Here is a 115343-nt window from a genome sequence, read left to right on the forward strand (position 1 = left end):
TGCGATTTTATCGCAGCTTTATTTGACTAATTTATCAATTGCCATTTCTATTTTATCGAACTTAAATTGTGCTTGTAAACTCTGCATCATGGCTTTAACTTCTGGTAAATTTAAGTTCCCGATACTTCCTTCGTGGGTATGGTTCACTTTTCTATCGGTCTCAAAATTACCTGCCTCGATATCTAAACCTACTTTTTTATAAGCTTCTCTGAATGGCATCCCGCCTAAAACTAGGTTGTTTACTACCTCAACGCTAAATAGATAAGCATATTTGTCATCAGCCAAAATATCATCTTTAATCTTGATATTTTTAAGCATCAGTTTTGCCATATCTAAGCAACTCATTAAGCTATTAAAGGCGGGGAAAAGCGTTTCTTTCAGCAATTGCATATCTCTGTGATAACCAGATGGTAAATTGGTAGTTAACATCATGATTTGGTTTGGCAATGCTTGTAATTGATTGGTACGGCCTCTTATCAACTCCCACACATCCGGATTTTTCTTGTGCGGCATAATGCTTGAGCCGGTTGTTAATTCATCAGGGAAACTGATGAAACCAAAATTTTGGTTCATAAATAAACAAGCGTCCATAGCCATACGGTTTAGCGTTGCCGCAATAGAAGACATCGCCTGAGCAAGCACTCGCTCTGTTTTGCCACGTCCCATTTGTGCGTAAACCACGTTATAATTTAGCGTATCAAAACCTAATAATTGTGTGGTTAAAGTACGGTTTAAAGGGAAAGATGAGCCATAACCAGCAGCAGACCCCAGTGGGTTTTTATTACTGATTTTAAAGGCTGCTAACATCAACTCTAAATCGTCTATGAGGCTTTCAGCATAAGCTCCAAACCACAATCCAAAAGACGATGGCATAGCAATTTGAAGGTGCGTATAACCTGGCAATAATTTATCTTGATGCTGCTCAGAAAGTTCGGTCAACAAATCAAATAATTCTTTTGTAGAAGCTACCATTTCCTGTATTTGACTACGGAAAAACAGTTTTAAATCAACCAAAACTTGGTCGTTTCTAGAACGTCCGCTATGGATTTTCTTCCCAGCATCGCCAACTCTTTGAGTTAAAAGCATTTCTACTTGTGAGTGTACATCTTCAACCCCATCTTCAATGGTGAAATTACCATCTGCAATCTCTCTGTATATTTTTTTTAATTCGTGTTGTACTTTTTCTAAGTCTTCTTTGGTCATTAAGCCAATGCTTTCTAACATTTGGGTATGGGCTAAAGAGCCTAAAACATCAAAAGCAGCAAGATAAAGGTCCATTTCTCTATCCTGTCCAACCGTAAAAGTTTCTACCAGGTTATTTGTTGATGTATTTTTTTGCCACAATTTCATTTTTTGAAGTATTGAGTATTGAGTATTGAGTATTGAGATTTTTAAATCATCATTTCTTCAAATTCAATACAAATTGATATTATTTATTGTAAAGCTCTATAGCATATTCTATTTGTGCATGAAACCAATTACCTATAGAATTAGTGATTAATTCCATTTCTTCTTTAGTTAACTCTTCGTCATAAAGTTTACTTATTATTGTTTTAGAACCAGAATAAGAAATCTCATACGCATTTTGATGAAATTGTATTTCAATAAACCCACCATTGAAACTACCACTATCTTCGAAACGCTTTAATTTTTTATAATTCGATGAAAACCTGACTCTACTGATTTTTTCATTAGTACTAATTAAAATAAAAAGAATATTCAGAAATTCACTTGTGAGCTTTTCATCTATTTCCATTCCACTTACCTTTCCAAATTCAGAATTTAAAGAAACTTCTCTGGAGAAAAAAAACTGATCAAACTTTTTTAAAATTTTTTCCCATTCATAGGCAAGAGGAAAAATATACTTCTTTACCAATATTTCAAGAACACTATTGTCAAATTTGACCTTAACCTCTTTTTCTTGCTTTAACTTTTTCTTTAAAACTGATATTTTCTTTTCTAAATCGCCTTGTTCATCAATACTTTCTCCCTTAGCTGCTTTTATAGAAATCTCTAAAGACCATTTTACTTGTTGTCCTATATATTCTATAAAAGGTTCATAATCTCCCACATCTGCTAAATGCAGAGCTCTCAGATAATTTTGCTTATCGGCTGATTTAATAATAATAGGAGGATAATTATGCTTTAAAAGTACATAATTCATTAATAATCTAGATACTCTACCATTTCCATCATCAAAAGGATGAATCCTAACAAACTTATAATGTAACATGGCAGCAAGTTTAACAGGATGCATCTTTCCTTCTTCTTCAGCATACCATTTTACAAGATCTTGCATTTCAAAAGGAGTATCTGTTGGAGAAGTGTAGTGAAAAATTTCACCATTTGCTAACCTTACAGAATTAGGATGATTCTTATAATTACCGATATTAATGAGTCTTCTTGTATTCTGACCATCAGGAGTTATAGCTTCTTTCCAAAAAGGTCTAACAAGTATAATCTCATTTAAATTTTTTATTTTCTGTTCAATCAATGGGCTCTCTTTATCCTGCGCCCATTCTTCTATAAGTAAATAAGCAACATCGTGAGCTTTCATTTCTTCATACTCTCTTAAAGTATGATTTCCTTTTGTATCATCAAAAATAAGTAGAAGCTCTGTCTCTCCGTATGTTAAAGTGTTCCCTTCTAAATGATTAGAATTAAAATTAAACTCTAGTCTGAACTTTTTATCTAGTTTAGTCTTATACTCAGACTTTATAGGTTTTAAATCCTCCAGTCTTGTCCACAACTGATTTATAATTTCTATTGTTCTTGACATAATCTAATATAAGTCTAAAATCGTAAATCGTACTTCTAAAATAATTCTGATATTTTTAAATCATCATTTCTTCAAATTCAATATAAATTGATATTAATTATTGTCTTTACCGAAGTGAAAACCTATTCTGACTCTTTCTTTTGGCTGATCTTTCTTTTCCAACAACTCATCTAAGTATTGGAAAACAACTTCAATATTTTTACTATGATTACTTAGCTGTTTTTTAATCTCACTTATCTCTAACTTTATTTCTGAATGGTCAACAATAAACTGCCTAAGTTTAGTAAAAATTCTTACTATTTGAATATTAACATGGATAGCTCTCTTACTATTTAGAACGCAAGAAAGCATGGTAACACCTTGCTCAGTAAAGCAAAAAGGTGCATACCTTAGTCCTTTTTTATCAGAATTGGAGGTCACAAATTGTGACCTCCAATTCTGAAATTCTTCTGGAGACATCTCAAACATAAAATCTTCTGGAAATCTCTCCATATTTCTTTTTACAGATTGTTTAAGCACCTTGGTTTCTACACCGAAAAGTTCTGCAAGATCTCTATCTAACATTACTTTCTGATTTCTTAACAAATAAATTTTGTTAAGAATGATTTCTTCTGGTATAGTTATCGGGCTATTCAAAATTATTCTTTATGTATAAAAACAACTTATCTATCAATTAGATATATCACAAAATTCAGGATTTTATCCATTTACATAATATCAACCAACAATTTGATATACATTTCTATTCCCATTCTTATCTCCTCTACATAAATAAATTCGTCTGCGGTGTGTGAGCGGGCAGAATCTCCCGGACCACATTTTAAAGATGGGATATTTAGTAAAGCTTGGTCTGATGTTGTTGGCGAGCCGTAAGTTTTTCTTCCCAAAGCGATACCTGCTTGTACAATAGGATGATCCATCGGGATATAAGATGGCTTTAAACGTGTTGAACGAGGTATAACTTCACAATCTACAAACTGCCTGATGATTTTTAAAACCTCTTCATTTGTATAAGCATCTGTTACCCTTACATCAACTGTAAACTTACACTCGTCTGGCACTACGTTATGCTGCGAACCCGCATTGATAATTGTAACTGTTGTTTTAATAGGCCCTAATGTTGGCGATACTTTTGTAAACTTATAATCTCTAAACCAAGCAATATCTTTTAAAGCTTTATAAATGGCGTTCTCACCTTCATCTCTTGCCGCATGTCCAGATTTACCTTTAGCCACACAATCTAGCACCAATAAACCTTTTTCGGCTACAGCCAGATGCATTTCTGTAGGCTCGCCTACAATAGCAAATTCTAATTTACCTAAATCTGGCACAATGCGCTCTAAACCTTCTTTACCAGAGATTTCCTCCTCGGCAGTAGCTGCTATGAGGATGTTATATTTTAAATCTTCTTGTGGATAAAAGTATAAAAAAGTAGCTATTAAGGATACCAAAGCACCTCCAGCATCATTACTCCCTAAACCAAAAAGCTTTCCATCAATAATTTCTGGCAAAAATGGGTCGCGGGTATAACCTTGATTAGGTTTAACAGTATCGTGGTGCGAGTTCAACAAAATTGTTGGCTTTTTCTTATCAAAATGCTGATTATAAGCCCAAACATTATTCCCTTTACGATGGATTTTTACGCCTCGCTGCTCTAAAAAAACAGCTATCTCATCAGCTGTTTTGTCTTCTTCTTTACTTAACGATGGGATAGCAATTAACCTTTGCAATAAGGCTAAAGCATCTTGAAACAAAATGTCTGTATCCATCAAAAATTAGTCTTTATCGTATAATTCGCCAGCTTTTTGTGCTGATAATTTTATTCCTTTAATCATGGCCGAGCTAAAACCATTATGCTCCATCTCATTTAAACCGGCAATGGTACAGCCTTTAGGCGATGTTACCTTATCGATCTCATGCTCTGGATGCGATGCTAGTTGCAATAATAAATCTGCAGCACCTTTTGCCGTTTGTGCAGCCATTTTTAGAGCCTCCTCTGCATGAAAACCAACTTCCACACCTCCTTGAGAAGCTGCTCTGATAGAACGTAAGAAAAACGCAATACCGCAAGCACATAAGGCTGTTGCCGATGTCATTAATTCCTCATTAATGACCACACAAATACCCACTGTATTGAAGATGTTTTTTACCAATTCTATATTCTCCTGAGATGCATTTCCTACCGAAATACAAGTCATAGATTGTTTAATGGCAATAGCCGTATTAGGCATTACCCTAACTACTTGCACATCTTTCTTCAATCTGGTTTTGATATCATCGCAAGAAACACCAGATATAACAGAGATAATTAAGTGTTTATTTACATCTATTTGTCCCGCAATTTGGTCTAATACCTGATTTAACTGCTGCGGTAAAACCGCCAGAACAATAATATCAGCTTGCGCAGATGCTGAAACGTTATCTGCACTTACTTGAAAGCCTTGAAATTTGTACTCATCTAATGCAGCAATATTCCTTCTGGTTAAAGTGATGCTAGATGCTGGATATAAGCCAGATTGTGCTAAACCTTTAGCCAGAGATAAACCGATATTACCACTACCAAGAATGGCTATTTGATTTGATTTTTTAAAGTCCATGGGCTTATTTTGTTAATCTTGTTCCAAATATACTTTCTTTTTGTAAAGCAGCTAGTTTAGCTGCGTGGCCGATATAAACTTCTTGTACACCATGCTGAATAGCATCAAAGGCGTTTTGTAGCTTAGGTAACATCCCATCAGCAATTATTCCATCGGCTTTAAGCGCTTCAAAATAAGATGGATTTATCTCTTGAATAACTGAATCATCATCGTTAATATCCCTCATTACACCATTTTTCTCGAAACAATAAATCAGTTTAGTTTCATATAAGGAGGATAAACCAACTGCCAAAGCAGAAGCAATAGTATCTGCATTGGTGTTAAAAAGCTGGCCATTACCATCATGTGTAAGTGCATTAAAAACAGGTACTAACCCTGCCTCTAGTAAATTTTTGATGATATTGGCATTCACAGCATCAGGTAATAAATCTCCTACAAAACCAAAATCGACATCTTTAACAGGGCGCTTTATAGCTTTTATAGCATTGGCATCTGCACCTGTCATCCCAATAGCATTTACGTGATTAGCTTGTAGCTGAGCTACAATATTTTTATTTACCAAACCACCGTAAACCATGGTAACTACATCTAGCATAGCGGCATCAGTGATTCTTCTGCCATTAACCATTTGTGTTTCTACACCTAGTTTTGCTGCTGTTTGTGTAGCTATTTTACCGCCACCATGAATTAAAATTTTAGCTCCTGATAAGCTTGCAAAATCTTTTAAAAATTGGGCAAGTTGTGTAGGATTATCAATAACATTACCGCCAATTTTAATGATATATAGAGCCTCTCCCCGGCCCTCTCCGAAGGAGAGGGAGCCATGGTTTAGCTTATCTTGTGGATTATTTTTACCCATGTTTACTTGAAAACTTAAAAAAATCAAACATTTTATTTCCGTTATTTAGGTAAGCCCTCTCCTTCGTTCCAAAGGAACTCCTTAGGAGGAGAGGGTGTGGGTAAGGCACATTTTTAATACCGCTTGTGCAGCCCAAACCCTATTATTTGCCTGATTAAGGACTAAAGAATTTGGTCCGTCTAGTATTTCATGAGAAAGTTCTAAGCCTCTTCTTACAGGTAAGCAATGCATTACGCCGGCATTGTTGGTGAGTTTTAATTTCTCATTCGTCATCATCCAGCCATCTCCATCAGAAAGTATTTTGCCATAATCCTGATAAGAAGACCAATTTTTCACATAAACAAAATCAGCCCCAGCTAATGCTTCATCTTGATTATTGGTTACCATGGCATTTCCAACAAATTCTGGTGCCAAATCATATCCTTGAGGATGAGTAATAACGAAATCGTAATCTGCTTTATTCATCCACTCTGCAAAAGAATTGGCTACGGCTTGTGGTAAAGGTTTAACATGAGGTGCCCAAGTTAAAACTACCCTTGGCTTAGCCGTGGTTTTAAGCTCTTCTATGGTAATTAAATCGGCCAAGCTTTGTAAAGGATGCCTAGTTGCCGATTCTAAACTTACTACCGGAACGCCACAAAACTGTACAAATTTGTTAAATATCAACTCAGAATAATCTTCATCTCTATCTTTTAAGCCTGGAAAAGAACGTATCCCAATGATGTCACAATATTCTCCCATGACGCCGGCAGCCTCTCTGATGTGTTCTACGGTGGTACCATTCATGATGATGCCATCCTGTGTTTCTAAAGCCCAGCCTTCTTTATCCATATTCATCACCATAACCTGCATACCTAAATTCATAGCAGCCTTTTGGGTGCTTAAACGGGTACGTAAGCTAGGGTTTAAAAATATGAGACCAAGCGTTTTATGCTTTCCTAATTGCTCATCAGCAAAAGGATTGGCTTTTAACTTAATAGCTTCTGAAACCAGTTGGTTAACATCAGTTACGTCTTTAACGGAGGAGAATAGTTTCATCTTTATTGAGGGTTATTAATCTATTTCTAAGCAAGCTAATTCCTGATAATCAGGATTATCTATAAAATCTTTTATCAATTGGTATTTATTGCAAAGAATCTCAGCAATATTTAATGTAGTGGTGTTTCCAAATCTTAACCAGATAATTTTAGGTGGATGCCCGTTAAGATTGGCTATTTCAAAAAAATCTGCATCAAAAGTTAATTTCACTATGCAACTCGTATTTTATGTTCTCTATCAGCCGCATAAGCCAAACAGGCTTTAATTTGGTTATCAGATAACTCAGGGAAATCTTCTTTTATTTGGGATATGGTCATGCCATTGGCTAACCAGCTTAAGATATCATAAACAGAAATTCTTGTTCCAGAGATACAAGGTTTTCCAAACCTTTTATGAGGCTCTATAGAAATATAATTTTGGTATGCTATCATATCTTAAACCTTTAGTTTTCAACAAATATAACCATTATCAAAAAGAGTTGAAAACCTAAGCTTTCAACTCTTTATTTAATGCTTCTAAAAATCTATCAGCGTGTTCTTTGGTTAGATTTAACGCTGGTAATAATCTAATCACATTAGGTTTAGCTTCACCGGTGAAAATATGATGGTTAAATAACAAGTTTTTCTTCACTTGGTTAAGCTCCTCTGGTAAATCAATACCAATCATTAAACCTCTGCCTCTTACTTCATTGATATGATTAAGTTTCTTTAATTCTTCTATCAGATAAGTCCCTATTTTAGCTGCATTATCCATCAAATGGTCTTGCTCTATCACCTCTAAAACAGCTAAAGCTGCTGCACAAGCTAAATGGTTACCACCAAAAGTAGTACCTAACATACCATGCCAAGGTTTTAACGCCGGACTAATGCTAATACCGCCAATAGGAAAACCATTGCCCATGCCTTTTGCCATGGTATAAATATCAGCATCTACACCAGCAAAATCTGAAGCATAAAATTTACCACTTCTACCATAACCACACTGTACAGAGTCTGCTATAAAATAAGCTCCGTATTGTGTACATAATGAACGTATGCTTTGTAAAAATTCATCACTAGCAACCTGTATACCGCCAACACCTTGAATACCTTCTATCATAACTGCACAAATCTCATTCCCCTCTTTATCAAATAAGGCTTTTAGTGCATCAACATCATTATGAGGCAAGAAAACAACATTTTCTGTTTGGTTTACCGGAGCTATAATTTTAGGATTATCTGTTGCTGATACCGCTAAAGATGTTCTGCCATGGAAAGCTTTGGTAAAAGCCACAATCTTTTTTCTTCCATTGGCAAAAGATGCTAGTTTTAAAGCATTCTCATTAGCCTCGGCACCAGAGTTACATAAGAACAATTGATAATCTTCTCTTCCAGAAACCTTACCAAGCTTTTCTGCCAATTCTTCTTGCAAAGAAATTTTAATTGAGTTTGAGTAAAAACCCAATTTACTTAACTGCTGCGTTAAACGCTCTACATAATGCGGATGTGTATGACCTATAGAAATTACAGCATGTCCGCCATAAAGATCTAAATACTCTTGCCCTTTATCGTCCCAAACCAAGCTACCTTGGCCTTTTACGATTTCTATATTGTTAATTGGGTATACGTCGAATAGTTTCATTTGCCTCACCCCGGCCCTCTCCAAAGGAGAGGGAGTGCTTAAAAATTGTAATACTTATTTTAATTAATTCTTAATATTCTTTGTCATGCTCTGCATCCAGTTTTCCCTCTCCTTTGGAGAGGGTTAGGGTGAGGCTTCTAAAACCCAATCGCTTTCAACCTCAAGCCTTCCCTTTCATCTAGTCCGAACATTAAATTCATGTTTTGTACGGCTTGGCCTGATGCGCCTTTTAGTAAGTTATCTATGATGGATAAAATCATCAGTTTATTGCCGTGTTTTTCTAAATGAATCAAGCATTTATTGGTATTAACAACCTGCTTTAAGTCTATATTTTCCTTGCTGATATGTGTAAAAGGAGCATCTGCATAAAAATCTTGATATAATTTTTCTGCTTCTTCTAAACTTAAATCACAATCCATATAGCTTGAGGCCATAATTCCACGAGCAAAACTACCGCGATAAGGAATAAAGTTTAACACTAAATCCTCTTGTTCTCCTGTCTTTGCTCCCTCTCCTTTGGAGAGGGTTGGGATGAGGCTTTTTAGGCTTTCGCCGATTTCATTTAGATGCTGATGCTCAAAAGCTTTATAAACCGAAAGGTTGTTACTCCTCCAACTAAAATGAGAAGTTGTGGTTGGCTTCTGTCCGGCACCTGTTGAACCTGTAGTTGCCGTGATATGAACTTCAGATTTTAACAATCCTGCTTTAGCTAAAGGCAACAAAGCCAGTTGTAAACAGGTTGCAAAACAACCTGGATTAGCAATGTTTTGAGCTGTTTTTATAGCTTCCTTGTTAAGCTCGGGTAAACCGTAAATGAATTTTCGATTTTCGATTTTCGATTTTTGATTGAGCCTAAAATCTTGAGAAAGATCTATGATTTTGATAGCATCTTTGAAAGGATTTGCTTCTAAAAACTTTCTAGCATCGCCATGGCCCACACATAAAAACAATACATCAATATCTTGAGATAATTGATCCGTAAAAGTTAAATCAGTATCGCCCAATAAATCAGTATGCACATCTGATATTAAGTTACCAGCATTACTATTACTGTGTACAAACGCAATTTCAACTTTTTGGTGATGAACTAGAATTCTTAAAAGCTCTCCGCCTGTATAGCCAGCTCCGCCAATGATGCCTACTTTTATGTTACTCATCTTTAATCCCCTCGTTTACTTTATGCCATATACTTACCTGGTTACCAAATATTTTGGAGAATCCTTTAACATCATCTCCTGTATAACCCTCGTTCATCTCGCCATAGCTACCAAATTTGCTACTCATCAAGTCATTCTCAGACTCGATACCTATAATCTGAAATCTGTAAGGTAACAGCTGTACAAATACTTTTCCGTTAACTGTTTTCTGTGTATTTTCTAAGAAAGCCTCGATATCTCTCATCACAGGGTCATGAAACTGACCTTCATGCATCCAGTTTCCGTAGAACATGGCCAATTGGTCTTTCCAGCTTAGCTGCCACTTGGTTAAAGTATGTTTTTCTAAAGCATGGTGAGCCTTAATAATCACCATTGGTGCTGCAGCCTCAAAACCAACTCTTCCTTTTATCCCAATAATGGTATCACCTACGTGGATATCTCTACCTACACCAAAAGGAGCAGCTATTTGTTGTAAAACTTGAACTGCTTCTGTTGGATGGTTATATTTTTTACCATTTATAGCTATTAACTGCCCTTTTACAAATTCAAGTTCCACATTTTCTGCCTCTGTTTTGGTTACTTGAGTTGGCCATGCCTCCTCTGGTAGCATACCGTTAGAAGTTAAGGTTTCTTTACCTCCCACAGATGTACCCCAAATCCCTTTGTTGATAGAGTATTTAGCTTTTTCGGCATTTATTTCTACACCATGTTGATGTAGATATTCAATCTCTGCTTCACGGCTTAATTTCAAATCTCTAATAGGCGTAATGATACCCACTTTAGGAACCAAGATATTGAAAATCATATCAAAGCGCACTTGGTCATTACCTGCACCAGTACTACCATGAGCTACAAAATCTGCATCAATTTCTTTTGCATAGTTTGCAATAGCAGTAGCTTGTGTAACACGCTCTGCACTTACAGAAAGTGGGTAAGTATTATTTTTTAATACATTACCAAACACTAAATATTTTAAACAAGAATCATAATAGCCTTTTACCGCATCAACAGCATGATGAGAAGCCACACCTAAACTGTAGGCTCTTTCTTCTATCTGTTTTAATTCTTCTTCAGAAAAACCTCCGGTATTTACAATTACCGAGTGTACTTCTAAATCCAAATCTTTAGAAAGATATATGCAACAAAATGAGGTATCTAATCCTCCGCTAAAGGCTAAAACTACTTTTTTCTTCATTTCTTTTTTAGTATTGAGTATTGAGTATGGAGATTTGCGATCTCATATTTCGATACTTGTTTAGTATTGGGTATTGATATATAAGATTTGCGATCTCATATATCAATACGATTTATTTTAAAACAATCCGGCTACAACCATTTTTAAAGAACGACGCAATTTTGCTTCTATTCTTTCTAATAAAGTAGCTTTGTGTGTTATCTTTTTTAATCTTTCAGCTTCTTCGGCTTTTTTCTCTTCTGGGTCGTAAAGCATGGCTGTACACATACAGTTTTGCCTGTTTTTACTCATCAAGATATCGTAGTTTACGCAGCTTTGGCAGCCTTTCCAGAAATTCTCATCTTGGGTTAGTTGCGAGTAAGTTACGGGCTCATAACCTAAATCAGAATTGATTTTCATCACGGCTAAACCTGTTGTTAAACCAAATATCTTAGCGTCTGGATATTTTTCTCTGGATAAATCAAATATCTTAAACTTAATAGCTTTAGCCAAACCAGCCTTACGGTAGATAGGGTTAACTATTAAACCAGAGTTAGCCACAAACTCGCCATGGCTCCAGGTTTCTATATAACAAAAGCCTGCCCATGTACCGTCTTTGTGCAAAGCAATAACAGCTTTACCTTCTAACATTTTATTGGCAACATATTCTGGAGAACGCTTTGCTATACCTGTTCCACGTACTTTTGCAGAGGTTTCCATCTCTGTGCAAATAGTTTCTGCATAACCTACATGTTGCAAACCAGCAACCAGTATGTTAAAATCGTTAATATGCATTTTTTGAAAAAGATAAATCCTTCATGAGGGATTTTAATCAGAATAAACAAAAATTTAATTAGAAACCTGTTTACTTACAAACAGAAAAAGAGGCTAGAACTATCAGCAGAGGTTTAATCCCTGGTGACAAACAGAGGTCTTCGTCGTAGTAAACGAATAGATGTATGTAAATTAGAAAGCAACATGTAGAAATTAAACACCTTTTTAACGGCTGTTAATTTCTTGAAGGTATGTAAGTTTTGTTGTTTCATTTGTTTTATGCATCAGCCACTTAGGACTAATATTTGACGCAAAAGAGCGTATTATTTTTATTAATTACAATAAAAAAATGCAATTAATATGATTATAACACAGAGGTGTTTTTAAGATTACATAACACCTCTGTGCGAAAGCTATTAAACCTTTCTTAATTTGATAATTTTTACCCAGTGTAAAACCTTTAAAATAGGGTAAACTGGATCAAACTCGAACCATTTTTTTGCAAAGTTTGGACTGTTTGGAAACTTATGGTGATTGTTCTGAAAAAGTTCTCCTAACATGAAGAAATCAAAAGGAGTTGAGTTTTTAGATTTATCATCATTATCAAAATTAGCATAACCGTATTTGTGGCCACACCAGTTTACGATAGCACCATGTAATGGCCCCATAATAAAATGAATAGGAAGTAATAAAAACATCCACCAAGAGGTTGCAAAAAATACATAAAATGCAATGTATCCTAAGCCAAATAAAATTCTAGTAATAAAAGAAGAAGCTACTTTATCTATAAACTTCCACTCTGGATAGTTCCCTTTAAACTCTTTATCTGCTTGTAAAGTTCCTTCCGCAAAGCCATTATACATACCTCTGGTGTTCCACATCATTTGAAAAACATCTTCAAAAAAATGTGGCGAGTGTGGGTCTTTTTCTGTGTCTGAAAAAGCATGGTGCATACGGTGCATGATAGCATAAGCCTTGGGCACTAAATAAGATGCTCCCTGACTAAACCAAGTAAAAATGTAAAAGGCTTTCTCCCAGAACTTGTTTAAGGTAAACATTTTATGAGAAGCATAACGGTGTAGGTAGAAGGTTTGGGCAAAAAGGGACAGAAACCAATGTGCCAAAAAGAAAATAAGAATGTACATGTGTGATTTTAAAAATTCAGATAATATAATCTGGTTGCTAAATTAAGGTATTTGTTTATAATCTACTAAAAACATAGAATAAATTTAACGATAAGTAATAGAATTAACGTAACTTTCATGCTCTTTGTTATAGATGACACTATATATTTCTGCTTTTTCTTTACTTCCAAGTTTGAAATAGGTAATAGCAAGGTTTTTTAAAACATCAAATTGAAAACGTTCGTTTTGCTGGTTGATAAGCCTTTCTGCCTTTTGTAAATCTGCTAAAGCTAGATGATGATCTTTTATTTTATTTTTAACTTTTGCCAACATCAGTAAAGAACGTATGATACCTTCTTGTTGTTGAATTTTGTTTGCTAAAATATTGGCCTGTACAAAAAACCATTTGGCTTCTGTAAACTTATTCTGGAATAAATATATCCGCCCCAATTGCATATAACAATCTATTTCTGCTTGTTTGCTATTAAGCTTATAGGCTATAAGTAAAGTTTTGGTTAAAATTTGTTGTTCTGCTTGTTTAAAATACCCTGCCTTTAGCCATAGCTGGTTTTGTTGTAGTAAAGCATTTATATAACTTTTATCGTTTTGGCTAATACGAAAACCCGCTAAAGCAATGGTATTATAATCTGCTGCGGCTTTGTCTTCACCAAAAATTACCGCTAGTTGATATAGAAAACTAGCTATTTGTGCAACTTTAGCGTGGTTAAGTTGCATTTGATACAGGATTAGAGCTTTATTAAAATGATGGTAAGCTATATTTAAATCGCCTGCTAGGGTTTCTGTTACAGCCATCATCATGTATAAACCTGCCTGTCTTTCTTTCAAATTTGCCTCTGAATAAAAAATCAGTTGCTGCGGTAAGGAATTAAAATAAAGTTGATGCTGATGATAAGTTATTGCACTTATCCCAATATTTAAACTTAAAACATCGCTTATTTTTTTGATAAGCTCTTGAGGGTTTAATAAAGCTAATTCATCTGCTATGAGACTGTTATTAGAAGATTTAATAAATATGGTATCAACAAATTTTTGTTGAGGAGTAGGGTAAGAATTAAGCTTTTTGTTTGCAAAACTATCTTCTAACACAAAAATAAAAAACGTTGATAATAATAACAGACGTAGCATTTACATGTTTAAGAAGTAAAAGAAAGAAAAAAAATTAAATAATCCTTCTTAATCTTTTTGCACTTATTTTTATACTCTCATAAGGGTCAATATCAAAATTTTCTTGCTCTACGATAGGATATTTAAGTCCGGCAGTTTTAGCTTCTTTTATAAAAGACTCAAAATTTATGGTTCCGCTGCCTATTTCAGTATTCTTTGCAGGATTAACTTCATCCATATCTTTAACATGCCATAAAGTAAAACGTCCTTTATAATCTTTAAATAATTTTACAACATCCTGTTTAGCTCTAACAGCCCAGTATAAATCTAATTCGAACTCTATTTTAGGACTTGTATGTTCTAATAAAATTTCATAGGCCGTTTTATTTCCAAGTTGTTTAAACTCAAAATCGTGATTATGGTAGGCTAATGTTAATTCTTCATTTTCTAGTTTGAGTGCGGCTTTATTAAGCTTATCGGCAAAAGCTTTTACGCTTTCTACGGTATTAAATATTTGAGGATTAATAAAAGGAACTATAATATAAGTTTGCTTCAATATTTTTGCCGCCTCTATGTAAGAAGCTAAAATATTATCATCACCTGTTTTTTCCCAATCGCTAAATTCGTAATGGGCACTTGGGCAAGTAAGGTTATACTTATCTAACAGTTGTTTAAACTGTGTTGGTTTTAAACCCCAGAAACCATCTTTTACCGAGTAACCATAAGCTTCTACCCAAGAATAACCTGCTTTTGATACCTCGGCAATTACATTTTCTACACCTTTAGAAAATTCGTTTCTTAACGAATATAGTTGTATCCCTATTCTTTTTTTATCATCTACCAAACATCCAAGGTTTGGTAAAACCAAAACCGATGCGGCAGCTAAGCCTACCTGCCTTAAAAATACTCTTCTGTTATCCATTTTAAATAAAAACTAAACATCACAAATTTTCACTGCTTGATATAAAGATGCTATTTTATTTTCTTTTATCGGAATAAATTCTTGTGCAACATAACCTTTAAAACCTGTTGCTACAATGGCTTTCATGATAGCAGGATAGTTGAGTTCCTGACTCTCGTCTATCTCATTTCTACCTGGTACACCAGCTGTGTGGTAGTGCGCAATATAAGGGTGGCTATCTCTTATGGTATGGATAACATCTCCTTCATCTACCTGCATGTGGTAAATATCGTAAAGTAATTTGAAGTTTTCTGAGCCTACTCTTTTACAAAGCTCAACACCCCAAGCTGTTTTATCGGCAAAATAATCTTTATGGTTAATTTTGCTGTTTAAAAGTTCCATTACCAAGGTTACTTTATGTTTTTCTGCTAGTGCCATCAGTTTTTTTAACCCTTTGGCTGCATTGTTTAAACCTGTTTCATCATCCATACCTCTGCGGTTTCCGCTAAAACAAATGAGGTTTTTATAACCTGCTTTAGCTACTAAAGGAATCATCTCGGTATAATTCTGGATAAGCTTCTCATGAAAATTAGGCTCTGCAAAACCATCAACCAAATTGATTTCTGCACCGTTACACATGCTAGAATCTATACCATGTTTTTTGAGAATATCCCACTCTTTAGGGCCAACCAAATCGATAGCTTTTATACCTATTTTTTTTGATAAAATACAAAGTTCTTCTAAAGATAAGAAACCATAAGTCCACTTACATACCGCATGGTTAATATTACCTTTTAGTTTGGTGCTTTGTTCTCCATCTAAGGGCTGTGCAAAATTTAGCATAGGTATTGAAGTTAAAGCAGCAGTTCCTGCTAATATATTTTTAATGACCAATCTTCTATTTGTTTGTTTAGGCATCATGATAACAAATTAATGAGTTAAAGCCTGTTTTTTCCTATTCTTCATATAGATTACCAAACCTGTGAAAGCTACCACTAAAATCATTGGAATTACCATAGTAGCTTGCAACACTTCTGGACCGGCTGCATTTTTTGCCTGGTTAAGTAAGTTAGCCATTTCTGTACCTGGTGCAGCGCTTAAATAATCGGCCTCGTTGGCACCAGCTGGAAGTTTTTTAACGATTAATCTATCGTAAAAACCTCCCATAAAAATGGTATAAACAGAAACTGCAAACATACCAGCGCCACCCATTAAGTTTAAACCTAAAGCACCAGATTTAGGGATATTTTCTGCCACAAAACCCAACATAGTAGGCCAAAAATAGCATACTCCTAAACCAAAAATGAAGGCTGCAAAATAGATAGCATTGCCTGTTAAAGTACTTAATAAATATAAGCCTAAAGCTGCTAAAACAGCAGAAATTAGTAATACCCCTTGCGGAGAAAAACGATGAACAATTGGTTCTGCCAAGCCTCTGCCAATAACCATTACACCTGTAGTAAGGGTTAATATCAAGATAGCATTATCGGTGACATTTTTTAGTAATACATCTATCCATTGACCTGTAAAAAGCTCGGTAATAGCTGTACCAAACATGCAAATAAACATGAATATAAATAAAGGTGATGTTACCGATTTGTACATGGTAGCTGTAGATACCCCAGAAGCTACACGTTCTGTTACTGGGAATTCTAACTTAGAAAATAAATAACCATATACTAAAGTTGGTATTATCATAACTGCTACTTGTATTTGCCAGCTTAAACCTAGGCTATTGAATAAAATCACGATAAGTGTTCCTAAAAATATACCGCCTGGGAACCATAAATGGAAATGGTTAAGCTTGGTTGTTTTGTTATCTGGGTAGAGAGTTGCAACCAATGGGTTACAAGCCGCTTCCACTGTTCCGTTGGCAATACCTATAAGTAAAGTAGAGATAAAAAGTGTCCAATATCCTTGTGCGAAAATGGTTAAGATAATACCTAGCAAATGAAAGATAAAGGCCATTACCAATAATCTTTTCATCCCTATAGCATCAACTATAAAACCACCAATAACTACGGCTAAAGGGAAGCCCCAAAAAGCGGTAGCTGTTATCGTACCTAATTCTGTTGCAGATAATTGAAAGTCTGTTCCTAGTTTTCCTAAGATACCGGCTCTTATCCCGAAAGATAAAGAGGTAACCAACAGCGCAAGACAGCTTGCCCAAAAAAGTTGGCTTTTATTAATATTGTTCATTTAAAATTGGGTTAGGTTATAATGGGTTAGCTTGTATTAAAGTTTTTTAATCATGATGTTTCTAAACCAAACTTCATCGCCATGGTCTTGCAACACAATTTTTCCTGATTTGAACTTACCAAAATCAGGCATGGTTTTGAACTTACTGGCAGCAACCATTTTGTTCCAAGCATCATCCCACATCGTTGTAGAAACTACTTTAACATCATTTAAATAAAATTCTAGTTTGCCATTGTTACTGATGATTTCTGCTTTATTCCACTCGCCAGCTGGCTTAACGGTTTCTTTGCTACAAGGAATTAAATCATATAAATCCCCAGCTCTATGTTTAAATATTTTAGCATCCGGATGACCATCATTATCTAAAACCTGCATTTCCGGACCAGTAAGGTATGGTTGTGGATATTTTTTAGCATCCTCAAGCACATTGAACATGATGCCACTATTTCCTTTTTTAGCGACTTTCCATTCTAATTTTAGATGAAAGTTTTCATAATCTTTATCTGTAGCTAAATCCCCACGTTGAGCTTTGTCTGCAACAGGTTTGAAATGAAGAATGCCATCTTCTACCGCCCAAGCGCCTCCTGTTTCTGCTTTACCGTAAGTATGCCAACCTTGAGTGCCGTTTGCTAATAAATTTTCCCAGCCTTTATTAGCTTTCACTTTTTGCGATTTACATGATAGCGTTACCAATAACACCAACATACAGGTTAAAATACTTCTCATTATTTCTTAATTGTTAAAATATATTTAACCATTTCTTCGGCATGGGCCTGGCTAACTTGCGGATGAGCAGACATTGGAACTTCTCCCCAATTTCCTTGTCCGCCGTTGATAATTTTACCAGCAAGCATCGCTATATTTTCTGGTGTAGCCTCGTATTTTGCAGCTACATCTGCATAGGATGGACCTACTAATTTTTGTTGTTCTTTATGGCAACCCAAACAATCTGATTGTGCTATTAATTGCTTTCCCTTTGGCTCTTCTGCTGCTGGTGTTGCTACACTTTCTGTTGCAGCAGGAGTTTCTGAATTTGTACTTTCTGTACTTTGTTGACTACCGCCACCACAAGCCCATAAACTTACTGCAAGAATACTTAAACTTAATACTTTATTGATTTTCATAATGATATTGTTATATACCTAAAACTTGATTATTAAAATTTGCATCGCCACCAGAAGCGGCAAAATCATCAAAAGCTTTTTCTGTTACCCTGATGATATGATCTGCAATAAATTTTGCTCCCTCTCTAGCACCATCTTCTGGATGCTTAATTGCGCATTCCCACTCTAAAACGGCCCAGCCTTCATAATTATATTGTGCTAGCTTGCTAAATACCGATTTGAAATTCACCTGTCCATCTCCTAAAGAACGGAAACGCCCTGCTCTATCAATCCAGTTTTGATAGCCACCGTAAACACCTTGTCTGCCGGTTGGGTTAAACTCTGCATCCTTAACATGCATCATTTTTATGCGTTCATGGTAAATATCGATAAAAGCTAAATAATCTAAACATTGCAATATAAAATGCGATGGATCATACAATATATTGGCTCTTGGGTGATGGTTTACTTTATCTAAAAACATTTCAAAAGTTACGCCATCGTGTAAATCTTCGCCTGGGTGTAGCTCATAACAAACATCTACGCCGTTTTCATCAAAAACATCTAGAATTGGTTTCCAACGTTTTGCCAGTTCATCAAAACCGGTATCTACCAAACCTGCTGGGCGTTGTGGCCATGGGTAAACAAAAGGCCAAAGCAAAGCGCCACTAAAAGTAACGTGGGCATTTAAACCTAAATTCTTTGATGCTTGTGCGGCATATTTTAATTGCTGAACGGCCCAAGCTGTTCTGGCTTGCGGATTTTTATGTAATTCTGCGGGAGCAAAAGCATCAAATAAATCATGATAAGCAGGATGAACGGCCACCAATTGCCCTTGTAGGTGCGTAGAGAGCTCGGTAATTTCTAAACCTGCTGCATTTACTTTGCCTTTAATTTCATCGGCATAAGTTTTACTTTCTGCTGCTAGCTTCAGGTCTAAAAACCTACTATCATTTGTAGGTAATTGCAAGCCTTTAAAACCTAAGTCTTTTGCCCACTTACAAATATTATCTAAACTATTAAAAGGCGCTTGGTCTCCTATAAACTGCGCTATAAATAATGCTGGTCCTTTTATTGTTTTCATTTTTCTTTTAGATATGAGATTTGCGTATTGAGTATCGAGAAACTAAAAATTTATCCATTTCTGGGATGATTTTCCAGACTCGATAACTTTTTCTATAAAAGTCATGCCTCTAATACCCTCTGTTACGCTTGGATAATCTAGCGCTTCTGTAGCTGGCTGTTGATGGTTCATTTCTGCCAAAACAGTTAAAGCAAAGTTTCTATATAAGTTAGCGAAAGCTTCTAAATAACCTTCCGGATGCCCTGCTGGCGTACGTGTATTATGCGAAGCAAAAGAGCTTACATAAGCCCCACCAGTTCTGTAGGTTTGTGCAGGCGCATCTAACCATTTTATAACTAAAGAATTAGCATCAACTTGTTGCCATTCTAAACCACCTTTTTCACCGTAAACTCTTATTTTAACATTATTTTCTTCACCGGCAGCTATTTGTGTAGCCATTAAAACTCCACTTGCACCGTTATTAAATTTAAGTAGAACGGCACCATCATCATCTAATCTTCTGCCATCAATAACGGTATTAATATCAGCGCAAAGCTTGGTAACACTTAAACCAGTAACATACTCCGCAAGGTTAAAAGCATGGGTACCAATATCGCCCATGGCTCCGGCAATACCACTTTTTGAGGGGTCTGTACGCCAATCGGCTTGCTTATTTTCTACCGCTGTACTTAACCAGCCTTGTGGATATTCTACATAAATTTTTCTTATAGCTCCTAGTTTACCTGTCAAAACTTGCTGACGAGCTTCTTTCACCATAGGATAACCCGTATAGGTATGTGTTAAAAGTAACTTTTTACCGGTTTGCTGCTGTATTTTCTCCAGTGCTAATGCTTCTTGCAGCGATAGCGTAATAGGTTTATCTAAAATTACATGAAAACCATTTTCTAAAGCCATTTTAGCAGGCTCGAAATGTAAATGGTTTGGCGTTACGATGCTGATAACTTCTACTCTTATATCTTCTGGTAAACTTTTCTCGGTTTCTATCAGCTTTTGGTAAGATGGATAAGCTCTCTCTGGCGATAAGCCTAACATAGCTCCTGTTTTTGCGGATTTTTCTGCCGAGCTACTGAAAGCACCGCAAACTAGCTCATAACAATCATCAATTCTTGCCGCAATACGGTGTACTGCCCCAATAAAAGCATCGGGACCGCCACCTATCATTCCTAATCTTAATTTCTGCTTCATAAATATTACGGATTTAGATAAACCGGATCTCCTTTTTTGTAAGGGATACATCCATCAAATCTGCCTGGTACTTCTACATAAGTTAAAACTTTACTACCACCTATTTCTGACGTAAAATAACCTAATAAGGTTAGTTCTTTCATCATTCTAAAATAATGCGGAGGAGCTTCTTTTTCTTTAGTTTCTTGATATGCCTTTTGTTGCTTATCTAAATTGGTTAATAAAGCTTTTTTCTGCTCTTTATCTAAAGAAAGGAAATCTGTTTGGTATTGCTTTTTAGCTTCCTCATCAACATTTTTCAATCCATCAAGGAAAACTTTTTGATGCTCTTTATCATAACAATCTTTCACCATTAAGGCTATAAATTCGCCTGCTTTGGTAGCTTTAGCACCTGGCGTATCTGTCTCTGGAATGATAGTTTCTGCAATTTCATCTAGCAGTAATACATCATTGGCGTTAAACAAATCATTTATTTGTTTTGGCGTTGAAGTACAACCGGTTAGAGTGAAAATTTCTGCCCCTAAAACAGTTCCCCCTAATAATAAGGCAACTGATGATATGGCTTCTCTTCTATTCATGATTTTAATTTTTTTTGGTCTTTAATTAAACACCTAGCGTCCAGCCGGCTCTATAGTTTCTTTTTACAAACTGATTGGCTTCTTCAAAATTGGTTACCCGCATTTGCGCATTATCCCAAAGTAATTTGATGTTTCTACCCGGGAAAATGTCTTTACCATCTTTTTGTATCTTAATATCATAAGACCGGATAGCTAAGTTAGCCATTAATAGAGCTTCTGTTAAAGGCACTGCTTTTTCAAACGGAGAGCTCAATTCTTTGTTACCATAACCTGCTAAACAAGCTTCTACCCATTGCGCATAATGGCCATTGGTGCTACCTGTAACTCTATCGTATTTTTGCTTAACTTTTACTTCCTGAGTTTTACTTGTTGGTAATAAACGAGGATTTTGGTTATACGTACCAGCCATCATTTTGCCTTTGGTACCTATAAACAGCATACCATTACCCCCATCGCCAAATACTTCATTAGGGCCTAACTCTTCCGGACGTTCTGGCTGTATACCACCATCCATCCAATGTAATTTAATAGCCGATTTATTTTTTGCCGTTGCCGGGAAGTTTAAAATAACATGGCTAGAAGGCGGACAAGATTCTGGAAAATATCCGCGTTTAAATTCATCAACATAGACAGAGCCTACACTAGCCTCAACTGAAGTTGCTGCATTTAAGCCTAAAACTGTGAATGGACCTTCCATTAAGTGGCAGCCCATATCGCCAAGGGCGCCGGTGCCGTAATCCCACCAGCCACGCCAGTTAAAAGGCACTAATTTATCTACATAGTTTTTTTGAGGTGCTGTACCCAACCATAAATCCCAATCTAATTCTTTTGGTATTTCTGCGGCTTGTGTAGGCCAAGGAATACCTTGAGGCCATACAGGGCGGTTTGTCCAACAGTAAACAGTATGAACTTTACCTATAACTCCAGCATCAAACCACTCTTGCATTTGCCTTACACCATCATCTGAAGCGCCTTGATTACCCATTTGAGTAACTACTTTATACTTCTTAGCCGCATCTAATAAGATACGAGCCTCGTAAATATCATGTGTTAGCGGTTTTTGCACATAAACATGTTTACCCAACTGCATAGCTGCTAAAGTTGTAATCGCATGGTTATGGTCTGGTGTAGAAACGCAAACGGCATCAAAGTTTTTTGATTCTTTATCAAAAAGCTCTCGCCAATCTTTATAATATTTTGCTGTTGGATAATCTTGTCTTGCTTTTAATGATCTTCTATCATCAACATCACATAAGAAATTGATAACGGCTTTGCCTGATGTGTGAAAGCTCTTTAAATCACTGTAACCTTTGCCACCAACACCAACGCCAGCAATATAAAGTTTATCACTAGGGGCTAAAAAGCCTTTACCCAAGACATGTCTTGGTACTATAGTAAAAGCTGCTGCTGCAATAGCACCAGATTTGATGAAGCTTCTTCTACTTTGTTGATTACTTTTATTCTCCATGAGGTAATGGGTATTAAAGGTTCATCTTTTTAAGTTCAGAAACTGCATGGTCTACCGCTCTGGCTGTAAAAGCCATATAGGTTAATGATGGGTTTACGCAGCTTCCTGATGTCATGAAAGAACCATCTGTAACGTAAACATTTTTAGCATCCCAAACTTGATTATGCTTATTTACTACAGATGTTTTAGGGTCTTTACCCATACGAGCTGTACCCATTTCATGTATACCTTGACCAAAACCGTAACCATTATCATGCGCTTTAACATCTTTAAGGCCTGCTTTTTCAAGCATTTCTTGAGCGTCGTCCATCATATCCTTACGCATTTTAATCTCATTCTCTTTTATCTCAGCATCGATAGCTAAAACAGGCAAGCCCCATTTGTCTTTTACGGTTTTATCTAAAGTAACTTTATTTTCATGGTAAGGTAAAATCTCTCCGAAAGCTGTAATACCCATAGTCCATTGTCCGGGTTGTATTAAAGCTTCCTTTAACTCGGCCCCTATACTTAACTCTGCTATTTCACGATTCCAGCCTTGTCTGCTAGCACCACCTTGATAACCAAAACCACGTAAATAATCACGCTTTTCGCCATTCATATTTCTAAAGCGTGGTACATAAATGCCGTTTGGTCTTCTTCCGTAGTAGTATTTATCATCATAGCCCTCTGCTACGCCAGATGCACCTAATCTAAAATGATGATCCATCAGGTTATGACCAAGCTCGCCACTGCTACTTCCTAAACCGCCTTCCCAAACATCAGTTGCAGAATTCATTAAAACCCAAGCAGAGTTTAAGGTTGATGCGCAAAGGAAAATCACTTTGGCTTTATACTCATAAGTTTGGTTAGTTTCTGCATCTATAACCTCTACACCAGTAGCTTTTTGGGTGTCTTTATCATAAAGTATTTTAGTAACGATTGAATGCGGACGAAGCGTAAGATTGCCAGTTGCCATGGCTGCTGGTAAGGTAGAAGATTGTGTACTGAAATAAGCACCAAAAGGACAACCTAAAGAACATTTATTTCTGAACTGACAATTGCTACGACCTTTAACAGGAGCTGTAACATGAGCAACACGACCAATAAACATGTGTCTTTGGTCTTTATATTGTTGCCTGATACGGGCCGCAACATCTTTTTCTACACAGTTCATGTCCATTGGAGGCAGAAACTCGCCGTCTGGCAAGTGAGCTAAATTCTCTTTAGATCCACTGATACCTGCAAATTTCTCTACATAACTATACCAAGGGGCAATCTCATTATAACGAACAGGCCAGTCTACAGCAATACCTTCTTTAGCATTTGCTTCAAAGTCTAAATCACTAAAACGATAAGACTGTCTTCCCCACATTAAAGACCTGCCTCCTACGTGATAGCCACGATACCAATCAAAGCGTTTTACTTCTGTATAAGGTGCTTCCTTTTCATTTACCCAGAAATCAAGATTTTTTTCTGAAAGTGCATAATCTCTTTTAAGAACCGGATAGTTTTCAACCATTTCCTGGGTTCTTCTACCTCTGTGTTCAAACTCCCAAGGTGCTTTAGTAGCATTTTTATAATCTTTAACATGCTCTATATTTCTACCTCTTTCAAGCACAAGAGTTTTTAAACCTTTTTCGGTTAGTTCTTTCGCTGCCCAGCCTCCGGAGATACCGGAACCTATCACTATGGCATCATAGCTTTGTTCTGACATTCGTTTAATATTAAAATTGGTTAGGTGAATATAGAAATTAAATTTCTATAAACAATAGCCTAAGTGTATTTTTTACAATATGTAATATTAATACAAATAAATTAAATGTCAAAACAACACTAATAATAAATTAGATGGATGATTTGTTTAGCTCTTTTAAAACAAAAATTTAATAGTAAGCTATGTTTAAAGGTATTGCTTTAATAGCTGAGCCCAAACAGCGTAACCGGATGCCTTAAGGTGTAAACCGTCATGAGTATAATCCTTTTTCATGCGACCATCGGCATCTAAAAATATTTTATGCGTATCTATTAAGGTGGCTTTTTCTTCTGCTGCTAACTTCTTTAAACCCGCATTAACTGCAGTAATATGTTCGTCTTTATTGTAATGATTTTTGAATTGTGTAAATGTATTATTGACAGGGAATACGGTTTGTAAATAAATTTTTGTTGTCGGAGACTCCTTTTTGATTTGCTTTACTATACGGTGATAGTTGTTGATGATTAAGCTATCAGGAATATTTCTAGAGATATCATTAATACCTATTAACAGAAAAACTTTTGCTGGTTTACCTTCTGTTACTTCGCTTAATCTTTCTAAAACACCATAAGATATATCTCCAGAAATCCCTCTGTTTTTGATATTTGGATTACCTAAAAGTTCTACCCAATCTACCCCTGCGGTAATGCTATTCCCTAAAAAGATGATATCTGTTGAAGCGTTTGGATAGCTTTTAAATAATTCTACTTTTAGCTCAAAATTATTGGGGCGGTAAGTGGTATCCCATTTTACAGCTTGTGCATTGCTATGGCTAGCAAAGAAAAATAGCGCAAGGCTAAAAAACAATAACTTCTTCATATACTTAAATTTATGGAGGCTTAAATTACAGTTTTCTCTTCGTATTTATAACCAAATCTGTCCGTTGCTTGTACTTTGATATTTTTTACCTCTGGGTTGATATGCGCCATAAATAAATGTTCTGTTCTTCTAGGCTCTGCAAAAGAGCGTGGTTTAGGTAATTGATCTCCTTTATATAATTTCACACTTAAAGGATCAAAACCTTTGGTTTGTTCTAACAAACCCATGTATTTATCATCAGCCCACCATTCTACTTTCCATTGTGGGTCCCAATTCCAAACGTTAGCCAGCAGCCTTTTTTGTGCGGTTAGTTCTTCTATATGTAAACTTATCTGATGTGTTTTAGGCTTACGCATAGATTTATAATACCAACTTAACTGATTACCTTTTACCCGATAAACCCCATAACCACGAGGTGCGCCATCACCACAGATGGGGCCTGTCCACCAAGCGCCACAAACGGTACCATGTACGTGTTCATAAACATTATCAATGATGTAATTATCGTTATAATGTGTATGTCCAGACATGATATGCACTTGCCTGCCTTTTAGAATTTCATATAATGCTACATTATTTTTTACTGAATTATGTACCGGAATATGCAAACCAATAACAATCAAATGCTCTTTAGGCACAAAAGCTAAATCTTTCTGTAACCAATTTAACTGGTCTTCTGTAATATAGCCATCATATTTTCTTTCTTCGCCAAGATAGCGTACATCATCTAATACTATATAATGAACCTTTCCTCTGTTAAAGGAATAATAAGTGGGTCCAAAATTTTGCTTAAATGTTTTATCAGAAGTCTCATCACCGCCTTGGCGATAATCCATATCATGATTACCTAAAGCTTGGAAAAACGGAATACCCATTTGTTTAACTGCTTCGGCATAGTCTTGAAATAGTTCAAGTTCATCCCAAACTAAATCTCCAACACCAATACCATGTATTAAAGCTTTGTTTCCTAAACTCTTAACCAATTCTTGAACATCAGGTACAGATTCTTCCATCATTTGCTTTACATCTGCCTTATTTTTAACCTGAGGATCTGCCCAGATGATGAAATAATGTTCATCATCACTTTGTTTCAATTTTGTTAAATTGAAATCAAAGCTGTTTGTAGCATTTAAGTTTTCATATTGCTTAGAGATATGATTTTGAGTTTTAAACTCGTAACCAGCAGGCGTACTCATGAAAACATGGGTAGCTTTATCATGAGCTTTTAGTTTATAAAAACCATTTTTATCGGTTTTCACCACACTAAAACCATCAGAGATAATCACGTCTGCCAATGGTTTACCATTTGCTTTTACGCTTCCGCTGATGGTTTTATCAGCCTTACTTAAAAAACCATGGCTATTTAAACTTATAAAAGCACTACCAGCTAGTAAACTTGTGCTTTTGATGAAAAATCTTCTGTTCATTTTGTATGCATAAGTAAACAGGAGTTATCTTTTGAATAACTCCTGTTGATTTTAAATGTATTATCTTAAAGTTGTAGGCTGAACACCATCAGGATTATCTGTTGTAGGCGCCGGGAAGATTCCCTCTATCTCCTCTAAAGTAGAAGTTTTAGTTAGTATGATAGTAGTTTGTGTTCTTGCCCTAACCCATCTTCCCAATGTTGGATTATAAATACCTCCTAATTTGTAAAAGAAACCAGCATCAGTAGGTGTGGTATAATTTAAATTTAAAGTATTACTACCTTGTCTGTAGAAAGGTTGAGATTCTAATGTTATAGGGTTAACAACATCATAATAATCTGTGTTAGCAATTCTGTAACCAACAGGCGGATTAGTACTAGAAAGAAGACTTCCTCCTGCTCCAACAAATATTACATCAGTAGGCTGTGTATCTTTTGTAACGTTAGTACCTTTGAAAACAGCAATACCAAAAGCATTACCACTATTAGCCATTAAACCACTAGTTCTTGTTCCGAAGCCATCACCATTTGTTGTAGTGTAATTGAAAGATCTAATCCAATTTGCAGTACTAATTGAAGTAGAACTAGCACCATTAATTAATTTAGTAGATCCACCAACATAGAAGTAAGTCCCTTTAGCAGCGGTACCAGAGGTTAAATTAAATTTATAAGTTCTAAAAGAGGTTGCACCACCGCCTGTTGCCCAACCATTTGTAGGGAAACCTGTTGGCTGTGAAGTTCCGGCATTATTAGAAAAGACAACTGAATACGGTGTTACAGAAAAATCTATATCTTTTGTAGCTAATAATTGAACGTATTCATAATTACCATCACCGCCTATAACATCATTAATAAAACCACTGATAATTACATCGGCAATTTCTGGTGACGAACTTAAAGGTATAATATCATTTAAAGTTCTTACACGAAGTTCTGGGATAAGATTACCTTCGGTATTTTGCTTACTAATAATGATACCATAGTAATTAGCTAAGAAGAGTAATCCTGAGTTATTTGCAAATGTGGCATCAGAAGCTGTATGTAGCGTAAGATTTTCAAAACCATCATTGATAACCTTATCTCCAGCATAAACCTCTGTTGGGGCTGGAATTGGGTCGAAGCCAGCTTTTACAATTACCACCAATGTACTTTCATACTTATCAGGATTGGCCAAGATAAGATTACTACCCACTCGATTTACTGGGATATTTTTACCTGATGCAACCTTGGTAACTTTAGAAGCGTCAACACCTGTTATTTGTAATAAGCCATCAACTCTTTTTAAAACGCCACCTGCAATTTCTACTACTACAGAGTCTCCTGGAACATAATTGGCAGCTTCTGGCCCAATAGGAATAGAAATTCCTCTTAACTCGTTCAATCTTTTTTTATCTTGTACGATTAATAATCCTTCTGGAAGATTATTTCCTGAATGGTCTGAAACAACAACTGCACTAATTTTTGAAGAGCCAAACATATTATCAACTGTAAGATTTAAATCTGTTCCTTTATATAGGCTTCTTAAATCAAAAATAGGAATGTAAGGACTTATAACACCTCCTGGGTAATTACTTTTCTCGCATCCTACCCATATCACCGATAAGGAAAGTATGCATAAACTGAGAAATATATTTCTTTTCATTTTCATGATATTAAAATTTAAGATTAAGGTTTTTGCCACCAAACTTGAGTAAATATTTCATCAGGACCTTGTGCGGCAACAGCGAGTTTATAATTTGTTGGGTTTGCAGATTCTACATAAACAGGATAGGTCATACGAGCTGGCATAATACCATTATTTCTTAAACCCGCACCTTTTGGTAAAGTTGGATATCCTGTTCTTCTATACTCATACCACTGCTGATTATCAGTTAAGAATAGTGCATAATACTTTTGTAAGTGTATTTTCTCCATCTTCTCAGCTAAACCATCCGTTGGCAGAAATTGCATATCCGCATTAAACAAATAAGTATCAACACTTATATTCCATGTTGGTACCCAAAGTGTAATACTGTTTAATACTCCAGCTTTATAAAATTCTTCATCAGAACCATTAATCCAACCTTTGGCGGCAGCCTCGGCTAGTATAAATTGTAATTCTGCGTAGTTCATCATCATCCCTGTTAAAGGATCATTTTGAAGTGTTTGTGCTGGGGCACCAGATACAACAGAACCAATGGAGTAAAAGAAAGATTGTTTAGGCTCTCCAGCACCAGGAGTATAACCACTCTGGACACCTGCAAAACCATTAGACCCTTGTGAAATACCCCATCTGTTTACACCGTTTCTTCCCCAAGTAGAAATATCTAAACGAGGATCATTCCAATCTCTTAAATGGTCTATAAAGAAAGATGCTATAGCTGGGTCTCTCCAATCCTGCTCTCTCACACTTAAAACATATGGTGAAGTAAATGGCCCAACGCCTGTCCAACGTAAAATTGCAGACTCATCGTTGTTAACCATTCTTGGATAATTTGTAGGGTTAGTATCAACAATATCTTTTATTTTATCGATACTTTGTTGTGCAACTTCTGCTTTACCAGATAAGCGAAGTAGCAATCTTAAATAAAGAGAGTTTCCGAATTTTCTCCATCTAGAGGCGTTTCCTTGATAAACAGGATCACTACCGGCTGAGATATTTGGTGCGCCAGCTAATAAAGTATTTGCTTCTTCTAATTGTTGGAAAATGCCTGCATAAACATCTTTTTGTAAATCAAACTTAGGTTCGAAAATTAAATTTCTTCCTTGTAAGGCTTCACTGTATGGGATATCACCATAAGTATCTGTTAAGATAGAAAATATCCAAGCTTGACAGATTAAAGAGATACCTCTATAAGATTTATCTATGTTTGCTGTACTATTGGCAAGATTATAAATATCTTTAAAATTGTTTAGCTGAACGTATAAGTTGTTCCATGCATAGTCAGAAAGATTTCTTCTAATTTCATATCTAAAAATTGTTGCATCAGCATCAGTTTGATTAACTGTTACCTGCATCAACTCGTTGTTAAGATTTCTATTTCTAACCATATTTACCGTTAAGGCATTCACCAAAGCTGGAGCAAGAAGCTGTGCAGGTGATGCGGTTGGAGTACCATTAGGGTCGGTATTAATTTCTTTAAAATCTTTCTGGCATCCAGGTGCTATAAACACCAAGATGGACATGTATATCATCGTTATTCTTAATATCGTTTTCATTTCTATGTTTTGATTAAAGTCCTATAACTAAGTTTACACCGTAGGTTCTTGTTGATGGAAACTGAGCAGTTTCAAAACCTTGCACAATATCAGTACCGGCAAGTGTACCAAATTCTGGGTCGAATATTGGCCATGGAGACCATATAAACAAGTTACGTCCATACACCCCGATTGAAGCCCTCTGCATACCTAATTTTCTAACGAGTTTAGGGGTAAGCGTGTAATCCAATCTGGCTTCTCTAAATTTCAAGAAATCTGTTCTAAAAGTACTTCCTTCTGCATTATCAATACCCATGTGCGATCTATAATAACCATCAACATCAAAAGTGATTACGTCATTAGGACGAAATGTTCCATCAGCATTTTGAATAACACCATTTCCTATGATACCACTATATCTACCTGGTAATGTTTTGGTTAGTTTACCTTGCTCAACCAATTTATAATGACTTAATGAGTGAGCTACACCACCAATTTGAGCATCAAATAAGGCATTAAATCTAAATTGCTTATATCTAAACTCGTTCCCTAAGCTTGTTCTAAACTTCGGGATGGTGTTTCCTAAATATACTACCTCATCACTTATTTTTGCAAAACCTGTTTGCTCATCGTAAATTACTTGTCCGTCTGGAGCTCGTTGGTAACCTCTTCCGTATAAATCACCCATGCTACCACCAACTTTTACTACAATTTGGCCTCCACCAACTGGTCCGTTTCTTAACACTACAGAGCTATCTCCCAATTCTTCAACCCTGTTTCTGTTTGAGGAGAAAGTGAAATAGGAAGTCCATTTAAACCCAGATTTTGTACTAATTGGTGTACCGTTAACTGCTAGCTCAAAACCTCTATTGGTTACTTTACCAAGATTCACAAGAACCTGATTATAGCCTATTGAACGATCTACTACACGGGTTAAGATTTGATCTTTAGTATTACCATAGTAATAAGCAACATCAAAATTTAAACGGTTTTTAAAGAGCCTAAAGTCAGCACCGTATTCGTAAGTCGTTGTTCTTAAAGGTCTTAAGTTAGGATTAGGCAAAAGTGTAGGATTATTTAAAGCTCCGCCTGGATATAAGCCACTTCCTGCAATTTCATAATTATAAGAAGTTCTATAAGGTGTAGTAGAACCACTACCAACCCCAGAAGCTGATACTCTAAATTTAGCAAAATCTATAATTTTTGGAAGTTTTAATAATTCAGAAGCTAAAAAGCTTAAACTGGCTGATGGGTAGTTAAAGTTTACATTATCAGTACGATTTGGAGTAGCTAATACACTGTTCCAATCTGTTCTTGCAGTTAAATCTAGATAAAGGAAGTCTTTGTAAACACCTGAGAATAATCCATAAAAACTATTGATATTGTATTGACTTTTAAATGGAAAGGTTGCTAAAGGTCCAGCGCTATTAGCTATGGTATAAACACCTGGCTGGTTTAAAGAATCGGCTCTAATCTCATCTCTATTATAGATGTTTTTAAGCACACTACCTCCGGCAGTTGCAGTTATCTCGAAATCTTTTTTAAATTTCTTCGTATATCTTAATAAGAAATCACTACTTGCTTCTTGCGAATAAATGTTTTGGAATCTATAAGATCCTTTTGGTAATCTAGTTCCTGCATCGTAAGGGCGCTCTTGCGCTCTTCTCTCGTATCCCATATCTAAGGAAGTTCTCACCATTAAGCTTAAGTTTTTGGTGAAATTATAGGTAGCTTGGATATTTCCTGTTAAAGTATTTCTGTCTGATTTATTGATGAACTCGTAAGAAATAGCATAAGGGTTTTCTGGGAAAGAACTAAATGGATATTGAATACGTCTTCCAACTTCACCGTTTCTCCAATAATTTCTTAACCAGTCTGGATCTGCACTTGGCTGCCAAAATATATACCAATACATTAAAGATTGGTTACCATAGCCAGCACCTGGCAAATTATCACTATTTCTGTTTGTATAGTTTACTTTAGAAGTAACTTGAAGTTTTGGATTTATTTTAGAACTTACTGATAGAGCAACCGAGTTACGATCATATCCAGTATTGGGTGTTATCCAAGTGTTTTTAACATTAGTAACAGAAAAACGAGCGGTAGTTTTATCAGTACCACCATCTAAACTAACTGAATTGGTAAGAGTCTGACCTACGTCAAAAAAATCATTTAATTTACCAGGATAAGGTACCCATGGTGTTCTTTCTGTACCTCTTGCTTGTGTTACAGGGTCGTATTGAAAGAACATTTGTCCATCAAATTTTGGTCCGTATGCCGAACTTGTTCCGCTAGTACTTGGCCCGTCTGGTCCGGCACCAAAAGAATAATAATTGGCACCACCTGTACCTTGACCGTATTCGTATTGTAAATCTGGCCAGCGATTCCCGCTCTCAAAAGCTACGTTTGAATTAAATGTAACTCCTAAACCCTTTCTTTTGGCACTTCCAGATTTTGTAGTGATAATAATAGCACCATTTGCTCCTCTTTGTCCGTATAAAGCGGCCGCACCAGGCCCTTTTAGAACAGAAACACTTTCTATATCTTCTGGATTAATATCATTTAGACCGCTACCATAATCCGCAGGCATATTATCACTTCCAGTACCATAAGCACTTTCACCAGCGTTAGCAGTACGTCTACCTGTACCTTGGTTAATCACCACACCATCAACAACAATTAAAGCTTCGTTGTCTCCGGTTAAGTTGTTTTCACCACGAAGGATAATTTTATTAGACCCAGCCGGACCACTATTAGACCTTACTAAATTTAAACCTGCAACCTTACCAGATAAAGCATCTGTCCAGTTATTAGAAATAGCATCCGTTAATTGCTCGCCTTGCACTGTTGTAACAGCATAACCCAAGGCTTTTTCCTCTCTTTTAATACCTAAAGCGGTTACAACAACTTCATTTAAAGCAGTAGTGGCAACTTTTAATCTGATAGATAAATTGCTTTGGTTATTCGCAAAAGTCCTGATTGTAGGTTCATAACCTATGTAAGAAAAAGTAACCGTAGTATTTTTTGGTATGTTTATAGAAAACTCACCATCGAAGTTGGTTGTACCTAAATTCTTCTTATTATTATCGGTTATAATCACACCAATGATGGGCTGACCGTCATCATCGCCTAGAAGTTTTCCTTTAATCGTTATTTGTGCCGTTTGGGCAAAAGCACTTAACGTATTAAAAATAATTAGAAAGAAGGATAGAAATAAAAGGCTTGTACCCTTTGTTTTTACCACTTTCTTTAAGCGGGGTAAACATTTCTCATTCATTATTTAAAAAATTGATTTTCAACTACTTGTTTAATTTTAGGCTCAACTTCGATAATAAAATTACGAAGTTATTTGGTTTATTAAATTTAAAATAAAAAACATTTAAAAACACCATATTATTTACAATTTATTTTTTATTGTTTCTTTTTGTTGTTAAGCGGCACAAATAGAGCAATTAAATGTTATTAATGGGTTATTCTAATGTTAAGTATTTGTTATGATTATTTATGAGAGTAGTGTAAATAATAAAGCAGCCAAAACTGCTCCAATAAAAGGTCCTATAATGGGTATCCATGAATAAGACCACTGGCATACGCCGGCTTTTCCTTTATTGATGAAAAAGAAAACAATACGTGGCCCTAAATCTCTAACCGGATTGATAGCGTACCCGGTTGTGCCTCCTAATGATAATCCAATTGCCCAAACTAAAAAAGCAACAGGTATAGCACCAAGAGAGCCCAAACCCACTATTGTTTTAGGATTTGCTAATTCGGCATCAGTAAAATAAAAAATGGTAAAGATGAGCACAAACGTTCCTACCACTTCATTCATAAAGTTTATGCCTTTGTTTAAAATGGCAGGTTGTGTATAAAAACAAGCTGCTCTGAGGTTAATATCTTCGGTATTTTTAAAATGATCATGATAAAAAAACCACACCATTAAAGACCCAGCCGATGCTCCTAAAAGTTGTGCTGCTGCATAAGCAGGAACCTCGGCCCAAGCAAACTTATTGGCAACAGCCAAAGCAACACTTACAGCAGGGTTTAGATGTGCACCGCTGTGTGGCCCGGCAATAACTACACCCACAAAAACAGCTAAGGCCCAACCGGTAGTAATGACTATCCAGCCAGAATTTTGTCCTTTTGTTTTATTGAGCACTACATTGGCTACTACACCGTTCCCCAATAAAATCAGGAAAAATGTACCCAAAAACTCGGCTACATACTGATTCATGTTTTCTTTATTTTAGTTTATAATTGGTGATGCACCTTTTCTAGACTGAGTGCATTTATTTTTTTATAAAGTTGTCCAATGGTTAACTGCCTGAACAGCCTTTTTCCATTGCTTAATATTGTTCTGAACCTGCGTTGTATGTGCTGGCTCAAAAATTTGATCTACTTCCCACTGCTTTTTTATCTGCTCTATATTAGCCCAAACACCAACGGCTAAGCCTGCTAAATATGCTGCGCCAATAGCCGTTAACTCTGCTGCCTTAGGCCTGATAACCGATGTGTCTAAAACATCTGCCTGGTACTGCATCAATAAATTATTTACGGTAGCACCGCCATCAACACGTAGTTCTTTAATTACAAAATCAGCATCGGCTTCCATAGCTTTTAAAACATCCATGGTTTGATAAGCTATACTTTCTAAAGCTGCTCTTGCTATGTGTGATGATTTAGTGCCTCGGCTTAAGCCAAAAATTGTTCCTTTAGCATAAGGATTCCAATGCGGAGCGCCTAAACCTGTAAAAGCAGGAACCAACACAACACCTCCGTTATCTTCACAAGCGCTAGCCAAATCATCAATTTCTGAAGATGTTTTAATGATGCCTAAACCATCTCTTAACCATTGTACAATAGCCCCGGCCATGAAAATACTACCCTCTAAAGCATAATGAACTTCGTTGTTTATTTTCCAAGCTACGGTAGTAACTAAATTATTTTTAGACATTACAGGTTTGTTACCTGTATTCATCAGCATAAAACAACCTGTACCATAAGTATTTTTTACCATACCGGCTTGTGTACAAAGCTGCCCAAAAAGTGCCGCTTGCTGGTCGCCCGCTATACCTGCGATTGGAATTTTAGCAGAAAATATAGCTCCAGCCGTTTCTCCATAAACTTCACTTGATGATTTAACTTCAGGCAAAACTGATTTTGGAATATCAAAAATGCTTAACAATTCATCATCCCAATTTAAAGTATGCATATTGAAAAGCATTGTTCTTGAGGCATTACTCACATCAGTAATATGAACTTTTCCACCAGTAAGTTTCCATACCAACCAACTATCTACTGTACCAAAAAGTAAGTTTCCAGCATTGGCTTCTGCTCTTGCTCCTTCTACATTGTCTAAAATCCATTTCAGTTTAGTGGCAGAGAAGTAGGCATCAACCATTAAACCCGTTTTCTCCTTAATCAATGGTTCTTTACCTACTGCTTTTAGCTCATCACAAAAAGAAGCTGTTCTTCTATCTTGCCAAACTATAGCATTGCAAATAGGCTCGCCGGTTTGCTTGTTCCAAACGATGGTAGTTTCTCTTTGATTGGTGATACCAATACAAGCAACGTCTTGCGGAGAAATTCTGGCTTTGATAACAGCTTCTGTTGCCACGCCTATTTGCGAGCTCCAGATTTCCATCGCATCATGCTCTACCCAACCACTTTGTGGATATATTTGCGTAAATTCTTTTTGAGCAACAGCTAGTTGCTTGCCTTCATCATTAAAAATGATTGCTCTTGAACTTGATGTTCCTTGGTCTAAAGACAAAATGTATTTACTCATGATATCAAGCTTTAGTTAATAATTGGTCTTCTTTATAAGTTGGCTTTACCGGATGCTTGTTTAATAAATATTGATTAGCTAAAGTTATAAAATTGCTTATTTGTTGGGCTTTCCATTCTTCGTTTTGGTTTAAAACCGATGCCATTAAATCGGCTACTTTAGGAGCCATTTCTATAGCGGCTTGTGCATCAACAAATAAAATACGCAATCTTCTGGCCAATACATCTTCTACGGTGCGAGCCATTTCGTTTTTAGTAACCCATACAATTTCTGCCAAATAATGCGGAAATTTAGGATGCAGCAAAGCTTTTAAACTTGAATCTTGCTTCATAAGATTCTGTATATGAGCAGCATCAAGACCGTAAAAATCTAAATGATTACCAAGTTTTTGGGTTGTACTTCCGTGGATAGCTAAGGCTTCTGTTTTACAAGCTGCTTTTGATAATTGAGCAACCTGAATAACTTGATTGATGGTATCTTCTGCCATTTTACGGTAAGTAGTCCATTTGCCACCGGTAATGGTTACCAAGCCAGTATCACTCACAATAAGTTTATGACTTCTAGATATTTCTTTGGTTTTACCTGTGTTTTTTGTTGGCGCAGCTAAAGGCCTTAAACCCGCAAAAACGCTTAATACATCTTTTTCAGTCGGTTTTTTAGCCAGATATAAGGCTGCTGTTTGTAAAATAAAATCTATTTCTTGTTGTAATGCTTTTGGCTCGAGGCTGTTTTTATCTAGTGGTGTATCTGTTGTACCCACAACTAAATAGTTATGCCAAGGAACTGCAAATAATACGCGACCATCAGAAGTTTCTGGAATCATTAAAGCAGCATCTGCAGGCATAAAAGATTTATCTAACACAATATGTACACCTTGGCTTGGCCTTACCAAGGCTTTTGCCCCTGGTTTATCCATACTTAATATATCGTCTACAAATACCCCTGTAGCATTAATAACGGCTTTAGCTTTAATATTATAGGTAATTTGCGTTTCTAAATCTCTTACCGCAACACCACTTACCTTAGAACCAGATTTTAATAAACCCTCTACCTTCACATAATTAAGTACAGTGGCGCCTTGCTCTATGGCAGTTTGCGCTATGTTTACTGCTAAACGGGCATCATCAAACTGGCCATCGTAATACTCTACACCTCCTCTTAACTTCGTACTATCTAAACCTGGCAAAGCTTTCTCTACACTTTTTTTATTTAAGATAGTTGATGATCCAAAGCTAAACCTCCCGGATAACCAATCGTAAAGCTTTAAACCAACTACATATTTAAGTTGCTCAAAAACACTAAAACATGGTATAATAAAAGGTTGTTTTTTAACCAGGTGAGCTGCATTTCTTAATAACAAACCTCTTTCTCTTAAAGCTTCATAAACCAGCGCTACATCTCCGGCTGCCAGATACCTAACCCCGCCATGCACCAATTTGGTACTTCTGCTTGAGGTTCCCTTTGCAAAATCAGATTGCTCTACTAATAAGGTTTTAAAACCTCTTGAAGCAGCATCAACCGCACAACCTAAACCTGTTGCACCTCCTCCAATCACAACAATATCCCACTGTATATCTTTTTCTAAGTCTTTTACTTGGCCTTCTCTATTCCTATCCATAATTTAAAAATCGAAAGTAAATCGAAACACTAAACAATGATAAGAAAATAAATCGAAATAAAAAAGAACAAATAAAAATAAAAAGAAAACCTCAGGACCTTCATAAAGAGATTAGAAAATATTTTGATAACCTATAAAACATTTTCTTTTTATATTTAATTATTACCTTAGAAAATCAAAAAAATAGTGTAATGATAAATATTGCAGAACGCCATCAGTTTATTTTGAACAAACTTCAAAAAGAAGAGTATATAGCCGTAGTAGATTTGTGTAAAGAACTTGATGTATCTCCTGTAACGATTAGAAAAGATTTAAAGTTACTAGAAGAAAAAAACTTACTCTTCAAAACACATGGTGGGGCAACATTACAGAACCCATACACTATAGATAGGCCTGTTAATGAAAAAGAGAAAATTCAATCTCTGGAGAAAGTTAAAATTGCATCAACTGCAGCAGCAATGATACAGGAGAACGATGCTTTAATTATTGCATCTGGCACTACAGTTTTAGCTTTAGCAAGGGCTATTCCTGCAAACATGCATCTAACCGTTGTTACAGCAGCTTTAAACGTGGCGCTAGAATTAACTAGGCACCAAAACATTGAAGTTATGCAATTGGGTGGTTTATTAAGAAAAAGTTCTTCATCTGTTACGGGTTCTTATGCAGAAACCATCTTAAAAGATTTTTTCTGTAATAAACTTTTTTTAGGTGTTGATGGTATTGATTTAGAATTTGGTTTAACCACAACCAGCTCTATGGAAGCTCAGTTAAATAGAGAAATGATAAAAGTTGCGCAAAAAACCATTGTTTTGGCCGATTCTACAAAATTTGGTAAAAGAGGTTTTGGCAAAATTTGTCCAATTGATGAAATAGACCATATCATTACAGATAGCGGCATATCTGCTTCAACTTTACAGGCCTTAGAAAGTATGGGTATACATGTTACTGTAGTTTAATTCTTATTTATCAGAAATAAAAAAAACAGCGCCCTCAAATAAGAGAAGCGCTGTAATTATACATCTCCAAACTAAACTTAAATCTTAATATCCATTATCTTACCGGTTTTTCTACTCTCTTCGGCCATAAAACCCATGATATGGCTTTCGATAGATTCATCAATAGTAGAAGTTAAAATACTGGCATTTTGCTGCCCTACGGCTTGTACAAAATCTTTAACCAGCAACCAATCGCCACCACCATGACCACTGTTTTTATAACCCTCAACATCTTCAACTTTAGGTATAAATTTAACCGATTTACCTGTTTTAAAGTCACTTACAACAAGTTCTTCCATATCGCCAACCATATCTCCCATAGTTCCCATAATACGGGTTCTTCTTCCGTGGTATGATGTGAAAGCTTCCATAGAGAAACTTGCCGTAACACTATCAGCAAACTGGATACTGGTAACATAATGATCTGGCTGGTCGTTCTCCATACGGTAAACGCACCTGCCATAGTTGGTAGTTTTTAAACGCTCCATAATCACTTCCGGGTGTTTCGTTTTATCCTCAGGTAAATCTAAAACACCTAATCTTTTTCTCTTTTCGTAGTACTCTTTTATAGCAGAATAAGGGCATTCTCTTTCAACTTTACATCCATCCGTACAACGGGCAGTACTTCCTTCCGGAGCATTTTCCTTTTTAAACCATTTCAAATCGCCCATGGCAACTATTTTTTGACTTGGTTTATTGATAATCCATTTGATGATATCTAAATCATGACAAGATTTTGCCAAAATAATAGGTGTTGTTTGCTTTGCGTTATGCCAATTACCTCTTACATAAGAATGCGCCATGTGTGTATGTTCTATAGGCTCAAAGTGCTGAATGCTGACTACCTCGCCAATAGCTCCCTGCGCTATCAAATCTCTCATTTTAACAAAATAAGGTGCATACCTCAACACATGACAAACGGCAACAATTCTACCATTCTTTTTAGCCAAACTTAAAATAGATCTACATTCCTTTTCTGTGGGTGCGATAGGTTTTTCAAGTAAAATATCATAACCCATTTCTAAGGCTTTCATACAAGGGGCATAATGTAAATCGTCTGGTGTAGAAATGATAACCGCATCGGCAAATTTTGGTTGTTTAAAAACATCCTCCCAGGTTTTAAATCTATTTTTATCGGCTATTTGATGCTGTTTTGCGTATTTCTGATTTCTAAAACTGTTTGGCTCTGCTACACCAATAATATCTAATTGGTCTGGAAATTTAGCTGCAAAATTACCATAAACTGTACCCCGGTTGCCAGCACCAATAGTGATGGCTGTTACTGCCCTACTAAGAGGCTTGTGTAATAAATTTGGCTTGCTGTTATACAAAAAAGAATCATTAGCCAATTTTGCTATAACCTCTGTGCTGATAACCGAAGCACCCAAAGAGATGCTTATTGTTTTTAATAGATTTCTACGATTCATGAATTAGGTTTTATAATTTTTTTTAAAAGTTAGCTTAAATAAAAATAAAAAAAATTATTATGACTAAAAAAGATTCTTATTAGAATTTAGATTGCTATAAATTTTATTGTAAACTTTTCCTGAACTTTATCTAACCTTAATACATATACACCTTTAGCTAAATTGATAGGTAATATTATCTTATTTAAGCCCGAACTTAATTTTACCTTTTCTGATAAAAGTTGCTTCCCTGATATGTCGAAAATACTTAAATAACCTTCATCTACCTCTTGTTGATTTATAAAAGCTATCACTTTAACATCATCGGCATAAGCCTTTAACTCATTGGTTAACAAACCATAATTTACAACTTTGATTTCAGATAATGTAACATCACCATTAAAATCTACCTGTTTAAGTTGATAATAATTGTTTCCTACTTCAGGATTTATATCTGTATAGTTGTATGTAGAAACCCCATCTTTTGTCCCTTGACCCTGTATAGTGCTTAGTAGAATCCAGTTTTTAGCATCGCTTGATTTTAAAATTTCAAAATGGGAATTGCTTTTTTCTGATGCTGTGCTCCAATTTAAGTTTACTTGTGTTGCTTGTTTAACTGCTTCAAATTTATTTAACACTACCGGTAAAGCTGTTGATACAGTTGTACCAGCTACGGTAAATACATCATCAGAAGATGTTTCTGATAAACCAAAAGCAAAAGAGCCACCCGTAGACGTATAACCCCAAGAATAAATTCTGAATTTGATATTTTTAGCACCTTCAATATTTTGCAAAGCAGCAATACCAGATATATCTATAGGGTCTTGTGAAATACCTCCGGCAAAAGTATTTGAGAAAGCTATGGTTGGGCTTGCATCTAAAAAAGTACCTCCATTAATACTGTATTGGATAATATAATTTCTTGCGCCTGCGCTAGACCTTCTTAATTTCGCATAAATGGCTTTAATAGAAACTTTATAATTTGCCAATACATTAACATCAAACTCTACATAACTATTATTAGCTATTGCGCTAGTTTTATCTGTTACAGATGCAAAACTAATGTTGGCATTTGTTCTAGAGCTAAAGCCTCTTGATAATGAAGATGCCTCTAAACCGCTTCCTCTAGTCATAGTTACCGAACTAAGAGCACTGGAACGAGTAGTTGAAGCAAAAGAAGCTGTTTCTCCACTCAAACTATTGGCAGACCAGCTGATGAGTAAATTATCATCTGAGATATTGGCTAAATCTCCTCTGATGGTAAGTACGTTTACATCTGTGGTTGAACTTTGTCCAAATGCAATAGTTCCTGTTCTGGTGCCTTCACCATATACATAAAGTCTTATTTTTACCAATTCGTTAGGTCTGATGTCTTGCAAATCTGCAATATTACTCACATCAACAGGGGCTAGATAATAACCAGAACTAGTGGTATTGACATTAATTTCTGAACCAACATTAGTAACAGGTCCTCCATTTAAAATATAAGTCCATTGCATTTTAGTTGCACCATTTGCAGTTCTTCTAATCTTGGCAGAAATCTCAGATAAAGAAACAGATTTTCCGGGCAATGGCTTTATAGAAAACTCATAATATTCGTTTCTATCTTTAGCCTCTGTTAAATTAGTAGTTAAAACTCCAACACCTAAATCTGCTTTAGCGGATGAAAACCCTTTAGTTAGCACATTGTATACTAGTCCGCTACCTCTCGCTAGTTTTGAGCTTAACATACCCGATGAATAAGTAGCCGGGTAATCTCCTACATCTGAAGAGGTAATCGAGTTAAAATCCCATGCTAGTAGCTGAACTGTAGGAACTACCGTTTTTAATCCCTCAAAGTAAGTATGATATTGATTAAAAACCGGAGAATTTAACAAGTAAACCAATACCTCATTATTAGCTTTTAGTGCCGGGTCTGTATAATTATGAGACCCTGTAATAATCACTTTTGAATTAGCCTGGCCTTTCCAGGTACCTTCTATCAGCATCATTTTGGCATGGATATTAAATTTAGCATCGCTACCGCTTTCTAGGTTAAATATCCTTACTGTTGCGCCTAATTGTTGCAACTGTCTTAATTTTGATTGTACCTGAGTTCCTGCTGCATCTTTTGCATAAACTTCTATAGTTGCACCTTGATTTTTAAGAGCGATTAATTTATCTACTATAGCAACTCTTAAATCAGACCAATCAGACATAGCAATTCTGATTTTAGCATTTGCAACATCAGTAATAGCATCAAGATTTTCTAAAACGTTATCTTGCCCAATAAAGCTGCCGCCAGAAATCTTTGGAAAAAACTCTGCTCTTAAACCATTAGCAACATCTTCATAAACAGTATAATTAAAATTATTCTTCATGCCCGCAGCTGCATAAGACCGCATCATTTGCCAATTACTTAAAAAGACATTATAAATACCGGCATCATTAAACGTAATAGCATCTTGCACCTTTTTAGCATCAGAAGTAGTAAAATTATGCGAGGTTTGAAAAGTAATGTTACTTACCAAACCAGCACTTGTATTTACTTTAGAAAATAAAGCATATTTATGGTGGTTGATAGAAAGTGTACTTACATCGTTAACGGTAGCTACTACCTCAGATGCAGCTAAATTTGTTTGCAACCATGGTAAAGATGTAGCATTGGTTTCTTGACTATCAGATCTACTCATATCTACCAGTATTTTGATATTCACCCCTCTAGTTTCGGCATTCTTCAAAGCATCCATTAAAGGCTGATAATTAATCAGATAAATAGATATCCTAATTTGCTCTCCGGCCGGTGTATTATCAACTAAAGAAATTAACCTATCCAAAATAACGGTAGAAGTACCTTCTCTAGCAATAGTAGATGCATTGGTAAAAAGCACCTCTGGAAATGTAATATTAACCTGTGCTTTTAAGGATAAATTCATCATGTTAAACATCATGAATAGCATCCCCATTTTAAAAAGTAATTTTCTTATCATATTCTCTTTATTTCTATTTATAATATTCTGTTTTACAATTGTTTACTACAAAATCACAACTTAAATTTTAGGCATAAAAAAGGAGCCTCAAGGGTTTTTAGCCCTTAAGAAACCTTATAAGTATTATGTGTTAATGACTAGTTTTTAATTTGAGTATATCACTTGTCCATTAAGCGAAGAGAAAAGTTAAACCTATCCGGATGTGTTTAACTTTTATTTCCTTCGGGCATTAAAAATTATATTGTTGCTAATCGTTTAATTTCATCTTTCCAGGTTAATAAGCTTAAGAATATAGTTAAGACACAAGCCATTACCAAAACGTAAAAGCCTCCGTCCCATCCCCAAGCATCAACAATGTAACCAATAGCAATATTGGCAAATACAGAACCTCCCAAGTATCCAAATAAACCGGTAAAACCTGCTGCTGTACCAGCCGCTTTTTTAGGTACCAAATCCAAAGCTTGTACACCAATTAACATCACTGGACCATAAATAAGAAAACCAATAACAATTAAAGAAATGTTATCTATCATGGGGTTTCCGGGCGGATTTTTCCAATACACCAGTACAGCTATCATTACCAAAAACATAAAAACGATGGTTGCTGGTACTCTTCTTCCATTAAAAACTTTATCGCTTAACCAACCACACAATAGTGTACCTGGTATCCCGGCATATTCATAAGCAAAATAAGCCCAACCAGATTCTGACATAGAAAAACCTTTTACTTCCTTTAAATAAGTTGGTGCCCAGTCTAATACGCCATACCTTACCAAATACACAAAAACATTAGCTATAGCGATAAACCATAAAGCTTTATTAAAAAGTACATAATCTAAAAAAATACGCTTGGCGCTGAGTTCTTTCTCTGTTTCTAGCGAAACTTCACCTTCATTTTTATAAACTTCTATGGGTGGTAAGCCGCATGATTGCGGCGTATCTCTTACTAAAATATAAGTTAGAAGTGCTATGGCTAAAGCGATAAAACCAGGGAAATAGAAATTGCTATGCCAATCGTTAAATATGGCTAAACCCAAAATAGCTAAAGGACCAATAAGACCGCCACCAACATTGTGTGCTACATTCCAGATCGACATTTTAACTCCTCTTTCTTTCTTAGAAAACCAATGTACCATCACGCGACCACATGCCGGCCAACCCATTCCTTGAAACCACCCATTAAGAAACAATAAGGTAAACATGATAGCGATAGAGCTTGTAGCAAAAGGAAAAAAGCCCATCAAAATCATGGTAAAGGCAGATAAAACTAAGCCTAATGTCAAAAACTTACGAGCATCGCTTCTGTCTGATACGTTACCCATCAAAAACTTACTAATTCCGTAAGCAATAGAAACTCCGGATAATGCTAAACCTAAATCTCCTTTAGAATAGCCCTGCTCTATTAAGTTAGGTATAGCCAAAGAGAAATTTTTTCTTACTAAATAGTAACCTGCATAACCAATAAATATCCCTAAAAAAACTTTCCACCTTAATTGCTTATAGGTAGGGTCTATTTTTTGTTCTTGTATAGGAGGTTGATGCTTTGCTGGATCAAGAAAAGATAATTTCATGTATCTTAAAGATAATTAGCTATTAAAATAAGTTTGGATAATCGGATATAATACCATGAACACCTAATTCTTTTAGTTTTTCTATATCTTCTTTGGTATTAACTGTCCATGGTATCACTTTTATACCTTGTTTTTTACAAGTTTCTATCAGCTCCTTATTTACTAGCTTATAAGCCGGACTATAGATATCTGGTTTAAAATTTAATTGTTTAAGATGATTTTCTAGTGAGCCTTTAGAAACCAAATAAGCGGTTTTTACTTCTGGATATTTTTGATGAACAATTTCTAAAGAGCGAGGATCAAAAGATTGAATAATTAATCTATCTATTATGCCTTTTTTCTTAATGACTTTCATTAATCGCTTCACAAACTCTTCTGGTGCTGGATGTAATTCGCCATCACCTTTTGGAGTAATCTTGGTTTCCATATTGTAATGAGGAGCCGGATAACCTTTTTCTTTAGCATAGGCCTCAGAAGCATCAATCAAATCCTCTAGAAGTGGGATATTTACTTTCAGTTTCTTTTGCTCTGGAAATAAAGGATGAAATTTAGAACCTACATCATAAGTTTTAATTTCTGCATAATTCATTTGGTAAAGCTTTAAACCTTTTCCTTTAGGTATTTCCTTACCATTTTGATCTAATGCAAATACATCCGAAATATAGGGATCATGAGAAACCAATACCTTTTTATCTTTACTGATAGCAATATCCATTTCTAAAGTAACACCATAATCAAGCGCCAATTTCATGGCCGGAATAGTATTCTCTGGCATTAACCCTCTACTTCCACGGTGCCCTTGTTTATCAAAATTTGATTGTGCCATACTAAAAAGGTTAGAAAAAATCAACCATAAAGCTAATACTAAATTTCTCATCTATTTAAATTGTGTATACAATGCTAAACAAAAAGAAACAAATAAAAAAATAAAATAACAAATAAAAATAAAAAGGAAACAAAAAGATAATGATTAGTTAATAATGGGTTTTTATTGAGATTCTCAGCATATCAATTATCGTTTATATAAGATGTAATCAGTATTAATGGGATCTAAGCCTACTGATTTAAATTCTGTAGCAATTTGTGCCCTATGGTATGTAGAATGATTGATTACATGAAACAATATATCACTTATACTACTATTAAAAAGCAATCCGTTACTGGTTTTATAACTGATAATGATATGGAAATCGAAATCGTCTAAAATCTGCAAAGTTTGCTGATGGTTAGTAGCGTTAATATTTGATAAATCATTAATTGGATGAATTTCCCAAACACCAAAACTAGATTGCAGAGGATTGATTCTGTTATTCCATATTTGATGTGCGTTAAGGATATGATTATAAAGCTTTACGGCTTTCTCTGAAAGCTTATCAGGATATTCATTATAGACACTTCCTAATTTTGTATTAGCATAATGATTATAATCGAATAATTCTTTAAAAAAGGGTTTCATAAAATCGAATGAATAGAAGTAATTTCAGTAGTATAGGGTTATATGTTTTGTAAAAGCTAAACTTGGCTTTCTTTAATCAATTTTTCAACTTCTAATTTCAGCTTAGGTAAGTGATGAGTAAGTACCGACCATATATTTTCATCAGAAATATTATCGTAAGCATGGATAACTTGATTTCTTAATCCTAAAATAGCTCTTGAATTATTTATCTTTTCAACAAAAGAACTATCGCGGGTAATAATCCTATTTACTGCCTCCCCAATAATTTCCAGGTTTCTTTCTACCGCTCTTTTGAGCATGATGTTCTCTTTGTATTTCAGGAAGTCTTTTTCTTTACCTTTGAAAAAACTTTCAATTTCATCAACACAAATTTTAATATCAAAAAGCCATTTTAAAATTCTTTCATCCATAAACAAGCTCTTTGGATTTATTAATAGAATTGATTAAAATAGGATTTTTTAAGGTTTGCTCTTCTAATAGGTCTACTTTACGTCCAAATAATTGCTCTAACTTTCCTTTAAAATTTATGTAGTTATCAAAATAATTTGATAAATCCATGGATTTAAACTTTACAAGAAAATCTATATCACTCTTATTAGAAAAGTTTTGATTTAAAGCCGAGCCAAACAAATACATCCTCTCTACCTGATAGGCACTACATAGTTTTATAAATTTCTCAATATGCTCATCCACTACATGCATAACAACAAATTTATTAAAATTTTCTTTCGCTGTCTTAACAATTATCACTAAGCCATTAACATGACGTTATCTATCTCTAACCAAAAAAACTATTTACAAATCAACATTTTACTAGAAAATGATCTTCCTATCAGCAAAGTAGATAACATGAGTACAAATATCCGTTTAAACCCCTTGACAATTAAAGATAAAGCCCTATCTTTGCAGTCCCTAAAAATTAGGGATAGAACATATTTATAAATAATTTAAAACAAAGCAAGTGAATACGTTAAGTTACAAAACTGTCTCTGCTAACAAAAAGACCGTTGACAAACAATGGATTGTTGTTGACGCTCAGGGCGAGATTTTGGGGCGCTTGTGTTCTAACATCGCGAAAGTGATTAAGGGCAAAAACAAGCCAGGGTACACCCCACACGTAGACTGCGGCGATAATGTAATTGTTATCAATGCAGACAAGGTTAGACTAACTGGTAATAAATTAGGTGATAAAACCTATATTTCTTACACTGGTTATCCAGGTGGTCAACGTTTTATTTCTCCAAAAGAGTTATTAGCAAAACATCCTGAAAGAGTAATCGAGAAGGCTGTACGTGGTATGTTACCTAAAAACAGATTAGGAAGAGCAATCTTCAAAAACTTATATGTTTATGCAGGTAATGAGCATCCACATGTTGCGCAAAACCCTAAAGAAGTTAAATTTTAATTAAAGGAGAAAGAAAATGTCAGTTACTAACACTTCTGGAAGAAGAAAAACTGCAGTTGCCCGCATTTATTTAACTGAGGGTAATGGTCAAATTACCGTAAATGGTAAAGATTATACAGAATATTTCCCAACCTTACCTTTACAATACATTGTTAACCAATCCTTCATCGTTGCTGAAGTTACTGGTCAATACGATGTTAAAGTAAACGTAGCGGGTGGTGGTATTAAAGGTCAGGCTGAAGCTGTTCGTTTAGCGATTGCTAAAGCTATTGTTGAATTAGATGGAATTAGAAAACCTGCTCTAAGAGCTAAAGGCTTAATGACACGTGATAGACGTATGGTTGAGCGTAAGAAACCAGGTAGAGCTAAAGCTCGTAAGAGATTCCAGTTCAGTAAACGTTAATTTTAGGAGGACACAACAATGGCAAGAACAACTTATCAGGACTTATTGGATGCAGGTGTACACTTTGGACACCTTACCCGCAAGTGGAATCCTAAAATGGCGCAATACATTTTCATGGAGCGCAATGGAATCCATATTATCGACTTAAATAAAACTTTAGTAAAAGTTGAAGAGGCTGCAGCTGCTATCAAGCAGATTGTAAAATCAGGTCGTAAAGTATTATTTGTTTCTACAAAGAAACAAGCTAAAGACATCGTTGCAGAATACGCAAGATCTGTAAATATGCCTTATGTAACCGAAAGATGGTTAGGTGGTATGTTAACTAACTTTGCTACCGTAAGAAAGTCTATTAAAAAGATGACTAACATCGATAAAATGACTAAAGACGGTACTTACGATGTATTATCTAAAAAAGAAAAATTAATGATACAGCGTGAGCGTATTAAATTAGAAAACCTTTTAGGAGGTATCGCTGATTTAAACCGTTTACCTGCAGCATTATTCTTAATAGATGTTAAGAAAGAGCATATCGCTGTTACTGAGGCGTTAAAGTTAAATATCCCAACTTTTGCAATGGTGGATACTAACTCTGACCCTTCTAATATTGATTTCCCTATTCCTGCGAATGATGACGCAACTAAATCTATCTCTTTAATCGCTGGCATTATTGTTAAAGCTATTGAAGAAGGTTTAGAAGAGCGCAAGCAAGAGAAAGAAGCAGAATCTGACAAAGAAGCAGCAGCAGAAAAAGCTAAAGCTGATGCTCCAGCAGGTGAAGCTAAAAAAGCAAGAAAAGCTACTGAAGTTACTGCTGAGGTAACAGAAGAAGCAAAAGGCGAATAAGAGCCTCACCCTACCTCTCCGAAGGAGAGGAGTTATAGAGTGGCCATGCTTATTTATATTTTTAATTAACAAAGTATTAACGTCCTGTCTTCCCCCCTCTTGGGGGGATAGAGGGGGGCTAAATTTTATAAAATGTCTACAGTACAAATTTCTGCAGCAGATGTAAATAAACTTCGCCAACAAACTGGCGCAGGTATGATGGATTGTAAAAAAGCTTTAACAGAGTCTAACGGCGATTTTGAAGCAGCAGTAGATTACCTACGTAAAAAAGGTGCTAAAGTAGCAGCTTCTCGTCAGGATAGAGATTCTAACGAAGGTGTTGTTATCGCTAAAACTACTGCCGATGGTAAAAAAGGTGTTGTAGTAGAAGTAAACTGCGAAACAGATTTCGTAGCTAAAAATGCTGATTTTATCGCATTTGCTGATGCTATCGCTGCTAAAGCTATCGAAACTAACCCTTCTTCTTTAGAAGATTTATTAGCTCAAGAACTAAATGGAACTAAAATTTCTGACTTGATATTAGACCAAACTGGTAAAATTGGTGAGAAAATTGGCGTTTCTAAATACGAGGTTATTGAGGCTGAGAAAGTTGTTGCTTATATCCACGGTAACTACCGTTTAGGTGTATTGGTTGGTTTAACCCAAGATGCAGCTGGTGTTGATGAAGCTGGTAAAGACGTAGCTATGCAAATTGCTGCTATGAGCCCAGTTGGCGTTGATAAAGACGATGTTGATGCAAGAGTAATCGAAAGAGAACTTGAAATTGCTAAAGAGCAAATCAGAGCAGAAGGTAAACCAGAAGAAATGGTAGAAAAAATTGCTGCTGGTAAATTAAACAAGTTCTACAAAGAGCAAACTTTATTAAATCAAGAATTTGTTAAAGATTCTTCTAAAGATATCAGAGCTTTCTTAAATGGAGTTTCTAACGGTTTAACTGTTAAATCTTTCAAGAGAGTTGTTTTAGGAGCTTAATTGAGATTTGAGTAATGCGTATTGAGTAGTGAGATAGCTTAATAAATCGAGAAAATTAATAATTAGATTTGAGTAATGCGTATTGAGTAGTGAGATAGCTTAACAAATCGAGAAAATTTAAAAAAATCCTCATCTTTTACTAGATGGGGATTTTTTGTATCTGGATTTAGCTAAATCTAAATTGTTATTTTATTTAACAGGATAATTCCTATTTTTGCCAAAATCCCCCTTTAATGAAATATAAGAGAATTTTACTGAAACTAAGTGGAGAATCCCTAATGGGAGATCAACAATATGGTATTGATAATGCTAGAGTATTACAATATGCAAAAGAGATAAAAGCAGTTAAAGAAGAAGGCGTTGAAGTTGCTATTGTAATTGGCGGAGGGAATATTTTTAGAGGTTTGAGTGCAGAAAAATCTGGTATGGACAGGGCGCAAGCTGATTATATGGGCATGTTAGCAACCGTAATTAATTCTATGGCCCTTCAAAATGCTTTAGAAACCGTTGGCGTTTACACTCGTTTACAATCAGCCATTAAAATGGAACAGATTTGTGAGCCTTACGTGAGAAGAAGAGCCATGAGGCACTTAGAAAAAGGAAGAGTTGTAATTTTTGGTGCCGGAACGGGTAATCCATATTTCACTACCGATTCTGCCGCAGCATTAAGAGCTATTGAGATTAAAGCTGATGTTGTTTTAAAAGGAACCAGGGTAGATGGTATTTATACTGCAGACCCTGAAAAAGACGCTACAGCTACTAAGTTTGACCATTTATCGTTTACTGAGGTATACGATAGAAATTTAAATGTAATGGATATGACAGCTTTTACGCTGTGTGATGAAAACAATCTTCCTATTATTGTATTTGATATGAATAAGCCTGGTAACCTGATGAAATTGATTAAAGGCGAAACTATAGGCACTTTGGTTAAATAAAGAACTAATTTTACGTAAATAAATTAAAGATGAACGAGTTTATTAAGTTAGAATTGGAAGAGGCAACCTCAACCATGCAAAAAGCTTTAGCCCATACAGATAGTGAGTTTACTAAAATTAGAGCGGGCAAAGCATCTCCAGCTATGTTAGATGGTATAATGGTTGAATATTATGGTACTCCTACACCACTTACGCAAGTAGCTAATATCAACACACCAGACGCAAGAACCATTGTGGTACAACCTTGGGAAAAATCTATGATTGGCCCTATTGAAAAAGCTATCATGATTTCTAATGTAGGCTTAAATCCTCAAAATGATGGACAGCTGATAAGATTGAATGTACCTCCTTTAACAGAAGAAAGAAGACGCGATTTAGTGAAGAAAGTTAAAGAAGAAGCAGAAACTGGCAGAATCAGCATTAGAAATATCAGAAAAAACACCAATGAGAGCATCAAGAAACTAAAAAATGATGGTGCTTCCGAAGATGAAATTAAAGTTGGCGAAGCTGAAGTACAGAAAATTACCGACGCTTACATTGCCAAAATAGACCAATTGGTTGAGTTGAAAGAGAAAGACATCATGACTGTTTAAGTCAAGTCTTGTCTGTAAAATAAAAAAGGGAACATTGCTATCGCTTTGTTCCCAATTACTGTTAGTTAGTCAGTGTATTATCTTTAACCTTAAGTAGGTATTTCTTCTTCTAATCTGATTGATTTTAAGGGTAAATTAAAAGCATCTGCCACTCCCTTATAGACTACTTCTCCCCTTACAATGTTTAATCCTTTAAATAGTTCTTCATTTTCTTTAACAGCTTTTACCCATCCTTTATTGGCTAATTGCAATGCGTAGGGTAAAGTAGCATTTGTTAATGCTAAAGTAGAAGTATAAGGTACAGCACCAGGCATATTAGCCACACAGTAATGTACAATTCCATCTATCATAAATATAGGATTCTCATGTGTAGTAGGCGTACAAGTTTCTATACAACCACCTTGGTCTACTGCTACATCAACCAAAACCGTTCCCGGTTTCATTAACTTCAACATAGAACGTGTAACTAAATGAGGCGCCTTAGCTCCTGGAATTAAAACCGCTCCTACAATTAAATCTGCTGTTTTTACAGCTTCTTCTAAATTATATTCATTAGAAATTACCGTATCTACATTGGCAGGCATAATATCTTCTAGATGGCGTAACCTTTGCAAATCAACATCCATAATGGTGACATTTGCACCTAAACCTGCGGCCATTTTAGCTGCCTGTGTTCCAACAATGCCGCCGCCAATAATTAAAACGTTAGCAGGCTTAACTCCGGCAACACCGCCTAGTAAAACACCTCTTCCACCGGTTGGCTTACCTAGATATTTAGCGCCTTCTTGTATGGCCATTCTGCCTGCAACTTCAGACATTGGGATTAAAAGCGGTAAACTTCTATCTTTTTTCTCTACAGTTTCATAAGCTAGGCAGATAGCCTTACTAGCAATCATAGCTTTTGTTAAAGCCTCTGATGATGCAAAATGAAAATATGTAAATATCAGTTGGTTTTCTTTTACTAAAGGATATTCCTGAGCTATAGGTTCTTTTACCTTGCAAATCATTTCTGCAATAGCATAAACCTCTTCAATAGTATCCAGTAATTGAGCACCTGCTTTTGTATAATCTTCATCAGTAAAACCACTACCTAAGCCTGCTGATTTTTGAATATATATCTGGTGACCATTCTTTATAAATGAAGCTGCACCTGCTGGAGTAACTGCAACCCTATTCTCGTTATTCTTTATCTCTTTCGGTACTCCTATTACCATATTTTATTTTGTTCTTTTAGTATTTTTAAGAATTTTACTAAAGTGAAGCTAAATTACAACATCAGAATATTTTTTTATCATATCTAAAAAAATAAGAAAATACTTATATTTATTATTTATTAAAAAGAATATTATTCTTTTGGTATCGATAAATACACTTATTAAAATAAAATTTTTCTTATTTATTATTGATGGAAATAGATAAAACGGACCTTAAAATATTGAAACTTTTGCAAGAAAATGCGCAGCTCACCTTTAAAGAGATTTCTCAAAAAATCAATTTATCTATCACACCTGTACATGACAGGATTAAAAGAATGGAGAAAGAAGGGGTGATAGAAAAATATGTTACCATTTTAAACAAGAAAAAAGTAGATACTGCTCTGGTTGTTTTTTGTAATATCACTTTAGACAAGCAAACTAGGCATAATTTTACGGAATTTGAAGAACGGGTTACACAGTTTCCAGAAGTAGTAGAATGCCACATTGTTTCCGGAGGTTTTGATTATCTGCTTAAAATAATTACCAAAGACATGGAGAGCTACAACCAGTTTCATCAACAGAAATTATCTGTCATGAGTACAGTGGCACACATCCATAGTTTTTTTGTGATGTCTGAAATCAAAAGTACTACGGTTTTATATTTGGGGGATTAAACCAAATAAACCGTTAAACTTCTTGCCCCGTGTGCCCCTATCACTAAACTTTGCTCGATATCGGCGGTTTTGGATGGACCAGCAATAAAAACACCAAAGCCTGTTTCGGTAATGCTTAGTTTTTGATATGCTTGATACATGTTATCTACCAAAGTAGCTTTAGCTAAAACGATAAATAAATGCTGGCAAATGAAAGGCAATAATCTGTTGCCCATTTGCGCCTCATACAACCATACCGAGCCATTCTCGGCCACACCTAAAGTTGCTTGTAAATAGGCTCTATCTACGCGTTCTAAATCAAATGATGTTTGGGTTTTTAAGGCAGCATCATGACTAAAAATAGTATCCACAACAAAGTCGCCCAACTGTTGGTGTTTAGCTATTTCTTCTTTAACCTGTTCTGTATTTTCTAAAGCAATAACCTTACCCCCAATGCCCTCTAAAACTAATTTAAACTGAGCTATCTTATCATCATAATGAGTTAAATACTCGTCTGATAGTTGAGGTAAATCAACCAGAGCTGGTTTATTTGCTGTACATGTTGCTAATATTTTTTCTCTTGCGCTCATTTGTTTTTGTTTTGTTGATACCAATCGTGAAAACTTTGCTTTGGCACTTCTGGCATTTCTCTTTGTTTATACCAAACGTTTAACTTGTTATTACCTAAGAAAGGCATCGTTCTTAAAAACCATCTTCCAGATTTGCCAGCCCATCTATAAATTCTAGGATGAGAGAATAGCCATGCCATACCTTTCATAGCGATTTTCTTTTCCGGCTTCACATATCCTTCTTCTACAATAACTTGTCGCCATTTCCACAATTGCTCATGAATATCAATCTTAACTGGGCAAACATTGCTACAAGAGCCACATAAGGTTGATGCAAAAGGTAAATCGGCGTTGGCTTTCATATCTAAATTAGGATTTAAGATAGAGCCAATTGGGCCTGCAACGGCAGTATGATAGCTATGTCCGCCACTACGTCTATACACCGGGCAAGTATTAAAACATGCTGCACAACGAATACATTTTAACGAATTTCTAAAATCGGCCCTGCCTAATTGCTTTGTTCTGCCATTATCAACAATAATGATATGCATCTCTTGACCTGGCCTTGGTTTTTGAAAATGACTAGAATAGGTAGTGATAGGCTGCCCTGTTGCGCTTCTGGCTAATAATCTTAAAAACACGCTCAAATGTTCTGTTTTAGGGATAATTTTCTCAATCCCCATACAAGCTACATGAATTTTTGCGGTATGAGCACCCATATCGGCATTACCCTCGTTGGTACAAACCACAAAGCCCCCAGTTTCTGCAATGGCAAAATTTACCCCTGTAATAGCCAGTTCAGACTGAATGAAATGGTCTCTTAAATGCTGTCGGGCGGCTTCAGTTAAGTATTGAGGGTCGTTATTACCTTCTTCGGTTTGTAAGTGCTCATGAAAAGTTTCACTTACATCTTGCTTTTTCAAGTGAATTGCAGGTAAAACAATATGACTAGGCGCTTCATCACGTAGTTGCACAATACGCTCGCCCAAATCGGTATCTACGACTTCTATGCCCTGCTTTTTCAAATAATCATTTAAATGACATTCCTCAGTAAGCATACTCTTGCTTTTCACAATGCGGCTGATCTTATTCTCTTTTAAGATTTTATGCATCAACTGGTTATGCTCTAAAGCATCGGCAGCCCAATGGATTTTTATGCCATTAGCTTGGGCTTGTTGCTCAAAAGCTGTGAGGTAATTATCAAGGTTTGAAAGCGTATGATTTTTTATTTGTGATGCCCATTCTCTTAGCTGCTCCCACTCCGCAATGCCATGTACGGCTTTATCTCGCTTTTGGCGAACAAACCATAAGGTATCATCATGCCAATCTGTTCTGGCTTCATCTTTTATAAATATTTCTGCCGCAGCAGCGTGGTCTAAAGTCTTTAAATTACTCATGATTTAATATTTCTGCCAGATGTATGGCCTTTACTTTACTACCTTGTCTTTTTAAAATTCCTTCTAAGTGCATCAAGCAGCTTACATCGCCAGCGGTAATATAATCTACCTCGTTTTTTTGGTGCTCTTCTATCCTATCTTTGCCCATTTTCACACTTACAGCTTCTTCAAATACACAGAAAGTGCCTCCAAAACCACAGCATTCATCTTTACGCTCTGGATAAGACAGTTGCAAACCTTTAACTTTTTGTAACAATTGCTCTGGCTTAGAGAACTGCGGTAGTACCCGCTCTGTCATAGATGATAAATGCAAACCTCTTTGTCCGTGGCAACTGGTATGAAAACCAACTTTGTGTGGGAAGTTTGATGTCAGATGCTCTACTTTTAAAATATCAACCAAAAACTCGGTAAGCTCATAAATAGTATTTCTAATTTTTTGTGCCTTGGCGGGATTTTTATCATCCTTAAGATGCTCTTTAATATGCAAAACACAACTTCCTGATGGCGCTACGATATAATCATATCCATCAAAATTGGCAACAAAGTTTTTATCACAGCCACCAGTTAAAGCAGAAAAACCACTATTGGCCATAGGCTGTCCGCAGCAGGTTTGATTTTCTGGATAATCAACATCACAACCCAATTTTTTTAACAATTGATAGGTTGCGATACCCACTTGAGGGTAAAACTGATCTATATAACAAGGAATAAAGAGTCCAACTTTCATGAATGCAAGGTTTATGATTGCGATTTGAAAAGTAAAACTACAGCGAATTGTATTTTTAAACTACCACGCCTTTAACCAAAATTGATACTATTTTAACATAAATAAATAATTATTACTAGTTTTAGATTATAATAACATCAAAATATGAAGCCACACTTACTTAAAATAGCTTTAAACCCCGAGCATTCTTTTAATGTAAGGTATGATGTAGTACCTCATTTTTATGATAAATGGCACTATCATCACGAGATAGAATTGGTTTATATTATCAAAGGAACCGGACTACAATTTATTGGAGATGAAATTTATAGATGGCAACCTGGTGATATGTTATTGATAGGTTCTAACCTTCCACATTTATGGCGTAGTGATGAAGAGTTTCTTTTACCAAATTCATCAGAAAAGGTTGAGGCCATTGTGGTACATTTTTTACCTACTTGCTTTGGTGCTGATTTTTTTAGTTTACCAGAACATCAAGATATAGCGAGGCTACTTCATCAAGCTAAAAAGGCTTTTAGAATACAAGATGGATGTAGAGATTTAGTAGCCGATAAACTATTTCAATTACTTCATGCAACTAAAAGCAAGCGAACTATTTTATTGTTAGATATTTTAGCTGATTTAGCTGATAGTCCGCTTAAAAACCCTGTTTTAGATAAAGAATCGGATTTTATTAATCAAGCGAGTGAGATGGATAGGCTAAATAACATATACCAATACATCCTCAATAACTTTACAGAAGAGGTGAGTTTAGACCAAGCGGCACAAATTGCCCATTTAACACCTCCGGCTTTTTGCAGATACTTTAAAACCAGAACAAGAAAAACTTTCTCTAGATTTTTATTAGAGTTGAGAACTGCACATGCTGCCAAGCTCCTCACAGAAAGTTCTAAAACAGTAGCAGAGATTTGCTACGAAAGTGGTTTTAACAATTTTTCTAATTTTAATAGGCATTTTAAGAATATTATTGGAAGAACGCCTTTAGAGCATAGGAGGATTTTTAAAGTGTTATAGCTTGTAGAGCAACCCTATGTGATGTATCACTACATCCAAAAGACGATGGAATAAAAAATAGTCATGCTCACCACCCAATCATGCTGACGATAGGAAGCAACACACAAGCTATGTGAGCCACTTGCAGGTTGCAAACTTGTATAGTGAGATGTTTCACTCTGTTCAACAACACGGAAAAAACCGCCGTCATGCTCAACAACCAGTCATGCTGACGATAGGAAGCAACGCATAAGCTAGGTGGCTACTTGCAAGCTGAAAACTTGTATAGTGAGATGTTTCACTTCGTTCAACAAGACGAAAAAAAACGCCGTCATGCTCAACAACTAGCCATGCTGACGATAGGAAGCAACACACAAGCTATGTGAGCCACTTGCAGGTTGCAAACTCGTATAGTGAGATGTTTCACTTTGTTACCATTGACGTTTTTTATAATGAACTGATTATCAGGGTTATTGTATTTTGTAAAAAACGTCATTACATATTGATTTATATGAAATATATTAGACCTCAACAAGACGAAAAAAAACGCCGTCATGCTCAACAACTAGCCATGCTGACGATAGGAAGCAACACACAAGCTATGTGAGCCACTTACAGGTTGCAAACTTGTATAGTGAGATGTTTCATTTCGTTACCATTGACGTGTTTTATAATGATTTGATTATCAGAAGTGTTTAATTTTATAAAAAACGTCATTTCATATTGATTTATATGAAATATATTAGACCTCAACAAGACGAAAAAAATCGCCGTCATGCTCAACAACTAGTCATGCTGACGATAGGAAGCAACACATAGGCTAGGTTGCTACTTGCAAGCTGCAAACTTGTATAGTGAGATGTTTCACTTTGTTAGTAGCGCTAAAAAAAAATCAAAAAATTTAATTTTAAGAAAATTAAACTATTTTTATGATATGCAAAAAGGAGGTGTCGTTTACATTATGACTAATAAATATCGTACAACGCTATATATCGGTGTTACCTCAAATTTGCCAGCCAGACTAAACCAACATAAAACTCATTTTTATCCTAAAAGTTTTACAGCTAGATATGAACTAACATTTCTAATTTATTTTGAGTGCTTTTTTAGAATAGAAGAAGCGATAGGTAGAGAGAAAGAACTTAAAGGATGGAGAAGGTCAAAGAAAAATGCTTTGATACAATCCTTTAATCCGAAATGGGAAGATTTATCACACCAAATAAAAGAATGGTAAAAAAGATTTTTTATCATCCTGATAATCTCTTGTACAGAAGAAAGGAAGCCACGTACAAGAAAGGTAATCCAACTGTAAGACGTAAACTTGTATAGTGAGATGTTTCACTTTGTTCAACAAGACGAAAAAAACCGCCATCATGCTCAACAACCAGTCATGCTGACGATAGGAAGCAACACATAGGCTAGGTGGCTACTTGCAAGCTGCAAACTTGTATAGTGAGATGTTTCACTTCGTTCAACAAGACGAAAAAAACCGCCGTCATGCTCACCACCCAGTCATGCTGACGATAGGAAGCAACACACAAGCTAGGTGAGCCACTTGCAAGCTGCAAACTTGTATAGTGAGATGTTTCACTTCGTTCAACAACACGGAAAAAACCGCTGTCATGCTACCATTGACGTTTTTTATAATAAACTGATTATCAGGGTTATTGTATTTTGTAAAAAACGTCATTTCATATTGATTTATATGAAATATATTAGACCTCAACAAGACGGAGTGAAAAAACATCGTATTAAAGTTTACAAAGTGGTCCCGGCGGGAATCGAACCCACATCTAAAGTTTAGGAAACTTCTATTCTATCCGTTGAACTACGGGACCTTTCAATTTTTGATTTGTTGATTTTTGATTTACGAATGAAATACAAAATCGTAACAACTCGTAAATCAAAAAATTACCTAATTACAGAACCGTTATTGATATCGCTTTCTGTTGGTACTACAAAACTAAGTTTTCCTGATGAATTTTCAGCCATTAAAATCATTCCTTGAGATAAAATTCCTTTAATTTCTCTTGGCTCTAAGTTTACAAGTATACTAACCTGTTGCCCAATGATTTTCTCAGGCTCATAAAACTCTGCAATACCAGATACTACTGTTCTAACATCTATACCAGTATCAATTTTTAATTTTAGTAATTTCTTTGTTTTAGCCACCTTCTCGGCTTCTAGAATAGTTCCTGTTCTTATATCTAAACCAGAAAACTGCTCGAAACTGATGTTTTCTTTAGCAGGAGCTACAACACTAGTCTCCTCTTTTACTTGCTCTAAAGATGCTTTTTTAGCTATTAACTTTTGAATTTGGCGCTCTATCACCTCATCCTCAATTTTCTCGAACAATAAAGCTGCTGTATTTAACTGATGCCCACCTTCAAAAACTATTTCCTCATCAAAAGACAAATTATTTTTAAGATTCAACATCCCAAAAATCTTTTCGGCTGTGTTTGGTAAGAATGCTTGTAAACAAGTTGCAGCATGTGCTATAATATATAAACAATTATGTAAAACTTCTCTTGCAGCTTCCGGATTTTCTTTATAGACTTTCCATGGCTCATGCTCTGTTAAATATCGGTTACCTAAGCGGGCAATTTCCATAGCTGCCGTTTGTGCTTGTCTAAATTTATAGGACTCAAATGCTTGCTCTACTTCATCGTAACAATTGCCAATAGCCTCATGAATAGCTTTATCTGTTAATGTTATCTTACCAGAACCTGTCATGATTCCATCAAAGTATTTATGCATAAGAATCATGACTCTATTCACAAAATTACCTAGGATAGCTACCAACTCGTTATTTACTCTTGCTTGGTAATCTTTCCAAGTAAACTCGCTATCGCTGGTTTCTGGTGCAATAGCAGTTAGGTAATATCTTAATTCATCAATCTTATCGGGAAAATCTTCTAAATACTCATGCATCTCAATACTCCAACCTCTAGAAGTAGACATTTTATCTCCTTCTAAATTCATAAATTCATTAGCCGGAACATTCTCAGGCAAAATAAACTCGCCTTGGGTATGCAACATCACCGGGAAAACAATGCAATGGAAAACAATATTATCTTTCCCTATAAAATGAACCAATTTGGCTTCTTTATCTTTCCAATACAGCTCCCAATCTTTGTTATGGTCTAAAGCCCATTGTCTAGTTGCAGATATGTATCCAATAGGAGCATCAAACCAAACATAAAGTACTTTGCCATCGGCACCTTCAGCAGGAACTTTAATTCCCCAATCTAAATCACGGGTAACTGCTCTAGGGTGTAAACCTCCATCAATCCAGCTTTTACATTGGCCATATACGTTGGTGCGCCAATCATGTTTATGACCTTCTAAAATCCACTCTTTCAACCATCCTTCGTATTTATCTAAAGGTAAATACCAATGTTTGGTTTCCTTTCTTACTGGCTTGTTTCCTGTTAAGGTTGATTTTGGATTGATTAAATCCTCAGGACTTAAAGAAGTTCCGCATTTCTCGCATTGGTCTCCGTAAGCACCATCGTTTCCACAACTAGGGCATGTACCTATGATATACCTATCGGCTAAGAATTGCTTAGCTTCTTCATCATAATATTGTTCTGATGTTTCTACGTTAAAAATTCCTTTTTCGTTAAGATTTCTAAAGAAATCTTGAGCAGTCTCATGATGAATAGGCTCGCTCGTACGATGGTAAATATCAAAAGATATACCCAACTTCTCGAAGCTTTGCTTATTAAGCTCATGATATTTATCAATAATAGCTCGGGGTGTAGTTTGTTCTTTCATAGCTTGGTTGGCTATGGCTGTACCATGCTCATCAGAACCACAAACAAAAACTACATCTCTATTTTTTAAACGTAAATAGCGTACATATAAATCTGCCGGAATGTAGGCACCAGCTAAATGTCCAATATGTTTTGGCCCGTTAGCATAAGGTAGTGCAGCAGTAATGGTATATCTTTTAAATTTATCTTGTCCCAAAGCTATAAATCAGTATTTCTATGAATTTGCAAAGATATATTATTTAGGATAAAGATGAGTAGGATTCAGTTTCGAGTTTTCAGTTGAGAGTTACAATGGTTAGAGGTTGTTTACATCGATATTTAATTTGAGCATCTGTTAACCTTGATAAAAAGATAATCGCATTCGCAAGCTTTTATACTTTAAAGTATATTTGATGTATGTTACAAGCCCCATTTCTTAAAGCTGGTGATAAAATTGCCATTACTTGCCCTGCAAAATCTCTAATGAAGCCAATGGATGATGCTATAAAATTGCTATCATCTTGGGGATTAGATGTCATATTAGGCGATACTGTTCATGCAAAATTTCATCAATTTGCTGGTACTGACGAATTAAGGGCTCAGGATTTCCAGCGCTTTATTGATGACCAAGATGTAAAAGCCATTATTGCCGCTAGGGGTGGATATGGCTCCGTAAGAATCATTGACCAGATAGATTTTTCTCCTCTTTTCCATCATCCTAAATGGATAATTGGTTTTAGTGATATTACGGTATTCCACATGCATTTGCAGAAAATGGGATTGCAAAGTATTCATGCACAAATGCCTGCTACCATTTCTGATAGTACCGCTTTAGGTTTAGAAAGCCTCAGAAAAGCTGTTTTCGGAGAAACACTTCAATATGAAATCCCAGCGCATCCGCTTAATATCCAAGGGACTTGTCATGGTGAAATTATTGGCGGCAACTTAAGTATTCTGATTTCCTTATTAGGCTCTAAAAGTGATATAGATTATAGGAATAAGATTTTGTTTATAGAGGATGTTGGAGAGTATTTATATGCTATTGATAGGATGATAAGAGCCTTAGACCGAGCTGGAAAACTAGCACAATTAAAAGGCTTAATTGTGGGTGGTTTTACAGAATTAAAAGATAATGATATTCCCTTCGGATTTTCTGTAGAAGAAATTATACTAGAAGTAGTGAGTAAGTATCATTACCCGGTTGTATTTAATTTCCCCGCTGGACATATACAAGATAATTGTGCTTTAAGGTTGGGGGGAGAAGTTAGTATCAATAGTTCTTCTCATACTCATATTAAATTTTAAGCTCTGCTTTCAAACTTAAACTTATACCTTATCGGGTGTAAATTCAATATAAAAACATTATTTTATACCCGTTATGATATAAAACAAAAATTATTCTTAAATTTATACCCAAACAGGTATAAATCATGAACAGGCTTAGCCAATTTATTAAAAGTAAAAGAAAAGAATTTGGATTAACTCAAGAAGATTTATCCTACAAGGCAGGTGTAGGTTTGAGATTTATCCGCGATTTAGAACAAGGGAAAGCTCGGTTACAAATGGATAAGGTAAACCAAGTATTGGCATTATTTGGATATGAATTAGGCCCTATAAATTCAAGCAGAAATGAAGAGAGCTAAGGTTTACATGCATAAAGAATGGGCTGGCATATTAACAGAAGATGAAAATGGTTATCATTTTCAGTATCAATCTGATTATTTAAAAAAAGCTAAAGCAGAATCTATAAGTTTAACGCTTCCTCTCTCTGAAAAAAAATATGAGAGCCAAATACTGTTTCCTTTTTTTGATGGCTTAATACCTGAGGGATGGCTTTTGGATATTGCTCAAAAGAATTGGAAGCTAAACCCTCGAGACAGAATGGATATTTTATTAAAAACCTGTCATGATTGTATTGGAGCTGTATCCATAGAAGAAATAATTTAATGATGAAATCTAAATGTTTATATTGCTATAAAGCTATTCTTCATGAAGAATTACTTACATCAGCCGGACAAGATGGTTTTCACCCCAAATGCAGCAAAAAGTTTTTTGGAACAATAACCCCACCTAAGTTAGATTTTACGAAAGACCAAGTTTCAGAACTAGCTAAACAAATAATTAAAAGCCAAAAAGTTATTACAGGTGTACAGCCAAAACTTTCATTAGGGTTTGATAGTCAAAACATAAAGAATTCACGCTTAACTATAGTAGGTATTTTTGGAGAATTTATTTTAAAACCTCATACTACAACTTATCCATCTCTTCCTGAAATAGAGGATTTGACAATGCGCTTAGCAGAACTTAGTAAGATTAATACTGTAAAACATACGCTCATAAGATTAAAATCCGGAGAAATAGCCTATTTAACAAAGAGGGTCGACCGTACAGGAAATGGTAAAATCCACATGGAAGATATGTGCCAGCTAACCGAAAGACTTACTGAGCATAAGTATAGAGGGTCTTATGAACAAATTGCTAAAGTGATAAAAAAATATGCTAGTAATCCCGGATTAGACCTTACCAATTTTTTTGAAGTAGTAGTTTTCAGCTTTTTAACAGGTAATAATGATATGTACCTGAAGAATTTTTCGCTCATTAAAAAACAACATTATATGTTATGCCCCGCTTATGATTTAGTGGCTTCTGAATTGGTTATAGAAGGTGATGAAGAAGATTTGGCGCTTACTCTCAACGGTAAAAAAAGAAAATTAAACAGAAAAGATTTTGAAATAGCCATGGAAAAAAGTGGGTTAGACACAAAGGTGATTTCCAATATTTTTAAAAGGTTTAGTAATCAAATTTCTAAATGGGAAAAACTTATTGATGAAAGCTTTCTATCTGAAAAGCTTAAAACCGACTATAAAAACATCATTATAAAAAAAACTAAACAAATTGAAATATAAACTCAATGCTGTATGCTATTGATAGGATGATAAGAGCTTTAGACCGAGCTGGTAAACTTGCTCATTTAAAAGGCTTAATTGTTGGAGGTTTTACAGAATTAAAAGATAATGATATTCCTTTCGGATTTTCTGTAAAAGAGATTATTCACGATGTTGTAAAGAAATATGGTTACCCTGTAGCCTTTAATTTCCCAGCTGGGCATATACAAGATAATTGTGCTTTAAAGTTGGGGGATGAGATTAGGGTTGATACAAATCAAAGATTAGTGCATGTAAAGCAATGATGATTATTGTATAAGTTTTACTCTAAAATATAACATTAATGCTATTTTAAGTTTTTAACCCAAGCAAAGTAAACTTTCACATTTAAAAGGATTACTTGTGGATGAAGTTACTGATTTAAAAGATAACATCATCCATTTTGGACCTTCTGTAGAGGAAATTATTTACGAAACGATATAGAATTATCATTATCCTGTTGTTTTTAATTCCCCAGCACCTATAGAAAACTATTCAAGATAATCGTAATTTAAACAGTATGATAAGGCTAGAAAAATAAACTTTTTTTATAGGTTAGACCATCTTTAAATAAAATTACTCTTCCCTAAAATTTAAACTAAATTTTTATACTGAACACCTATTAAAAGTAAAGACCCTAATACTTTAAATGTTTTAAAGTATTAGGGTCTTTTCATTTAGAAATTTTACACGAGTTAGTTATAACCTGGATTATTAGGTAATAATAAATCGTTAGTATTTATTGCACTTTGAGGAATTGGATAAAGTTGATCATTAACTGTTCTTCCCTTTGTTTCCAAGAAAACAGTAGCCATAGTTTTTGAAGGAGTAACTGGATCAGGCGTTCTCTTCATATCAGTCCACCGAGTACCTTCGAAAGCAAGTTCAACTCTTCTTTCTTTAATAATTTTTTGTAAATCAATTGTCGTATATCCTGTTAAACCTCTATTTGTCCTAACCGCATTAATTCTTCCCAATGCTATAGCATCCGTGGCACTATTCGTAGTTAAGAATTGAGCCTCGGCAGAAATTAAATACATTTCAGAGATTCTAAGAATATACAGTGGATGTGCACTATTACCATCAGGATCTTGATACTTTTTACAATACCATCCTCCATTTCCAGCGGAAGCAGGAATTTCCTCAATAGAAGCGGCCTTTCGTGTATCATTAGCTTCATAAGCATTTACCAAAGAATTATCTACTGGTAACTCGGCTCTACCACTTCCTGGCATTGTTGGGTGTTGCAAGAAAAAGTCTAATGCATTTTCACCTTCTGTTACGGTATAATTAAGCTTGAATATATGTTCAGTTGACTCATACGGTGGGGTAAACATAGAAGAATAATTATTAGTGATAGCAAAATTAGTAGATGCTATTACTTCATCTGCTAATCTTTTAGCTTCACCATAGTTCTTTCTAATAAGATAAACTCTAGCAAGTAATGCCTTAGCTGCTTCAACTGAAGCAAACTTACTATCTGTAAAAGGAGCAGGGTTTTGAATACTAAAATTTAGGTCTTCAATAATTTTAGTATAAACTTGATCCTCGGTAGATCTAGGTATTTTAACGATATCTCTATTATTAACAATCGGAACAGGACCAAACAAAGTTACCAATCTATAATAACCATAAGCTCTTAAAAAATAAGCTTGACCTAACAAAGGTGTTTTAATATTAGCTGGAATTTCAGAATTACTATTTAAAATCTCAATTAGATCATTTGCCCTTTGAATTACTGCATACGGACCAATAAAATATCTATCGACAAGAACATTACTTGTTAAAATAGCATTATCATCTATTTCACCGTGTTGAAAAAAAGTAGCTCTATACCTTAAGTTATCTGCAGATAAATCCTCTGTAGCGTAACTCAAATAATAAAACGTGGTATTTCCTGTTTGTAATGCATCATAAATTCCATTAAGTAATTTAGGAGCATCAGCCGCTCCAATAACTTCTGGTGAAAGTGAAGCTCTTGGATTAACTTCATCAAGTGCTTTTTCGCAAGATGTAGCAAAAACTAGACTACATGCAACAGCTATATTTAATAATATTTTAGTCTTCATAATTTTTCTTCTTATAAACCAACGTTTAAACCAAATGAAAATGTTTTGAACTGTGGTATAGTACCTTGATCAACACCTGTGTTAGCAATACTAAATGTTGAAGATACTTCTGGATCAAAACCTGTATAATTTGTAAATGTTAAGATATTCTGACCAGTTACAAATACTCTAGCGTTGTTTATTCTTAATTTACTGGTAACATTTTTAGGTAGATTATAGCCTAATGTAATATTTTTTAATCTTAAATAGCTTCCGTCTTCTAAATATCTAGATGATCTTTGATTATTAAAAATACCTTGCGTACCACCAACAGCTCTAGGATATTTTGCATTAGTATTGGTTGGAGTCCATCTATTTTCAAAAACATCTCTAAAAATATTGGCAGCCGGAGCTGTTGCAGAAACTTGACCTCCCAAACTTGCACTACCTCCAACACCTTCGGCATTAAGATTATAGATATCATTTCCGTAAGAAAATTGGAAGAATATACCTAAATCAAAGTTCTTATAAGAAAAATTATTAGTTAGACCTCCGTATAGACTTGGTAGTGGATTACCCATAAATTGTCTATCATCTGCATTAATTGAGTTTGAATTATTGATATCTTCAAACCTCATATCACCTGTTGCAGGATCAACACCTAAGGACTTAATTAAGAAGAAAGAACCTAAAGGTTGTCCAACCGCTGTTCTAACCACAAAACCTGCATCAATTGGCTGATCATTAAATAATGCAGTTACTGTATTTTTATAAGTTGATAAATTCAAAGAGGTATTCCACTTAAATGCTCCAATAAGATTTCTTGAAGAAATAAGGAAATCAAAACCTTCACCTTCTAAATTACCAACATTTTCGAGAATTGAAGTAAATCCTGTAGTAGCAGGTATTGGTCTATTTTGTAATAAGTCAAAAGTTTTTTTCTTGTAATAATCAGCTGAAAAATCAATTCTACTATTTAAAAAAGACACTTCTAACCCAATATCAAATTGTCTGGTAGTTTCCCAACGTAAATCTGGACTACCTATAGTACTTAAGGCAAAACCCGGAGTGTCATCATAATTAAATCCACCTCCTATTAATCTTCTTGAGGTAAAGTTTCCTATTCCTTCTTGATTACCTGTTTCACCATAACTAGTTCTAAGTTTCATTAAGTTTATAAAGTCTAAACCTTGAAAGAATGACTCCTCTGAAATAATCCACCCGGCGGAAACAGAAGGGAAATATCCATATCTTCCTTTATCCGGAAACTTAGTTGAGCCATCTCTTCTTATTGATGCGCCAAGAAGATATTTCTCATCCCAAGCTAAATTAAGTCTAGCAAGCATAGATTCAATTCTAAACTGTGTTATACTGGCAGTACCGGTTGCTATTTGAGCGGCAGATGTTAAATATGGAGTCAAATCAGATGGAAAATTAGTTCCAGTTAACCTATTGTTCTCCCTGTCATTCCATTGAAATTCATGTACTGCTGTAGCATCTAAATTCAACTTATCATTAAAAAAGAATTTATTATAAGAAAGAGTTTGAGTAGTTACAATATTTTGTGTTTGAACATACCCTGAAGAAGCAGCACCGTTTGAGCCAACACCTGGTAATGAAGTTATTGGATCGTAAGTTCTCTGGTCAAGGTAACTGTAATCAATACCTACAGATGACTTGAAACGAAGTTCAGGTAGTATCTTAAACTCTACAAAAGATGAATTAAAGATATTTGATAAATTTATCAAATCATCTGATTGAAACATGTGAGATGGATTACCAAAACTATTAATAGCAAAAGTCCCATCAGGATTAAAAATTGGCTGATCTGGTCTAGCTATTAAAGCTCTTGGAAATGGAGAATATATACTATTATCTATGGGGGTCTCATTTCTTAATGTTCTAGAAAGAGATAAGTTAGATCCAAATCTTATGAAATCATTAATATTATGAGTAACATTGGTTCTAATAGCATATCTATCAAAAGAACCCTTTTTTAAAGCTCCATCCTGATTAAAGTAATTAAAAGAGCTGTAGAATTGTGTTTTCTCATTTCCTCCTGAAGTGAGTGAAAGTTGAAAACTGTTAACTCGAGAATCATCAGAAACAACTTGATCGACCCAATTCACATTATTATCTGGATTGTTGATTTGAGCCTGTGTAAATAATGTTGGTAAACCTCTATTTACTAGTGCTTCATTATACATAGTTCTGTATTCTGACGCATTTAAAACTTCTCTTACATTTGTTAATGACTGATATCCTGTGTAAGTATTAACATTTATAGAAGATTTTCCACCTTTTTTACCAGATTTTGTTGTTATTAAAATAACACCATTAGAACCTCTAGAGCCATAAATAGCAGCAGCAGCAGCATCTTTTAAAACGTCTATAGACTCTATATCTTCTGGGTTAATGTTCGCCAAAGGAGAAATATCCCTATCTGGATTAGCAACAGGATCTGATGGAATAAAATTATTATTACTTGGCAATATTACTCCATCAACCACATATAAGGGCTTATTACCAGCTAGTAAAGAAGATCTACCTCTAACAGCCACATTAATCGGAGCACCCGGTCTTCCTGACCCTGCTGAAACCTGAACACCTGCTAAACGACCTTGTAATGCTTGAGCAATATCAGGAACTGGCTGTTCTTTGATATCTTGAGCACTTACGCTGGAAATAGCTGACGTTACATTCTTCTTGATCTGAGTTCCATACCCAACAATAACAACTTCAGATAGCTGCTTATTGTCTGCCGCTAAGGCAATATTTAAACTGCGTGAGTTAGAAACCGTTACTTCCTTTGTCTCAGTACCTATAAAGCTAACTACCAAAACAGAATTTGTAGAAGGTACTGAAATGCTGAATTGTCCTTTTGAATCTGTTTGAGTTGCAATATTACCGTTTTTCAGTTTTACACTAGCCCCAGGAAGTGGAAGTCCATCCTCAGCGGAAGTTACCGTACCTGTTACGGTACGCTCTTGTGCTATTGCATTTACCGCAACAAACAACAAGATGAATAAACTCTGTACAAGTTTTTTCATACAATTTGAAATAAGTTAGTTAATAAATAGTGTTAATTAATGTTAAATATAATATTATATTATGCTTACATACAAATTTTTTGCATGAAAAAAATCACATTTTCATGTAAACCCTTAATAATCAAGTTATTAAAATATTTCAAATATCTCAATCAACAGCTTGTATTGTTGATATATTGACAATAAAACAACCTTTTTATTGCCAATAAATACAATTACACAACATTTAATTCTATTTTTATGATAGAAATCATGTTATATTAAGAATTTGCTAATTAAAATCCTTAAAAGCTCAATTCTAAAACTATTGGACAATGGTCTGAGTGTTTTGCCTCTGGTAGTATGGAAGCTCTTTTAAAATAAGGTTGTAAAGCAGTTGTAGCCAGATGATAATCTATTCGCCAACCTAAATTTTTTTGTCTTGCTCCTGCTCGATAGCTCCACCAGGTGTAATGGTGTGGGTCTTGATTAAAATATCTGAAAGTATCTATGTATCCACTATTGATAAATTTCTCCATCCAGTCTCTTTCTTCTGGCAAAAACCCTGATGAGTTTGCATTTGATTTCGGATTATGTATATCAATGGCTCTATGGCAAATATTATAATCGCCGCAAATGATAAGTTTTGGGAACTTTTCTTTTAATTCTTGTGCATATACATAAAAATCATCCAGAAACTTAAACTTAAAACCCTGACGTTCTTCTCCGCTAGAGCCTGATGGAAAATAAGCACTCATTACAGAAAAATCATCAAAATCTGCTCTTATGGTTCTTCCTTCTGCATCATACTCGGCTATACCGCAACCATACTCAATATGTTTGGGCTGTATTTTACTTAAAATAGCTGTACCACTATATCCTTTTTTTTGTGCCGGATACCAATAATGGTGATAGCCCAACTGCTCTATTAAAAATAAATCTGCTATTTGGTCTGGTGTTGCTTTAATTTCTTGTAAGCAAACAATATCGGCATCTGTAGCTTGCAACCAAGATAACCATTCTTTATTTATAGCTGCTCTTATGCCGTTTAAGTTATAGGATATAATTTTCATGAGTTTATCAGTGGTCGGTTTTTAGTAATTTGTTTTAGCTATAAGGTCTTAGTATACATCGAAAATTGATAAAAAGCTACTCGTCATAACAAAGGCGTAGCAGTTTATTTTTGAATTTTAACTTTTGAATCTCTTAATTTAAGTTTCTTAACTTCTCTGGGCTTTAAAAGTGATACCTCCATTTTAATGTCTTCTAAAGGTCGGTTGTTGCCATCTACCTTTACACCAGCAATAGCATCCAGCATTTCTAAACCTTTTACAACTTCTCCAAAAACAGTATAATTCCTATCCAAAAAAGGTGTACCACCTATGGTTTTATAAACTTCACGCTGATAGGTCGGTATTTTTTTACCTTCTAAACGATATTGTTCTATTTGATCCAACTCTACATCGGTATATTTTTTACCTTGTACGATATAAAACTGACAAGAGCTAGAAGCTTTAGCCGGGTTATTATCTCGGGCAGCAGCCAAAACACCTCTTTTATGAAAAAGCGTACTATCAAATTCAGCATCAACACGGTAACCTAAATCTCCACTACCTAAAACATCTCCTGCTTTAGCGGTTTTTGAGGCAGGGTCTCCACCTTGTATCATAAAATCTTTAATGACACGATGGAATAGCGTTTGATTTAAAGTCCCCTCCTTCACTAACTTTAAAAAGTTATCACGATGTTTTGGAGTTTGATTATACAACATTAAATAAACCTCACCTTTGTTGGTACTGATTTTTACATATTGATTTTTAGGCTTTGCTGCAAAAACTAAGGTGTTTAACAGGATAAAAATGAGTGTAAAGGAAAATTTTTTTGATGGTTTGTACATGGTTGGTTAGTTTGTTAGTTGGTTAGTTGGTTAGTCCTGATAGCTATTGGGAGTTAAAGGGCTACAAATCAAATAAACTTTCAAAATAGGATACTATTAAAGACTTTAAAATCATTTCTTGCTCTAATAAAGTATAATTGGGTATGGGTTTTATTTTCTTCCAATGCGGCCAACCATCTTGGTCTAAACCTTCTAACTCATAAAAACCCATCTCAGAAAATAAGCGACAGGTTGCGATATGCATTAATTCTTCTTTTTGTCTTTTACTAAACTTTTTTGGGCCTTTTCCTAACTCTTGCACACCTATTAAAAAAAGAATGACTTTCATATCTGGCTTTTCATTATCAAAATCACTAGCCAGAATTTGCTGTAACTTATTAAACTTATGATTAATCTCTGCTGGTATCATTAAAACAAAGATAATTTAAATACAGATAAATAAGCTGCCAAACTGTGTATGATTAATTTTACAAATTCCATAATGAAACATTGTTGCATATTATGCGTTATTAGCTATATTTGCAACGTTAATCAAAATGGGTCATAAAAAAGGAATAAAGTTTTTAGGTTTCTTACTGCTTTTAGCAGTAATACTTTCTTCTATTCCTTTTCATCAACTATTACACCAGCATCAAAACTTAAAAGAGCATACAAATACGTATGAGCTCAATAAGTACGAGCAACACTGCTGTAAACCAGTAAATGTTTTTCATAAGAATGCTGCTATTCTTCAAGAAGATTTTTTTCTTTTCATAAAACAGCAAGAGACGCTTTACCATAACATTTACCAAAATGCTGTCATTTTAAAAAGCTTATCTTTTTCTAATAAAGCACCCCCTGTTTATCTGTCTTAAACATTTCTTTAGTTTTTTACGGATAAATTTTTACACTTAATGAGGTATTTATTAATACTTTCTTTCCTATTTATTTTTACGGAGTTGAGCTTGGCTCAGAATTGTGACTTTTCGATTTTTGGAACTGTTAAAGATGTAACAGACGGAAAAGTTTTGCCTGGCGCTAGCATTAAACTCATTAAAGAAAACCAAGTTACGGTTTCAGAAATTGATGGGCATTTTCACTTTTACAAGTTATGCGCTGGAAATTACATGCTGGAAGTATCTTTTGTGGGTTATAGCTCCACCATCGTGTCTATTGATGTAAAGGGTAAAGCAGATTTAACTATCAGTTTGGAGCCATCATCATCATTATTAAACACCGTAAAAGTATTAGGCACCAAAAGTATTGAAACACCACTTCAAAGTACTGCTAAATTAAAAGACCGAGAATTGGCTTTAACCAGAGGAGAATCATTAGGAGAATCTCTAAAAAAAATACCTGGACTAAACTCAATTCAAACCGGGCCCAGCGTTTCTAAACCGGTGATACATGGCATGCACTCTAACCGGGTATTGATTTTTAATTCTGGCGTACGATTAGAAGGACAACAATGGGGAAGTGAACATGCACCAGAAGTTGATCCTTTTTTAGCAAATGAGATTAAAGTAGTAAAAGGAGCGGCTAGTGTACAATACGGTCCAGATGCGGTTGGTGGTGTTATTTTAATTGAGCCAGCTTCGCTTAATTATGATAACAGGTTTAAAGGTGAAGTGGATTTTGCTGCGATGAGTAATAACCAAATGGGTGCTTTATCTGCAAAAGTTGAAGGCGCTAATAAAGCCAATACTTTTGCATGGCGCTTACAAAGTACTCTTAAACAAGCTGGAAACGCTAAAACTGCTGATTATATTCTGGATAATACTGCTTTTAGAGAGCTTAATGGTTCTTTAGCGTTGGGATACCAAAAAGGTCATTTCAGTAGCGAGCTTTTTGCTAGCTCTTTTAATACTAAATTAGGGATTTTTACCGGTTCTAACATTGGTAGCGAAAGTGATTTGCTGGCAGCTATCCAAAGGCCTAGGCCAGATATTATTGGAGACCGCTCTTATGAAATAGGTCGTCCTTATCAGGATGTGCAACATCAAACTATAAAATTAAAATCTTCTTATTTGTTTGACGAGCTTGGCAAAGCTGTTTTACAATATAGCTTCCAACGCAATATACGCGAAGAATACAGTTTGGTAAGAGGCTCAAATAGTAATAATTATCAATTACAGTTTGAACTTAACACTCAAAATTTAGACCTCTATTTTGAACATAAACCCTTTGGTAATTTTACAGGAAAAATTGGTTTGACGGGAATGTATCAACAAAATTTTTATGATGGAAGTTACTTGATACCCTTTTTTGACAGTTACAATACGGGTGCTTATTGGATAGAGAAATGGTCTAAAAACCGCTTTGAGGTTGAGGCTGGTTTAAGGTTTGATTATAAATATATGCAAGCCAAGTTAAGAAATAACCCACGTGATAATAATAGTCCTATCATTACTCCTGAATTTAATTTTAACCAAACAGTAGGTACATTAGGAGCTTCTTACTTACTAAAAGAGGGCTTAAAAGTTCATGCTACGATGGCTCAAGCATGGCGTCCACCTGCCATAAGCGAATTATTTATTGATGGTATTGTACAAGCACAGGCTGCTTATGTTATTGGAGATAGAAATTTAAAAGAGGAATCGTCTTTAAACTTAAGTACTGGTATTAGTAAAACATCAGGCAAACTTACCGGAGATTTAAGCTTTTATTATGACTTTAATAATGATTATATCTATCTACGCCCCACACAAGAGTTTATACTTACTACCCGAGGCACTTATCGAGTTTTAAGATATGTACAGGTTGATGCTCGTTTTTATGGTACTGATGCTTTTCTAGCTTATCAACTCCATGAAAAATTAAATATAAGCTTGAAATATTCTGGTGTGAGGGCTTACAATAAAGCAAATAACAGCTTTTTAGAACTTATTCCGGCAGATAGAACATCAGCTACTTTAAGTCTAAAACTCCCTGATTTGAAACTTATGAAAAGTAACCTCTTAGATTTTAATGTACAGCATGTTGCCCAACAAAGTAGGGTAAACCCTGGTGCAGAACCTCTGCTCCCACCGGCTGCTTATACCCTTTTTGGTGCAGATTTTACAAGTAATGTCAAATTTGGAAAGCAAATTTTAGGCTTTGGTTTAAGCGCACAAAATTTATTTAATAAAAGCTACAGAGACTATTTAAACAACTTCAGGTATTTTAATGATGACCTTGGACGAAACATCATTATAAGATTAAACATGAAATTTTAACTCGATTATCAACATTTAAAACAATTAAGAACATGAAGAACAAATTTAAATTTTTAGCTTTTGCAGTCCTTTTAATCGGAAGTATTTCTGCTTGTAAAAAAGATGAGCCCCTACCGGATGTAAATGAAGATGAACTGATTACTACAGTAACTTTAAGATTTACTAATGCCGCCAACCCAAGTGATGTGGTTACTGTAACAGCCAGAGATCTAGATGGAGATGGTGGTAATGCTCCGGTTATTGGAAGTATACAATTACGTCCTAATGCAACCTATAATTGGGAAGTAACACAAATTTTAAATGAAACGGAAAGTCCAGCAGAAGACATTAAGGAAGAAATTGAAGAGGAAGATGATGAGCATCTATTAGTTTACACAGCTACGCCAGCAAATTTAATAGCTATAAATATTACTGATAAGGACAGAAATAACTTACCTGTTGGCTTAGCAGGTACAGCAACCACAACAGCAGCTGGAACTGGTAGTTTAAGAGTAACTTTAAGACACCAACCAAATGGTTTAAAAAATGGTACTGCTACCCCCGGAAGTACTGATTTCGAATTTACTTTCCCATTAACTGTGGTAAATCCTAGTTAAGCATTAATTTTTTATTTCATAGAGGTTGTTTATCATGTTTCCTTCAACATGATGAACAACCTCTTTTCATATATTGCCCTACGGAAATTACTATGTTATAACAAGGTAATCACAGGTTACTTATAGGATAATTTACATAGTGAATACCTTGTTAATACCCTGTTAGCACCCTGTTAATGATAGCTATGTCTTGTAAGAAAGACGATAAACCTCAGGCGTTTTAGATGCTGTTAAAAAACTTAAATAGTAACATCAACTTTAACTAAGGGAAACTATTGTTTTAAATTTCTTTTTTACCGATGAGTTTAAACATCATGGCCTCAAAAGTGGAAACATAAGGTTTTTATCTCCACACTTTTTAGCACTATAAAAAGACTATTTCTTTTGAGAAAGATTTAATTGGGATATTATTTCTGCTATGCTTAAGCTTTCTTGTGTACCGCTTTGCATATTCTTAAAAGTTAATTTTCCGCTCTGCATCTCATCGCCACCAATAACAATTACATAAGGGATGTTTTTGTCATTAGCGTATTGCATTTGCTTTTTAATTTTAGTACCAAATGGATAAAGCTCTGCATGAATATTTTGCGCTCTTAGTGATGCTAGTATGGGTAAAGCATATTTTTCTTCTTCTTTACCAAAAACGCATATCAAAACTTTGGTACTTTCTTGTGTTGTATTTGGGAAAAGCTTTAATTCTTCTAAAACATCGTAAATTCTATCAGCACCAAAGGAGATACCTGCACCAGTTAAGTTTTGTAAACCAAACATCCCGGTAAGGTCATCATACCTGCCGCCACCACCAATAGAGCCCATAGCTACTTCGTTGGTTTTCACTTCAAAAATACAGCCTGTATAATAGTTTAAACCACGGGCTAAGGTTAAATCGAGTTCTATTTTAGCTTTGTTGAGCTTAAAACTAGCCAAATAATCAAATACTTCTCTTATTTCTGCAATACCTTTTAAACCATTTTCAGATGTTTTTAAAATAGTATCTAATTGTGCTAATTTTTCTTCGTTAGAGCCTGCCAATAATATTACAGGTTTAAGTGTATGCAAATCATCGGCTGTAAAGCCTTTGCTTAAAAGCTCTTTTTCAACACCTTCTAAACCAATTTTATCTAATTTATCAATGGCAACAGTTAAATCAACAATTTGGGATGGTTTACCAATAAGCTCTGCAATGCCTGTTAAAATTTTTCGGTTATTGATTTTAATGGTAAAATCTGTTAATCCTAGCTTGCTTAAAGCTTCATCGTAAATGCAAATAAACTCGGCCTCGTTAAGTAAAGAGTTTGAGCCAACTACATCGGCATCACATTGGTAAAACTCGCGGTAACGCCCTTTTTGCGGTCTTTCTGCTCGCCAAACAGGTTGTATTTGAAATCTTTTAAAAGGGAAAGCTATTTCATTTTGATGCATCACCACGTACCTGGCAAAGGGTACGGTTAAATCATATCTTAAGGCCTTACTGCATATTTCTGAAGCACACTTATTCTGAATTCTCCTAAACTCATCAAGATATTCCTTGTTTTTCTTTAATGATTCAGGCGTTGGGGGTTCTAAAGTGTTGTCAATTATTGCTCTTTTTTCAGTCCCATCATCTCTAAACTTTCCTACTTTGTAGTCATCCCCATATTTATTTTTAAAAGAATGAACCATATCTATCACATTTTGATTGAGATAATCTACACTATTCAGAATTTTGAAAATCAGCTTATCGCCTTCATCACTATATTTACCGGTTAAAGTATCTAAGTTTTCCATGGTTGGCGTTTGGATTTCTTGGTAGCCAAACTTTTTGAAAACGCTTTTAATAGTGTCGTAGATGTGGTTTCTACGAATCATTTCTACCGGACCAAAATCTCTTGTACCTTTTGGGATGGATGCTTTAATAATTGCCATGCGGCAAAAATAGAAAAAAAGCTTTAGGAAAGCACAGGCTTAAGCTGATGTTGTTTTACTTCAACACATCAGAGAAATACCATTTATCTATGATATTTTGCCTTTCTGCCGGGGTAAGTTTATAAAACTCTGGGTTTTTCTTGATGAAAGTTTTGAGTGCATTTAACTGGTTAAACCAGATTTTGGCATAATCGCCACCATTTTTCATACCATATTTATTCAGAAACTCGGCGTAACTTTTTTCGTTTTTTAGGATTTTAGCTTCATTAGCCTCTAATTCTTTCACAGCTTCTTTAGAAGCCGGAAGTTTAAAATCTGTTCTTTTACTTTCAAATTCTTTTCTGGCTTTTAGGTAAGACATAAAGCTTTCATCCTGATTTAGGTAATAATAAAAGTACTTGATATCTTTTTCCTGCTTTTGAGCAAGAACCTGTAAACCTGCAAATAAGAATAATAGTAAGATAAGATTTTTCATGAAAACGCTATTTTAATACAATGCTAAAGTTTTTAATGCTTTAATTCTTGCAAAAGTTTTTCACACCGTGTGTAAACCATATCAAAAACAGGGGCAAATTCTTCATCGTTATAATAGGGGTCTGGTACAAAAGCATCAGGAATAAAAAGCTTTACTTTTTCTTCTTGTTCAGCCGTTTTAGCCTGAGCGATAACATCACGGTAGTTTTGCTTATCCATCACCAAAATAAGATCAAAAGCCTCAAAATCTGTCGAGCTAAATTGCCTTGCTCTTTGGCCTGTAATGTCAATACCGTTTGCTTTGGCTACCGCAATAGAACGTCTATCTGGTTGACTACCAATATGCCAAGAACCTGTGCCGGCCGAGTCTATTTCCCAGTTTAACCCTTTTTGTTTTACCAAATGCTCCATAATACCATGGGCTAATGGCGATCTGCAGATATTGCCTAAATAAACCATTAAAATTTTCATAAATCTTTATTATAAGTTACATGAAGTTCTTTTTTTTAGAACTATTAAGTGTGGAAGGCTTTGTAATTTACTTTTTATATATAGGGTGTCTTGATGTTTTTTCTGCATCAAAAAATCATATTCAAACTTACCAAAGCGGTAGCAACTGTTCTCAGGCTTATATTTATAGTCTTGGTTTACAAAAGCTCCGTTAAGCTTTAAAGTATCGGCTACTACTAGATAAGTTCCTTTTACATACTCGCTCCAAGTATTGGTATTGTAGCACTCGCCGCCATACAGATTTACTTTAGAATGTGTGTTTATCTGGAGGTAAAAAGAATCGCAAGTAAATTTAAATTGATATTGCTCGTAATTAACCAATTGGTTTTTAAGCGGAATGCTATCTTCTGTCCAGCTACCCTGTAAGAAAGCATCTCCGGTACTTGGTACCTGCTCATTAAAAGAACATGCTTGAAGGAAAAGTAAAAATACGGCAAATAAAATTCCAGATTTATGATTTATCATCCTCATCTTTTTTAGAAACCCAACCGTAGAACCTAGCATGTAAAATTTGGACTTTTTGTAAAGCAGAGGTTAAATAACCTCTGCTATAAGAAAATTACTTTTTGTAACTATTTAAGTGAGCCTACCATATCTTCTGGCTTCACCCACTCTGTAAATTGCTCGCTGGTTAATAAACCAAGTTCAACAGCAGCTTCACGTAAGGTTTTATTCTCTTTATGGGCTTTTTTAGCAATTTTAGCTGCATTTTCGTAACCAATATGTGGGTTTAAAGCAGTTACCAACATTAAAGAGTTTTCTAAATGCTTTTTAATTTCTGGTAAATTTGGCTCTATACCTACCGCACAATTATTGTTGAAAGATACACAAGCATCACCAATTAAACGGGCAGATTGCAAAACATTAGCTGCAATTACAGGCTTGAAAACGTTAAGCTCGAAATGTCCGTTTGAACCTCCGAAAGAAACGGCTACATCATTACCTATAACTTGTGCACAAACCATTGTTAAAGCCTCTGGCTGCGTAGGATTTACTTTACCTGGCATGATAGAAGAACCTGGTTCATTATCAGGGATAATAATTTCACCAATTCCGCATCTTGGACCAGAGCTTAACATCCTCACATCATTACCTATTTTCATTAAAGAAACCGCAGCTCTTTTTAATGCACCTGATAATTCTACCATCGCATCATGTGCTGCTAAAGCCTCAAATTTATTAGGTGCAGTTACAAATGGTAAACCTGTTAAATCTGCAATATGCTTAGCTACCAAAACATCGTAACCTTTTGGTGTATTTAAACCTGTACCAACCGCTGTACCACCTAAAGCCAATTCTTTTACAGCTTCTAAAGCTTGTTTTATGGTTTTAATACTATTTGTTAATTGTTGTGCATAGCCAGAAAACTCTTGACCCAGGGTTAGCGGTGTAGCATCCATAAAATGGGTACGCCCGGTTTTTACAATTTCTGCAAAATCCTGAGATTTCTTTTCTAAAGTTGCCTTTAAAAGCTCCAAGCCTGGTAAAGTAATTTCTACCACTTGCTTGTAAGCCGCAATATGCATAGCTGTAGGGAAAGTATCGTTTGATGATTGTGATTTATTTACATCATCATTTGGATGCAATACTTTTTTATCATCATTTAAAGAACCACCATTGATAACATGCGCTCTGTAAGCAATTACTTCATTAGCATTCATGTTAGACTGTGTGCCAGAACCTGTTTGCCAAATCACCAATGGAAACTGATCATCCAATTTACCTTCTAAAATTTCTTCACAAGCTTTGGCAATTAAATCTCTTTTTTCTGTAGAAAGTACGCCTAAATCGCAATTAGCCATAGCTGCCGCCTTTTTTAAGTAAGCAAAAGCATAGATAATTTCTTTAGGCATTGATGCCTCTGGACCAATTTTGAAATTATTTCTTGAGCGTTCTGTTTGTGCTCCCCAGTATTTATCTGCCGGCACTTTAACCTCGCCCATGGTATCATGTTCTATTCTGTATTCCATTTCGCTAATTAATTTTTAAATGCGTTCAAATTTATAATTTTTGTCCGTTTTATCTGATATAAACAAACAAATAGCCGAATGTTTAAAACTCATTTCTGTTTTCTTTTATATAATTTCTAATTTTCCCTCGTTTACAATTGCGAACCATATTTTTTTTTGATGATACAACGTAGCTTTTTTATAGCCTCTATTTGCGCCATTTTATGCTCTTCCTGCTCTTCTAACACAGAAAAAAAGGATAAAGACCCTAAAGTTAGAACCATTGATGATGATAAAACTGATAGTCTTCTTTTAGTTTACGATGAAAAAAAGGAAGATAAATATATTGCCGAATTTGCCCAAAGACTTCATAAGCGTTCTGGTTTTAACGGAAATATTCTGGTTGCTAAGAAAGGAAAAATCATTTATCAGAAATCTTTAGGCTGGGCTGATTATCTGCATCGCGATAGCTTAAAAATAAATTCGGTATTTGAATTGGCATCCGTAACCAAAACTTTTACCGGCGTTGCTATTATGCAGCTGATAGAGCAAGGAAAACTTTCTTTAACTGATGATGTGAAAAAGTTTTATCCTAATTTCCCTTATGATGGTATTAACGTAAAACTATTGCTTACCCACAGAAGTGGTATGATGAATTACGTTTACTTTATTGATGATATTTGGAGGAAAGAAAAGCGAGACATGAAAAAAGGCATCACCAATAAGGAGGTGATGAACATTATTGCTGAACGCAAACCTAATCCTTACACCAAACCTGATAATCGTTTCCATTATAACAACTCTAATTATATGGTTTTAGGTGCCATTATAGAAAAAGTTACAGGTATGAGCTATGCTGATTATATGATGGAAAATGTTTTTAAGCCTGCCGGGATGAAAAATACCCACGTTTATTCTAAAGCGGTTTATGATAAAATTCCGGTAGATGTTGTAGGGCATGACCGTACTTGGCGCTACTCGGTTGTACAAAATTTCTTGGACGGCCCAGTTGGCGACAAAGGTATTTACAGCACAGTACATGATTTAGTTTTGTACGATAATGCCTTAAAAACTGGTAGATTATTAAATAAAGAAAGTTTAGACTCGGCTTATACCGGAAGAAATACACCTGTTAATGGTCACTTTAATTATGGCTACGGCTGGAGGATTTTTGATGGCGATAAAGGTGAAAAAGTTGTTTACCACACCGGTTGGTGGCATGGATTTAGACACATCTACGTAAGGGACCTTAAAAAAGACATTGTTATTGTTTTATTAGGCAATTTAACCAATGGCAGCTTGTTACATTTAGATGATTTATATAAACACTTAAAAGTTCCTGTCATTAGAAAAAATGCTTACCACGGCAGCGGAAGCTTACCTGGAAGCGATGAAGATTAACATTATTTAAAACATTTTATCATAAAATTTATTTAACCATTTAACAAAAGAGCCAACATGTTTGACAAGTTATTTGAAGCACAAAAGAAAGCAGAAGAAGTAAAGAAAAGACTAGAAACCATTAGCGTAACTGGCGAGGCAGAAAACGGTGCTATAAAAGTTGTGGCTACTGCTGATAAAACCATTAAATCTATCGCTATAGCTGATGATTTTTATCCCTCAACAGATAAAGAGGCTTTAGAAGAATTAATAGTGGTAGCCGTTAATAAAGCTTTAGAACAGGCAGAAAAAATTTCGCAAGCAGAAACTGCCGCCATGACACAAGAAATGTTAGGCAGCATGGGTGGCTTAGGCGCATTAGGCAATTTATTTGGTAAATAAATAAACATTTTATGAAAGTAAACTATTTAGGACACTCTTGTTTTTTACTACAAACAGGAGGTAAAAAAATTTTAATTGACCCCTTCATTTCACCTAATGAAACGGCAAAACATATCGATATCAATAGTATCGAGTGTGATTATATTTTAATCTCTCACGGTCACGGAGACCACGTAGCCGATGTACAAAGCATAGCGCAAAGAACAGGTGCTAAATTGATAAGCTCTTATGAAATTGTAGAGTGGTTTGCTAAACAAGGTGTAGCTGGCGGACATCCACTAAATATAGGTGGCTCTTGGACGTTTGATTTCGGAACCGTAAAAATGACTTATGCTGCACACTCTAACTCTCTTCCAGATGGATCTTACGGAGGTACAGCAGGCGGTTTTATCATTAAAACAGAAGGAAAATCTTACTACTATGCTGGCGATACTTCTCTTACTCAAGATATGAAGTTAATTGGCGAGTTTCATGATATTGAACATGCCTTTTTGCCTATAGGCGATAATTTTACCATGGGCGTTGAGGATGCTACCATAGCTGCAAAATTTGTAGGCTGTAAAAAAGTTATTGGAATGCATTACGATACTTTTGGCTATATCAAAATAGATAGCGATGTTGCTAAACAGAAATTTGCTGATGCTGGCCAAACGCTTACGCTGATGAAAATAAGTTTAAAAGAGGAAGATAGTATAGAGATTTAAGGGGCTTATCTTTATAGAAAAAGCGTGTTCCATTGATTTGAAACACGCTTTTTTATGATTTGATTATCCTTCGACCTCTGCTAGGAAAATTACTATATCAAATAATCTCCTTTGCTTCTCTCTAGCCTATAACCGTTCCATCAGCAATAACGGCCTTTTTCTTGATAACAATAATACCATCTTTACAGGTATGGGTATCAAAATCTCCATCTTGCAAATGCGGACCACCATTAATGACAACATTATTACCGATAAAACAATTTTTATCCAAAATTGCATTGCTAATGGTACAATTTTCACCAATACCGGTTAAAGGTTTGTGGGTTTGTTTTAAACCTTCAATTTCTTCAAGGGTTTGGTAATAATCGCTACCCATTACATAACAGTTAGAAATTTTTGTGCCTGCGCCAATTCTGGTTCTGATACCTATCACTGCTCTGGTAATTTCTTCTGCATGAATGATACAACCATCAGCAATAACGGTATTGGTTAATTTTGTTCCTGATATTTTAGATGGAGGAAGCATCCTAGCTCTTGAATAAATAGGATTAGTACCAAATAAGTTAAACTGAGGGACTTCATCAGTAATACCCAAATTGGCTTCAAAGAAAGAGTCTATATTTCCAATATCCGTCCAATAACCTTCGTACTGATAACTTACAATCTTGTTTACGCCAACGGCCTGTGGGATAATTTCTTTACCAAAATCATGACGCTCGTTACCCTCTAACATATTGATTAAAACATCTTTATTAAAAAGATAAATACCCATAGAAGCCAGGTAATGTCTGCCTTGTTTGGCCATCTCTTCGCCCACTTCAGACTCCCAACCTATAATTTTCTCGGCATTGGGTTTCTCTGTAAATGCTGTTATAGCTAGGTTTTCATCAGCTTTTAAAATTCCAAAACTGGTTCCGTCTTTGGCATTAACCGGTATGGTAGCAATAGAAATATCAGCACCTTTTTCTATATGCGAATCAACCATTGCTTCAAAATCCATCTGGTAAAGCTGGTCGCCGGATAAAATTAACACATATTCAAAATCATGCTGTTTTACATGATGTAAGCTTTGCCTTACAGCATCAGCTGTACCTTGGTACCAGGTTGTATTTAATGGTGTTTGCTCGGCTGCTAAAATATCAACAAAAGCATCGCTAAAAACGCTAAAATGATAGGTGTTTTTGATGTGCTTATTTAAAGATGCTGAGTTAAACTGTGTTAAAACGAAAATTCTTTTTAAATTAGAATTGATACAGTTAGATATTGGAATATCAACCAAACGATATTTACCTGCTATAGGAACTGCAGGTTTAGAACGTGTTGCTGTAAGAGGATAAAGACGAGAGCCTTGCCCGCCACCTAGGATAATTGAAATGACTTTAGATGGTACCATATTGTTGTATTAAGCTGTTGTATAACTGTATGTATTGCTGTGCCGATTTATTCCATGAAAAGTCTAAACTCATCATAGATTTTCTTATTTGTGTTAACTTTTGATTGTCTTGATAAAGGTAGATAGCCCTTTCAATTGCTTTTACAATATCGCTTACTTCACAATTATCAAATCTTATACCATAGCCATCGGTATCATCCATATCAATAATAGAATCTTTTAACCCACCGGTTGCCCTTACGATAGCTACTGTGCCATATTTTAAAGCATATAATTGATTTAAACCGCAAGGCTCTACTCTTGAAGGCATTAAAATAAAATCTGCGCCAGCATAAATCTGATGCGAAAGCTCTTCATTATAACCGATGTAGACATTATAATCTTTAAATTCTTCTTTTAAATCTACCAGTTGCTGTTCAATATACTTCTCGCCAGAACCTAAAACCAAAACACTTATTTGGCCTTCAAAAGCTTTAAAACTATCCCTTATGGCATCGGCGAGTTTATCTGCTCCTTTTTCTAAAACTAACCTGCCGATAAATGTAAATAGTGGTTTTGTTTCATCTAAGCCAAAAGCTCTGCAAATTTCTGCCTTATTAAAAGCTTTACCTTGCACTACGCTAGTAGCAGTATAGGTTTTAGCAATCATTTTATCTTTAGCTGGGTTCCAAACCGCTGGATCTATGCCGTTTAAAATACCTATACCTTTTTGCTGCTCTAGCTCGAATAAAAATTCTAGTCCGTTTGCTTGGTGTTTTAGCTCTGCCAAATAACTTGGCGAAACGGTGGTGTAAGCCCAACAACATTTTACTGCTGCGGCTAAAGAATTGATACATCCGCCCCAATCTAAAAGCCCTGTTTTGCTCGTATCGGCATCTGGCAGGTAATAAAATTTATCCCAACCTAACCAGCCTTGGTATTGCCCATTATGGATGGTTAAAACAGTTGGTACATCTTTTAAAGTGTTAAATCTGGATGAATGCTGCATGAGAAAAGGCACTAAACCAGCGTGATGATCGTGACAATGTACCAAATCTACCTGTATATTGGCTTTTACCAGCCAATCTACCACAGCAATTTGATAGGCTACAAACTGCTCTATTTCATCTGGATAGCAATATATTTCTTCGCGGTCTAGTAAACTTGGTATTTTAACTAAATAAAGCTCAAAACCTAATACATCTTTTTCTTCTTTCAGGATTTCATAATCAAAAACCCTTTGCCCTAAGTTAGAAGAACTGCTAAAAACGTTTATTAAACTATGCTCTTGCGTAAATTTTCGATTATAAAAAGGCATTACTACGCTTGCTTGTACACCTTCTTGCTTTTGATATTTTGGAAGTGCACCCACAACATCGCCCAAGCCGCCTGCTTTGGCTACCGGATAACATTCTGCACTTAAATGTAATACATTCATTAAAGATAAATTGGTGCTTTAATTTAGTATTTTGTTATTTAAATGAAGAATTATTTCTTAATAAATTATGAATCTAATGTGCCTCTAACCAATTATATCCTTCGCCAATTTCTACTACAATAGGTACAGTTGTTTTAAGGGCATTTTTCATCCTGTTTTGGATAATGGTTTTCATTTGCTCCTTCTCAGAAATTAAAACATCAAAAACCAACTCATCATGCACCTGCATGGTCATTTTAGATTGCAGCTTTTGGCTGATGATGTCTTGATGAATTTGTATCATGGCTACTTTTATCATGTCTGCCGCAGAACCTTGTATAGGCGCATTAATTGCATTTCGCTCTGCAAAACCTCTTACTGTTTGGTTGGCCGAGTTGATATCTCTTAAATATCTTCTACGCCCCATAATGGTTTCTACATAACCGTTTTCGCGAGCAAAATTCATGGTATCAGCCATATACTTCTTAATACCAGCATACTGAGCGAAGTAGTTTTCTATAATTTCGGCAGCCTCTTTTCTTGGGATGCCTAAATTTTGAGATAAACCAAAAGCAGATTGCCCGTAAATAATTCCGAAGTTTACGGCTTTTGCATTTCTTCTTTGTTCTGATGTTACTTCTGATAAAGCTACACCGTAAACCTTAGCTGCGGTAGCCGTATGGATATCTAAACCATTAACAAAAGCTTCCATCATATTTTCATCTTTACTGATTTCGGCAATGATACGCAGCTCTATTTGAGAATAATCGGCAGATAAAAGAATATGATTTTCATCTCTTGGGATGAATGCTTTTCTTACTTCTCTACCTCTTTCTGTTTTAATGGGGATGTTTTGCAAGTTTGGATTGTTAGAGCTTAACCTTCCTGTTGCAGCTACTGCTTGGTTATAAGAAGTATGCACTCTACTGGTTTTAGGATTAATCATCAGCGGAAGCGCATCTACATAAGTAGATTTTAATTTACATAACTGACGGTAATCTAATATATCTCTTACAATGTCTGATTTATTGGCAAGTGCCAACAATACATCTTCTCCTGTTTGATACTGCCCGGTTTTGGTTTTCTTAGCTTTATCATCAAGCTTTAGCTTATCAAATAAAACTTCGCCTAATTGTTTTGGTGAACCGATATTGAATTTTACACCAGCTTTATCAAAAACTGTGGCTTCTAAACGGTTTATTTCTACTTCTAAATCTTTAGAATAGGTTTGAAGTTGTTGAACATCTATCCGTACACCTTCTTTTTCCATATCTGCCAACACATAAATAAGCGGATTTTCAAGGTTTTGAGCTAAACTGTCGGCTTGTACCTCTTTAAGTAAAGGTTCAAAAACTTCTTTTAATTGTAGGGTAATATCGGCATCCTCGGCAGCGTAATCTTTTGCTTTCTCTAGCTCAACATCACGCATATTACCTTGGTTTTTTCCTTTCTTACCAATTAACTCGGTAATAGAAACAGGCGTATAACCCAAATAATTTTCTGCCAATACATCCATATTATGGCGGGTATCAGGGTCTAGCAGGTAATGAGCTAACATGGTGTCAAACAATTCGCCTTTGAGGTTGATGTTATACCATTTTAGAATAAGTAAATCGTATTTAATATTCTGACCGATTTTTCTGATGTTTTCATTTTCAAAAACAGGTCTAAACTCTTCCAAAACAACTTTACATTCTTCCTGATTTTCTGAAAGTGGTACGTAATAACCTTCTCCAGTTTTAAAACTGAAAGATAAACCTACTAACTCAGCTTCATGCGCATCTAAACCAGTGGTTTCTGTATCAAAGCAAATTTCCTTTTGTTTTAAAATTTCTTGGATGAGGTTTTGTCTGCTTGCTGCATCATTAACTAAATGATACTCGTGTGGCGTATTATCAATATTTTTAGATGGAATGATAGCTTCTGCAAGCTCGGTAACTGGTTTTTGCACCAAATTACTTGCCGCTGGGCTACCAAATAAATCCATTTGACCGCTGCTGTTGGTTTTTGCATCGTTAACAGAAAAATCTTCTCCGAAAACACGTTTACCTAAAGTTCTAAATTCTAATTCGGCAAATAAAGGCTCTAAAAGCTCTTTATTTGGCTTATCTAGTCTAAAGCTTTCCTCATGAAACTCAACCGGAGCATCTAATAAAATTGTTGCCAACCTTTTAGAAAGTAATCCTTGAGCGGCAAAAGTCTCCACATTTTCTCTTTGTTTGCCTTTAAGCTCGTGACTGTTGGCTATGATATTTTCCATAGAGCCATATTGCTTAATCAAAGCTTTAGCGGTTTTTTCTCCAATCCCAGGGATACCTGGTATATTATCTACAGCATCGCCCCAAAGACCTAAAATATCTATCACTTGGTGGATATGTTCTATCTCCCATTTTGCTAAAACTTCTTTTACACCTAAAATCTCCATATCATTACCCATTCTAGCAGGTTTGTAGATGAAGATATTTTCTGATACCAACTGGGCAAAATCCTTATCTGGAGTCATACAAAAAACTGTAAAACCCTCTTTTTCTGCCTTTTTAGCTAAAGTTCCAATCACATCATCGGCTTCGTAACCATCAGAAGTAATTACCGGGATGTTAAACCCTTCTATCAGCTTTTTCACATAAGGCAGCGCCAGAGATAAATCCTCTGGCATGGCTTGCCTATTGGCTTTATAAGCTAAAAAATCGGTATGTCTTTCTGTTGGCGCTTCTGTATCAAAAACTACCGCAATATGAGATGGATTTTCTTTCTTTAAGACTTCTAATAAGGTATTGGCAAAACCCATTACCGCCGAGGTGTTGATGCCCGTAGAGGTAAATCTTGGATTTTTACTTAACGCAAAATGGGCTCTGTAAATTAAAGCCATCCCATCTAAAAGAAAGAGTTTTTTCATTTTTATTGATTTGAGTAATGATACCTGCTTGGTTTAAAAGAGGCATCTTCCAAATTTATAAATATATTAAAGATTATGGCTGTTGCCGATGCTATTTATGTGTACAAGTAATTAAATGATCATTTACCATACCAGTTGCTTGCATGTGTGCATAGCAAATGGTTGTACCAAAAAATTTAAAGCCTCTTTTTTTCATATCCTTGGCAATAGCGTCTGATATTTCTGTACGGGCAGGAACATCTGCCATACTAGAAGGGAAGTTTACAATAGGCTTTTGATCAGGCATAAAGGAATACAAATAGGTATCAAAAGAGCCAAATTCTTGCTGCACTTTTAAAAACAATTTTGCATTATTAACCGCCGAAACTACTTTTAAACGATTGCGGATAATGCCTGGATCTTGCAAAATACGTTCTATATCAGTTTCGGTAAATTGGGCTACTTTTTCTGCATCAAAATTGGCAAAAAGCCTGCGATAGTTCTCTCTTTTACGTAATACGGTTATCCAACTTAAACCTGCTTGTGCAGCTTCAAGAATTAAGAATTCAAAAAGTATTTTATCATCATGAACTTCTTTCCCCCACTCTTCATCGTGGTATTTTACATATAATGGGTCTGTGCCGCACCAAGGGCAACGTGTGTTTAATTGGGGTTGGTTCATTGGCGGATAGCTTTCATTTCATCCAAACTTATAAAGTTACCCTCAGCAATTTGCTGTTGACTTTTCTTGACTTTTTGTACAACAGCTTCTGGAAGTTGTTCTTCTACACCAGCTTTTAGACACTCAAAATCTACTTTAAGCGCTTCTAAAACCGCTTTTAATGCCTTTTCTTGAGCTTTTGTTTGAGGATGTATGATATAAGAATCCATAGCTTAAATTTAAGCTTTTTATAATAAAGTAAGCAAACCGAAGGTAAGTTAGAAAATTACTTCTTGAGAAGAATTACTTTCAATTAAAACTCATACAACATTTTTTATATTTCAAATTCGATATAAACTCCATTATGGTCTGACATAAATTTCCCTTGTTCTGTAAAATGATTCCAAGCTCCAACTTCATAAGTTTTCATTTGTTTTATCAGACTATTTGATATACAAATGTGATCTATATTATTTCTTATTTTTCCCTTTTTAGGATCTTTAGTCAGATATTTTTCAGAAAAGTCTATTTCAGTCATACATTTCAGGTCAAGTTTCATCAATAACTCTGATAAAATTTGTCTAACTTTTATTGTACCATAACCCTGATTATTAAATCGGGTTTGATTAAAATCTCCAATTACAAATAATGGGAATTTTTCGGTCTCTAATAACTTTTTCCAATTTTCACTTTGAGCGTATAAATCTTTTTCGTGGTACTCCCAAATCTTATAATTCAAATTTCCATATCTAACCCCTGAAACTCCAGCTTGATGATAAGGAATAATAGTTCCAAAAACAGAAATATTTCCAAAAGGTGATTTTATAATTCCACTTACAGTTCTGAAACTATCAAAAGTCTCTATTTGTTTAAGTATTTCCCATTTTGACCAAATTGTAACCCAATGTTCATTTGGTGTTCTATCAAACGATAAAGTACTGATTTGAAAAGGATAGGTTTCTGATAAGTCTACAGCTTTGGAAGTTTCTGTGAGTACAATAATATCAGCATTTACTTCTTTTATTTTTTCGATAGCAAGTTTAGTCTTCTCTGCTTTTGAGCTTGGTCTTTCGAGATTCCAATTGGCTATTTTATACATTTACTTTCTCTGTAATATTTAATATTAATTCATTTGGTTTTGGAAATTTCGTTGGTAAGAACTCGATTTTGAAAGGTAAGTCCATAGTTTTCAAATCCTCAATATTATTATCAAGTAATTTGTAATTGTTACAATAATTGAAGGTCAATTTCAAATAGCGTCTGATTATCATCAAAGGCAAAAATTGTCCTTTCAAATTCATCCATTCCATTAGATCTTTTTTTCCTTTTGAGCTGTTACAAACCCTACAAGCAAAGATTAGATTCTCAGCATCGTCTTTTCCGCCATATTTTTGAGGAAATATATGATCTAGAGCTAATTTTTCATTTGAGCCGCAATAATTACAAACTTGCCCTGTTTGAAGTTTAATTTTTTCATCATCAAAAATAGTTCTTAAATTCATTGTTCCATCTTTAAGCCCTTTGAATACTTTTGCTCTAATCATGAAATTGAATCTTTCGTATTTATCTTGTTTTTTGTCAACGGCCGTATGCGCCATTGCCAAATTCGCATACGAATAGTAAATAAGTTCTTTTACTGTTTCAAGTATTTGTTTCGACATTTTTAGGAATTTCTTTTAGCGATGGCTTAGTCTAAAATACAATAAAAATATTAACTAACCCGCATTCAACTCATCCCAATATTCTACTGCTCTTCTGTAATGTGGGATAACAATAGAACCACCAACCAAATTAGCAATCATAAAAATCTCATTCATTTCGGCGTGGTTTACACCAGCTTCATGGCATTTTCCTAAATGGTATTTGATACAATCATCACAACGTAAAACCATAGAGGCTACTAAACCCAACATCTCTTTAGTTTTTACATCTAAAGCACCGTTAGCGTAAGTGGTAGTATCTAATGCAAAAAAACGTTTAATATTGGTATTTGCACTTTCCATTATCCTATCGTTCATTTTTGTACGATAGTTATTAAAATCATCAACCAGTTTTCCCATGTTATTTTTTTATTACGAATATAAAGATGCTATTCCCTAACCATGCTATGGCTTTGTGTAAAAAAGATGATGCTTATTTTTCTAAATAAATTTCTAGGGCTGGGTCCCAAAAAAGCTGCTTAAAATTTATGATTTGGTCGTTTTCTACTTTAATACCTTCTTGTTCTAGTAATTCTTGCATCGCGGTAGCTTTGCCAAAATAAAACTTACCGGTTAGCAAACCATTTCTATTCACTACCCGATGCGCTGGGACTGGTGGATGTGCCGTAAAAGAACTGTTCATGGCGTAACCTACCATTCTGGAAGAACCTTTTGCCCCTAGAAAAGCTGCAATAGCACCGTAAGAAGTAACTCTACCTTTTGGAATAAGCCTCACTACCTGATAAACCTGTTCAAAAAAAGTAGCCTTTTCCATCTAAGAAAATTTAAATTTAACGTAATTGATGTTTTTCCCTTTTTGAAGGTATAAACGCTCGTAATGTGTTTTAATAGCTAAAATCTCATCTCCGGGATGCGTTTTATAAACATCTGTAGTTTGTTCTTCTATAAGGAATTTTAGCTCTGCTATTTTTTCTAGTGTATAGTCGTAAAAACCATCATTATCGGTTTTTAGGTGCATATAGCCTTTGGCTTTGGTTACCGTTTTATACTTCTGTAAAAAAGTGGGATTGGTTAATCTTTTTCGTTCTAAAGGGCTTTGTGCTTGTGGGTCTGGGAAAGTAAGCCAAATTTCATCTACCTCGCCAGCCTCAAAATAATCTAGTAAATTTTGAATTTGTATTCTTAAAAAGCCTACGTTATCTAGGTTCTCATCAAGAGCCATTTTTGCACCAACCCAAATTCTGTTGCCTTTATAATCTATACCTAAAAAATTCTTATCAGGATATTTGCGCCCCAAGTTAACGCTATACTCGCCTTTTCCACAGGCCAATTCTAATATTAAGGGATTATCGTTTTTAAAAAAGGCTTTCTTCCAGTTTCCTTTAAAAGGCTTTCCGTTTTCTAATTGCACCACATTTTTAAAAGTGCCTATCTCTGTAAAGCGCTGTAATTTTCTTTTTGCCACGTATCTAGTATTTCCACAAAAATAACCTTTCTTTAAAATTTAGCACTAATAATCATAGCAACTACCAAAAGAATTATATTTTTGCACACATCTTAAGATAAAGTTTTGGAAAAATCAGCAAAAATTTATGTAGCAGGTCACCGTGGTATGGTAGGCTCTGCCATTACCAGAAAACTTCAAAAAGAAGGTTATACCAATATCATTACCAGAACATCTGCTGAACTTGATTTAAGAAACCAGCAAGCAGTTACTGATTTTTTTGCTACCGAAAAGCCTGAATATGTTTTCTTAGCAGCAGCAAAAGTAGGCGGCATTGTAGCTAATAATACTTACCGGGCTGAGTTTTTGTATGATAATTTGCAGATACAAAACAATATCATCCACAATTCTTATTTAAATAACGTTAAGAAATTATTGTTCTTAGGTTCAAGCTGTATTTATCCAAAAATGGCTCCTCAGCCTTTAAAAGAAGAATATTTATTAAGTGGCTATTTAGAAGAAACCAACGAGCCTTATGCCATTGCTAAAATCACAGGTATTAAAATGTGTGATGCTTACCGTAGTCAATATGGTTGCAACTATATTTCTGCTATGCCTACCAATTTATATGGTTATAACGATAATTATCACCCACAAAATTCGCATGTTTTACCTGCTTTGATTCGTAAATTCCACGAAGCAAAAGTTAATGGCTTAAACGATGTTACCATTTGGGGAACCGGAAGCCCAATGCGTGAGTTTTTATTTGCTGATGATTTAGCTGATGCTTGTTATTACCTGATGTTAAATTACAATGAGCCTCATTTAATTAATATTGGTACTGGCGAGGATATCACCATTAAAGACCTAGCTTTAACTATTAAAGAAATTGTAGGTTTTGATGGCGAATTAAAATTTGATACTTCTAAACCAGATGGTACGCCACGTAAACTGATGGATGTAAGTAAACTACACAGCAAAGGCTGGAAACATAAAATAGAGCTTAAAGAAGGCATTCAATTAGCTTATGAAGATTTCTTAAGCAAGCATGCTTAAACAAAAAAAGGTGGTTGAAATTTCAACCACCTTTTTTTATGCTTTTTAAAGCTTAAACTGCTACGTTTTTAATATCCTCAGACATGGTCTCGTCAATTAAAATACGTCCGCAATGCTCGCAAACAATAATTTTTTTACGTTGACGGATATCAGACTGGCGTTGAGGTGGAATTTTATTGAAACAACCAGAGCAAGAATCTCTCTCGATAGTTACTACTGCTAAGCCATTTTTAAAGTTTCCTCTTAAACGGTTGTAAGCAAATAATAAACGTTCTTCTATTTTCTCATTTGCTTTCTCTGCCTGAGCTAACAACACTTCTTCTTCTTTCTGAGTTTCAGAAGTTATGGTTGCTAACTCTGCTTTTTTTACTTCTAAGTCCTTTTTACGATCTTCTAAGTTTTGTGCAGCACTTTCATAAACATCAGTTTTAGTTTTAATCTCATACTGATGCTCTTTAATCTTCTTCTCGCAAACTTGTATTTCTAAACCTTGGATTTCAATCTCTTTAGCAAGAGCATCAAACTCGCGGTTATTCTTTACGTTGTTTTGTTGAGTTTCGTATTTTTTGATTAAAGCCTGAGCTTCTTTAATCATATTTTTACGATTTACAATCGCATCTTCCAGATCATCAAGCTCTGCTTTGATTTTTTGTATGCGGGTTTCTAAACCAGCAACATCATCTTCTAAATCAGCAACTTCCATTGGAAGCTCGCCTCTTGTCTGACGAATTTTATCAACTTTAGTATGAATTGTCTGCAGTTCGTATAAAGCTTCAAGCTTTTGTTCTACGGTTTGTTCCATTAAGACAAATATTTTATTGGGTTTGTATTATGTACAGTTAAACGGAGTGCAAAGTTAGGAAAATTATTTTGAATTATTTCCAATAGTAAGTCTTGCGTAAATTGCTCACTTTCAAAATGTCCGATATCGGCAATGATAATTTTACCATCGGCATCAAAAAACTCGTGGTATTTAAAATCTGCGGTTATAAATATATCGGCCCCAGCCTGTATGGCTTGTTGTAATAAAAAGCTTCCAGAACCTCCGCAAACAGCTACTTTACTAATTTTTTTCTCTAAAAGTGCAGTGTGTCTAATCACAGAAACTTGCATATTTTGCTTCAGTAACTGTAAAAATTCTAGCTCATCCATAGGTGCTTTTAATTCTCCAAGCATACCTGCGCCTACTGTTTTTAAAGTATTAGAAAGTGAAAATAAATCGTAAGCAACTTCTTCGTAAGGGTGCGCTTGCAGCATAGCATCTACAATTTTGTGCTCTAAATGTGCTGGGATTAACACCTCTACGCGATATTCTTCTTCTGAATGTCTTACATTTTTTTCGCCTAAAAACGGATTGGCTTTTTCGTTAGCCTTGTAATTGCCATTTCCAATATTTTCAAAGCTACACTCGCTGTAATTACCAATACTACCAGCACCGGCTAAAAACATAGCATCTTTTACTTGCTCTTTATGCTGCGTAGGCACAAAAACCACTAATTTTTTTAAAAGTGCTTCTTTAGGAGCTAGTATTTGGGTATTGATTAAACCTAACTTATCGGCTATTTTTTTATTTACACCATTGTAAATATGGTCTAAATTGGTGTGGATGGCATAAATGGCAATATCATGTTTAATGGCTTGTATAACCACACGCTCTACATAGTTTTTACCGTTAAATTTCTTTAATCCTTTAAAAACTATGGGATGATGAGCAATAATAATATCACATTGCTCATCAATAGCTTCTTGTACAACAGCTTCTGTACAATCTAAACATATTAAAGCTTTTTTTATTTCTTGAAGAGGATGACCAACTATTAAACCTGCATTATCATAAGCCTCCTGATAAGAAGCTGGTGCTATGCTTTCTAAAAAAGAGCTAAGTTCTTTAATCTTCATAAGCACTAAGTTAGCTTTTTATGGCAAATCATTGGCAATAAAAGCTCATCCAAAACTTATGATACAATCAAAAAATTATACGGTAGCCATCCCAACAAAATGACGACTTTCTAAAGCCATTTTATGGTTATACTCGTTTGCTAAACTTTTGTAATTGATTAAATCTACGATAGTACCAATAAAGCATAAACCTGCTGTAAGGAAATATAAAATACCCATACCCATTTGGTTGGTTACAAAACGTTGGATACCAGCTATCCCAAAAAATCCTAGAATGGTAAATAATAAAACGTGTTGTGGGTCGCGGCGTTTACCGGTATAAACCAATTCAAAGTTTCTTACTTGGTTTTCATTTAAGTCTTTCGTTATCTCTTGAATAAAAATCATTTCTTCGGTAGTAACGTTGGCTAGGTGGAAAAGGAAATTATGTTTCATTTACTCTATTTTTAAGGTTCAGAAATATGTTTTTCTAATTAGAGTATAAATCCGCATAATTATTACAATAAAAGCAAAAAAACCTAAAGGGTGCATTTTCCACGATGCTGAAAACTGAAAATGCAACAAGTAGTAAATAGACCTTCCTAAACCACAACCAGGGCAAAAACCTATCTCAAAATAGGCTAAAGGGCAAATAGAATGATGCTCTTGACTTGGATTTAAAAAGTACAAGGCAATAATTGCCGTAGAAAAAAATAAAAGCTCGAGCGGAATTTTTACTATTTGTTTAATCAAATTACAATTGTTTTGGCTTTGTCATTAACAATAATGAGCTAGCTAAGGTAACCAAGAAACCTATTATTGCAGCACCAAAAATACGTTCCATATAATCAGAAGAAAACTCTATGTTTAAAAAACTAAAATAAAGCGAGCTAAAAGCACCTGCAATTAAACCACTAATAGCCATAATTTTAAAGCCCTCAAAAATTCCTTCAAAAAAAGTTAATCTATTGTTGTTTCTATTTTTAAAGCCTCTTATTCCTAAATATAAGCCAATAATTGGGATGATGACAGAAGTATATTCTAACCATCTATTTTTACTTTCTTGAACGTTTTCTGGATTGATACCTGCATAATGCATGATGATTACCCATAATACTGAAACCACACCAATGATGATTCCTGATAATATTGCGTTATTCATTTTCATAATAAGATGTTTTAATGTTAAAAGGTCTTGATGATTGAAGAAGCTAATTTAATGCCATTTCTAGATTATAAGTCTGCTTTGGTATATTTGTGGCAAGAGATTGTAAAGTGAACATCAGAGAAATTCTAGAAAGATATAAGCAAGATAGCCGGGTTGAGCAATTAACCCATGCTTTGCAGCAAAAAAAATCGCGTATACATTTAAAAGGTTTAATTGGCGCACAGGATGCTTTTGTAGTAGCTGCCAATTATTTTCTTACGCACAGAAATATGGTTTTTGTGCTTCCGGATAGAGAAGAAGCCAACTATTTCCAAGCTGATTTAGAAAACCTCATGGATAAAGACATCCTGCTTTTTCCATCTTCTTACCGTAAATCTTTTGATTTTACCCAAACAGATTCTGCCAACGTACTTTTAAGAGCCGAAGTATTAAACGAGCTTAATCATACACAGGAGTATGGACATTTAATTGTTACCTACCCAGAAGCTTTAGCAGAAAAAGTTATTGATAGAAATGCACTTGAGAAAAACACACTTGAAATTGTTTTAAACAACAAGCTTAGCATTGATTTTATCAACGAGTTTTTAATAGAATATGATTTTGAACGTACTGATTTTGTATATGAACCAGGACAGTTTTCTATCCGTGGTGGCATTGTAGATATATTTTCTTTCTCTAACGAGTTACCTTACCGCATAGAATTTTTTGGCGACCATATAGAATCTATCAGAACATTTGAAATCGAAAGTCAGCTTTCTGTAGAACATGTAAAATCTGTTACGATTGTTCCAAACGTACAAGCTAAATTTCTTACAGAAAGTAATATCTCATTATTAGAGTTTATTGATGATGATGCCGCTATTTGGTTTAAAGATGTAGTTTTCACTTTAGATACCATCAAAACCGGATATAAAAAAGCTACAGAACTTTGGAAAGCTTTATCAGCAAATGATAAACAAACCAACCCAGATTGGCTAGACCCTAAGTTTTCTTTTACTGATGAAAAACTACTAGCAGACCAACTAAGCGATTTCCCTATCGTAGAATTTGGCAAGCAGTTTTTTTATCCGGCAACGCAAACTATTTTGTTTGATACCAAGCCACAGCCATCTTTTAATAAAGATTTTAATCTGCTTATCCATAACTTAAAAGAAAACGAAAAGCAAAAGATTGAGAATTTTATCCTTACAGATTCTCCAAAGCAACAAGAACGTTTATTTGCGATTATAGAGGACTTAGTCAAACAAATTACCTTTACGCCTATCAACATCTCTATTAGAGAGGGTTTTATAGATTACGAACAAAAATTAGCTTGTTATACAGATCATCAGATATTTGATCGCTATTATAAATACAAGCTCAAAAGAGGTTATACCAAATCTCAAGCGATTACGCTTAAAGAACTTAGGGATTTAAAACCTGGCGATTTTATCACACATATAGACCATGGTGTTGGTAAATACGGCGGCCTAGAAAAGGTTGAGGTAAATGGTAAAATACAAGAAATGATTAGGCTTATTTATGCCGATAATGATTTGCTGTATGTAAATATCAACTCGCTAAACCGTATTTCTAAGTATTCTGGTAAAGATGGGCATATTCCTAAAATGAACAAATTAGGAACCGATGCTTGGGATAAACTCAAGAAAACCACAAAAAAAAAAGTTAAAGACATTGCCCGCGACCTGATAAAACTTTATGCCCTACGTAAAGCACAAGAAGGTATGGCTTTCTCGCCCGATACTTACTTACAAAACGAACTGGAGGCTTCTTTTATTTATGAAGATACCCCAGACCAAGAAAAGGCTACAGCCGATGTAAAAAAAGACATGGAATCGCCACACCCGATGGACCGCTTGGTGTGTGGTGATGTTGGTTTTGGTAAAACAGAAGTTGCTATAAGAGCAGCTTTTAAAGCCGCTACAGATGGTAAGCAGGTTGCTATTTTGGTGCCTACCACCATTTTAGCCATGCAACATTATAAAACCTTTAATGAACGTTTAAAAGATTTCCCAGTCAGGATAGATTATATCAACCGATTTAAATCTACCAAACAAGTAAAAGACACTTTAGAAGCTTTAAAAGCCGGAAAAGTAGATATCATTATTGGTACACATAAATTGGTGAGTAAAGATGTTAAGTTTAAAGATTTAGGCCTTTTAATTATTGATGAGGAGCAAAAATTTGGTGTTACTGTAAAAGAAAAATTAAAACAATTTAGGGCTAATGTTGATACGCTTACGTTAACTGCAACGCCAATTCCTAGAACGCTCCATTTTTCTTTAATGGGTGCTCGAGATTTATCTATCATCCAAACACCGCCACCAAACCGCCAGCCTGTTTTAACAGAATTACATGTTTTTAACGAGAAACTGATTAAAGAAGCTGTAGAGTTTGAGTTGGATAGAGATGGACAAGTTTTCTTTATCCATAACCGCGTTGCCGATTTACGTCAGCTAGGTGGTTTAATACAAAAGCTTGTTCCAAAAGCTAGAATTGCAATTGCGCATGGGCAGCTAGAAGGCGATAAGCTTGAAGATATTATGCTTGATTTTATTGAAGGAAAGTATGATGTTTTAGTTGCCACCACCATTATTGAGGCTGGTCTTGATGTACCAAATGCCAATACCATGTTGATTAATCATGCCCACATGTTTGGCTTAAGTGATTTGCACCAGATGCGTGGACGTGTAGGACGCTCTAATAAAAAAGCTTTTTGCTATTTGTTAAGTCCGCCTTTGTCTACTCTTACGCCAGAAGCTAGAAAACGTTTAAGCGCTATAGAAGAATTTTCTGATTTAGGTAGCGGATTTAACGTAGCCATGCGAGATCTAGACATCCGCGGAAGCGGAAACCTTTTAGGTGCAGAGCAAAGCGGTTTCATTGCTGAGATTGGCTTTGATATGTATCATAAAATCTTGGATGAAGCTATACAAGAACTTAAAGAAGACGAGTTTAAAGGTTTATTTCAGGATGAAAAGCCTCGTCCTTTTGTAAGCTTTACCCAAATAGAAACCGATATGGAGCTACTAATCCCTGATGAGTATGTAACCAATATCCAGGAGCGTTATAATTTATATACCGAGCTTTCTAAAATAGAAAATAAAACAGCTTTAGACGCTTTTGAAAAAGAACTTCACGACCGTTTTGGACCGCTTCCAAGACAGGTAAAAGACTTACTCAGAACCGTTGAGTTACAATGGATTGGTAAAGAAATAGGTTTAGAAAAAATTAGCTGGAAAAAAGGAACGCTAAGAGGTTATTTTATTACCGATAAGCAATCTAAATATTTTGAAACCGATATGTTTGGGCGTATCCTGCAATATGCACAGCATCATCCACGAAAAGTTAATCTTAAAGAAGTTAAAAACACTTTGCGTATTGCCGTTGAAGACATCAAAAATATTGATGAAGCTATTTGGGCATTAGAGCAGATGAGGGATCCGGTGGTGATATAGATTGACTGAATTAACGTAAATTGAGTCAGTTGATTGACTAAATTAGCGTAAATTGAGTCAGTTGATTGACTGAATTAATATTTATTTATATCTTTGAGTATGAAAATTCAAAGATTAGCTGCTTTACAACTCACAAAACGTATTCAGCAAAATAAGGTTTTACTTTTATTTGGCACCCGTAGGGTGGGTAAAACGCATTTATTAAAATCTATTGAAAGTTCTTTAAATATCCCTTTTCTGCATCTTAACGCAGAAGATACGGATACAGCTACCTTATTAGAAAATAGAAGCATAGCCAATTATAAGAGATTATTGGGAGAGAATCGTTTATTAATTATAGATGAAGCACAAGTAATTCCAGAAATAGGCAAGATATTAAAGTTGATGATTGATGAATTTGAGGATTTAACCATTATAGCTACAGGTTCATCTGCTTTTGATTTATCAAACCAAACTGGCGAACCTTTAACAGGAAGAAGCTATACTTATTATTTGTACCCTATAGCACAAGCAGAACTTGCAAAACACGAGAACATATTGCAAACAAGACAAAATCTGGAAGAAAGGTTAATATACGGCTCTTATCCTGAAATTTTTTCTCTAGAAAATCTTAAAGAAAAGGAAGAATATTTAAAAAATCTGGTGAACTCTTACCTTTTAAAGGATATTCTAAGGTTTGAAAACATCCAAAACAGCAATAAAATTTTCGATTTGATGAGACTTATAGCTTACCAGGTTGGGGCAGAAGTTTCTTTGGATGAGCTAGGTAAGCAATTAGGAATGAGTAAAAACACTGTTGAGCGGTATTTAGATCTTTTGGCCAAAGTGCAAATACTGTTTAAACTAGGTGGCTATAGCTCTAACCTTAGAAAAGAGGTTACAAAATCTTCTAAATGGTACTTTTTTGATAATGGAATTAGAAATGCTATTATTAATGATTTTAGACCTTTAGCGTTAAGGCAAGATGCTGGCTTACTTTGGGAAAATTATTGTATTTACGAACGTATCAAAATAAACCGTTATCAAAAAACAGATGCCGAGTTTTTCTTTTGGAGAACTTATGACCAACAAGAAATAGATTTAATAGAAAAAGTAGGTCAGAAGATTGAAGCTTTTGAGTTTAAATATAATAGCTCAAAAAAAGTAAAAGTACCTGTGTTTTTCCAAAAAAATTATCCCGATGCTGAGTTTAGCCTCATCCATCGGGATAATTATATAGATTTTATAGTGGCAGACTTACTTAAACCTTAAGTTCATGCTTAAGATATTAGAGTTTAAGCCATTGCTTCTGCTATAATGTCCATAACGCAATTCTATCATGGTAATTCTTCGCATTTTTAAAACGCCTGCTGGCGGTGCAAACCTAATGCCTGCCCCAAAATAATTGCTATTAAATTTGGATAAATCATAATCACTGGTGTAAAAAGTATTTGCCAATTGATGCTGATTGATACCCGCAAAATATTGGGAAGCACTTTGCTGATAATACCTATAAAACGGACTTATAGAAGCAAAGGGTGTTATTTTAACCACAGTTTCTAACTCGGCAGTGCTAGAGTTAATACCCCAGTCATCTGTATAATAACGGGCAAAAGACCTCAATACTAAATGATCTCCCCAGAAATAATTTAACCTGGCGCCTATGGGTAGTTTTATCCTATTATCAGGTAAAAATTCTGATTTTAAAGTACCTCTTGAACCATCTGGATTAAAAGTATTGATATCATTAAAATAAACCCTTTGGTAACGGGTAGATAGCAAACCGCTTTGATAAGCTGGCTCTACCATGATTAAAAATTGTAAATCTTTACTGATAACCTGCGCTAAAGATAATGCTGCACTAAAAGAATTTCGTGGGGCATTATCACCCTGCGTATAGCCTTCAAACTGATAGTTAGACCGCAGTTCTATAGGCATGATTACTGCCCAAGTATCAAAAAAGGCTTGTAATTTTAAAGAAAAATCGCGGTTTTTATCTTTAGATGATTTGGTATAAGTTAAACCACCTCCAATAGAAGTATAATCATACTCGCCAGAAAAAGAAGCCGAAAAACCAATGCTATTTCCCTTTTGCTCGTTAGCGATATTCCAGCTTAAAGAAGGATAAATTCTTACATCAGAATAAGAAGCCGAGGTTACTGTTGCAGGGTCTATTTTATCAGAAGAAGCCGATGTATAGGTATCAAACCCTACTTCAAAAGTGTAAGTATGTTTTAAGCCTGTTTTACCGTATCGGGATAATTTTAGATCAAAACTATTGGAAATATCGGTTAATTTCTCTGTACCAATACCGCCAGTAACGGCAGAATTGTTACCATCTTGGCTATAATAACTATTTACGAGATTGGCCTCCTCAAATTTCAGCTTTCTTTTTTCAAAAGAAACCTCCTGAGATTTTATCTGTGCAAAACTAGCTACTATACTGAGGTATAAAAATACAATGGTTAAAGATATAAATTTCATGTTTCTAGCTTAATTACATCCACAACCACCACCACTTTTACCGCCGTTTGCTCCGGAAGAGCCCTCTCGGTAGAGTTGAGCATTTTGCTCGAATTTTTCTGCCTTACGGGCTGATAGCTCCATCTCAGAATCATTCAATTTAATTTTCTCATAGGCCTTTACTGCCGTACAAGAGCTCATTCCTGAAGCATAAAAAACTGCCAGAATAAAAATTAAGCCTACTTTTTTCATTTAACTGATATTAATATTTTTTGAGGTATGTAACCTATTATCGTCATCTATAATAATGCAAGCAACGCCATTTAATTGGTTAATTAAATTTAATCCAACATCAACACCCATAACCATTACAGGTGTAGCAAGAGCATCGGCAAGTTCTGCTTGTGGGCAAATAATACTTACGCTTTTTATCCCGCTAACAGGTAAACCAGTTTTAGGATTTATAGTGTGCGAGTATTTTTTACCTTTTATAACAGCAAATTTTTCGTAATTACCAGAGGTAGCAATAGCCATATTACTGATATTTAGATAAGAAAAAGCTTGTAGTTTTTGGTCTGGATTGGCAATGGCGGCTGTCCAAGGTTTACCATCAATTTGAGTACCCCAAGTAACCAAATCGCCAGAAGCGTTAACAATACCGCTTTTTATACCTAGTTGTAGTAAAACTGCTTTTGCTTTATCAGCAGCGTAACCTTTACCTATTCCTCCAAAACCTATTCGCATTCCAACTTCTTTTAGAAAAACCGTTTGCTGTGTTTCATCTAAAATCACATTCTTGTAGTTAATTAAAGCAACGGCTTGTTTTGCTGTTTCTACATCTGGTAAAGCCGTCATGTTCACATCAAAATTCCAGAGGCTTTTATCTATTGAGCCATAGGTGATATCAAAAGCACCTTGTGTAATTTCTGATATTTTGATTGCCCTTTTAATTAAATCAAAAACTTCTTTATCTACTTTAACAGGCTTTATACCAGCAAAATCATTAATTAAATTGGTTTGGCTATGAGGTTTAAAAGTGCTTAATAAATCTTCTATCCTACTTATCTCGGCAACAGCTTTTTCTATATACTCATAGGCTTCTTGTTCTTGATGATGAACCACACTTATTTCAAAATGGTTACCCATTAATCGCATTCCCTTTTTGTAAACTTTAGGAATTAATATTTCATCTTCAGTTTTTAGCATGCTGAGTTTTATCTAGCTGAGCGGTAAATTCCTGTGCATTTAATTGAGGTAAACCGTCCCATTTCTTTACAACTTTTCCTTGCTCATCTAGCAATAACGTGAGTGGAAAAACACCATCAGGATTGTATTTTAAAGCTAAATCGTTGTTTTTCTTAAGTTGCTCTGCTGGTAATTGATTTTTCTTTAAACGAGGAAAATCTGCTCGTACAAGAATCAAATTTGCTGATGCATATTTTTGAAAATCCTCGGCCTCAAAAATTTCTTTATGCATACGTATGCAAGGCCCACACCAATCAGACCCTGAAAAGTTTAAAAGAATATATTTTTGAGATTCGGCTGCTTTTTTTTGGGCAACATTAAAATCGTTCTCCCAAATGTTTCCGAAGAAAAAGAAGGATATAAATAGTGTGATTACTAATTTCATTTCAAATATTTTAAACCGAAATTAAACAATAAAAAGCCATTTAAAAGTGACTTTTATCACAGTAAGTATTTTTATCAGAATTTAAGAAAAAACTCTTAGAGTTGTGCCGTTTAAAGAAGTATTATACCTCTTTAAAGCTACTGTAGCAGGACCTAATGTTGCGACACCTGTTTCTAAAAATTTAGATCCATGGTTTGGACAAAAAAAGACTCCCTCATTTCCATTATATGTTACAGATGTGCCTTCATGCGTACAAGCTTGAGCTACGGCTAAAAATGCTCCGCTCGTACTTTTAGCAACAATAATACGATTGATGTAAATAAAGCCTCCGTTATTATTTAAAGCGGCATTAGAAGCTGCTGTTAAATCAATATTAAAATCTACATCTGTTGGAGGATTATTTGCATTTGAAGGTCCTTCATTTTCAGATTTAGAACAACCAACACAACTAAAAACAACTGCTGAAGCGGCGGTTAACCCGATAGCAGATAAAAATTCTTTACGGTCCATAATATGAGGTTTATATTTTGCATAAAGAAACGTGAAAATTGAGCTTTGGGTTTTTAAATTTTCAAAATAATTACAATATTTTTCATAAAAAAAGCCAGTTAGCTTTGGATGCTAACTGGCTACTTATCAAAAAGATAGTTTAGTTTATTTAAAAAAAGCTAAAGCATTTTTAATTCTGTTAATTGTTTCTGCTTTACCTAACATTAAAGCAATATCAAATACTTGTGGACCAAATTTTCCGCCTACTAACATTACTCTAAAAGGTAGCATAACTTCGCCAACTTTTAAGTTTTTATCAGCAGCTAAAGTTTTAAACAAAGTTTCTAAAGTAGCGCTATCTTGAAATTCTGTCTCCTCAAATTTTTCTATCAAGCTAGAGAAAAATGCAGCTTTTTCTTCGTTCCATTTTGGTTTAACAGCATCTTCATCATAAGCCGTTGGCGCTGTGAAAAAGAAAGCACTTTGCTGATAAAAATCAGGTAATAAAGTGCAGCGTTCTTTTACGGCATCAATTACTTTTTCTAAGTAAATGTCCTCTGCTGTGATACCTTTTTCGATTAAAATTGGCTTTACATAAGGTAGCAAATGACTTGCTGTACTTCTTTTTATCCACTCGGCATTGTACCACTTAGCTTTCTCATAATCAAATTTTGCACCGCCTTTGTGGATACGATCTAGAGAGAATTTAGAAATCAGTTCATCTAAAGAAAATAATTCTTGGTCGGTTCCATCGTTCCAACCCAGCATAGCTAAAAGATTTATCATAGCTTCGGGCAAAAAACCTACATCTTTAAAACCATCTGCTTTTTCTTGAGTTTTTGGGTCTATCCAGTTAATGGCATATACCGGAAAGCCTAATCTCTGTCCATCACGTTTACTTAATTTACCATGGCCATCGGGCTTTAATATTAAAGGTAAATGTGCCCATTCTGGCATAGCAGCCTCCCAACCTAAATATTTCCATAATAAAATATGTACCGGGGCTGATGGTAGCCACTCTTCGCCTCTAAAAGCGTGAGAAATCTTCATCAAATAATCATCAACTACAACAGCTAAATGATAGGTTGGCATACCATCGGCTTTAAGCAAAACTTTATCGTCAACATCGTTACTGTTAAAACTTACATCGCCACGTATTAAATCTTTAAAATAAACCTGCTCGTCTTTTGGCATTTTTATTCTGATCACATGTGGTGCTCCTTCTTTGATTAAGCTTTCTGCTGCTTCATGCGGTATGGTTAAAGAGTTTCTCATTTGCATACGATGGTTATGGTCGTATTTAAAGTTTTCTATAACTTGTCTTTTACTTTCTAGGTCTTCTGGCGTATCAAAAGCATAGTATGCATAGCCATCTTTAACCAGTTGTTCTGCATAAGCTCTATAAATTTCTTTACGTTCGCTTTGTTTGTAAGGGCCATAAGCACCGCCAACATGCGGACCTTCATCTGGATTTAAGCCACACCATTTTAAACAATTGATAATATACGCTTCTGCACCTTCAACAAAACGGGTTTGGTCTGTATCTTCAATTCTTAAAATAAACTCGCCTTGTTGTTGCTTTGCAAAAAGGTAATTAAACAAAATGGTACGCACACCACCTATATGTAAGCCTCCAGTTGGGCTTGGGGCAAATCTTACCCTAACTTTTTTATCCATAGCCTTTGAAAATTTAAGCAAATGTTAATGCTTTTCTCTGAAACCAAAGTTAAGAGATAAGCTTGTACAAACTAGCTTTTTTAATCATTTATCAGGATTTTTAAGCCCTAAACCTGGTTCATCATTTAAAATATACTTACCTGCAACAAAATCTGGGGTTTTAAAAGGGTTGTTGGTGGTCATAAATGGTCCGTCTAAATCGGCCCAATCACACAAAGGCGCTAAAGCAGCGCCTGCTAGGGTGGCTACACTAGTCTCGCTCATGCAGCCAATTAAAATTTTTAAATCATTGGCTCTGGCAACTTTTATCATTTCATAAGCTTCATACAAACCGGCCGATTTCATTAATTTGATGTTAATACCATGATAAACACCTTTAGCTTTTGAAACATCAGCCAATCTTTGTACAGCTTCATCGCCAATAATTGCGATAGGGCTACCAGCAGTTATCCAAGCGTTACCATCTATATTTTCTTTAGGCATAGGTTGTTCTATTAAAACGATGCCTTGTTCTTGCAGCCAAAAAGCCATATCTAAACCTTCATTTTTATCTGTCCAACCTTGATTAGCATCCACATATAAAGGTAAATCTGTAATATTTCTTATGGTTTGGATGATTTGCTTATCGTTCTCTCTACCTAATTTTACTTTTAATAGTTTGAAATCATATTGTAAAGCATCTTCAACTTTTTTGATAATCATTTGAGGCTCATCAATACCAATGGTATAAGTTGTTTCTGGCATATTTTGAGGTACCGAGCCAAAGAAACTGTAACAAGGTTTTTGAGCTATTTTACCAGCCAAATCATACAAAGCAATATCAACAGCGGCTTTTACGGCTGGCATTGCAGGCGATATTTCATCCATATATTGATGAATAGCTGCAAAATCAAAAGGATAAGTAAAATTTGATAAATCTAATTTAGATAAAAAAGAACTGGCAGTTTCTTCATTTTCGCCCATATAAGGTACCATAGAGGCTTCACCAATACCAATACATCCTTCATAAGAAACCTTTACCAGCATGATAGGTGTACTGGTTCTAGAAAATTTAGCTATGGTAAAAGGAAATTTTAGTGAAAGATTAAAACTCTTGTAACTTATTTTCATGTATTTTCGTCTAAAAATTAAATGTAAAAAATTACCTTTTAATTCAACATTAAATGATTAAGAAATACGCTCTAAATATTGTTCTTATTCTGCTCATTACCATTATAGGCGCTTGTAGCAGTGGAAAAAAACTATTAGAACAGGGTGATTATGACCGAGCTGTTTATACTGCTGTTGACCGTTTAAAAAGCAGCCCTAGCAATAGAAAAGCCCGCCAAACCCTAGATGCGGCCTTTTCTTACGCTGTCCAAAGACACTTAAAAAGAATTGATGAAGCTAAACTAAGTACAACTCCTTTTAAATGGGAAAGTGTAGTAAGTGATTATTCTGCTTTAAATAATTTAGCTAATGCTGTAGAAAATTGTCCGGCTTGTTTAGAGCAAATTCCTAATACTAGAAAATTTATTAGAGAATTAGATGATGCCAAGTTTAATGCCGCCGAAGAGCGTTACAATGCTGGAAAAAAATTGTTAGCGCAAGGAACAAGAGAATCTGCCAGAACTGCTTATGATCATTTTGACAGGGCAAACCAATTATTTCCTGAATACAAAGACGTTAGAAAGCTTTTAGATGAGGCTTATTTAGCGGCCGTATTAAAAGTTATTGTTGAACCTGTACAAGTGAACTCTAGGCTTTACCAATTAAGTAATGAGTTCTTTCAAGGTAAAATAACCGAGTTTATGGCTGCTTATGAAGAACGCAGCTTTATTAAATTCTATAGTCCTGAAGAAGCCAAAAAAATGAAATTAAAAGCAGACCATTTGTTAAGTTTAAGCTTTGATGATTTTGTTGTTGGACAAACTTATGTGAAGGAACGCATTCAAGATGTAAAAAGAGACAGCGTAAAACTTGGCGAAACTACACAGAAAAGACCTGTATATGGAACAGTAAAAGCCCGAGTTACTACATTTGAAAAAACTATTAGCTCATCTGGCTTATTAGATTTTAGAATAAGAGACTTCAATAATGGTAGAATTATATCGCAAGAGAAAATGCCTGGAACTTTTATCTGGAGAGATGTTTGGGGTACTTTTAATGGGGATGAAAGAGCACTTTCTGATGAAGAAAGAAGAATTTGCAGAAGAAGAGAAATTATGCCTCCGCCACCTCAAGATTTATTTATTGAGTTTACAAAACCTATTTACAGTCAATTAACTACCAAAATAAGAAGTTTTTATAACCGCTATTAATTTTGGTATAATTTTATATTTAAACTTGTAAAAAATTAACGTACATAAATAAACTCATATATGGAATGGATTACTAATCCAGAAATCTGGATTTCACTTTTAACTTTAACAGTTTTAGAAATCGTATTAGGTATAGATAATATTGTATTTATATCTATTCTTGCTGGTAAATTACCGGTAGACCAACAAAAGAAAGCCAGGTCTGTAGGTTTGGCCTTAGCCATGATTACCAGAATATTATTGCTTCTTTCTTTAAGTTGGGTGATGTCTCTAACAGCTACACTATTTAACATGGCTGAATGGTTTGGAGTTAACGATAGTAGTTTATTATCTAAATTTGCAATCTCTGGTAGAGATTTAATTTTACTTCTAGGAGGCTTGTTTTTAATTTATAAAAGTACCCACGAAATTCATGAAAAGTTAGAAGGCGATGAAGGAGACCATTCAGTAAAAAAAGTGTACTCTTTTACCGGGGTTATCATCCAAATTTTAATTCTAGATATTGTATTCTCCTTAGACTCGGTAATTACTGCGGTTGGTATGGCGGATGAAATTATGGTCATGATAGCTGCTGTGACTATAGCTGTTGTAGTTATGATGTTCTCTGCTGCTGCTATTTCTAACTTTGTAAACCAGCATCCAACAGTAAAAATGCTAGCCTTATCTTTCTTGTTACTGATAGGTTTTTCTTTAGTAGCAGAGGGCTTAGACCAACACATCCCTAAAGGATATATTTATTTTGCAATGGCATTCTCTGTATTGGTAGAAGTGCTAAACTTAAAATCTAAGAAAAAATCAAAACCGGTAGAATTAAGAAATACCCCACAAGAATAATTTAAAGCCTCCTTCATTGGAGGCTTTTTTTTGACATCTATTTAAAAACTACTACCTTAATAGCTTGTTATATAATAGTCTTCAAAAACGCTCCGCATCTTTAACATATTCAACATGTATAGAAAAATTAAGCTCCTAACCGTTTTGCTGAGCATTGCTCTTTTAGCATTCTCTTTCAAAACAGATTTATTTCAAGTTTCTAAGAATCTTGACATTTTCGCATCGGTATATAAAGAACTTAATCTCAATTATGTGGATGAGGTAAATTCTGCAAAACTTATCAAAACCAGTATTGATGCTATGCTGAGTGATTTAGACCCTTATACGGAGTTTGTGCCAGAATCTGAGATTGAAGATTACCGAATGAAATATGTAAGCACCCAATATGGTGGTATTGGTGCAGCAGTTATTCATAGAGATGGGCGAGTTTTTATATCAGATCCATTTGAAGGATACCCGGCGCAAAAAGCAGATTTAAAAGCAGGTGATGAAATTATTGCGATTAATGACCAAATCCTGAAAGGGAAAAATAATGAACAGGTTAGTTTATTGTTAAAAGGACCAAAAGAAACCCCTGTAAAATTAAAGCTTGCCAGAGATGGTAAAATATTCGAAAAAGAAATTAAAAGAGCAGATATTAAACAACCCAACGTAAGTTATTACGGTATGATTGGTAATACAGCTTATATCAAATTAGACAAGTTTTTAGAAAACTCTGCCCAAGAAGTTAAAGATGCTTTGGTAGAGCTTAAGAAAAATAATCCAACAGGCTTAATTATAGATCTTAGAAATAATGGAGGTGGAATTTTACAAGAAGCCGTAAAAATTGTCAATTTATTTGTGGGCAAAGATGTTGAAGTGGTATCTCAGAAAGGAAAAAATCCAGAAAAGAATATCAATTATAAAACATTTTTATCCGCTCTTGAGCCAGATTTACCTTTAGCCATTTTAATCAATAACAGGTCTGCATCGGCATCAGAAATAGTAGCGGGTTCTTTGCAAGATTTAGACAGAGCGGTTATTATTGGTCAGCGTAGTTTTGGAAAAGGCCTAGTGCAACAAACTTTTAATTTACCTTATAACACCTTAGTAAAAGTAACAGTTGCTAAATATTACACATCATCAGGAAGATGTATACAGGCTTTGGATTATGCCCACCGTACAGAAGATGGGATGGTAGAAAAAGTATCAGATTCTTTAATTAACGAATATAAAACTAAAGGCGGTCGTTTAGTTTATGATGGTAGCGGTATTTATCCTGATATTCATATTGAGCCTTATAAGTATCATCAAATTACCCAAACCCTAGTATCTAAATACCATGTGTTTGATTTTGGAAATCTGTTTGTAAAAAACAACCCTACTATTACCTCTGCACCAGACTTTAAACTATCTGATGCTGATTATAATAGTTTCTTAAACTTTATAAAGGATAAGAATATCACTTACAAAACATCCTCAGAAAGACTTTTAGCTAATTTGAAAGAAGAAGCTCAAAAAGAAAAGAAATTAAACGATGTAAAAGCAGAAATAGAAGCTTTACAAAACACTTTAAGTAATAGTAAAAAGGCAGATTTAACAACCCATAAAGCAGAGATTATGCGAGTTTTAGAATCTGAAATTGTACAACGTTATTACTATGAAAAAGGGCGTATTGTACAAACTTTCCAGTACGATGAAGAGATTAAAAAAGCAAAAGAGTTTTTTAACGATAAACAAAAATACAACGCTGTTTTAGCGGGTATTGGTAATTATAAAGTAATAGGCAAACCAGTAAAAGTTGTAGCTAAAGCTGATTAAAATAAAAGCGGTTATTAAGCCGCTTTATCCTTTATTTTTTCAGCGGTTCTGATATTTCTATAGTTTTAAAAGAGGTAAATTTAAAAGCCATAGTTTTACTGCTCTTCACTGAAATTTCATTGATAGAGCCTGATGACCATTTAGGAGACATAGCTAACAACCTTGTTATTTCTTCATCAAAACCAAAACCGCCAGGTCTTAACACTTTTATATTTGTTAAACTACCATCTTTATCTACAACAAAATTTACCATCACCACTTTTTCTAAGTCTTTGTTTAATGCTCCTGCAGGATATTGTAAATTTTTATTTAAAAAGCGCTCAAACTCTTTAACTCCGTTTGCAGGCTCGGCTTGATTATGATTTAATGTATAAACTGCATCTAAATTTTCAGGTAAGGGAGGGCTAAAAAGCTTAATTTTAAGGTCTGGATTATTGTTTTCTAAGGAAAATGTAATATTTAATCTTCTATTTACACGTACTTTTTCGCCGTTTTTTACGCCGCTTTTCCATTTTTTAGCTAAGGATAACAATCTTTTAGCTTCCTCTCCAAGACCAGAGCCTTTAACATTTCTAGTTATAGAAATATCACTTAAACTCCCGTCTTTTTCTACTATAAAATCCAAATGAATTAATCCTACAATATTATTCTCTAAAGCATTTTTAGGATACTTAAGATTTTCTTTCATCAACTTTTCAAGCCCCTCCAAGCCATCCACATATACAGGGTTTTCATCTACTTGTACATAAACATAATCGGCTTTACGATTAGCTTCTTTTTGTTGAGCGTAAAAATCATTTGCATTGGAGTAAGAAAAAGTTGATAACATAAAATATGTTATACAAGCTGTAGCCTTGATTAAATTTTTCATAAATAGGGTAATTGGTTTAAAAACCAAAGAAACATATTGTTTTCTAAAATATCAATAGTTAATACCTAAATTGCTTTTTTAAAAATCAGATATGAAAATAACCTTTCATGGTGCTGCGCAAACAGTTACGGGTAGCAAACATTTATTAGAGTTGGCCAATGGTAAAAAAATTCTTTTAGATTGTGGCATGTTCCAAGGGCATGGAAAACAAACTCAAGAATGGAATTTACATTTCGGTTTTCAACCTTCTGAGGTTGATTTTTTAGTCTTATCTCATGCACATATAGACCATTCTGGTTTAATACCTCGCTTAGTTGCAGAAGGTTTTACTGGCGATATTATTTGCACACCGGCTACCAGAGAGCTCTGTAAAATTATGCTTCAAGATGCTGCAAAAATTCAAGAGTCAGACGCTAAATTCATCAACAAAAAAAGAACAAAACTGAATAAAAATTTAGTAGAGCCACTTTATACTATGGAAGATGCTTTATTAGCACTTTCATTTTTTAAAAGGGTAAAATACAACCAGCCTTATACCATAACAGATGGTGTTGAACTTTTATTTACAGATGCTGGCCACATCATAGGCAGTGCGGCCGTACATTTAGATATTACAGAAAATAATAAAACCACTAAAATAACCTTTAGTGGCGATGTTGGCCGTTATAACGATTTACTGTTAAAATCTCCTGCCCCATTTAGACAAGCAGATTACGTTATCCTTGAAAGCACCTACGGAGATAGTTTACACGATACAACCATGCCAACAGAAGGTAAACTATTAGAAGTAATTCAAGACACCTGCATCCAAAGAAGAGGAAAAGTTATTATTCCTGCTTTTAGTGTTGGGCGCACCCAAGAAATACTATATGCGCTTAACAGTTTAGAATTAAAAGGCGTTTTGCCTAAGGCAAAATACTATGTAGATAGCCCTTTATCAGAAAAAGCTACTTTGGTGGTAAAAGCGCATCCTTGGAATTTTAACGATAAAGTACAAGAGGTCTTAAAACATGATGATGATCCTTTTGATTTTGAAGGATTATCTTTTATTGAAGATACCGAAGCTTCTATAGCTTTAAATGAAGATCAAACACCAATGGTTATTATTTCTGCATCGGGTATGGCTGAGGCTGGCAGGGTAAAACATCATATCAAAAACAATATAGAAAATCCAAATTGTACCGTCTTATTAGTGGGCTATAGTGAATCTGGCTCTTTAGCTGGGCGTTTAAAAAGTGGTGTTAACCCGGTATCTATCTTTGGCGACTACTATCAAGTAAATGCGAAAATAGTAAGTATACAAACCATGAGTGCCCATGGCGATCAAAAAGATTTAATCCGTTTTATCGAAAATCAAGATAAAATGCTCACCAAAAAAATATTTTTAGTACACGGTGAGCCCGATACACAACAAATTTTTAAACAAAAATTGCATGAAAAAGGCTTTCAGAACATAGAAATACCCCATCGCCATCAAAGTTTTGAAATTTAAGCCACAGTTTGGTAAAAAATAGATTTCTAAGCACATAACACTAATTGCAATTCAGGCAACAATATTTATATTTGCGTTCCGTAAATTCAGATTTAAGATATAGTAATGAGAGTAATACAATACAGAGAAGCACTTCGTGAAGCCATGAACGAAGAAATGCGCAAAGACGATAAAATTTTCTTAATGGGCGAAGAAGTTGCCGAGTACAACGGTGCTTACAAGGTTAGCCAAGGTATGCTTGATGAATTTGGTCCAAAAAGAATTATTGATACGCCTATTGCCGAGCTTGGTTTTGCTGGTATTGCTATTGGTGCTGCCATGAATGGCTTACGCCCAATTGTAGAATTCATGACTTTTAACTTCTCTTTAGTTGCAATAGACCAAATTATTAATGGTGCAGCTAAAATGTTATCTATGTCTGGTGGTCAAATTTCTGTACCAATTGTTTTTAGAGGCCCTACTGGTAACGCTGGACAATTAGGCGCACAACACTCTCAAAATTTCGAGAACTGGTTTGCTAACTGCCCTGGTTTAAAAGTGGTAGTTCCATCAAACCCTTATGATGCAAAAGGCTTATTAAAATCATCTATTATAGATCCAGATCCGGTTATTTATATGGAGTCTGAGTTGATGTATGGCGATAAAGGAGAAGTCCCAGAAGAAGAGTATTACATAGAAATTGGTAAAGCAAAAGTTGTTAAAGAAGGAACCGATGTAACTATTGTTTCTTTCGGTAAAATGATGAGCAGAGTAATAGAACCTGCTGTAGAAGCATTAAATAAAGAAGGAATTAATGTAGAGGTAATAGACCTTAGAACCGTAAGGCCAATTGATTTTGAAACCATTTTAACTTCTGTTAAAAAAACAAACAGACTGGTAGTAGTTGAAGAGGCTTGGCCGCTAGCTTCTATTTCATCTGAAATAGCTTTCCACGTACAAAAAAATGCTTTTGATTATTTAGACGCACCAGTTTTACGTATCACTTGTGCTGATGTTCCTTTACCTTATGCTCCTACGCTAATTGCAGCAAGTTTACCAAATGCAGACCGTGTTGTTAAAGCGGTTAAAGAAGTAATGTACATTAACAAATAATCTTATTTAAAATTATAAAAAAAGCCGAGTTGTGATGAACGACTCGGCTTTTTTTGTGCTTTTTATTTCTGTCTTGTATCAACTTAACAGCCAAAATTTTGTTTACATTTATATAAAACCAATGAAACCTGTTTGATATGCAAGAAATGAACAGACCAGTAAGAGTTTTAGTTGCCAAAGTTGGCTTAGATGGGCATGACCGTGGAGCAAAAATAATAGCCACGTCTTTAAGAGATGCCGGTATGGAGGTTATTTATACAGGCTTAAGGCAAACGCCAGAAATGGTTGTGAATGCTGCTTTACAAGAGGATGTGGATGCTATAGGCGTATCTATATTATCTGGTGCACACATGACTGCTTTTCCTAAAATCATCAGTTTGATGAAAGAAAAAGGTATGGATGATGTATTGGTTACAGGTGGCGGCATTATTCCTGATGAAGATATGCAAGCGCTCAGGAAAATAGGTGTTGGCGAATTATTTCCACCGGGGACCAATACCCTAGCCATTGTAAATTATATTAAAGACTGGGTTTTAACACATAGAGACTTTTAATCATGAAAAACTATATTAATCTACTTACCGATATACAAAACAACATTCTTTATTTAACCATCAATAGAGAAGAGAAACTTAATGCGCTTAATAAAGATACTTTAGCAGAAATACATGATTGTTTGATAGCCGTATTAAATAATGATTTAATAAAAGGTATCATCATTACCGGTAAAGGTGAAAAAGCTTTTGTTGCTGGCGCCGATATTAAAGAATTTTCTGATTTTAATGTACAACAAGGTAAAAATTTAGCTAAAGAAGGTCAAACAAAGGTTTTTGATTTAATTGCTAACTGTAAGAAACCTGTTATCGCAGCCATTAATGGCTTTGCTTTGGGTGGTGGGTTAGAATTAGCTATGGCTTGCCATATCAGAATAGCATCGCAAAATGCTAAACTTGGGCTTCCGGAAGTTAGTTTGGGATTAATTCCAGGTTATGGCGGTACTCAAAGGCTAACAGAACTAGTGGGCAAAGGAAAAGCTTTTGAAATGATTTTAACAGCCGATATGATTTCTGCAGAAGAAGCTGAAAAAATTGGCTTGATAAATTATGTGGTAACAGCAGCAGATTTATTACCAAAAGTAACGGCTATGATGCAAAAAATACTGAGTCGCTCGCCAGAAGCTATTGCAGCAGCCTTACAAGCTATAAATGCTTTTAACCATAGCCAAAGTGGTTATGACGCAGAGATACAAGCTTTTGGAAACTGCTTCTCTAGCCAAAACTTTAAAGAAGGCGTAACAGCATTTTTAGAAAAGCGTAAGCCTAAATTTCACTAATGAGATTTTAAATATTTTTATAATTAAAAATAAAGTATCTAAAATTAATTATGTAGAATTATTTTCCCATTTAAAATAAATATCTATATTCGCTTATAAGAAACTTGTTAAAAGTTGCTATTCTGGTAAGTAAATACAGATATGAAAAAAATACTAATCGTTGATGATGAAGTTAACATTGGACTACTTCTCTCTAAATTCCTATCAAGAAACGGTTTTGAGATAAAGACTGCAACTTCAGGAACTTCAGCATTTGATATCCTCAGTAAAGAAACCTTTAACCTAGTACTTTGCGATTTTAGGTTAGAAGATACAGATGGAAGAGAAGTATTAAAAAAAATCAAATTACTTTATCCTAGAACAGGTGTTATCATCATCACCGGTTATTCTGATATAAAATTAGCTGTAGAACTTATTAAAATGGGTGCTTATGATTATATCACAAAGCCACTTTATCCTGATGAGATTTTAAACACCATCAATAAAGCCATTGAAACTCAGCAAGCTTTAAATGAGGAATTAGACAATCCTACACCTGTTACTACTGAAACCTCTAAATCAAAGGAACCTAAAAAAATTTCGGGAGGTTTTGATGAATATGTAATAGGACAAAGCTCTGCAGCTAAAGAATTAATGAGGCAAATAGAACTTGTAGCCCCTACCAATTATAGCGTTATTTTAATTGGAGAAAGCGGAACGGGTAAAGAGTCTGTAGCTAAAAGCATCCACATGAAAAGTAATAGAAGAGATAAGCCTTTTATTGCCATGGATTGCGGTTCTTTAACCAAAGAGTTAGCAGGTTCAGAATTTTTTGGACACGAAAAAGGTTCTTTCACAGGTGCATTATACACCAAAATTGGTCATTTTGAAATGGCAAATGGAGGCACTTTATTTTTAGATGAAGTGGGAAACCTTTCCTATGAAATACAAGCCGCCTTATTAAGAACTGTACAAGAAAGAAAAGTAAAAAGAATTGGCTCTACAAAAGAAATAGATTTAGACGTAAGAATCATAGTAGCTACCAATGAAAACTTAATTGATGCTATAGCTAAAGGTAAATTTAGAGAAGATTTATACCACAGATTTAATGAGTTTGGCATTTATATGCCTCCTTTAAGAGAAAGAGGCAAAGATATACTCATTTTTGCTGAACACTTTTTAAGTGCCGCCAATGCAGAACTTAATCGTGATGTTAAAGGTTTTAGTGAAGAGGTAGAA

110 protein-coding genes and 1 tRNA gene (1 of these 111 running past the window's edge) are annotated in these 115343 nt (G+C 35.0%); 32 read left to right on the plus strand and 79 right to left on the minus strand.

The annotated features are described in order from the left end of the window. Positions 1-18: 18 nt before the first annotated feature. From argH to B2745_RS04530, 33 genes are all read right to left on the minus strand, one after another. Positions 19-1350 carry an argininosuccinate lyase gene (gene argH, locus B2745_RS04370; protein ID WP_304064065.1) on the minus strand — a complete coding sequence of 444 codons (1332 nt, stop codon included), beginning with the start codon at positions 1348-1350 and terminating at the stop codon, positions 19-21. A 79-nt stretch (positions 1351-1429) separates the two neighbouring features. Then, a complete protein-coding gene (locus B2745_RS04375; RefSeq protein ID WP_304064066.1) occupies positions 1430-2779 on the minus strand; it encodes a Fic family protein in 1350 nt (449 codons plus the stop codon). A gap of 93 nt (positions 2780-2872) precedes the next feature. Beyond that, positions 2873-3343, minus strand: a complete 471-nt coding sequence (locus tag B2745_RS04380; RefSeq protein ID WP_414691919.1) for an ORF6N domain-containing protein — start codon at positions 3341-3343, stop codon at positions 2873-2875. A gap of 143 nt (positions 3344-3486) precedes the next feature. After that, positions 3487-4548 (minus strand): M20 family metallo-hydrolase, encoded by a 1062-nt coding sequence (locus B2745_RS04385; RefSeq protein ID WP_304064068.1) that lies wholly within the window; start codon positions 4546-4548, stop codon positions 3487-3489. Positions 4549-4554: 6 nt separating this feature from the next. After that, positions 4555-5376, minus strand: coding sequence for a pyrroline-5-carboxylate reductase (gene proC / locus B2745_RS04390; protein ID WP_304064069.1), 822 nt, complete (start codon positions 5374-5376; stop codon positions 4555-4557). A gap of 4 nt (positions 5377-5380) precedes the next feature. Further along, positions 5381-6235 carry an acetylglutamate kinase gene (gene argB, locus B2745_RS04395; RefSeq protein ID WP_304064070.1) on the minus strand — a complete coding sequence of 285 codons (855 nt, stop codon included), beginning with the start codon at positions 6233-6235 and terminating at the stop codon, positions 5381-5383. Positions 6236-6316: 81 nt separating this feature from the next. Further along, a complete protein-coding gene (locus B2745_RS04400) occupies positions 6317-7273 on the minus strand; it encodes an acetylornithine carbamoyltransferase (RefSeq protein WP_304064071.1) in 957 nt (318 codons plus the stop codon). A gap of 15 nt (positions 7274-7288) precedes the next feature. After that, positions 7289-7483 carry a DUF5615 family PIN-like protein gene (locus B2745_RS04405; RefSeq protein WP_304064072.1) on the minus strand — a complete coding sequence of 65 codons (195 nt, stop codon included), beginning with the start codon at positions 7481-7483 and terminating at the stop codon, positions 7289-7291. Further along, positions 7483-7704, minus strand: a complete 222-nt coding sequence (locus B2745_RS04410) for a DUF433 domain-containing protein (RefSeq protein ID WP_304064073.1) — start codon at positions 7702-7704, stop codon at positions 7483-7485. Before B2745_RS04410 ends, B2745_RS04405 begins: the two co-directional genes overlap by 1 nt. A 55-nt stretch (positions 7705-7759) precedes the next feature. Beyond that, the gene (locus B2745_RS04415) at positions 7760-8893 is read right to left on the minus strand and encodes an aspartate aminotransferase family protein (protein WP_304064074.1); all 1134 of its coding nucleotides are present in this window, start codon (positions 8891-8893) and stop codon (positions 7760-7762) included. 137 nt (positions 8894-9030) lie between these two features. Beyond that, complete coding sequence (argC, locus tag B2745_RS04420) at positions 9031-10050, minus strand: N-acetyl-gamma-glutamyl-phosphate reductase (RefSeq protein ID WP_304064075.1); 1020 nt, start codon at positions 10048-10050, stop codon at positions 9031-9033. Then, on the minus strand, positions 10043-11245 hold the full coding sequence (gene argG / locus B2745_RS04425) for an argininosuccinate synthase (protein WP_304064076.1): 1203 nt from the start codon (positions 11243-11245) through the stop codon (positions 10043-10045). The genes argC and argG overlap by 8 nt, the downstream gene beginning before the upstream one ends. A 117-nt stretch (positions 11246-11362) precedes the next feature. Further along, entirely contained in the window at positions 11363-12019 is a 657-nt protein-coding gene (locus B2745_RS04430) for a GNAT family N-acetyltransferase (protein ID WP_304064077.1), read from the minus strand. Between the two features lie 395 nt (positions 12020-12414). Then, positions 12415-13143: an acyl-CoA desaturase gene (locus tag B2745_RS04435; RefSeq protein WP_304064078.1), complete on the minus strand. Its 729-nt coding sequence runs from the start codon at positions 13141-13143 to the stop codon at positions 12415-12417. Between the two features lie 84 nt (positions 13144-13227). Further along, positions 13228-14268 carry a tetratricopeptide repeat protein gene (locus B2745_RS04440; protein WP_304064079.1) on the minus strand — a complete coding sequence of 347 codons (1041 nt, stop codon included), beginning with the start codon at positions 14266-14268 and terminating at the stop codon, positions 13228-13230. Positions 14269-14302: 34 nt separating this feature from the next. Beyond that, positions 14303-15169 carry a sugar phosphate isomerase/epimerase family protein gene (locus B2745_RS04445; protein ID WP_026905359.1) on the minus strand — a complete coding sequence of 289 codons (867 nt, stop codon included), beginning with the start codon at positions 15167-15169 and terminating at the stop codon, positions 14303-14305. A gap of 12 nt (positions 15170-15181) precedes the next feature. Next, positions 15182-16069 carry a hydroxypyruvate isomerase family protein gene (locus B2745_RS04450; RefSeq protein WP_349681772.1) on the minus strand — a complete coding sequence of 296 codons (888 nt, stop codon included), beginning with the start codon at positions 16067-16069 and terminating at the stop codon, positions 15182-15184. Positions 16070-16078: 9 nt separating this feature from the next. Further along, the gene (locus tag B2745_RS04455; protein ID WP_304064080.1) at positions 16079-17347 is read right to left on the minus strand and encodes an MFS transporter; all 1269 of its coding nucleotides are present in this window, start codon (positions 17345-17347) and stop codon (positions 16079-16081) included. A gap of 36 nt (positions 17348-17383) precedes the next feature. Next, positions 17384-18073 carry a 3-keto-disaccharide hydrolase gene (locus tag B2745_RS04460; RefSeq protein ID WP_304064081.1) on the minus strand — a complete coding sequence of 230 codons (690 nt, stop codon included), beginning with the start codon at positions 18071-18073 and terminating at the stop codon, positions 17384-17386. Further along, positions 18073-18471, minus strand: a complete 399-nt coding sequence (locus tag B2745_RS04465; protein WP_304064082.1) for a c-type cytochrome — start codon at positions 18469-18471, stop codon at positions 18073-18075. The genes B2745_RS04460 and B2745_RS04465 overlap by 1 nt, the downstream gene beginning before the upstream one ends. 10 nt (positions 18472-18481) lie before the next feature. Continuing rightward, a complete protein-coding gene (locus B2745_RS04470) occupies positions 18482-19534 on the minus strand; it encodes a sugar phosphate isomerase/epimerase family protein (RefSeq protein ID WP_304064083.1) in 1053 nt (350 codons plus the stop codon). A gap of 42 nt (positions 19535-19576) precedes the next feature. Continuing rightward, positions 19577-20719: a Gfo/Idh/MocA family protein gene (locus tag B2745_RS04475; protein ID WP_304064084.1), complete on the minus strand. Its 1143-nt coding sequence runs from the start codon at positions 20717-20719 to the stop codon at positions 19577-19579. Positions 20720-20724: 5 nt separating this feature from the next. Beyond that, positions 20725-21297, minus strand: coding sequence for a gluconate 2-dehydrogenase subunit 3 family protein (locus B2745_RS04480; RefSeq protein WP_304064085.1), 573 nt, complete (start codon positions 21295-21297; stop codon positions 20725-20727). Positions 21298-21322: 25 nt separating this feature from the next. Next, positions 21323-22765 (minus strand): Gfo/Idh/MocA family protein, encoded by a 1443-nt coding sequence (locus tag B2745_RS04485; RefSeq protein ID WP_304064086.1) that lies wholly within the window; start codon positions 22763-22765, stop codon positions 21323-21325. 13 nt (positions 22766-22778) lie between these two features. Further along, positions 22779-24458: a GMC oxidoreductase gene (locus B2745_RS04490; protein ID WP_304064087.1), complete on the minus strand. Its 1680-nt coding sequence runs from the start codon at positions 24456-24458 to the stop codon at positions 22779-22781. Between the two features lie 186 nt (positions 24459-24644). Further along, a complete protein-coding gene (locus B2745_RS04495) occupies positions 24645-25316 on the minus strand; it encodes a GDSL-type esterase/lipase family protein (protein WP_304064088.1) in 672 nt (223 codons plus the stop codon). Positions 25317-25336: 20 nt separating this feature from the next. Continuing rightward, positions 25337-26743 (minus strand): calcineurin-like phosphoesterase family protein, encoded by a 1407-nt coding sequence (locus B2745_RS04500; RefSeq protein ID WP_304064089.1) that lies wholly within the window; start codon positions 26741-26743, stop codon positions 25337-25339. Positions 26744-26803: 60 nt separating this feature from the next. After that, positions 26804-28390 carry a DUF5689 domain-containing protein gene (locus tag B2745_RS04505; protein ID WP_349681773.1) on the minus strand — a complete coding sequence of 529 codons (1587 nt, stop codon included), beginning with the start codon at positions 28388-28390 and terminating at the stop codon, positions 26804-26806. Between the two features lie 17 nt (positions 28391-28407). After that, positions 28408-29940 (minus strand): SusD/RagB family nutrient-binding outer membrane lipoprotein, encoded by a 1533-nt coding sequence (locus B2745_RS04510; RefSeq protein ID WP_304064090.1) that lies wholly within the window; start codon positions 29938-29940, stop codon positions 28408-28410. A gap of 13 nt (positions 29941-29953) precedes the next feature. Continuing rightward, positions 29954-33196: a SusC/RagA family TonB-linked outer membrane protein gene (locus tag B2745_RS04515; RefSeq protein WP_304064091.1), complete on the minus strand. Its 3243-nt coding sequence runs from the start codon at positions 33194-33196 to the stop codon at positions 29954-29956. A 225-nt stretch (positions 33197-33421) separates the two neighbouring features. Beyond that, positions 33422-34150 (minus strand): MIP/aquaporin family protein, encoded by a 729-nt coding sequence (locus B2745_RS04520; protein ID WP_304064092.1) that lies wholly within the window; start codon positions 34148-34150, stop codon positions 33422-33424. A gap of 63 nt (positions 34151-34213) precedes the next feature. Beyond that, complete coding sequence (gene glpK / locus B2745_RS04525) at positions 34214-35704, minus strand: glycerol kinase GlpK (protein WP_304064093.1); 1491 nt, start codon at positions 35702-35704, stop codon at positions 34214-34216. Between the two features lie 4 nt (positions 35705-35708). Then, positions 35709-37322: a glycerol-3-phosphate dehydrogenase/oxidase gene (locus B2745_RS04530; RefSeq protein ID WP_304064094.1), complete on the minus strand. Its 1614-nt coding sequence runs from the start codon at positions 37320-37322 to the stop codon at positions 35709-35711. 191 nt (positions 37323-37513) lie between these two features. Here B2745_RS04530 and B2745_RS04535 point away from each other — a divergent pair, with 191 nt between their 5' ends. Next, a complete protein-coding gene (locus tag B2745_RS04535) occupies positions 37514-38278 on the plus strand; it encodes a DeoR/GlpR family DNA-binding transcription regulator (RefSeq protein ID WP_304064095.1) in 765 nt (254 codons plus the stop codon). A 77-nt stretch (positions 38279-38355) separates the two neighbouring features. Here the strand turns inward: B2745_RS04535 and B2745_RS04540 are convergent, their stop codons facing one another. From B2745_RS04540 to B2745_RS04570, 7 genes are all read right to left on the minus strand, one after another. Beyond that, positions 38356-39744, minus strand: coding sequence for a Gfo/Idh/MocA family protein (locus tag B2745_RS04540; RefSeq protein WP_304064096.1), 1389 nt, complete (start codon positions 39742-39744; stop codon positions 38356-38358). Between the two features lie 86 nt (positions 39745-39830). After that, positions 39831-42692 (minus strand): phospholipase D-like domain-containing protein, encoded by a 2862-nt coding sequence (locus tag B2745_RS04545; protein ID WP_304064097.1) that lies wholly within the window; start codon positions 42690-42692, stop codon positions 39831-39833. Between the two features lie 236 nt (positions 42693-42928). Next, the gene (gene glpT / locus B2745_RS04550; protein WP_304064098.1) at positions 42929-44263 is read right to left on the minus strand and encodes a glycerol-3-phosphate transporter; all 1335 of its coding nucleotides are present in this window, start codon (positions 44261-44263) and stop codon (positions 42929-42931) included. A gap of 22 nt (positions 44264-44285) precedes the next feature. Beyond that, on the minus strand, positions 44286-45140 hold the full coding sequence (locus B2745_RS04555; RefSeq protein WP_304064099.1) for a glycerophosphodiester phosphodiesterase: 855 nt from the start codon (positions 45138-45140) through the stop codon (positions 44286-44288). 135 nt (positions 45141-45275) lie between these two features. After that, positions 45276-45719 carry a DinB family protein gene (locus B2745_RS04560; RefSeq protein WP_304064100.1) on the minus strand — a complete coding sequence of 148 codons (444 nt, stop codon included), beginning with the start codon at positions 45717-45719 and terminating at the stop codon, positions 45276-45278. Between the two features lie 56 nt (positions 45720-45775). Further along, complete coding sequence (locus B2745_RS04565) at positions 45776-46129, minus strand: DUF86 domain-containing protein (RefSeq protein WP_304064101.1); 354 nt, start codon at positions 46127-46129, stop codon at positions 45776-45778. After that, complete coding sequence (locus tag B2745_RS04570; RefSeq protein WP_304064102.1) at positions 46122-46469, minus strand: nucleotidyltransferase family protein; 348 nt, start codon at positions 46467-46469, stop codon at positions 46122-46124. The genes B2745_RS04565 and B2745_RS04570 overlap by 8 nt, the downstream gene beginning before the upstream one ends. Positions 46470-46680: 211 nt before the next feature. Between B2745_RS04570 and rplM the strand changes: the two genes are divergently transcribed. The 6 genes from rplM (at position 46681) to frr (ending at position 50873) form a co-directional block, all read left to right on the plus strand. Further along, positions 46681-47124, plus strand: coding sequence for a 50S ribosomal protein L13 (gene rplM, locus B2745_RS04575; RefSeq protein WP_026905384.1), 444 nt, complete (start codon positions 46681-46683; stop codon positions 47122-47124). Positions 47125-47140: 16 nt separating this feature from the next. After that, complete coding sequence (gene rpsI, locus B2745_RS04580; protein WP_026905385.1) at positions 47141-47527, plus strand: 30S ribosomal protein S9; 387 nt, start codon at positions 47141-47143, stop codon at positions 47525-47527. Positions 47528-47545: 18 nt separating this feature from the next. Further along, the gene (rpsB, locus tag B2745_RS04585) at positions 47546-48370 is read left to right on the plus strand and encodes a 30S ribosomal protein S2 (protein WP_304064103.1); all 825 of its coding nucleotides are present in this window, start codon (positions 47546-47548) and stop codon (positions 48368-48370) included. 132 nt (positions 48371-48502) lie between these two features. Further along, positions 48503-49342: a translation elongation factor Ts gene (tsf, locus tag B2745_RS04590; protein WP_304064104.1), complete on the plus strand. Its 840-nt coding sequence runs from the start codon at positions 48503-48505 to the stop codon at positions 49340-49342. A 233-nt stretch (positions 49343-49575) separates the two neighbouring features. Continuing rightward, positions 49576-50280, plus strand: coding sequence for a UMP kinase (gene pyrH / locus B2745_RS04595; RefSeq protein WP_026905388.1), 705 nt, complete (start codon positions 49576-49578; stop codon positions 50278-50280). Between the two features lie 29 nt (positions 50281-50309). Further along, a complete protein-coding gene (gene frr, locus B2745_RS04600) occupies positions 50310-50873 on the plus strand; it encodes a ribosome recycling factor (protein ID WP_304064105.1) in 564 nt (187 codons plus the stop codon). Between the two features lie 89 nt (positions 50874-50962). On the opposite strand, the gene ald is transcribed toward frr, so the two are convergent. Further along, positions 50963-52087, minus strand: a complete 1125-nt coding sequence (gene ald, locus B2745_RS04605; RefSeq protein ID WP_304064106.1) for an alanine dehydrogenase — start codon at positions 52085-52087, stop codon at positions 50963-50965. Between the two features lie 191 nt (positions 52088-52278). On the opposite strand from ald, the gene B2745_RS04610 reads away from it, so the two are divergent. Continuing rightward, on the plus strand, positions 52279-52743 hold the full coding sequence (locus B2745_RS04610) for an Lrp/AsnC family transcriptional regulator (RefSeq protein WP_304064107.1): 465 nt from the start codon (positions 52279-52281) through the stop codon (positions 52741-52743). Here B2745_RS04610 and B2745_RS04615 read toward each other — a convergent pair. From B2745_RS04615 to B2745_RS04625, 3 genes are read right to left on the minus strand one after another with little or no spacing between them, the layout of a single operon-like run. Further along, positions 52740-53312 carry a LutC/YkgG family protein gene (locus B2745_RS04615; protein ID WP_304064108.1) on the minus strand — a complete coding sequence of 191 codons (573 nt, stop codon included), beginning with the start codon at positions 53310-53312 and terminating at the stop codon, positions 52740-52742. The two genes, B2745_RS04610 and B2745_RS04615, sit on opposite strands and share 4 nt — an antisense overlap. Then, complete coding sequence (locus B2745_RS04620) at positions 53309-54688, minus strand: lactate utilization protein B (RefSeq protein ID WP_304064109.1); 1380 nt, start codon at positions 54686-54688, stop codon at positions 53309-53311. The genes B2745_RS04615 and B2745_RS04620 overlap by 4 nt, the downstream gene beginning before the upstream one ends. Then, the gene (locus B2745_RS04625; protein WP_304064110.1) at positions 54681-55415 is read right to left on the minus strand and encodes a (Fe-S)-binding protein; all 735 of its coding nucleotides are present in this window, start codon (positions 55413-55415) and stop codon (positions 54681-54683) included. The genes B2745_RS04620 and B2745_RS04625 overlap by 8 nt, the downstream gene beginning before the upstream one ends. Positions 55416-55559: 144 nt before the next feature. Between B2745_RS04625 and B2745_RS04630 the strand changes: the two genes are divergently transcribed. Together B2745_RS04630 and B2745_RS04635 are read left to right on the plus strand one after the other, a co-directional pair. Then, the gene (locus B2745_RS04630) at positions 55560-56429 is read left to right on the plus strand and encodes an AraC family transcriptional regulator (protein ID WP_304064111.1); all 870 of its coding nucleotides are present in this window, start codon (positions 55560-55562) and stop codon (positions 56427-56429) included. Between the two features lie 913 nt (positions 56430-57342). After that, positions 57343-57642 (plus strand): GIY-YIG nuclease family protein, encoded by a 300-nt coding sequence (locus B2745_RS04635; protein ID WP_304064112.1) that lies wholly within the window; start codon positions 57343-57345, stop codon positions 57640-57642. Between the two features lie 532 nt (positions 57643-58174). On the opposite strand, the gene B2745_RS04640 is transcribed toward B2745_RS04635, so the two are convergent. Together B2745_RS04640 and metG are read right to left on the minus strand one after the other, a co-directional pair. Beyond that, positions 58175-58246, minus strand: a tRNA-Arg gene (locus B2745_RS04640). Positions 58247-58319: 73 nt separating this feature from the next. Then, entirely contained in the window at positions 58320-60380 is a 2061-nt protein-coding gene (gene metG, locus B2745_RS04645; protein WP_304064113.1) for a methionine--tRNA ligase, read from the minus strand. A gap of 200 nt (positions 60381-60580) precedes the next feature. On the opposite strand from metG, the gene B2745_RS04650 reads away from it, so the two are divergent. From B2745_RS04650 to B2745_RS04670, 5 genes are all read left to right on the plus strand, one after another. Further along, positions 60581-61468 (plus strand): S66 peptidase family protein, encoded by an 888-nt coding sequence (locus tag B2745_RS04650; RefSeq protein WP_304064114.1) that lies wholly within the window; start codon positions 60581-60583, stop codon positions 61466-61468. Positions 61469-61593: 125 nt separating this feature from the next. Then, the gene (locus B2745_RS04655; RefSeq protein ID WP_304064115.1) at positions 61594-61806 is read left to right on the plus strand and encodes a helix-turn-helix transcriptional regulator; all 213 of its coding nucleotides are present in this window, start codon (positions 61594-61596) and stop codon (positions 61804-61806) included. Continuing rightward, positions 61793-62110 (plus strand): HipA N-terminal domain-containing protein, encoded by a 318-nt coding sequence (locus B2745_RS04660; protein WP_304064116.1) that lies wholly within the window; start codon positions 61793-61795, stop codon positions 62108-62110. Before B2745_RS04655 ends, B2745_RS04660 begins: the two co-directional genes overlap by 14 nt. Then, positions 62110-63069 (plus strand): HipA domain-containing protein, encoded by a 960-nt coding sequence (locus B2745_RS04665; RefSeq protein ID WP_304064117.1) that lies wholly within the window; start codon positions 62110-62112, stop codon positions 63067-63069. Before B2745_RS04660 ends, B2745_RS04665 begins: the two co-directional genes overlap by 1 nt. Positions 63070-63074: 5 nt before the next feature. Beyond that, positions 63075-63353, plus strand: coding sequence for a hypothetical protein (locus tag B2745_RS04670; protein WP_304064118.1), 279 nt, complete (start codon positions 63075-63077; stop codon positions 63351-63353). A gap of 429 nt (positions 63354-63782) precedes the next feature. On the opposite strand, the gene B2745_RS04675 is transcribed toward B2745_RS04670, so the two are convergent. The 5 genes from B2745_RS04675 to B2745_RS04695 form a co-directional block, all read right to left on the minus strand. Continuing rightward, on the minus strand, positions 63783-65156 hold the full coding sequence (locus B2745_RS04675; protein ID WP_304064119.1) for a RagB/SusD family nutrient uptake outer membrane protein: 1374 nt from the start codon (positions 65154-65156) through the stop codon (positions 63783-63785). A gap of 11 nt (positions 65157-65167) precedes the next feature. Further along, positions 65168-68185, minus strand: coding sequence for a SusC/RagA family TonB-linked outer membrane protein (locus tag B2745_RS04680; protein WP_304064120.1), 3018 nt, complete (start codon positions 68183-68185; stop codon positions 65168-65170). A 284-nt stretch (positions 68186-68469) separates the two neighbouring features. Continuing rightward, entirely contained in the window at positions 68470-69237 is a 768-nt protein-coding gene (locus tag B2745_RS04685; RefSeq protein ID WP_304064121.1) for an exodeoxyribonuclease III, read from the minus strand. 104 nt (positions 69238-69341) lie between these two features. Next, positions 69342-70061, minus strand: coding sequence for a peptidylprolyl isomerase (locus B2745_RS04690; protein WP_304064122.1), 720 nt, complete (start codon positions 70059-70061; stop codon positions 69342-69344). 61 nt (positions 70062-70122) lie between these two features. Then, positions 70123-70470, minus strand: coding sequence for a hypothetical protein (locus tag B2745_RS04695; protein WP_026905409.1), 348 nt, complete (start codon positions 70468-70470; stop codon positions 70123-70125). A gap of 127 nt (positions 70471-70597) precedes the next feature. On the opposite strand from B2745_RS04695, the gene B2745_RS04700 reads away from it, so the two are divergent. From B2745_RS04700 to B2745_RS04710, 3 genes are read left to right on the plus strand one after another with little or no spacing between them, the layout of a single operon-like run. After that, positions 70598-70915 (plus strand): hypothetical protein, encoded by a 318-nt coding sequence (locus B2745_RS04700; protein ID WP_304064123.1) that lies wholly within the window; start codon positions 70598-70600, stop codon positions 70913-70915. A gap of 39 nt (positions 70916-70954) precedes the next feature. After that, positions 70955-73255: a TonB-dependent receptor gene (locus tag B2745_RS04705; protein WP_304064124.1), complete on the plus strand. Its 2301-nt coding sequence runs from the start codon at positions 70955-70957 to the stop codon at positions 73253-73255. Positions 73256-73287: 32 nt separating this feature from the next. Then, positions 73288-73851 (plus strand): hypothetical protein, encoded by a 564-nt coding sequence (locus tag B2745_RS04710; RefSeq protein ID WP_304064125.1) that lies wholly within the window; start codon positions 73288-73290, stop codon positions 73849-73851. A 375-nt stretch (positions 73852-74226) separates the two neighbouring features. On the opposite strand, the gene hisS is transcribed toward B2745_RS04710, so the two are convergent. The 5 genes from hisS to fumC all read right to left on the minus strand — a co-directional run bounded on the left by hisS (position 74227) and on the right by fumC (position 78710). Beyond that, the gene (gene hisS, locus B2745_RS04715; RefSeq protein ID WP_304064126.1) at positions 74227-75756 is read right to left on the minus strand and encodes a histidine--tRNA ligase; all 1530 of its coding nucleotides are present in this window, start codon (positions 75754-75756) and stop codon (positions 74227-74229) included. 55 nt (positions 75757-75811) lie between these two features. Beyond that, on the minus strand, positions 75812-76231 hold the full coding sequence (locus B2745_RS04720) for a hypothetical protein (RefSeq protein WP_304064127.1): 420 nt from the start codon (positions 76229-76231) through the stop codon (positions 75812-75814). 32 nt (positions 76232-76263) lie between these two features. Next, positions 76264-76701 (minus strand): low molecular weight protein-tyrosine-phosphatase, encoded by a 438-nt coding sequence (locus B2745_RS04725; protein WP_304064128.1) that lies wholly within the window; start codon positions 76699-76701, stop codon positions 76264-76266. Between the two features lie 9 nt (positions 76702-76710). Continuing rightward, on the minus strand, positions 76711-77205 hold the full coding sequence (locus B2745_RS04730; RefSeq protein WP_304064129.1) for a fumarate hydratase: 495 nt from the start codon (positions 77203-77205) through the stop codon (positions 76711-76713). A 107-nt stretch (positions 77206-77312) separates the two neighbouring features. Continuing rightward, positions 77313-78710: a class II fumarate hydratase gene (gene fumC, locus B2745_RS04735; RefSeq protein ID WP_304064130.1), complete on the minus strand. Its 1398-nt coding sequence runs from the start codon at positions 78708-78710 to the stop codon at positions 77313-77315. Between the two features lie 159 nt (positions 78711-78869). Between fumC and B2745_RS04740 the strand changes: the two genes are divergently transcribed. From B2745_RS04740 to B2745_RS04750, 3 genes are read left to right on the plus strand one after another with little or no spacing between them, the layout of a single operon-like run. Continuing rightward, positions 78870-80090, plus strand: coding sequence for a serine hydrolase domain-containing protein (locus B2745_RS04740; RefSeq protein ID WP_304064131.1), 1221 nt, complete (start codon positions 78870-78872; stop codon positions 80088-80090). Positions 80091-80147: 57 nt separating this feature from the next. After that, positions 80148-80471: a YbaB/EbfC family nucleoid-associated protein gene (locus tag B2745_RS04745; RefSeq protein ID WP_304064132.1), complete on the plus strand. Its 324-nt coding sequence runs from the start codon at positions 80148-80150 to the stop codon at positions 80469-80471. Positions 80472-80482: 11 nt separating this feature from the next. Further along, a complete protein-coding gene (locus tag B2745_RS04750; RefSeq protein ID WP_304064133.1) occupies positions 80483-81175 on the plus strand; it encodes a metal-dependent hydrolase in 693 nt (230 codons plus the stop codon). 121 nt (positions 81176-81296) lie between these two features. On the opposite strand, the gene B2745_RS04755 is transcribed toward B2745_RS04750, so the two are convergent. The 10 genes from B2745_RS04755 to trmB form a co-directional block, all read right to left on the minus strand. Further along, positions 81297-82568: a glucose-1-phosphate adenylyltransferase gene (locus B2745_RS04755; protein WP_026902672.1), complete on the minus strand. Its 1272-nt coding sequence runs from the start codon at positions 82566-82568 to the stop codon at positions 81297-81299. Continuing rightward, positions 82555-83985, minus strand: coding sequence for a glycogen synthase (locus B2745_RS04760; protein ID WP_304064134.1), 1431 nt, complete (start codon positions 83983-83985; stop codon positions 82555-82557). The genes B2745_RS04755 and B2745_RS04760 overlap by 14 nt, the downstream gene beginning before the upstream one ends. Positions 83986-84058: 73 nt before the next feature. After that, positions 84059-86860 (minus strand): DNA polymerase I, encoded by a 2802-nt coding sequence (polA, locus tag B2745_RS04765; RefSeq protein WP_304064135.1) that lies wholly within the window; start codon positions 86858-86860, stop codon positions 84059-84061. 91 nt (positions 86861-86951) lie between these two features. Further along, positions 86952-87521 (minus strand): DNA-3-methyladenine glycosylase I, encoded by a 570-nt coding sequence (locus B2745_RS04770; RefSeq protein ID WP_304064136.1) that lies wholly within the window; start codon positions 87519-87521, stop codon positions 86952-86954. Next, positions 87518-87730: a DUF2683 family protein gene (locus tag B2745_RS04775; protein ID WP_304064137.1), complete on the minus strand. Its 213-nt coding sequence runs from the start codon at positions 87728-87730 to the stop codon at positions 87518-87520. The genes B2745_RS04770 and B2745_RS04775 overlap by 4 nt, the downstream gene beginning before the upstream one ends. 104 nt (positions 87731-87834) lie before the next feature. After that, positions 87835-88599, minus strand: a complete 765-nt coding sequence (locus B2745_RS04780) for an endonuclease/exonuclease/phosphatase family protein (RefSeq protein WP_304064138.1) — start codon at positions 88597-88599, stop codon at positions 87835-87837. Continuing rightward, positions 88592-89161, minus strand: a complete 570-nt coding sequence (locus tag B2745_RS04785; RefSeq protein ID WP_304064139.1) for an HNH endonuclease — start codon at positions 89159-89161, stop codon at positions 88592-88594. The genes B2745_RS04780 and B2745_RS04785 overlap by 8 nt, the downstream gene beginning before the upstream one ends. A gap of 54 nt (positions 89162-89215) precedes the next feature. Further along, a complete protein-coding gene (locus B2745_RS04790; RefSeq protein ID WP_304064140.1) occupies positions 89216-89560 on the minus strand; it encodes a carboxymuconolactone decarboxylase family protein in 345 nt (114 codons plus the stop codon). Positions 89561-89633: 73 nt separating this feature from the next. Continuing rightward, complete coding sequence (locus B2745_RS04795) at positions 89634-89975, minus strand: MGMT family protein (RefSeq protein ID WP_304064141.1); 342 nt, start codon at positions 89973-89975, stop codon at positions 89634-89636. After that, positions 89976-90626: a tRNA (guanosine(46)-N7)-methyltransferase TrmB gene (gene trmB / locus B2745_RS04800; protein WP_304064142.1), complete on the minus strand. Its 651-nt coding sequence runs from the start codon at positions 90624-90626 to the stop codon at positions 89976-89978. A gap of 105 nt (positions 90627-90731) precedes the next feature. Here trmB and fcl point away from each other — a divergent pair, with 105 nt between their 5' ends. Then, positions 90732-91661 carry a GDP-L-fucose synthase gene (gene fcl / locus B2745_RS04805; RefSeq protein ID WP_304064143.1) on the plus strand — a complete coding sequence of 310 codons (930 nt, stop codon included), beginning with the start codon at positions 90732-90734 and terminating at the stop codon, positions 91659-91661. Between the two features lie 52 nt (positions 91662-91713). Here the strand turns inward: fcl and B2745_RS04810 are convergent, their stop codons facing one another. The 5 genes from B2745_RS04810 to B2745_RS04830 form a co-directional block, all read right to left on the minus strand. Further along, the gene (locus B2745_RS04810; protein WP_304064144.1) at positions 91714-92463 is read right to left on the minus strand and encodes a zinc ribbon domain-containing protein; all 750 of its coding nucleotides are present in this window, start codon (positions 92461-92463) and stop codon (positions 91714-91716) included. After that, on the minus strand, positions 92463-93560 hold the full coding sequence (locus B2745_RS04815; protein WP_304064145.1) for a Nif3-like dinuclear metal center hexameric protein: 1098 nt from the start codon (positions 93558-93560) through the stop codon (positions 92463-92465). Before B2745_RS04815 ends, B2745_RS04810 begins: the two co-directional genes overlap by 1 nt. A 75-nt stretch (positions 93561-93635) precedes the next feature. Then, complete coding sequence (locus B2745_RS04820; protein ID WP_026902683.1) at positions 93636-93995, minus strand: TM2 domain-containing protein; 360 nt, start codon at positions 93993-93995, stop codon at positions 93636-93638. A gap of 18 nt (positions 93996-94013) precedes the next feature. Then, on the minus strand, positions 94014-94292 hold the full coding sequence (locus B2745_RS04825) for a DUF2752 domain-containing protein (RefSeq protein WP_349681774.1): 279 nt from the start codon (positions 94290-94292) through the stop codon (positions 94014-94016). A gap of 1 nt (position 94293) precedes the next feature. Beyond that, entirely contained in the window at positions 94294-94707 is a 414-nt protein-coding gene (locus B2745_RS04830) for a DUF4199 domain-containing protein (protein ID WP_304064146.1), read from the minus strand. A 107-nt stretch (positions 94708-94814) separates the two neighbouring features. Here B2745_RS04830 and mfd point away from each other — a divergent pair, with 107 nt between their 5' ends. Both mfd and B2745_RS04840 read left to right on the plus strand, forming a co-directional pair. Then, positions 94815-98165: a transcription-repair coupling factor gene (gene mfd / locus B2745_RS04835; RefSeq protein WP_304064201.1), complete on the plus strand. Its 3351-nt coding sequence runs from the start codon at positions 94815-94817 to the stop codon at positions 98163-98165. Positions 98166-98264: 99 nt separating this feature from the next. Continuing rightward, positions 98265-99416 carry an ATP-binding protein gene (locus tag B2745_RS04840; protein WP_304064147.1) on the plus strand — a complete coding sequence of 384 codons (1152 nt, stop codon included), beginning with the start codon at positions 98265-98267 and terminating at the stop codon, positions 99414-99416. Here the strand turns inward: B2745_RS04840 and B2745_RS04845 are convergent. From B2745_RS04845 to B2745_RS04875, 7 genes are all read right to left on the minus strand, one after another. Continuing rightward, a complete protein-coding gene (locus tag B2745_RS04845; protein WP_304064148.1) occupies positions 99402-100628 on the minus strand; it encodes a DUF3570 domain-containing protein in 1227 nt (408 codons plus the stop codon). The genes B2745_RS04840 and B2745_RS04845 overlap by 15 nt on opposite strands. Before the next feature lie 9 nt (positions 100629-100637). Next, a complete protein-coding gene (locus B2745_RS04850) occupies positions 100638-100859 on the minus strand; it encodes a DUF4266 domain-containing protein (protein WP_304064149.1) in 222 nt (73 codons plus the stop codon). Then, entirely contained in the window at positions 100860-101813 is a 954-nt protein-coding gene (locus tag B2745_RS04855) for an FAD:protein FMN transferase (protein WP_304064150.1), read from the minus strand. It abuts the gene before it with no gap. After that, entirely contained in the window at positions 101800-102237 is a 438-nt protein-coding gene (locus B2745_RS04860; protein ID WP_304064151.1) for a thioredoxin family protein, read from the minus strand. The genes B2745_RS04855 and B2745_RS04860 overlap by 14 nt, the downstream gene beginning before the upstream one ends. 81 nt (positions 102238-102318) lie before the next feature. Continuing rightward, a complete protein-coding gene (locus B2745_RS04865; protein ID WP_304064152.1) occupies positions 102319-102747 on the minus strand; it encodes a ubiquinol-cytochrome c reductase iron-sulfur subunit in 429 nt (142 codons plus the stop codon). 144 nt (positions 102748-102891) lie between these two features. Further along, entirely contained in the window at positions 102892-104403 is a 1512-nt protein-coding gene (gene gltX / locus B2745_RS04870) for a glutamate--tRNA ligase (RefSeq protein ID WP_304064153.1), read from the minus strand. 84 nt (positions 104404-104487) lie between these two features. After that, positions 104488-105513 (minus strand): dipeptide epimerase, encoded by a 1026-nt coding sequence (locus tag B2745_RS04875; protein WP_304064154.1) that lies wholly within the window; start codon positions 105511-105513, stop codon positions 104488-104490. Positions 105514-105566: 53 nt separating this feature from the next. Here B2745_RS04875 and B2745_RS04880 point away from each other — a divergent pair, with 53 nt between their 5' ends. From B2745_RS04880 to B2745_RS04890, 3 genes are all read left to right on the plus strand, one after another. Further along, entirely contained in the window at positions 105567-106703 is a 1137-nt protein-coding gene (locus tag B2745_RS04880; protein ID WP_304064155.1) for a hypothetical protein, read from the plus strand. 60 nt (positions 106704-106763) lie between these two features. After that, positions 106764-107537, plus strand: coding sequence for a TerC family protein (locus B2745_RS04885; protein ID WP_304064156.1), 774 nt, complete (start codon positions 106764-106766; stop codon positions 107535-107537). A gap of 114 nt (positions 107538-107651) precedes the next feature. Then, positions 107652-109337: a S41 family peptidase gene (locus B2745_RS04890; protein WP_304064157.1), complete on the plus strand. Its 1686-nt coding sequence runs from the start codon at positions 107652-107654 to the stop codon at positions 109335-109337. Positions 109338-109368: 31 nt separating this feature from the next. On the opposite strand, the gene B2745_RS04895 is transcribed toward B2745_RS04890, so the two are convergent. Next, positions 109369-110208, minus strand: a complete 840-nt coding sequence (locus tag B2745_RS04895) for a TonB family protein (protein WP_304064158.1) — start codon at positions 110206-110208, stop codon at positions 109369-109371. A 91-nt stretch (positions 110209-110299) separates the two neighbouring features. Between B2745_RS04895 and B2745_RS04900 the strand changes: the two genes are divergently transcribed. From B2745_RS04900 to B2745_RS04920, 5 genes are all read left to right on the plus strand, one after another. Further along, the gene (locus B2745_RS04900) at positions 110300-111700 is read left to right on the plus strand and encodes an MBL fold metallo-hydrolase RNA specificity domain-containing protein (RefSeq protein WP_304064159.1); all 1401 of its coding nucleotides are present in this window, start codon (positions 110300-110302) and stop codon (positions 111698-111700) included. A 105-nt stretch (positions 111701-111805) separates the two neighbouring features. Continuing rightward, positions 111806-112792 carry a pyruvate dehydrogenase complex E1 component subunit beta gene (locus B2745_RS04905; protein WP_026902695.1) on the plus strand — a complete coding sequence of 329 codons (987 nt, stop codon included), beginning with the start codon at positions 111806-111808 and terminating at the stop codon, positions 112790-112792. A gap of 137 nt (positions 112793-112929) precedes the next feature. After that, on the plus strand, positions 112930-113346 hold the full coding sequence (locus tag B2745_RS04910; RefSeq protein ID WP_304064160.1) for a cobalamin B12-binding domain-containing protein: 417 nt from the start codon (positions 112930-112932) through the stop codon (positions 113344-113346). 2 nt (positions 113347-113348) lie between these two features. Continuing rightward, the gene (locus B2745_RS04915; protein WP_304064161.1) at positions 113349-114125 is read left to right on the plus strand and encodes an enoyl-CoA hydratase/isomerase family protein; all 777 of its coding nucleotides are present in this window, start codon (positions 113349-113351) and stop codon (positions 114123-114125) included. A gap of 141 nt (positions 114126-114266) precedes the next feature. Further along, a protein-coding gene (locus B2745_RS04920; RefSeq protein WP_026902700.1) for a sigma-54-dependent transcriptional regulator crosses the window boundary here: on the plus strand, positions 114267-115343 show its 5' portion. Its footprint extends 354 nt past the window's final position; 1077 of the gene's 1431 nt are visible here — the first part of the coding sequence; the start codon lies at positions 114267-114269; the stop codon falls past the right edge of the window.

The organism is Pedobacter glucosidilyticus, assembly GCF_002483235.1.
GTDB lineage: Bacteria > Bacteroidota > Bacteroidia > Sphingobacteriales > Sphingobacteriaceae > Pseudopedobacter > Pseudopedobacter glucosidilyticum_B.

Excerpts from the sequence above, each read along its gene's own strand:
- B2745_RS04695 (WP_026905409.1), bottom strand. The coding sequence starts at position 70,470 with ATGATACCAGCAGAGATTAATCATAAGTTTAATAAGTTACAGCAAATT.
- argB (WP_304064070.1), bottom strand. The coding sequence starts at position 6,235 with ATGGGTAAAAATAATCCACAAGATAAGCTAAACCATGGCTCCCTCTCC.
- B2745_RS04710 (WP_304064125.1), top strand. The coding sequence starts at position 73,288 with ATGAAGAACAAATTTAAATTTTTAGCTTTTGCAGTCCTTTTAATCGGA.
- B2745_RS04810 (WP_304064144.1), bottom strand. The coding sequence starts at position 92,463 with ATGGAACAAACCGTAGAACAAAAGCTTGAAGCTTTATACGAACTGCAG.
- B2745_RS04665 (WP_304064117.1), top strand. The coding sequence starts at position 62,110 with ATGATGAAATCTAAATGTTTATATTGCTATAAAGCTATTCTTCATGAA.
- B2745_RS04415 (WP_304064074.1), bottom strand. The coding sequence starts at position 8,893 with ATGAAACTATTCGACGTATACCCAATTAACAATATAGAAATCGTAAAA.
- ald (WP_304064106.1), bottom strand. The coding sequence starts at position 52,087 with ATGGTAATAGGAGTACCGAAAGAGATAAAGAATAACGAGAATAGGGTT.
- B2745_RS04785 (WP_304064139.1), bottom strand. The coding sequence starts at position 89,161 with ATGTCGAAACAAATACTTGAAACAGTAAAAGAACTTATTTACTATTCG.
- B2745_RS04670 (WP_304064118.1), top strand. The coding sequence starts at position 63,075 with ATGCTGTATGCTATTGATAGGATGATAAGAGCTTTAGACCGAGCTGGT.
- B2745_RS04790 (WP_304064140.1), bottom strand. The coding sequence starts at position 89,560 with ATGGGAAAACTGGTTGATGATTTTAATAACTATCGTACAAAAATGAAC.
- argH (WP_304064065.1), bottom strand. The coding sequence starts at position 1,350 with ATGAAATTGTGGCAAAAAAATACATCAACAAATAACCTGGTAGAAACT.
- B2745_RS04690 (WP_304064122.1), bottom strand. The coding sequence starts at position 70,061 with ATGTACAAACCATCAAAAAAATTTTCCTTTACACTCATTTTTATCCTG.
- B2745_RS04655 (WP_304064115.1), top strand. The coding sequence starts at position 61,594 with ATGAACAGGCTTAGCCAATTTATTAAAAGTAAAAGAAAAGAATTTGGA.
- B2745_RS04905 (WP_026902695.1), top strand. The coding sequence starts at position 111,806 with ATGAGAGTAATACAATACAGAGAAGCACTTCGTGAAGCCATGAACGAA.
- B2745_RS04515 (WP_304064091.1), bottom strand. The coding sequence starts at position 33,196 with ATGAATGAGAAATGTTTACCCCGCTTAAAGAAAGTGGTAAAAACAAAG.
- B2745_RS04625 (WP_304064110.1), bottom strand. The coding sequence starts at position 55,415 with ATGAAAGTTGGACTCTTTATTCCTTGTTATATAGATCAGTTTTACCCT.
- B2745_RS04915 (WP_304064161.1), top strand. The coding sequence starts at position 113,349 with ATGAAAAACTATATTAATCTACTTACCGATATACAAAACAACATTCTT.
- B2745_RS04485 (WP_304064086.1), bottom strand. The coding sequence starts at position 22,765 with ATGGAGAATAAAAGTAATCAACAAAGTAGAAGAAGCTTCATCAAATCT.
- B2745_RS04490 (WP_304064087.1), bottom strand. The coding sequence starts at position 24,458 with ATGTCAGAACAAAGCTATGATGCCATAGTGATAGGTTCCGGTATCTCC.
- B2745_RS04720 (WP_304064127.1), bottom strand. The coding sequence starts at position 76,231 with ATGAAAAATCTTATCTTACTATTATTCTTATTTGCAGGTTTACAGGTT.
- B2745_RS04880 (WP_304064155.1), top strand. The coding sequence starts at position 105,567 with ATGATTAAGAAATACGCTCTAAATATTGTTCTTATTCTGCTCATTACC.
- B2745_RS04875 (WP_304064154.1), bottom strand. The coding sequence starts at position 105,513 with ATGAAAATAAGTTACAAGAGTTTTAATCTTTCACTAAAATTTCCTTTT.
- B2745_RS04685 (WP_304064121.1), bottom strand. The coding sequence starts at position 69,237 with ATGAAAATTATATCCTATAACTTAAACGGCATAAGAGCAGCTATAAAT.
- B2745_RS04430 (WP_304064077.1), bottom strand. The coding sequence starts at position 12,019 with ATGCATATTAACGATTTTAACATACTGGTTGCTGGTTTGCAACATGTA.
- B2745_RS04460 (WP_304064081.1), bottom strand. The coding sequence starts at position 18,073 with ATGAGAAGTATTTTAACCTGTATGTTGGTGTTATTGGTAACGCTATCA.
- B2745_RS04400 (WP_304064071.1), bottom strand. The coding sequence starts at position 7,273 with ATGAAACTATTCTCCTCCGTTAAAGACGTAACTGATGTTAACCAACTG.
- B2745_RS04815 (WP_304064145.1), bottom strand. The coding sequence starts at position 93,560 with ATGAAGATTAAAGAACTTAGCTCTTTTTTAGAAAGCATAGCACCAGCT.
- glpK (WP_304064093.1), bottom strand. The coding sequence starts at position 35,704 with ATGAGTAAATACATTTTGTCTTTAGACCAAGGAACATCAAGTTCAAGA.
- B2745_RS04435 (WP_304064078.1), bottom strand. The coding sequence starts at position 13,143 with ATGTACATTCTTATTTTCTTTTTGGCACATTGGTTTCTGTCCCTTTTT.
- B2745_RS04630 (WP_304064111.1), top strand. The coding sequence starts at position 55,560 with ATGAAGCCACACTTACTTAAAATAGCTTTAAACCCCGAGCATTCTTTT.
- B2745_RS04770 (WP_304064136.1), bottom strand. The coding sequence starts at position 87,521 with ATGAACCAACCCCAATTAAACACACGTTGCCCTTGGTGCGGCACAGAC.
- B2745_RS04535 (WP_304064095.1), top strand. The coding sequence starts at position 37,514 with ATGATAAATATTGCAGAACGCCATCAGTTTATTTTGAACAAACTTCAA.
- rpsB (WP_304064103.1), top strand. The coding sequence starts at position 47,546 with ATGGCAAGAACAACTTATCAGGACTTATTGGATGCAGGTGTACACTTT.
- tsf (WP_304064104.1), top strand. The coding sequence starts at position 48,503 with ATGTCTACAGTACAAATTTCTGCAGCAGATGTAAATAAACTTCGCCAA.
- frr (WP_304064105.1), top strand. The coding sequence starts at position 50,310 with ATGAACGAGTTTATTAAGTTAGAATTGGAAGAGGCAACCTCAACCATG.
- B2745_RS04465 (WP_304064082.1), bottom strand. The coding sequence starts at position 18,471 with ATGAAAATCAATAAAGTATTAAGTTTAAGTATTCTTGCAGTAAGTTTA.
- B2745_RS04455 (WP_304064080.1), bottom strand. The coding sequence starts at position 17,347 with ATGAACAATATTAATAAAAGCCAACTTTTTTGGGCAAGCTGTCTTGCG.
- B2745_RS04470 (WP_304064083.1), bottom strand. The coding sequence starts at position 19,534 with ATGAAAACAATAAAAGGACCAGCATTATTTATAGCGCAGTTTATAGGA.
- B2745_RS04895 (WP_304064158.1), bottom strand. The coding sequence starts at position 110,208 with ATGAAAAATTTAATCAAGGCTACAGCTTGTATAACATATTTTATGTTA.
- B2745_RS04610 (WP_304064107.1), top strand. The coding sequence starts at position 52,279 with ATGGAAATAGATAAAACGGACCTTAAAATATTGAAACTTTTGCAAGAA.
- B2745_RS04565 (WP_304064101.1), bottom strand. The coding sequence starts at position 46,129 with ATGGATGAAAGAATTTTAAAATGGCTTTTTGATATTAAAATTTGTGTT.
- B2745_RS04865 (WP_304064152.1), bottom strand. The coding sequence starts at position 102,747 with ATGGACCGTAAAGAATTTTTATCTGCTATCGGGTTAACCGCCGCTTCA.
- B2745_RS04620 (WP_304064109.1), bottom strand. The coding sequence starts at position 54,688 with ATGAGTAATTTAAAGACTTTAGACCACGCTGCTGCGGCAGAAATATTT.
- B2745_RS04705 (WP_304064124.1), top strand. The coding sequence starts at position 70,955 with ATGAGGTATTTATTAATACTTTCTTTCCTATTTATTTTTACGGAGTTG.
- B2745_RS04635 (WP_304064112.1), top strand. The coding sequence starts at position 57,343 with ATGCAAAAAGGAGGTGTCGTTTACATTATGACTAATAAATATCGTACA.
- fumC (WP_304064130.1), bottom strand. The coding sequence starts at position 78,710 with ATGGAATACAGAATAGAACATGATACCATGGGCGAGGTTAAAGTGCCG.
- polA (WP_304064135.1), bottom strand. The coding sequence starts at position 86,860 with ATGAAAAAACTCTTTCTTTTAGATGGGATGGCTTTAATTTACAGAGCC.
- B2745_RS04795 (WP_304064141.1), bottom strand. The coding sequence starts at position 89,975 with ATGGAAAAGGCTACTTTTTTTGAACAGGTTTATCAGGTAGTGAGGCTT.
- B2745_RS04675 (WP_304064119.1), bottom strand. The coding sequence starts at position 65,156 with ATGAAGACTAAAATATTATTAAATATAGCTGTTGCATGTAGTCTAGTT.
- B2745_RS04545 (WP_304064097.1), bottom strand. The coding sequence starts at position 42,692 with ATGATAAGAAAATTACTTTTTAAAATGGGGATGCTATTCATGATGTTT.
- B2745_RS04500 (WP_304064089.1), bottom strand. The coding sequence starts at position 26,743 with ATGAACAGAAGATTTTTCATCAAAAGCACAAGTTTACTAGCTGGTAGT.
- argC (WP_304064075.1), bottom strand. The coding sequence starts at position 10,050 with ATGAGTAACATAAAAGTAGGCATCATTGGCGGAGCTGGCTATACAGGC.
- argG (WP_304064076.1), bottom strand. The coding sequence starts at position 11,245 with ATGAAGAAAAAAGTAGTTTTAGCCTTTAGCGGAGGATTAGATACCTCA.
- hisS (WP_304064126.1), bottom strand. The coding sequence starts at position 75,756 with ATGGCAATTATTAAAGCATCCATCCCAAAAGGTACAAGAGATTTTGGT.
- B2745_RS04555 (WP_304064099.1), bottom strand. The coding sequence starts at position 45,140 with ATGAGAAATTTAGTATTAGCTTTATGGTTGATTTTTTCTAACCTTTTT.
- B2745_RS04385 (WP_304064068.1), bottom strand. The coding sequence starts at position 4,548 with ATGGATACAGACATTTTGTTTCAAGATGCTTTAGCCTTATTGCAAAGG.
- B2745_RS04830 (WP_304064146.1), bottom strand. The coding sequence starts at position 94,707 with ATGAAAATGAATAACGCAATATTATCAGGAATCATCATTGGTGTGGTT.
- B2745_RS04820 (WP_026902683.1), bottom strand. The coding sequence starts at position 93,995 with ATGAAACATAATTTCCTTTTCCACCTAGCCAACGTTACTACCGAAGAA.
- B2745_RS04850 (WP_304064149.1), bottom strand. The coding sequence starts at position 100,859 with ATGAAAAAAGTAGGCTTAATTTTTATTCTGGCAGTTTTTTATGCTTCA.
- B2745_RS04745 (WP_304064132.1), top strand. The coding sequence starts at position 80,148 with ATGTTTGACAAGTTATTTGAAGCACAAAAGAAAGCAGAAGAAGTAAAG.
- B2745_RS04855 (WP_304064150.1), bottom strand. The coding sequence starts at position 101,813 with ATGCTAAAAACTGAAGATGAAATATTAATTCCTAAAGTTTACAAAAAG.
- B2745_RS04885 (WP_304064156.1), top strand. The coding sequence starts at position 106,764 with ATGGAATGGATTACTAATCCAGAAATCTGGATTTCACTTTTAACTTTA.
- B2745_RS04760 (WP_304064134.1), bottom strand. The coding sequence starts at position 83,985 with ATGAATGTATTACATTTAAGTGCAGAATGTTATCCGGTAGCCAAAGCA.
- B2745_RS04725 (WP_304064128.1), bottom strand. The coding sequence starts at position 76,701 with ATGAAAATTTTAATGGTTTATTTAGGCAATATCTGCAGATCGCCATTA.
- B2745_RS04840 (WP_304064147.1), top strand. The coding sequence starts at position 98,265 with ATGAAAATTCAAAGATTAGCTGCTTTACAACTCACAAAACGTATTCAG.
- B2745_RS04445 (WP_026905359.1), bottom strand. The coding sequence starts at position 15,169 with ATGGATAACAGAAGAGTATTTTTAAGGCAGGTAGGCTTAGCTGCCGCA.
- B2745_RS04475 (WP_304064084.1), bottom strand. The coding sequence starts at position 20,719 with ATGAAGCAGAAATTAAGATTAGGAATGATAGGTGGCGGTCCCGATGCT.
- pyrH (WP_026905388.1), top strand. The coding sequence starts at position 49,576 with ATGAAATATAAGAGAATTTTACTGAAACTAAGTGGAGAATCCCTAATG.
- B2745_RS04510 (WP_304064090.1), bottom strand. The coding sequence starts at position 29,940 with ATGAAAACGATATTAAGAATAACGATGATATACATGTCCATCTTGGTG.
- B2745_RS04440 (WP_304064079.1), bottom strand. The coding sequence starts at position 14,268 with ATGCTACGTCTGTTATTATTATCAACGTTTTTTATTTTTGTGTTAGAA.
- proC (WP_304064069.1), bottom strand. The coding sequence starts at position 5,376 with ATGGACTTTAAAAAATCAAATCAAATAGCCATTCTTGGTAGTGGTAAT.
- B2745_RS04845 (WP_304064148.1), bottom strand. The coding sequence starts at position 100,628 with ATGAAATTTATATCTTTAACCATTGTATTTTTATACCTCAGTATAGTA.
- B2745_RS04540 (WP_304064096.1), bottom strand. The coding sequence starts at position 39,744 with ATGAATCGTAGAAATCTATTAAAAACAATAAGCATCTCTTTGGGTGCT.
- gltX (WP_304064153.1), bottom strand. The coding sequence starts at position 104,403 with ATGGATAAAAAAGTTAGGGTAAGATTTGCCCCAAGCCCAACTGGAGGC.
- B2745_RS04615 (WP_304064108.1), bottom strand. The coding sequence starts at position 53,312 with ATGAGCGCAAGAGAAAAAATATTAGCAACATGTACAGCAAATAAACCA.
- rpsI (WP_026905385.1), top strand. The coding sequence starts at position 47,141 with ATGTCAGTTACTAACACTTCTGGAAGAAGAAAAACTGCAGTTGCCCGC.
- B2745_RS04520 (WP_304064092.1), bottom strand. The coding sequence starts at position 34,150 with ATGAATCAGTATGTAGCCGAGTTTTTGGGTACATTTTTCCTGATTTTA.
- B2745_RS04450 (WP_349681772.1), bottom strand. The coding sequence starts at position 16,069 with ATGATGCCTAAACAAACAAATAGAAGATTGGTCATTAAAAATATATTA.
- glpT (WP_304064098.1), bottom strand. The coding sequence starts at position 44,263 with ATGAAATTATCTTTTCTTGATCCAGCAAAGCATCAACCTCCTATACAA.
- B2745_RS04495 (WP_304064088.1), bottom strand. The coding sequence starts at position 25,316 with ATGAAGAAGTTATTGTTTTTTAGCCTTGCGCTATTTTTCTTTGCTAGC.
- B2745_RS04775 (WP_304064137.1), bottom strand. The coding sequence starts at position 87,730 with ATGGATTCTTATATCATACATCCTCAAACAAAAGCTCAAGAAAAGGCA.
- B2745_RS04780 (WP_304064138.1), bottom strand. The coding sequence starts at position 88,599 with ATGTATAAAATAGCCAATTGGAATCTCGAAAGACCAAGCTCAAAAGCA.
- B2745_RS04755 (WP_026902672.1), bottom strand. The coding sequence starts at position 82,568 with ATGGTACCATCTAAAGTCATTTCAATTATCCTAGGTGGCGGGCAAGGC.
- B2745_RS04700 (WP_304064123.1), top strand. The coding sequence starts at position 70,598 with ATGGGTCATAAAAAAGGAATAAAGTTTTTAGGTTTCTTACTGCTTTTA.
- B2745_RS04380 (WP_414691919.1), bottom strand. The coding sequence starts at position 3,343 with ATGTTAGATAGAGATCTTGCAGAACTTTTCGGTGTAGAAACCAAGGTG.
- B2745_RS04890 (WP_304064157.1), top strand. The coding sequence starts at position 107,652 with ATGTATAGAAAAATTAAGCTCCTAACCGTTTTGCTGAGCATTGCTCTT.
- B2745_RS04375 (WP_304064066.1), bottom strand. The coding sequence starts at position 2,779 with ATGTCAAGAACAATAGAAATTATAAATCAGTTGTGGACAAGACTGGAG.
- B2745_RS04560 (WP_304064100.1), bottom strand. The coding sequence starts at position 45,719 with ATGAAACCCTTTTTTAAAGAATTATTCGATTATAATCATTATGCTAAT.
- B2745_RS04860 (WP_304064151.1), bottom strand. The coding sequence starts at position 102,237 with ATGAAATTAGTAATCACACTATTTATATCCTTCTTTTTCTTCGGAAAC.
- B2745_RS04900 (WP_304064159.1), top strand. The coding sequence starts at position 110,300 with ATGAAAATAACCTTTCATGGTGCTGCGCAAACAGTTACGGGTAGCAAA.
- B2745_RS04740 (WP_304064131.1), top strand. The coding sequence starts at position 78,870 with ATGATACAACGTAGCTTTTTTATAGCCTCTATTTGCGCCATTTTATGC.
- B2745_RS04480 (WP_304064085.1), bottom strand. The coding sequence starts at position 21,297 with ATGAATAGAAGAGAAGCCATATCATCAGTTGCCTTATTATTAGGGGGA.
- B2745_RS04530 (WP_304064094.1), bottom strand. The coding sequence starts at position 37,322 with ATGGATAGGAATAGAGAAGGCCAAGTAAAAGACTTAGAAAAAGATATA.
- B2745_RS04680 (WP_304064120.1), bottom strand. The coding sequence starts at position 68,185 with ATGAAAAAACTTGTACAGAGTTTATTCATCTTGTTGTTTGTTGCGGTA.
- B2745_RS04730 (WP_304064129.1), bottom strand. The coding sequence starts at position 77,205 with ATGATAAATCATAAATCTGGAATTTTATTTGCCGTATTTTTACTTTTC.
- B2745_RS04505 (WP_349681773.1), bottom strand. The coding sequence starts at position 28,390 with ATGAAAATGAAAAGAAATATATTTCTCAGTTTATGCATACTTTCCTTA.
- B2745_RS04410 (WP_304064073.1), bottom strand. The coding sequence starts at position 7,704 with ATGATAGCATACCAAAATTATATTTCTATAGAGCCTCATAAAAGGTTT.
- B2745_RS04650 (WP_304064114.1), top strand. The coding sequence starts at position 60,581 with ATGTTACAAGCCCCATTTCTTAAAGCTGGTGATAAAATTGCCATTACT.
- B2745_RS04910 (WP_304064160.1), top strand. The coding sequence starts at position 112,930 with ATGCAAGAAATGAACAGACCAGTAAGAGTTTTAGTTGCCAAAGTTGGC.
- B2745_RS04660 (WP_304064116.1), top strand. The coding sequence starts at position 61,793 with ATGAAGAGAGCTAAGGTTTACATGCATAAAGAATGGGCTGGCATATTA.
- B2745_RS04750 (WP_304064133.1), top strand. The coding sequence starts at position 80,483 with ATGAAAGTAAACTATTTAGGACACTCTTGTTTTTTACTACAAACAGGA.